General features: G+C 72.0%; 103 protein-coding genes (1 of these 103 running past the window's edge). 35 read left to right on the top strand and 68 right to left on the bottom strand.

All coding sequences use genetic code 11. The features are described 5' to 3' along the window. Nucleotides 1-381, top strand: partial view of a peptidoglycan-binding domain-containing protein gene (locus ACLQ27_RS23505; protein ID WP_234588109.1) — the 3' portion only. 111 nt of this gene lie to the left of the window's left edge; the window shows 381 of its 492 coding nt (coding positions 112-492); its start codon lies beyond the left edge, outside the window; the stop codon is at nucleotides 379-381. 87 nt (nucleotides 382-468) lie between these two features. On the opposite strand, the gene mltG is transcribed toward ACLQ27_RS23505, so the two are convergent. The 8 genes from mltG to ACLQ27_RS23465 all read right to left on the bottom strand — a co-directional run bounded on the left by mltG (nucleotide 469) and on the right by ACLQ27_RS23465 (nucleotide 10,924). Beyond that, complete coding sequence (gene mltG, locus ACLQ27_RS23500) at nucleotides 469-1,668, bottom strand: endolytic transglycosylase MltG (RefSeq protein WP_357575910.1); 1,200 nt, start codon at nucleotides 1,666-1,668, stop codon at nucleotides 469-471. Then, nucleotides 1,668-2,126 (bottom strand): Holliday junction resolvase RuvX, encoded by a 459-nt coding sequence (gene ruvX, locus ACLQ27_RS23495; protein WP_425868618.1) that lies wholly within the window; start codon nucleotides 2,124-2,126, stop codon nucleotides 1,668-1,670. Before ruvX ends, mltG begins: the two co-directional genes overlap by 1 nt. 73 nt (nucleotides 2,127-2,199) lie before the next feature. Continuing rightward, the gene (alaS, locus tag ACLQ27_RS23490) at nucleotides 2,200-4,878 is read right to left on the bottom strand and encodes an alanine--tRNA ligase (protein ID WP_357497672.1); all 2,679 of its coding nucleotides are present in this window, start codon (nucleotides 4,876-4,878) and stop codon (nucleotides 2,200-2,202) included. Beyond that, nucleotides 4,875-5,180 carry a hypothetical protein gene (locus ACLQ27_RS23485; RefSeq protein ID WP_357497670.1) on the bottom strand — a complete coding sequence of 102 codons (306 nt, stop codon included), beginning with the start codon at nucleotides 5,178-5,180 and terminating at the stop codon, nucleotides 4,875-4,877. Before ACLQ27_RS23485 ends, alaS begins: the two co-directional genes overlap by 4 nt. Before the next feature lie 29 nt (nucleotides 5,181-5,209). Next, complete coding sequence (locus tag ACLQ27_RS23480) at nucleotides 5,210-5,674, bottom strand: DUF948 domain-containing protein (protein WP_234588104.1); 465 nt, start codon at nucleotides 5,672-5,674, stop codon at nucleotides 5,210-5,212. 148 nt (nucleotides 5,675-5,822) lie between these two features. Next, the gene (locus ACLQ27_RS23475; RefSeq protein WP_234588149.1) at nucleotides 5,823-6,515 is read right to left on the bottom strand and encodes a hypothetical protein; all 693 of its coding nucleotides are present in this window, start codon (nucleotides 6,513-6,515) and stop codon (nucleotides 5,823-5,825) included. A gap of 2,537 nt (nucleotides 6,516-9,052) precedes the next feature. Further along, entirely contained in the window at nucleotides 9,053-10,636 is a 1,584-nt protein-coding gene (locus ACLQ27_RS23470) for a replication-associated recombination protein A (RefSeq protein ID WP_357575911.1), read from the bottom strand. Nucleotides 10,637-10,711: 75 nt separating this feature from the next. Then, nucleotides 10,712-10,924: a hypothetical protein gene (locus ACLQ27_RS23465; RefSeq protein WP_007458297.1), complete on the bottom strand. Its 213-nt coding sequence runs from the start codon at nucleotides 10,922-10,924 to the stop codon at nucleotides 10,712-10,714. A gap of 140 nt (nucleotides 10,925-11,064) precedes the next feature. Between ACLQ27_RS23465 and ACLQ27_RS23460 the strand changes: the two genes are divergently transcribed. After that, nucleotides 11,065-11,805 carry a GNAT family N-acetyltransferase gene (locus ACLQ27_RS23460; RefSeq protein ID WP_357497664.1) on the top strand — a complete coding sequence of 247 codons (741 nt, stop codon included), beginning with the start codon at nucleotides 11,065-11,067 and terminating at the stop codon, nucleotides 11,803-11,805. Nucleotides 11,806-11,897: 92 nt separating this feature from the next. On the opposite strand, the gene ACLQ27_RS23455 is transcribed toward ACLQ27_RS23460, so the two are convergent. The 4 genes from ACLQ27_RS23455 to aspS form a co-directional block, all read right to left on the bottom strand. Next, on the bottom strand, nucleotides 11,898-13,181 hold the full coding sequence (locus ACLQ27_RS23455; protein WP_357497662.1) for an MFS transporter: 1,284 nt from the start codon (nucleotides 13,179-13,181) through the stop codon (nucleotides 11,898-11,900). A gap of 55 nt (nucleotides 13,182-13,236) precedes the next feature. Continuing rightward, a complete protein-coding gene (locus ACLQ27_RS23450) occupies nucleotides 13,237-13,854 on the bottom strand; it encodes an ArsR/SmtB family transcription factor (RefSeq protein WP_357575912.1) in 618 nt (205 codons plus the stop codon). Between the two features lie 64 nt (nucleotides 13,855-13,918). Next, complete coding sequence (locus tag ACLQ27_RS23445; protein ID WP_357575913.1) at nucleotides 13,919-14,728, bottom strand: SDR family oxidoreductase; 810 nt, start codon at nucleotides 14,726-14,728, stop codon at nucleotides 13,919-13,921. Nucleotides 14,729-14,832: 104 nt separating this feature from the next. Further along, a complete protein-coding gene (aspS, locus tag ACLQ27_RS23440; protein ID WP_357575914.1) occupies nucleotides 14,833-16,638 on the bottom strand; it encodes an aspartate--tRNA ligase in 1,806 nt (601 codons plus the stop codon). 185 nt (nucleotides 16,639-16,823) lie between these two features. Between aspS and ACLQ27_RS23435 the strand changes: the two genes are divergently transcribed. Next, on the top strand, nucleotides 16,824-17,543 hold the full coding sequence (locus ACLQ27_RS23435) for a DUF998 domain-containing protein (protein WP_357497654.1): 720 nt from the start codon (nucleotides 16,824-16,826) through the stop codon (nucleotides 17,541-17,543). 89 nt (nucleotides 17,544-17,632) lie between these two features. On the opposite strand, the gene ACLQ27_RS23430 is transcribed toward ACLQ27_RS23435, so the two are convergent. Beyond that, nucleotides 17,633-18,676, bottom strand: a complete 1,044-nt coding sequence (locus ACLQ27_RS23430) for a S1 family peptidase (RefSeq protein WP_357497652.1) — start codon at nucleotides 18,674-18,676, stop codon at nucleotides 17,633-17,635. Nucleotides 18,677-19,066: 390 nt separating this feature from the next. Next, the gene (locus ACLQ27_RS23425) at nucleotides 19,067-19,543 is read right to left on the bottom strand and encodes a winged helix-turn-helix transcriptional regulator (RefSeq protein WP_357497650.1); all 477 of its coding nucleotides are present in this window, start codon (nucleotides 19,541-19,543) and stop codon (nucleotides 19,067-19,069) included. A gap of 55 nt (nucleotides 19,544-19,598) precedes the next feature. On the opposite strand from ACLQ27_RS23425, the gene ACLQ27_RS23420 reads away from it, so the two are divergent. Then, on the top strand, nucleotides 19,599-20,114 hold the full coding sequence (locus tag ACLQ27_RS23420) for a PaaI family thioesterase (protein WP_425868613.1): 516 nt from the start codon (nucleotides 19,599-19,601) through the stop codon (nucleotides 20,112-20,114). A 115-nt stretch (nucleotides 20,115-20,229) separates the two neighbouring features. On the opposite strand, the gene ACLQ27_RS23415 is transcribed toward ACLQ27_RS23420, so the two are convergent. The 3 genes from ACLQ27_RS23415 to ACLQ27_RS23405 form a co-directional block, all read right to left on the bottom strand. Then, nucleotides 20,230-21,171, bottom strand: a complete 942-nt coding sequence (locus ACLQ27_RS23415) for an acyl-ACP desaturase (RefSeq protein ID WP_357497648.1) — start codon at nucleotides 21,169-21,171, stop codon at nucleotides 20,230-20,232. Between the two features lie 71 nt (nucleotides 21,172-21,242). Then, nucleotides 21,243-22,571 carry a histidine--tRNA ligase gene (hisS, locus tag ACLQ27_RS23410; protein ID WP_425868611.1) on the bottom strand — a complete coding sequence of 443 codons (1,329 nt, stop codon included), beginning with the start codon at nucleotides 22,569-22,571 and terminating at the stop codon, nucleotides 21,243-21,245. 72 nt (nucleotides 22,572-22,643) lie between these two features. Next, a complete protein-coding gene (locus tag ACLQ27_RS23405) occupies nucleotides 22,644-23,354 on the bottom strand; it encodes an MBL fold metallo-hydrolase (protein ID WP_234583496.1) in 711 nt (236 codons plus the stop codon). 267 nt (nucleotides 23,355-23,621) lie between these two features. Between ACLQ27_RS23405 and ACLQ27_RS23400 the strand changes: the two genes are divergently transcribed. Together ACLQ27_RS23400 and ACLQ27_RS23395 are read left to right on the top strand one after the other, a co-directional pair. Next, nucleotides 23,622-24,500 carry a peptidylprolyl isomerase gene (locus ACLQ27_RS23400; RefSeq protein WP_234583497.1) on the top strand — a complete coding sequence of 293 codons (879 nt, stop codon included), beginning with the start codon at nucleotides 23,622-23,624 and terminating at the stop codon, nucleotides 24,498-24,500. A 60-nt stretch (nucleotides 24,501-24,560) separates the two neighbouring features. Then, nucleotides 24,561-25,400, top strand: a complete 840-nt coding sequence (locus ACLQ27_RS23395) for a peptidylprolyl isomerase (protein WP_357575918.1) — start codon at nucleotides 24,561-24,563, stop codon at nucleotides 25,398-25,400. A gap of 69 nt (nucleotides 25,401-25,469) precedes the next feature. Here ACLQ27_RS23395 and ACLQ27_RS23390 read toward each other — a convergent pair whose 3' ends face one another. The 8 genes from ACLQ27_RS23390 to ruvC form a co-directional block, all read right to left on the bottom strand. Continuing rightward, nucleotides 25,470-27,998, bottom strand: a complete 2,529-nt coding sequence (locus ACLQ27_RS23390; protein ID WP_234583499.1) for a RelA/SpoT family protein — start codon at nucleotides 27,996-27,998, stop codon at nucleotides 25,470-25,472. A 169-nt stretch (nucleotides 27,999-28,167) separates the two neighbouring features. Beyond that, nucleotides 28,168-28,734, bottom strand: coding sequence for an adenine phosphoribosyltransferase (locus ACLQ27_RS23385; protein WP_234583500.1), 567 nt, complete (start codon nucleotides 28,732-28,734; stop codon nucleotides 28,168-28,170). Between the two features lie 103 nt (nucleotides 28,735-28,837). Further along, a complete protein-coding gene (gene secF, locus ACLQ27_RS23380) occupies nucleotides 28,838-30,031 on the bottom strand; it encodes a protein translocase subunit SecF (protein ID WP_357497642.1) in 1,194 nt (397 codons plus the stop codon). 1 nt (nucleotide 30,032) lies between these two features. Next, complete coding sequence (gene secD / locus ACLQ27_RS23375; RefSeq protein ID WP_234583502.1) at nucleotides 30,033-31,943, bottom strand: protein translocase subunit SecD; 1,911 nt, start codon at nucleotides 31,941-31,943, stop codon at nucleotides 30,033-30,035. Nucleotides 31,944-32,221: 278 nt separating this feature from the next. Continuing rightward, nucleotides 32,222-32,560 carry a preprotein translocase subunit YajC gene (gene yajC / locus ACLQ27_RS23370; RefSeq protein WP_308195356.1) on the bottom strand — a complete coding sequence of 113 codons (339 nt, stop codon included), beginning with the start codon at nucleotides 32,558-32,560 and terminating at the stop codon, nucleotides 32,222-32,224. A 139-nt stretch (nucleotides 32,561-32,699) separates the two neighbouring features. Then, a complete protein-coding gene (ruvB, locus tag ACLQ27_RS23365; RefSeq protein ID WP_357575920.1) occupies nucleotides 32,700-33,767 on the bottom strand; it encodes a Holliday junction branch migration DNA helicase RuvB in 1,068 nt (355 codons plus the stop codon). Nucleotides 33,768-33,795: 28 nt separating this feature from the next. Continuing rightward, a complete protein-coding gene (gene ruvA, locus ACLQ27_RS23360) occupies nucleotides 33,796-34,398 on the bottom strand; it encodes a Holliday junction branch migration protein RuvA (protein WP_357575921.1) in 603 nt (200 codons plus the stop codon). Then, nucleotides 34,395-34,922: a crossover junction endodeoxyribonuclease RuvC gene (ruvC, locus tag ACLQ27_RS23355; RefSeq protein WP_234583505.1), complete on the bottom strand. Its 528-nt coding sequence runs from the start codon at nucleotides 34,920-34,922 to the stop codon at nucleotides 34,395-34,397. Before ruvC ends, ruvA begins: the two co-directional genes overlap by 4 nt. Before the next feature lie 504 nt (nucleotides 34,923-35,426). Between ruvC and ACLQ27_RS23350 the strand changes: the two genes are divergently transcribed. Then, nucleotides 35,427-36,209, top strand: coding sequence for a 3-hydroxybutyrate dehydrogenase (locus ACLQ27_RS23350; protein WP_234583506.1), 783 nt, complete (start codon nucleotides 35,427-35,429; stop codon nucleotides 36,207-36,209). A gap of 14 nt (nucleotides 36,210-36,223) precedes the next feature. Further along, complete coding sequence (locus ACLQ27_RS23345; RefSeq protein ID WP_357497636.1) at nucleotides 36,224-38,143, top strand: helix-turn-helix domain-containing protein; 1,920 nt, start codon at nucleotides 36,224-36,226, stop codon at nucleotides 38,141-38,143. Between the two features lie 24 nt (nucleotides 38,144-38,167). Here ACLQ27_RS23345 and ACLQ27_RS23340 read toward each other — a convergent pair whose 3' ends face one another. From ACLQ27_RS23340 to ACLQ27_RS23295, 10 genes are all read right to left on the bottom strand, one after another. After that, complete coding sequence (locus ACLQ27_RS23340; RefSeq protein ID WP_357497634.1) at nucleotides 38,168-38,776, bottom strand: TetR/AcrR family transcriptional regulator; 609 nt, start codon at nucleotides 38,774-38,776, stop codon at nucleotides 38,168-38,170. Nucleotides 38,777-38,787: 11 nt separating this feature from the next. Next, a complete protein-coding gene (locus tag ACLQ27_RS23335) occupies nucleotides 38,788-40,356 on the bottom strand; it encodes an MFS transporter (RefSeq protein WP_357497632.1) in 1,569 nt (522 codons plus the stop codon). Nucleotides 40,357-40,540: 184 nt separating this feature from the next. Further along, on the bottom strand, nucleotides 40,541-41,173 hold the full coding sequence (locus ACLQ27_RS23330; protein WP_357497630.1) for a transcriptional regulator: 633 nt from the start codon (nucleotides 41,171-41,173) through the stop codon (nucleotides 40,541-40,543). A gap of 204 nt (nucleotides 41,174-41,377) precedes the next feature. Continuing rightward, the gene (locus tag ACLQ27_RS23325) at nucleotides 41,378-42,541 is read right to left on the bottom strand and encodes an acyltransferase family protein (protein WP_234583511.1); all 1,164 of its coding nucleotides are present in this window, start codon (nucleotides 42,539-42,541) and stop codon (nucleotides 41,378-41,380) included. 55 nt (nucleotides 42,542-42,596) lie between these two features. Further along, nucleotides 42,597-43,907, bottom strand: a complete 1,311-nt coding sequence (locus ACLQ27_RS23320) for a glycosyltransferase 87 family protein (RefSeq protein ID WP_357575602.1) — start codon at nucleotides 43,905-43,907, stop codon at nucleotides 42,597-42,599. Between the two features lie 209 nt (nucleotides 43,908-44,116). Further along, nucleotides 44,117-45,133 carry a branched-chain amino acid ABC transporter permease gene (locus ACLQ27_RS23315; RefSeq protein ID WP_357497626.1) on the bottom strand — a complete coding sequence of 339 codons (1,017 nt, stop codon included), beginning with the start codon at nucleotides 45,131-45,133 and terminating at the stop codon, nucleotides 44,117-44,119. Next, nucleotides 45,130-46,011, bottom strand: coding sequence for a branched-chain amino acid ABC transporter permease (locus ACLQ27_RS23310; RefSeq protein ID WP_425868602.1), 882 nt, complete (start codon nucleotides 46,009-46,011; stop codon nucleotides 45,130-45,132). Before ACLQ27_RS23310 ends, ACLQ27_RS23315 begins: the two co-directional genes overlap by 4 nt. Before the next feature lie 10 nt (nucleotides 46,012-46,021). Then, nucleotides 46,022-47,272: an ABC transporter substrate-binding protein gene (locus ACLQ27_RS23305; protein WP_357497622.1), complete on the bottom strand. Its 1,251-nt coding sequence runs from the start codon at nucleotides 47,270-47,272 to the stop codon at nucleotides 46,022-46,024. 51 nt (nucleotides 47,273-47,323) lie between these two features. Next, on the bottom strand, nucleotides 47,324-48,016 hold the full coding sequence (locus tag ACLQ27_RS23300) for an ABC transporter ATP-binding protein (protein WP_357497620.1): 693 nt from the start codon (nucleotides 48,014-48,016) through the stop codon (nucleotides 47,324-47,326). Then, a complete protein-coding gene (locus ACLQ27_RS23295; RefSeq protein ID WP_357575604.1) occupies nucleotides 48,003-48,764 on the bottom strand; it encodes an ABC transporter ATP-binding protein in 762 nt (253 codons plus the stop codon). The genes ACLQ27_RS23300 and ACLQ27_RS23295 overlap by 14 nt, the downstream gene beginning before the upstream one ends. A gap of 224 nt (nucleotides 48,765-48,988) precedes the next feature. Between ACLQ27_RS23295 and ACLQ27_RS23290 the strand changes: the two genes are divergently transcribed. After that, nucleotides 48,989-49,846 carry an SPFH domain-containing protein gene (locus ACLQ27_RS23290; RefSeq protein ID WP_234583518.1) on the top strand — a complete coding sequence of 286 codons (858 nt, stop codon included), beginning with the start codon at nucleotides 48,989-48,991 and terminating at the stop codon, nucleotides 49,844-49,846. Nucleotides 49,847-49,903: 57 nt separating this feature from the next. Here ACLQ27_RS23290 and ACLQ27_RS23285 read toward each other — a convergent pair whose 3' ends face one another. From ACLQ27_RS23285 to ACLQ27_RS23275, 3 genes are all read right to left on the bottom strand, one after another. Continuing rightward, nucleotides 49,904-50,041, bottom strand: a complete 138-nt coding sequence (locus ACLQ27_RS23285) for a hypothetical protein (protein ID WP_425868600.1) — start codon at nucleotides 50,039-50,041, stop codon at nucleotides 49,904-49,906. Between the two features lie 248 nt (nucleotides 50,042-50,289). Continuing rightward, nucleotides 50,290-51,573, bottom strand: a complete 1,284-nt coding sequence (locus ACLQ27_RS23280) for an FAD-dependent oxidoreductase (protein WP_425868598.1) — start codon at nucleotides 51,571-51,573, stop codon at nucleotides 50,290-50,292. Continuing rightward, nucleotides 51,566-52,129: a TetR/AcrR family transcriptional regulator gene (locus ACLQ27_RS23275; protein WP_425868596.1), complete on the bottom strand. Its 564-nt coding sequence runs from the start codon at nucleotides 52,127-52,129 to the stop codon at nucleotides 51,566-51,568. The genes ACLQ27_RS23280 and ACLQ27_RS23275 overlap by 8 nt, the downstream gene beginning before the upstream one ends. Before the next feature lie 191 nt (nucleotides 52,130-52,320). On the opposite strand from ACLQ27_RS23275, the gene ACLQ27_RS23270 reads away from it, so the two are divergent. After that, nucleotides 52,321-52,854: a DUF402 domain-containing protein gene (locus ACLQ27_RS23270; RefSeq protein WP_357575608.1), complete on the top strand. Its 534-nt coding sequence runs from the start codon at nucleotides 52,321-52,323 to the stop codon at nucleotides 52,852-52,854. Between the two features lie 141 nt (nucleotides 52,855-52,995). Here ACLQ27_RS23270 and ACLQ27_RS23265 read toward each other — a convergent pair whose 3' ends face one another. Both ACLQ27_RS23265 and ACLQ27_RS23260 read right to left on the bottom strand, forming a co-directional pair. Then, a complete protein-coding gene (locus ACLQ27_RS23265; RefSeq protein WP_357575609.1) occupies nucleotides 52,996-54,372 on the bottom strand; it encodes a permease prefix domain 1-containing protein in 1,377 nt (458 codons plus the stop codon). Next, nucleotides 54,369-54,734 (bottom strand): PadR family transcriptional regulator, encoded by a 366-nt coding sequence (locus ACLQ27_RS23260; RefSeq protein WP_234583526.1) that lies wholly within the window; start codon nucleotides 54,732-54,734, stop codon nucleotides 54,369-54,371. Before ACLQ27_RS23260 ends, ACLQ27_RS23265 begins: the two co-directional genes overlap by 4 nt. Nucleotides 54,735-54,871: 137 nt before the next feature. On the opposite strand from ACLQ27_RS23260, the gene ACLQ27_RS23255 reads away from it, so the two are divergent. After that, complete coding sequence (locus ACLQ27_RS23255) at nucleotides 54,872-55,609, top strand: phosphotransferase family protein (protein ID WP_425868594.1); 738 nt, start codon at nucleotides 54,872-54,874, stop codon at nucleotides 55,607-55,609. Between the two features lie 6 nt (nucleotides 55,610-55,615). Here ACLQ27_RS23255 and ACLQ27_RS23250 read toward each other — a convergent pair whose 3' ends face one another. Beyond that, the gene (locus tag ACLQ27_RS23250; RefSeq protein WP_357575611.1) at nucleotides 55,616-56,152 is read right to left on the bottom strand and encodes an RBBP9/YdeN family alpha/beta hydrolase; all 537 of its coding nucleotides are present in this window, start codon (nucleotides 56,150-56,152) and stop codon (nucleotides 55,616-55,618) included. 81 nt (nucleotides 56,153-56,233) lie between these two features. After that, a complete protein-coding gene (locus ACLQ27_RS23245; protein ID WP_357497813.1) occupies nucleotides 56,234-56,848 on the bottom strand; it encodes a TetR/AcrR family transcriptional regulator in 615 nt (204 codons plus the stop codon). A 66-nt stretch (nucleotides 56,849-56,914) separates the two neighbouring features. On the opposite strand from ACLQ27_RS23245, the gene ACLQ27_RS23240 reads away from it, so the two are divergent. The 3 genes from ACLQ27_RS23240 to ACLQ27_RS23230 all read left to right on the top strand — a co-directional run bounded on the left by ACLQ27_RS23240 (nucleotide 56,915) and on the right by ACLQ27_RS23230 (nucleotide 58,426). Further along, nucleotides 56,915-57,043, top strand: coding sequence for a hypothetical protein (locus ACLQ27_RS23240; RefSeq protein WP_357497602.1), 129 nt, complete (start codon nucleotides 56,915-56,917; stop codon nucleotides 57,041-57,043). Next, nucleotides 57,040-58,032 (top strand): aldo/keto reductase, encoded by a 993-nt coding sequence (locus tag ACLQ27_RS23235; RefSeq protein ID WP_425868592.1) that lies wholly within the window; start codon nucleotides 57,040-57,042, stop codon nucleotides 58,030-58,032. Before ACLQ27_RS23240 ends, ACLQ27_RS23235 begins: the two co-directional genes overlap by 4 nt. Before the next feature lie 106 nt (nucleotides 58,033-58,138). Further along, nucleotides 58,139-58,426: a hypothetical protein gene (locus ACLQ27_RS23230; RefSeq protein WP_234583533.1), complete on the top strand. Its 288-nt coding sequence runs from the start codon at nucleotides 58,139-58,141 to the stop codon at nucleotides 58,424-58,426. 62 nt (nucleotides 58,427-58,488) lie between these two features. Here the strand turns inward: ACLQ27_RS23230 and ACLQ27_RS23225 are convergent, their stop codons facing one another. The 3 genes from ACLQ27_RS23225 to ACLQ27_RS23215 all read right to left on the bottom strand — a co-directional run bounded on the left by ACLQ27_RS23225 (nucleotide 58,489) and on the right by ACLQ27_RS23215 (nucleotide 61,847). Continuing rightward, nucleotides 58,489-59,658: an alcohol dehydrogenase catalytic domain-containing protein gene (locus tag ACLQ27_RS23225; protein WP_425868590.1), complete on the bottom strand. Its 1,170-nt coding sequence runs from the start codon at nucleotides 59,656-59,658 to the stop codon at nucleotides 58,489-58,491. After that, nucleotides 59,655-61,109: an aldehyde dehydrogenase family protein gene (locus ACLQ27_RS23220; RefSeq protein ID WP_357575613.1), complete on the bottom strand. Its 1,455-nt coding sequence runs from the start codon at nucleotides 61,107-61,109 to the stop codon at nucleotides 59,655-59,657. Before ACLQ27_RS23220 ends, ACLQ27_RS23225 begins: the two co-directional genes overlap by 4 nt. Nucleotides 61,110-61,190: 81 nt before the next feature. Then, nucleotides 61,191-61,847 (bottom strand): TetR/AcrR family transcriptional regulator C-terminal domain-containing protein, encoded by a 657-nt coding sequence (locus ACLQ27_RS23215; RefSeq protein WP_357497595.1) that lies wholly within the window; start codon nucleotides 61,845-61,847, stop codon nucleotides 61,191-61,193. A gap of 99 nt (nucleotides 61,848-61,946) precedes the next feature. Between ACLQ27_RS23215 and ACLQ27_RS23210 the strand changes: the two genes are divergently transcribed. Further along, the gene (locus ACLQ27_RS23210) at nucleotides 61,947-63,119 is read left to right on the top strand and encodes an acyl-CoA dehydrogenase family protein (RefSeq protein ID WP_357497593.1); all 1,173 of its coding nucleotides are present in this window, start codon (nucleotides 61,947-61,949) and stop codon (nucleotides 63,117-63,119) included. 6 nt (nucleotides 63,120-63,125) lie between these two features. Here the strand turns inward: ACLQ27_RS23210 and ACLQ27_RS23205 are convergent, their stop codons facing one another. From ACLQ27_RS23205 to ACLQ27_RS23195, 3 genes are all read right to left on the bottom strand, one after another. Then, a complete protein-coding gene (locus tag ACLQ27_RS23205) occupies nucleotides 63,126-64,163 on the bottom strand; it encodes an aminotransferase class V-fold PLP-dependent enzyme (RefSeq protein WP_357497591.1) in 1,038 nt (345 codons plus the stop codon). A 124-nt stretch (nucleotides 64,164-64,287) separates the two neighbouring features. Continuing rightward, entirely contained in the window at nucleotides 64,288-66,459 is a 2,172-nt protein-coding gene (locus ACLQ27_RS23200) for an FUSC family protein (protein ID WP_357497589.1), read from the bottom strand. A 118-nt stretch (nucleotides 66,460-66,577) separates the two neighbouring features. Further along, the gene (locus tag ACLQ27_RS23195; protein ID WP_425868587.1) at nucleotides 66,578-68,404 is read right to left on the bottom strand and encodes an alpha-galactosidase; all 1,827 of its coding nucleotides are present in this window, start codon (nucleotides 68,402-68,404) and stop codon (nucleotides 66,578-66,580) included. A 343-nt stretch (nucleotides 68,405-68,747) separates the two neighbouring features. On the opposite strand from ACLQ27_RS23195, the gene ACLQ27_RS23190 reads away from it, so the two are divergent. Continuing rightward, nucleotides 68,748-69,170, top strand: a complete 423-nt coding sequence (locus tag ACLQ27_RS23190) for a hypothetical protein (RefSeq protein WP_357497585.1) — start codon at nucleotides 68,748-68,750, stop codon at nucleotides 69,168-69,170. A gap of 14 nt (nucleotides 69,171-69,184) precedes the next feature. On the opposite strand, the gene ACLQ27_RS23185 is transcribed toward ACLQ27_RS23190, so the two are convergent. The 3 genes from ACLQ27_RS23185 to ACLQ27_RS23175 all read right to left on the bottom strand — a co-directional run bounded on the left by ACLQ27_RS23185 (nucleotide 69,185) and on the right by ACLQ27_RS23175 (nucleotide 72,711). Beyond that, nucleotides 69,185-69,358, bottom strand: coding sequence for a hypothetical protein (locus ACLQ27_RS23185; RefSeq protein WP_357575619.1), 174 nt, complete (start codon nucleotides 69,356-69,358; stop codon nucleotides 69,185-69,187). Nucleotides 69,359-69,909: 551 nt separating this feature from the next. Then, entirely contained in the window at nucleotides 69,910-71,121 is a 1,212-nt protein-coding gene (locus tag ACLQ27_RS23180) for a helix-turn-helix domain-containing protein (RefSeq protein WP_425868585.1), read from the bottom strand. 207 nt (nucleotides 71,122-71,328) lie between these two features. Further along, entirely contained in the window at nucleotides 71,329-72,711 is a 1,383-nt protein-coding gene (locus ACLQ27_RS23175; protein ID WP_425868583.1) for a cation:dicarboxylate symporter family transporter, read from the bottom strand. 83 nt (nucleotides 72,712-72,794) lie between these two features. Here ACLQ27_RS23175 and ACLQ27_RS23170 point away from each other — a divergent pair, with 83 nt between their 5' ends. Both ACLQ27_RS23170 and ACLQ27_RS23165 read left to right on the top strand, forming a co-directional pair. After that, entirely contained in the window at nucleotides 72,795-74,381 is a 1,587-nt protein-coding gene (locus ACLQ27_RS23170) for an ATP-binding protein (RefSeq protein ID WP_425868582.1), read from the top strand. Further along, a complete protein-coding gene (locus tag ACLQ27_RS23165; protein ID WP_357575622.1) occupies nucleotides 74,378-75,073 on the top strand; it encodes a response regulator in 696 nt (231 codons plus the stop codon). The genes ACLQ27_RS23170 and ACLQ27_RS23165 overlap by 4 nt, the downstream gene beginning before the upstream one ends. 152 nt (nucleotides 75,074-75,225) lie before the next feature. On the opposite strand, the gene ACLQ27_RS23160 is transcribed toward ACLQ27_RS23165, so the two are convergent. Both ACLQ27_RS23160 and ACLQ27_RS23155 read right to left on the bottom strand, forming a co-directional pair. Beyond that, a complete protein-coding gene (locus ACLQ27_RS23160) occupies nucleotides 75,226-75,540 on the bottom strand; it encodes a transcriptional regulator (protein ID WP_357497571.1) in 315 nt (104 codons plus the stop codon). After that, nucleotides 75,540-75,959 carry a type II toxin-antitoxin system RelE/ParE family toxin gene (locus ACLQ27_RS23155; protein WP_425868579.1) on the bottom strand — a complete coding sequence of 140 codons (420 nt, stop codon included), beginning with the start codon at nucleotides 75,957-75,959 and terminating at the stop codon, nucleotides 75,540-75,542. The genes ACLQ27_RS23160 and ACLQ27_RS23155 overlap by 1 nt, the downstream gene beginning before the upstream one ends. Nucleotides 75,960-76,208: 249 nt before the next feature. On the opposite strand from ACLQ27_RS23155, the gene abc-f reads away from it, so the two are divergent. Continuing rightward, entirely contained in the window at nucleotides 76,209-77,846 is a 1,638-nt protein-coding gene (abc-f, locus tag ACLQ27_RS23150; protein WP_425868578.1) for a ribosomal protection-like ABC-F family protein, read from the top strand. 44 nt (nucleotides 77,847-77,890) lie between these two features. Here the strand turns inward: abc-f and dnaE are convergent, their stop codons facing one another. Further along, complete coding sequence (gene dnaE / locus ACLQ27_RS23145) at nucleotides 77,891-81,421, bottom strand: DNA polymerase III subunit alpha (protein WP_357497567.1); 3,531 nt, start codon at nucleotides 81,419-81,421, stop codon at nucleotides 77,891-77,893. A gap of 165 nt (nucleotides 81,422-81,586) precedes the next feature. Here dnaE and ACLQ27_RS23140 point away from each other — a divergent pair, with 165 nt between their 5' ends. From ACLQ27_RS23140 to ACLQ27_RS23130, 3 genes are all read left to right on the top strand, one after another. Further along, nucleotides 81,587-82,207, top strand: a complete 621-nt coding sequence (locus tag ACLQ27_RS23140) for an L-threonylcarbamoyladenylate synthase (RefSeq protein WP_357497565.1) — start codon at nucleotides 81,587-81,589, stop codon at nucleotides 82,205-82,207. A gap of 90 nt (nucleotides 82,208-82,297) precedes the next feature. Continuing rightward, complete coding sequence (locus ACLQ27_RS23135; protein WP_357575626.1) at nucleotides 82,298-82,837, top strand: RNA polymerase sigma factor; 540 nt, start codon at nucleotides 82,298-82,300, stop codon at nucleotides 82,835-82,837. Next, entirely contained in the window at nucleotides 82,834-83,373 is a 540-nt protein-coding gene (locus tag ACLQ27_RS23130; protein WP_357497561.1) for a hypothetical protein, read from the top strand. The genes ACLQ27_RS23135 and ACLQ27_RS23130 overlap by 4 nt, the downstream gene beginning before the upstream one ends. Here the strand turns inward: ACLQ27_RS23130 and ACLQ27_RS23125 are convergent. Together ACLQ27_RS23125 and ACLQ27_RS23120 are read right to left on the bottom strand one after the other, a co-directional pair. Next, nucleotides 83,370-84,551, bottom strand: a complete 1,182-nt coding sequence (locus tag ACLQ27_RS23125; RefSeq protein WP_357497559.1) for a low temperature requirement protein A — start codon at nucleotides 84,549-84,551, stop codon at nucleotides 83,370-83,372. The two genes, ACLQ27_RS23130 and ACLQ27_RS23125, sit on opposite strands and share 4 nt — an antisense overlap. Before the next feature lie 50 nt (nucleotides 84,552-84,601). After that, nucleotides 84,602-86,020, bottom strand: coding sequence for a serine/threonine-protein kinase (locus tag ACLQ27_RS23120; protein ID WP_425868574.1), 1,419 nt, complete (start codon nucleotides 86,018-86,020; stop codon nucleotides 84,602-84,604). 122 nt (nucleotides 86,021-86,142) lie between these two features. Here ACLQ27_RS23120 and ACLQ27_RS23115 point away from each other — a divergent pair, with 122 nt between their 5' ends. The 8 genes from ACLQ27_RS23115 (at nucleotide 86,143) to ACLQ27_RS23080 (ending at nucleotide 94,526) form a co-directional block, all read left to right on the top strand. Further along, complete coding sequence (locus tag ACLQ27_RS23115; RefSeq protein WP_425868572.1) at nucleotides 86,143-86,742, top strand: hypothetical protein; 600 nt, start codon at nucleotides 86,143-86,145, stop codon at nucleotides 86,740-86,742. 349 nt (nucleotides 86,743-87,091) lie between these two features. Next, a complete protein-coding gene (locus tag ACLQ27_RS23110; RefSeq protein ID WP_357497555.1) occupies nucleotides 87,092-87,433 on the top strand; it encodes a PadR family transcriptional regulator in 342 nt (113 codons plus the stop codon). Then, on the top strand, nucleotides 87,430-88,377 hold the full coding sequence (locus tag ACLQ27_RS23105; protein ID WP_357497553.1) for a permease prefix domain 1-containing protein: 948 nt from the start codon (nucleotides 87,430-87,432) through the stop codon (nucleotides 88,375-88,377). The genes ACLQ27_RS23110 and ACLQ27_RS23105 overlap by 4 nt, the downstream gene beginning before the upstream one ends. A gap of 117 nt (nucleotides 88,378-88,494) precedes the next feature. Beyond that, nucleotides 88,495-89,823, top strand: a complete 1,329-nt coding sequence (locus ACLQ27_RS23100; RefSeq protein WP_357575631.1) for a sensor histidine kinase — start codon at nucleotides 88,495-88,497, stop codon at nucleotides 89,821-89,823. Next, entirely contained in the window at nucleotides 89,820-90,509 is a 690-nt protein-coding gene (locus ACLQ27_RS23095; RefSeq protein ID WP_357497549.1) for a response regulator transcription factor, read from the top strand. Before ACLQ27_RS23100 ends, ACLQ27_RS23095 begins: the two co-directional genes overlap by 4 nt. A gap of 81 nt (nucleotides 90,510-90,590) precedes the next feature. Further along, nucleotides 90,591-91,484: an ABC transporter ATP-binding protein gene (locus ACLQ27_RS23090; protein WP_357497547.1), complete on the top strand. Its 894-nt coding sequence runs from the start codon at nucleotides 90,591-90,593 to the stop codon at nucleotides 91,482-91,484. Then, on the top strand, nucleotides 91,481-92,542 hold the full coding sequence (locus ACLQ27_RS23085; protein ID WP_234583569.1) for an ABC transporter permease: 1,062 nt from the start codon (nucleotides 91,481-91,483) through the stop codon (nucleotides 92,540-92,542). The genes ACLQ27_RS23090 and ACLQ27_RS23085 overlap by 4 nt, the downstream gene beginning before the upstream one ends. 187 nt (nucleotides 92,543-92,729) lie before the next feature. Continuing rightward, nucleotides 92,730-94,526, top strand: coding sequence for a carbohydrate binding domain-containing protein (locus tag ACLQ27_RS23080; RefSeq protein ID WP_425868569.1), 1,797 nt, complete (start codon nucleotides 92,730-92,732; stop codon nucleotides 94,524-94,526). Nucleotides 94,527-94,592: 66 nt separating this feature from the next. Here ACLQ27_RS23080 and ACLQ27_RS23075 read toward each other — a convergent pair whose 3' ends face one another. Then, entirely contained in the window at nucleotides 94,593-95,600 is a 1,008-nt protein-coding gene (locus ACLQ27_RS23075) for a peptidoglycan-binding protein (RefSeq protein WP_425868567.1), read from the bottom strand. 252 nt (nucleotides 95,601-95,852) lie between these two features. Between ACLQ27_RS23075 and ACLQ27_RS23070 the strand changes: the two genes are divergently transcribed. Next, nucleotides 95,853-96,863 carry an RICIN domain-containing protein gene (locus tag ACLQ27_RS23070; protein ID WP_357497541.1) on the top strand — a complete coding sequence of 337 codons (1,011 nt, stop codon included), beginning with the start codon at nucleotides 95,853-95,855 and terminating at the stop codon, nucleotides 96,861-96,863. A gap of 43 nt (nucleotides 96,864-96,906) precedes the next feature. Here the strand turns inward: ACLQ27_RS23070 and ACLQ27_RS23065 are convergent, their stop codons facing one another. From ACLQ27_RS23065 to pgsA, 8 genes are all read right to left on the bottom strand, one after another. After that, nucleotides 96,907-97,560, bottom strand: coding sequence for a DUF402 domain-containing protein (locus ACLQ27_RS23065; protein WP_425868565.1), 654 nt, complete (start codon nucleotides 97,558-97,560; stop codon nucleotides 96,907-96,909). 143 nt (nucleotides 97,561-97,703) lie between these two features. After that, complete coding sequence (locus tag ACLQ27_RS23060; RefSeq protein WP_139587604.1) at nucleotides 97,704-98,456, bottom strand: YebC/PmpR family DNA-binding transcriptional regulator; 753 nt, start codon at nucleotides 98,454-98,456, stop codon at nucleotides 97,704-97,706. A 263-nt stretch (nucleotides 98,457-98,719) separates the two neighbouring features. Continuing rightward, a complete protein-coding gene (gene pdxT / locus ACLQ27_RS23055; RefSeq protein WP_425868563.1) occupies nucleotides 98,720-99,322 on the bottom strand; it encodes a pyridoxal 5'-phosphate synthase glutaminase subunit PdxT in 603 nt (200 codons plus the stop codon). Nucleotides 99,323-99,366: 44 nt separating this feature from the next. Next, nucleotides 99,367-100,284: a pyridoxal 5'-phosphate synthase lyase subunit PdxS gene (gene pdxS, locus ACLQ27_RS23050; protein WP_308195357.1), complete on the bottom strand. Its 918-nt coding sequence runs from the start codon at nucleotides 100,282-100,284 to the stop codon at nucleotides 99,367-99,369. Nucleotides 100,285-100,443: 159 nt separating this feature from the next. Then, on the bottom strand, nucleotides 100,444-100,947 hold the full coding sequence (locus tag ACLQ27_RS23045) for a hypothetical protein (protein WP_357497534.1): 504 nt from the start codon (nucleotides 100,945-100,947) through the stop codon (nucleotides 100,444-100,446). A gap of 82 nt (nucleotides 100,948-101,029) precedes the next feature. Further along, nucleotides 101,030-102,190, bottom strand: a complete 1,161-nt coding sequence (locus tag ACLQ27_RS23040) for a glycosyltransferase family 4 protein (protein ID WP_357575635.1) — start codon at nucleotides 102,188-102,190, stop codon at nucleotides 101,030-101,032. Between the two features lie 16 nt (nucleotides 102,191-102,206). Beyond that, nucleotides 102,207-103,139: a phosphatidylinositol mannoside acyltransferase gene (locus ACLQ27_RS23035; RefSeq protein ID WP_425868561.1), complete on the bottom strand. Its 933-nt coding sequence runs from the start codon at nucleotides 103,137-103,139 to the stop codon at nucleotides 102,207-102,209. A 52-nt stretch (nucleotides 103,140-103,191) separates the two neighbouring features. Further along, nucleotides 103,192-103,821: a phosphatidylinositol phosphate synthase gene (pgsA, locus tag ACLQ27_RS23030; RefSeq protein ID WP_234583580.1), complete on the bottom strand. Its 630-nt coding sequence runs from the start codon at nucleotides 103,819-103,821 to the stop codon at nucleotides 103,192-103,194. A 250-nt stretch (nucleotides 103,822-104,071) separates the two neighbouring features. Between pgsA and ACLQ27_RS23025 the strand changes: the two genes are divergently transcribed. After that, entirely contained in the window at nucleotides 104,072-106,228 is a 2,157-nt protein-coding gene (locus ACLQ27_RS23025; protein ID WP_425868559.1) for an elongation factor G-like protein EF-G2, read from the top strand. Between the two features lie 354 nt (nucleotides 106,229-106,582). Here ACLQ27_RS23025 and ACLQ27_RS23020 read toward each other — a convergent pair whose 3' ends face one another. Continuing rightward, a complete protein-coding gene (locus ACLQ27_RS23020; RefSeq protein ID WP_357575638.1) occupies nucleotides 106,583-107,641 on the bottom strand; it encodes an aldo/keto reductase in 1,059 nt (352 codons plus the stop codon). A gap of 97 nt (nucleotides 107,642-107,738) precedes the next feature. Here ACLQ27_RS23020 and ACLQ27_RS23015 point away from each other — a divergent pair, with 97 nt between their 5' ends. Further along, nucleotides 107,739-108,221, top strand: a complete 483-nt coding sequence (locus tag ACLQ27_RS23015; protein ID WP_425868557.1) for a hypothetical protein — start codon at nucleotides 107,739-107,741, stop codon at nucleotides 108,219-108,221. A gap of 34 nt (nucleotides 108,222-108,255) precedes the next feature. On the opposite strand, the gene ACLQ27_RS23010 is transcribed toward ACLQ27_RS23015, so the two are convergent. Beyond that, nucleotides 108,256-108,768: an HIT family protein gene (locus ACLQ27_RS23010; RefSeq protein WP_357497809.1), complete on the bottom strand. Its 513-nt coding sequence runs from the start codon at nucleotides 108,766-108,768 to the stop codon at nucleotides 108,256-108,258. Between the two features lie 176 nt (nucleotides 108,769-108,944). On the opposite strand from ACLQ27_RS23010, the gene ACLQ27_RS23005 reads away from it, so the two are divergent. Beyond that, the gene (locus ACLQ27_RS23005; RefSeq protein WP_234583585.1) at nucleotides 108,945-109,673 is read left to right on the top strand and encodes a D-Ala-D-Ala carboxypeptidase family metallohydrolase; all 729 of its coding nucleotides are present in this window, start codon (nucleotides 108,945-108,947) and stop codon (nucleotides 109,671-109,673) included. A gap of 187 nt (nucleotides 109,674-109,860) precedes the next feature. Here the strand turns inward: ACLQ27_RS23005 and thrS are convergent, their stop codons facing one another. Beyond that, nucleotides 109,861-111,870 (bottom strand): threonine--tRNA ligase, encoded by a 2,010-nt coding sequence (gene thrS, locus ACLQ27_RS23000; RefSeq protein ID WP_234583586.1) that lies wholly within the window; start codon nucleotides 111,868-111,870, stop codon nucleotides 109,861-109,863. Nucleotides 111,871-112,104: 234 nt separating this feature from the next. Here thrS and ACLQ27_RS22995 point away from each other — a divergent pair, with 234 nt between their 5' ends. Next, on the top strand, nucleotides 112,105-112,995 hold the full coding sequence (locus ACLQ27_RS22995) for a DUF1775 domain-containing protein (RefSeq protein WP_425868555.1): 891 nt from the start codon (nucleotides 112,105-112,107) through the stop codon (nucleotides 112,993-112,995). The last annotated feature ends 241 nt before the right edge of the window (nucleotides 112,996-113,236 follow it).

Genomic DNA, 113,236 nt, shown 5'->3' with positions numbered 1-113,236 from the left:
AACCACGAACTGTGCGCGTCCAGCTCGTGTGTGCGCGCCGGCAACATCGTGCGGCTCTGGCAGGCCATCATCTGGGCCGACGACCTCAGCGGCACCGTCGGCACCAGCTTCATCGACGGCGAGTACGGCTCCAACACCGCCGCCAAGACCAGGACCTGGCAGGACGTGATGAACATCGGCGTCGACGGGTCGGTCGGCCCGCAGACCTGGGGCAAGGCGTACGGTGCGGTCAACCGCAACACCGGCTACGACACCAGCACCCAGACCGGGTACTTCTACTACGGATACAACCGCACGTTCGCGCTGCGCAAGCAGAACAGCAACGGGGTGTGGACGTTCCTCAACCCGCGCACCGGTTCGTGGACCGGCACCAGCCACTGACAACGGCACCGTAAATGGTGTTTCCGGGCTGACGAAAAGGCTCCCTTCCCCGCATCGGGAAGGGAGCCTTTCGCGGTCGGGAAATCGTCAGATGATGCCGGCCTCGCGGGCCTTGGCCTCGTTGCGCTGGTGCTCGGGATACGTCTCGGCGAAGGCCGAGTGGCCCTGCTTGTCGATCGCCACGAAATAGAGCCACTTACCCACCGGCGTGTCCATCGCCCCTTCCAGGGCCTGCTTCCCCGGGTTGTTGATCGGGGTGGGGATCATGCCGGGCAGCTTGCGGTTGTACGGGTTCTTCGGGTCGTCCAACTCGGCAGCCGTCATCTGCTTGGACGACTTCGTCGGCTTGCCGATCGACTCCAGGTAGTAGTTCACCGTGACGTCCATCTCCAGGCAGTTGCACGGGAACTCGCCGTACGCCCGGTTGTAGGCCACCCGGGCGACCTTGCCGAGGTCGTCCTTGTTACCGGCCTCGGCCTGCGCGAGTGACGCCACGATCAGCGCCTCGTACGGGCTGACCTTGCGCTCCTTCTGCACCCGGTCGGCGAACTTCATCTCGCCGGTCACCGAGAGGAAGTTGTCCACCATGAGCTTGAGGATGCTCTCGGCGGTGGCCTTCGGCGGGATCTCGTACGTGTCCGGGTAGAGGAAGCCCTCGACGGACTTGACGACCTTCTTGCCGTCGTCGCGCTTGAACCACCAGTCCGGAACGCCGAGCGCCTCCGGGTCCTTCGCGGCGGCCTCGAACTCCTTGACCGGGATCTTGGTCTTCTCGGAGAGCAGCTTGTAGATGTTCTTGCTGGTGCGGCCCTCGGGGATGGTCAGCCCGTTGACGATCTTGTTCTTCAGGTCGAGCATCGCCGTCACGGCGCTCGCGCCGCTCATCTGCTTGCGCAGCTTGTACGTGCCCGGCTGGATGTTCTTGCTGCGCGAGTTGGCCTCGGCGGCCTCGATGAACGCCTTCTGGCTCTTCACCACATCGGCGGCCACCAGGGCGTCGGCCATGTCGGCGATCAGCGCGCCGTTCTTGATCTCGACGGTGATCTCGCCGGACCCGCTGCCGTCGTAGTCGGGTGTGACGAAGTAGTTCTGGATCCGGTCGAACCCGTAGAACGCGCCGCCACCAATGCCGCCCAACAGGAGCAGGGCCATCAGCAGCGCGAGGAATGTCTTGCCGCGCCCCCCGGAGCTGGAGCCGCCATTGCGTTTACGGACGAAGCCGCGCCGGTGCCGGCCCTTCTCACCCCGCTCCGGCTCGTCAAACCCAAGATCCAGATCGTCGATCATTACGTCCGCCTCCGCTGCGCGTCCAGCCAGCTCTGCAGGATCTCCACCGCGGCCGCCTGGTCGACAACCGCACGTTGACGTTTACCTCGGACGCCACGTTCGGCAAGCCTACGAGAAGCGACCACGGTCGACATCCTCTCGTCGGTAAGCGTTACCGGTACGGGCGCTATCACATCGACCAGTCGGTCAGCGTACGCCTTCACTCCGACCGCCGCGGGGCCGTGTCTGCCGGCCAGATTGACCGGAAGGCCGACGACGACGCCTACCGCTTCATGTTCGGCCACCAGCGCCGCGAGCTGGGCAATGTCGCTCGGCACCGTGTCCGGGGCGGCGGTGAGATCGCGGGCGAGGGTGACCAGCGGCGTCGCCAGCACCCCGTCCGGATCCGAGCGGGACACCCCGACCCGCACCTGACCGACGTCCACGCCGATGCGAACGCCGCGTGTGAAGCCGCTCACCGACGGTCACCCCTCGCCTGTCGACGAACCAGGGCGGACCGATCGGTCCGCCCTGGTCGACGATGACCGTCCATCACGCCTCGGTGATCGCCTTCTCGACGGTGAGCAGCAGGTTCGGCGCCTCGGCCGCCGGCAGGCCGCCACCCTGGGCCAGGTCGGGGCTGCCCCCGCCGCGCCCGGAGAACGCCGCCTTCACCAGGTCAGAGGCGGCCAGGCCCCGACTGCGGGCGGCCGCGTTGACCGCCACCACGAGCGACGCCTTGCCGTTCGCGCGGGCCGCCACCGCGACCACCGCCGGCCGCGCCGGATCGATCTTGCCGCGAATCTCCTGCGCCAGGGTCCGTACGTCGTTACCGGCCGCGCCCTCCGGCGCCTCGGTGCCCACGTACGCCACCCCGCGCACATCCTTGGCCTGCGCGGCGAGCGCCCCCGCCCCGCCCAGCACCAGCTGGGCGCGCAGCTTCTCCAACTCCTTCTCCGCGTCCCGCAGCTGGGTGACCGTCTGCTCCACCCGGTCGGCGACCTGGTCGTTCGGCACCCGGTACAGCTCGGCCAGCCGGGAGACCAGCAGGTGCTCCCTGGCCAGGAAGCCGAAGGCGTCCATGCCCACCAGCGCCTCGACCCGGCGGACACCGGAACCGATCGACGACTCGGAGAGGATCTTCACGAGGCCGAGCTGGGCCGAGCGGGCCACGTGCGTGCCGCCGCACAGCTCGCGGGCGTAGTCGCCGACCTCGACGACCCGCACCTCCTCGCCGTACTTCTCGCCGAACAGCGCCATCGCGCCGATCCGCCGCGCCTCGTCCAGCGAGGTGATGAAGGCGTGCACCTCAAGGTCGGCCAGGAGCACCTCGTTGACCTGCTGCTCCACGTCCCGCAGAACTGTCGGCGACACACCCGTCGGGGTGTTGAAGTCGAACCGCAGCCGGCCCGGCGCGTTCAGCGAACCCGCCTGGGTGGCCGACTCGCCGAGGAAGTTGCGCATGGTCTGGTGCACGAGGTGGGTGGCCGTGTGCGACCGGGAGATCGCCCGCCGACGGGTGGTGTCGATCTCGGCGTAGCCGGTGTCGCCCGGGTGCACCTCACCCCGGATGACCCGGGCCCGGTGCACGATCAGGCCGGGCACCGGCTGCTGCACGTCGAGCACCTCGACCTGACCGTCGCCGACCGTGATGACGCCGTGGTCGGGCTGCTGGCCACCGCCCTCGGCGTAGAACGGGGTCGTGTCCAGCACCAACTCGACGGTCTCACCCTCGGTCGCCGCCTGGCGCGGACCGTCGGCGCCCAGCAGCGCGCGCACCCGCGACTCGCGGGCCACCTCGCTGTAGCCGGTGAACGTCACCGGGCCACCGGCGTCGAGCACCGACCGGTACGCCGACACGTCGGTGTGCCCCGTCTTGCGGGCCTGCGCGTCCGCCTTCGCCCGGGTCCGCTGGTCGGCCATCAGCCGCCGGAAGCCCTCGTCGTCGACACTGAGGCCCTGCTCGGCAGCGATCTCCAGGGTCAGGTCGATCGGGAAGCCGTACGTGTCGTGCAGCTGGAACGCCTTCGCGCCGGACAGCGCCGTGCCGCCCGCCGTGCGGGTCTCGGCGATCGCCGTGTCCAGGATCGTCGTCCCGGCACGCAGCGTCGACAGGAAGGCTTCCTCCTCGGCGTACGCGTACTGCGCGATCCGGTCGAAGTCGGTCGCCAGCTCCGGGTACGACGGCGCCATGCAGTCCCGCGCGACCGGCAGCAGCTCGGGCAGCGCCCGGTCCTGCCACCCGAGCAGTCGGATCGACCGGATCGCCCGGCGCATGATCCGGCGCAGCACGTAGCCGCGGCCCTCGTTGCTCGGGGTCACGCCGTCGCCGATCAGCATCAGCGCGGTCCGTACGTGGTCGGCGACCACGCGCAGCCGGACGTCGTCCGGGTGCGACTCGCTGGCCACGTGCCCGGAGTGCGCGCCGTAGCGCTTGCCGGTCAGCTCGGCCGCACGGGCGAGGATCGGCCGGACCTCGTCGATCTCGTAGAGGTTGTCGACGCCCTGCAGGATCGACGCCATCCGCTCCAGGCCCATGCCGGTGTCGATGTTCTGCGCCGGCAGGTCACCCAGGATCGGGTAGTCCTCCTTGGTGGTGCCCGGACCGCGCTCGAACTGCATGAACACGAGGTTCCAGTACTCCATGTACCGGTCCTCGTCGACCGCCGGGCCGCCCTCACGGCCGTACTCCGGGCCCCGGTCGTAGAACAGCTCCGACGACGGACCGCACGGCCCGGGAATGCCCATCGACCAGAAGTTGTCCGCCTTGCCCCGGCGGACGATCCGCTCGGGCGGCACACCCACCGAGCGCCAGATCTCGTACGCCTCGTCGTCGTCGAGGTAGATCGTCGGCCAGATCCGCTCCGGATCCAGCCCGTAACCACCCTCGGCGATCGGCTTCGTGGACAGCTCCCACGCCAGCGGGATCGCGCCCGCCTTGAAGTAGTCGCCGAAGGAGAAGTTGCCGTTCATCTGGAAGAACGTGCCGTGCCGGCTGGTCTTGCCGACCTCGTCGATGTCCGGGGTACGGATGCACTTCTGCACGCTCACCGCCCGCCGGTACGGCGGGGTCTGCTGGCCCAGGAAGTAGGGCACGAACTGCACCATGCCCGCGTTGACGAACAGCAGGTTCGGGTCGCTGATGGCGGGCAGCGGAGCGGACGGCACCACGGCGTGGCCGTTCGCCTCGAAGTGCGCGAGGTACCGCCGCTTGATCTCCGCCGTCTTCATCGCTGGTGTTCCTCCGGAAAAATGTCTCGATCGCCGATCCGCGGGTCTTCCCGCAGCTCGGCGAACTGGTCGTCGAACGCCTCGCCCTGGGCGAACGCCTGGTGGATCTCCTGCTCGCGCTCGGCCATCCCGACCCGGACGTCCTCCACGAAGCTACGCAGCGATTCCACCAGGCCGCCAGCGGATTCCGACAACGTGCTGGCGATGCCGGCCGGGGTGTACGCCTGCGCGGTCCGGGTCGCCTTGCGGACCACGATCACGCCGACGGCCACGCCGATGCCGAGCCAGAACAACCGCCTCATGTCTTGCTACCTCCTGCTGGCCCGGCCGGTCAGCGGTTGCCGCGCCGGGCGGCCCGCCGCTGCTGCTTGATGGTGTCGCGCACCTCACGCTCGGTCTCGGCGTGCCGACGGCCGGCAGCCGCCTTGCGCACGCCGTAGCCGAACGCGGCCACCTTGACCAGCGGGTTCGCGGCCGCGGCGGAGACCACGGTGGCCAGGTTCGCGACGTTGGCGGTGACGTTCTGGGCGTGGCTGGTCATCGTGTCGACCTTCGCCAGCTGCAGGTTCACGCCGTCGAGCGACGTCTGCACCTGCTCCAGGGCGACGTTGACGTTCTTCACCGTGGTGTTCACGTCGCCGAGCAGCGGCGCCGTCCGATCGTTGAGGTCGTTGATCATTCGCGTGGTGGCGTCCACCGTGTGCCGCAGCCGCAGGATCGGCAGCGTCAGGATCAGCACCAGCACCGCGAACGCGCACGCCGCGATCAGCGCCGCGACCTCTCCAAAGTCGCCCACGCGTCTCCTCCTCAAGCAGATTTCCGCCGGACCCGACGTCCCCGGAACGCACAACCTGGTGCCCACCGGACCCACCGAGCCGTCACCGGTCGCCGGGCACGGGCGGGCCCGCCAGCCCCAGACCCTACCGTCCGTGATGGAGCGCGGCTCAGGACGGTGAGGGTGTCACGTCGCTCAGCGGATCCCCGCTGACCGTCGGGAACGGATCCTCTCCGGTCAGTGACGGATCGGTGCTGGGCTGCGGCCTGGTCCGCTCGTCGTCGATCGCGTTGCGCACCTTCACCGACACCAACGAGCCGGCGCAGTCTCCCGCAGCGGCCGACGGCTCCGGAGACGGCACGATCGCCGGCTCCCCGTCGACCGGTGGCGGTACGCAGGCCGGCGCCCGTACCCACAGGTCGAGGGTCAACTCGTCCTGACGCCAGCACGTGTAGCTGCCCTTGGTCTCCTGCTCCGGGCAGCGACTGACCTTCCACGGCTGCCAGCCGTCCTCGCGCAGCGCGGCCTCGTAGACCTTCGCCGTCTCCTCCGGCGACTTCTGCGAGGTGACGGTGCGCTCGCGCAGCCGGCAGTCGAGCAGACACCAGCGGCTGCCGCTGACGTCGTCGACAGTCTTCGTCGCGGCCCACGCGGGCACGCCGAGCTGGTCCAGGTTGTCGAAGACCGGGTCCCGGCTCAGCGTCCGGACGCCGAAGAAGAGCGGTACCGCGCCGAGCAGCACGACGCTGACCAGCGCCAGGACGGCCACCCGCAGCCGGCGTCGTTCGCGTGACTGCCGGCGTACCTCGGAACGGGCACCCGGGGCGTCGTCGTCGGACGCGTCCTGACCGGCCGCGCGCAGCGCGGGCCCGTCGGTCGGTTCGGCGACCGGCGCCGTCGCGGCGGGCACCACGACGGCGGCGCGGGCCACACCGGCGGGCTCGCCGGGCCGGCCGGCCGGTGGCACGGGGGCGACACCGCTGGGCTCGGGCCGGCCAGCCTCGCGGGGCGGCGGCAGGGCACGACCCGCGGCACGGTCCGCAGGTCGCGGGGCGGCAGCACGCGCGGCCACTGGTGATCCGGGGCCGGCGTGCTCGGAGCCGGCCCGGTCGTCGCCGACAGGCGGCTGCCCGACGCCCGGTGGGCGGACGGCGGCGCGAGCCGGACCGTCCGGACCGGCGCCCGGCGGGACTGCCGCACGGGCCGGGCCGTCCGGGCGTGGTCGGGCCGAGCCGGGGCGGGCAGGGGCGTCCGGGCCGACGCCGGGGCGTACCGCCGCACGAGCGGGACGCGCCGGATCGACGCCCGGCGGACCGGCGGGCCGGGCCGGAGCATCCGGGCCGGCGCCTGGCGGCACGGCGGCGCGAGCCGAGCCCTCGGGCCGGGGGCGGGGCGGACCGTCCGGACCGGCGCCCGGCGGGACGGCGGCGCGAGCCGGGCCGTCGGGGCGAGCGGCACCCCGCTCGGGCGTGCCTGCGCCGGGACGGGGCGGACCGTCGGGACCACGGCGACCGGCGCCGGAGACCGGCGCCTCGCCGGGCGCGAGTCGGGCCCGGCCCCCGGGCGGGGCGGAGCGGGCGCCCCGCACCGGCGCCTGTCGCCCGCCGTCGGCGGGGCCGGCATACGGGTCGTCGGCCGGTCCCGGACGACCGGTGGATCCGTCGGGGCCGGACTCCGCCGGCGGGCGGCGGCGTCGGTTGATCGGATCCGCGGCGGACCCGGCACCGGCTCGACGACCGACGGGCCGCTCACCGGCGACCGGCGGATGGGGCACGGGACCGCTCGGCTGCTCTCCGGTGGGCTCCGACCCACCGGGCCGGACGGCCCGGCGACCGGTGGGAGCGTCCGCGCCCGGGTCGGCCGGTGGCCCGACGGGACGACGGCCGGCGGCGCGTTCCGCGGCGGGATCGGGCACGGCGAGTGGGCCACCGGAGCGATCGGTCAGATCACCGGCGGGCGGCGGGGCGGTGCGGTGGCCGACGGGCCGGTTGGCGCTCGGGGCCTGCGCATCGCCACCGCGGCGGTTGACCACCGGCAGGCCGGGGTCGGTGTGCGGCAGCCGGCCAGCCTGACGCAGCCAGTCGGCCGGGCGCTCCGGACGGTCCGGGCGGTCCGCCCGCGGCTCACCGCCGGTCGGCGCGCGTCGGCCCTGGTCGTCGGGGACCGCTCGACGGCGGCCGGTGCCGTCGGTGGACGTGACGCTGGCGGACCCGGCGCTGGCCGGCCCGGCGCTGGCGGACCCGGCGCTGATGGGCCCGGCGCTGATGGGTCCGGTGGACGCCTCCGGCATCGGTGGGGCATTGCCCGATCGGGGCACCACCGGCGCGTCCGGCTCGGCGGCACGGCGGCGACCGCCCCCGGCCGGGCGGGCCTGGCCGGAGGGCTCCGGCGCTCCCGGGTCGACCGGGCCGGGACGACGCCGGGCCGTCCGCGGGTCGTTGTCGATCGCGGGGTCGGCTCGCAGCCCGTCCGCGACCTGCGGCGCGACGCCGGGCGGCGGCCCGTCGAACCGGGCGGGGCCGGGCGCGGCGGGTGGCCCGTCGAACCGGGCGGGGCCGGGCGCGGCGGGTGGCCCGGTGGGTCGCGCCGGATCGGGAACGGGGCCGGTCGTACGTCGGCCGCCGGCCAGACCGTCACCGGTCAGCGGCCGGCCGCCATCGGTCGGGTCGGGCCCGGGTCGGCGGCCCGGCGGCACGGCGTCCTGCCGGCGCAGCGGCGGCATCGCTTCCGCCCGCCCGGTCGGGGCGACGGCATCCGGGCGGTGGCCGGCCGCAGGGCCCGCAGCCGCCGGCCCTGCGGGCGGGCCGGACGGTCCCACTGTCGGACGCGGTCGGACCGGAGCGCCGGTGGTCGGGCGGGGCCCCGGAGGGCTCGCCGCGTCACCGCCGGCCGGGCGAGCCGACTGCGGCGCGAGGGGTGGCGCGGCGGCGCGGGGGCCGGTGCCGGGAACCGGCTGGGCGCCACGCGCCGCCGGCTGGCCCGCGGCCGGCACGGCGGGCCGGGAGCGGTCGGCGGGTGGGCGGCCGGGATGCTCGCGCTCGGCGGGCGGGCGGGCGTCCATGAGGCGACCCGGCGGGGGCGCCTCGCCCGGCCAGGGGCCGTCCACGGGGCGGCGCGTTCCGGCGGCCTCCGCGTCTGGACGGCGTGGGCCGGGCGGCGCGTCCGGCGGCGGCGACGCGCCCGTGCGCGGCGGCCCGGGCTCGGCGGGTGCCCCGTCCGGGCCCAGCTCGCCGCGTTGCTGCTTGGCCGAGCGCAGGTCGTCGATCCAGCCGAACTCCTCGCCGGCCACCGGCTCCTCCGGCTCGGCCTCGGCTCGGCCTCGACCCCAGCGGCGGCCCTTCGCGCGGGGATCACGCCGCTCGTCCAGGCCCTCGTCGGGGCGGTCCGCACCACGCGATCTCACTGTTGACCCTCTCCTGCGGCGTCCGTGCCGCTGTCCTGCTTCGTGCGGGGACCGCCCGCTTCCGCGGCCGGTTGGCCGTTCCGACCGACAAGCGCCGGGGCGGGCTGCGGTGTTACCGCCGACCCCGCGCTCGGGGCCGCCACCGACGGGCCCGCTGTCGCGGGCGAGGAGGCGGTCGGGGTTTCGGGGCGGGCGGGCGGGGGCGGCAGCCCGCGGACGATCCGGCGCAGCACCGGCAGCCGTGTCGACACCGACCGTTCCGCCCCGTGCGGGCTGGGCTGGTAGTAGTCGACGCCCACCAGGTCGTCCGGGACGTACTGCTGGGTGACCACGCCGCGCTGGTCGTCGTGCGGGTAGCGGTAACCGGTGCCGTGGCCCAGCCCTCGGGCGCCGGCGTAGTGCGCGTCCCGCAGCCCGCGGGGCACCGAACCGCCCCGGCCGGCCCGTACGTCGGCGATGGCCGCGCCGATCGCTGTGGTGGCCGAGTTCGACTTCGGTGCGGTGGCCAGGTGGATCACCGCCTGCGCCAGGTTGAGCTGCGCCTCGGGCAGGCCGACGTACTCCACGGCGTGCGCGGCGGCGGTGGCCACGCTCAGCGCTGTGGGGTCGGCCATGCCCACGTCCTCGCTGGCGAAGATGACCAGCCGTCGGGCGATGAACCGGGCGTCCTCCCCCGCCACCAGCATCCGGGCCAGCCAGTGCACGGCGGCGTCCACGTCCGAGCCGCGCATGCTCTTGATGAACGCGCTGACCACGTCGTAGTGGGCGTCGCCGTCGCGGTCGTAGCGCACCGCCGCCACGTCGACCGCCTGCTCGGCGGTGGCGAGGTCGATGCGCCCGGCGCCGAGCGCCGTGGCCGAGGCCGCCGCGGCCTCCAGCGCGGTAAGCGCCTTGCGGACGTCACCGGCGGCGAGCCGGACCAGGTGGTCCTCGGCGTCGGTGGTCAGGGTGAGGGCGCCGCCCAGGCCGCGCTCGTCGGTGACCGCGCGGCGCAGCAGGCCGCGTACGGCGTCGTCGTCGAGCGGTTGCAGGGTGAGCAGCACGCACCGCGACAGCAGGGGTGAGATGACCGAGAAGTACGGGTTCTCGGTGGTCGCCGCGAGCAACGTGACAGTACGGTCCTCGACGGCGGCGAGCAGCGAATCCTGCTGGGTCTTGCTGAACCGGTGCACCTCGTCGATGAACAGCACCGTCTGCGGGCCGCCCGAACGGCGCTGGCGACGGGCCGTCTCGATCACCGCCCGGACGTCCTTGACACCGGCCGAGAGGGCCGACATGGCGACGAACCGGCGGTCGGTGGCGGCGGCCACCAGGTGCGCGATGGTGGTCTTGCCGCTGCCGGGCGGTCCCCAGAGGATGACCGACATCGCGGCGCCGCCGGAGACCAGTTGCCGCAGCGGTGCGCCGGGAGCGAGCAGGTGGTCCTGCCCGATCAGCTCGTCCAGGCTCGCGGGCCGCATGCGGACGGGCAGGGGCGAATCGTCCGCTACCGGAGTGAAGCCGTCGACACCGGCGGGGCCCTCGGGCGCGCTGCGCGGCCCGGTGGGCGCACCGAGGGAGAAGAGAGCGTCGGACTCCATCACGAAGACAGTACCGGGCCCGACCCGCAACGCCGGAATCGCGCTGCGGGCCGGGTCACCGCTGATCGGTCTCGGTCAGCCACGGCCGGGGCGACGGCCCCGGTACCAGCGACCGCCGCCACCGCCGCGCGGGCCGCTGCCGACGCCGGCCAGGTAGAGCGAGAGCAGGAGCAGGCCGATGAGCACGAGGGTGTTCCAGTTGAACAGGTCGGGGGCGCCGAAGTCGGTGTTGAGCAGGTCGAGAAGCAGAGCGAAGCCAAAGACGATGGCCGCGAGAATGGCGAGCATGTCGGTCCTCCGGTGGGGGTTCCCAGTAGGTCGGCGCGTGATGTACCCAATCGGTCGACTCGTCAATCTCCACCGTGGATCAGCACGCGGGCTGGCGGACCCGGCGCGGCCGCCGGTACGGCGGCTCCTAGGCTGACGTCATGATCATCGACGACCAGGCGATCCACGACCGGGCCGCCATCCTGGCCGCCGCCGGTGACCACCCGTTCGTCCGGCACTCGCTCTCGCCGGGTGTGCCGGCGCACGGCTTCCGGCGCGACGGCGCCGTGCTGTGGTTGCTGCCGCCCGAGCGCGGGCTGGGCGCCGACGCCATCGGCCCCGTCGAGCCGGTGCTGGAGATCTGCGCCGCGCTGGTCGCCGACGGGGTGCTGCGGCCGGAGCACCGGATGCACCTGCCCCGGCTCGACCCCGCCGTGGTGGCGGGCCGGCTGGCGGTGGACGAGTTCGTCGACTGGGAGTTCCACTGGACCACCGTGACGCCGCCGGCGCAGCCGGACGAGCAGCGGGTCGTACGACTCACCGACGCCGACCGCCCGGCGCTCGCGGCGCTGGTCGACGAGGCGTTCCCGACCACCACCACGCGCCCGGACGACCCCCGGGTGCTCGACTGGTACGGCATCCGGGACGGCGGCCGCCTGGTGGCGTGCGGCGCGGACCGCAGCCGGGGCGACGTCGGGTTCCTGGCCGGCCTGACCGTCGCCCCCGACCAGCGGGGCCGGGGGCTGGGCGCGGCGCTGACCGCCGGCATGACCCGGGCGTTGCTGGCCCGGCACGACACGGTCGGGCTCGGCGTCTACCCGCACAACGTCCAGGCGGTGCGGCTGTACCGCCGGCTCGGCTTCACCGACGCCCTGTCCCTCACCGCGATCCGCCTCGGCTGAGGCCGCACACCGACACCGGGGCGTCGGTGAGCGGCCGTGCCACCGGGCGTCGGTGAGCGGCCTCGGCGCCGGGCGCCGGTGAGCGCCCTTCGCTACCGATCGGCGGGGACCGGGGCCACTGTCGGCTCGCTGGCGGGAGCGGGTCGACGGCCGGCCAGCCAGGCGGGCAGGTAGAGCGGCGCGGCGACGGCCAGCACCACCGCGCCGACCACCATCGCGGCGCTGACGCTGACGCTGGCGGCGATCGCGGTCAGGACCACCCCGCCGAGGGCTGCGGACGGCTGCCCCATCATCGAGTTCAGCGAGAGCACGCTGGTCCGGTACGGGCCGTCGACCTGGCGGTGCAACAGACCACTGTGCAGCGGGTTCGACGCGCCGTGCACGGCGTAGCAGGCCAGGTAGGCCACCAGCACTCCGACCGGCCCCGCGAACAGCCCCATCCCGACCACCGTGACGCCCTGCAGGATGCGCAGCAGGGCCGCGCCCGGAGCCGCCCCGAACCAGCGCAGCAGCAGCGGGGTCAGTGCCGCGCCGGCCGCGCTGGCGAGCCAGGCGGCCGAGCTGGCCGGCCCGAGCAGCGCGGCGGCGCGTTCCGGGTCGCCGACCACCTCGGCGAGGCGGACCGGCAGCAGCGACTCGAAGGTGACCATGCCGAAGCCCCAGAACAGCTCCACCGCCACCAGGGCCAGCAGCACCCGGGAACGGCGCAGCAGACCGATGGCCTGACCGACCATCCGGGGCGCCTGCACCACCGACGCCCGCACCGCCGCGAACCCGGTGGCCGGCCGCTCCTCGACCAGCAGGACCAGCAGCGCGACCAGCGCGACCGCCTGGGCGACGATCGCGACCAGCACCGGCACGGTGAGCGCGCTGACCGGCCCGAGCGGCCCGAGCGCGACCAGGCCGCCGCTGAGCAGCGCACCGCCCGCGATGGCCCCGCCGATCACGGTGCCGGCGTACCCGAGGCCCTTCTCGTACTCGGCCTGCGGGTCGGCGGCCAGGGTGGCGTCGACGTACCAGGATTCCAGCGGGCCGCTGTCCAGTGCCCGGTAGACGCCCTGCAATGCCCAGACCAGGAAGAACAGCGCGAACGAGTCGGCCACCGCGAACAGCGCCAGCGAGGCGAGGTTGAGCGCTCCGGCGGCGAGCAGGACGGGTCGGCGGCCGAGGGCGTCGGCGAACCCACCGGTGGGCAGCTCCAGCGCGAGCACCAGCAGCCCCTGCGCGGTGCCGACCAGGCCGATCTGCGGCAGCGAAAGGCCGCGCTCCTGCATCAGCAGGATCATCACCGGGATCATCAACCCCGTGGGCAGCCAGCGCAGACCGTAGAGGGTGAGGTAACGACGCCGGACCTGGCGTACGGTCAGCGCGCTCACGACGCCACCTCCATTCGCGACTGCGGGGCTCGCAACCCCGGCTCACTCCTCGCGCTCATCGGGGACCGTCCAGCAGCGGGTAGGCGGCCAGGAAGACCTGCACCGGACGGGCCTGCGGGTCGGCGGGCTCGGCCACGTCGACCGGCTCGGCCTCCCGGTGGTACCGCTCCAGCACCTCCCACACTTCCGTCTTGAGGGCCTCCAGCCGGTCCGGCGGGATGGTCATGAACACGTCGCCCATGCCGAAGGCGTCCCGCCAGGCGGGGGACCACTCGTGCTGGGTGGCGAACCAGCGCTCGGCGTGCTCGACGAGGAGGCGCACCTGGGCGCCCTGGATCCACTCGATCGCGGCACGGGCGTCGGGGTCGTCGTCGAAGTCGCTCGGCTCCCAGCTCGTGACGTCGTGCGCGGCCTGCCACCAGCGCTGGCGTCCGCTGCCCCGGTCGGGATCCTCGATGACCAGCCCGACCTCGGCGAGTTGGCGCAGGTGGTAGCTGGTCGCGCCGGTGTTGGTGCCGAGCAGCTCGGCGAGCGTGGTGGCGGTGGCGGGCCCGTTCACCCGCAGGGCGCCGACCAGCCGCATCCGCAGCGGGTGCGCGAGCACCCGGACCTGCCGCTTGTCGATCCGCACCTCGCGCGGGGCGGGCCGCGGGGTCGCTTCGTCATTCGCCATGACTGCACACTATCTCTGCACACTTTCTATGCACAAGGGTTGTGCATAGAAAGTGTGCATGAGGTCAGGCCAGGAGTTCCCGCACCCCGCGCAGTCGCGTCCGGAGCAGACCTGCGGCGCGGGAGGAGTCGAGGCGTACGTCGCTGGGGCGGACCACGCCGGCTGCGGTGGCCGTGGTGGTCTTCAGGCCCGTCGCGTCCAGACCGAACCGCTCGGCGACCAGCAGACCCAGCTCGGCCCGGCTGACCGCGTCCGGACCGGCCACGTTGAGCAGCCCGGCGTACGACGAAGAGGCCAGCTCCAGCACGGCGTCGGCCAGGTCGCCGACCTCGATCGGGCAGCGGAACTCATCGGTGAACAGGACGGCCCGACCGGCCAGCGCCTCGCGGCAGAGCTCGATCTGCTTGCTGCCCTCTCCCAGGATCAGCGAGGTCCGCACCAGCGCCGCACCGGGGTCGATCGCCCGTACGGCGGTCTCCGCCGCCGCCTTCGCGGCCCCGTACGCGTTGACCGGGCTGGGCGGGTCGTCGTCGGCGTACGGCGTGGGACGGCCGCCGTGCAGCGCGTCGCTGGACAGGTGCACCAGCCGCGCCCCCACCTCGGCGGCGGCGAGGGCCACGTACGCGGCCCCGTCGGCGGTGACCGCCCAGTCGTCGTACCGATAGGGGGTCGCGACCACAGTGTCCGGCCGCACCTCGGCGACCAGCGTGCGCACGGCGGCGCGGTCGGTCACGTCCAGCCGCCGCCCGACAACGCCGGACACCCCGACGGACCCGCAGTGGTACGTCCCCACGACCGAGAACCCGGCGCCGACGGCCCGCCGACAGACCTCCCGGCCCAGAAACCCGCTACCCCCGACAACAAGCACCCGCATCCCAGCCCACTCCCCCACCGATGATCAAGAGGTTTGCGTCATCTCGCGGGGCGATGATGACGCAAACCTCTTGATCAACCAAGCAAGGGCAGTGGGGGGTGCGGTCAGACCGGGTCGGCCACCGGGGCTGCCGGGCCGGCCGTGCCGGCGTGCGGGGTGGCCGCGGGCTTGGGCTTGGCGTCGATGCCGGCCTCGGTGCGCTGCTGGGCGGTGATCGGGGTCGGCGCACCGGTCAGCGGGTCGAAACCGCCCCGGGTCTTCGGGAACGCGATGACCTCGCGGATCGAGTCCGCGCCGGCCAGCAGCATGCAGACCCGGTCCCAGCCGAACGCGATGCCGCCGTGCGGCGGTGCGCCGTACTTGAACGCCTCCAGCAGGAAGCCGAACTTGTCCTGCGCCTCCTCCGGCGTGATGCCGAGCAGGTCGAAGACCCGCTTCTGCACGTCGCCCCGGTGGATACGGATCGAGCCGCCGCCGATCTCGTTGCCGTTGCAGACGATGTCGTACGCGTACGCCAGGGCGCGGTCCGGCGCCTCCTCGAACCGGTCCACCCACTCCGCGTTCGGCGAGGTGAACGGGTGATGCACGGCCGTCCAGCCACCCTCGTCGGTCTTCTCGAACATCGGCGCGTCGACCACCCAGCAGAACGCCCAGGCGCTCTCGTCGATCAGGCCGGCCCGCTTGGCGATCTCGACCCGGGCAGCGCCCAGCAGCTCCTGCGCCTCGCGGGCGTTCGTGCCGGCCGCGAAGAAGACCGCGTCGCCCGGCTTGGCGCCGACCGCGTCGGCGAGCCCGCCCAGGTGCTCGGCGGACAGGTTCTTGGCCACCGGGCCGCGCGCCTCGCCGGTCTCGGCGTCCAGCACCACGTACGCCAGACCCCGCGCGCCGCGCGCCTTGGCCCAGTCCTGCCAGCCGTCCAGCTCCTTGCGGCTCTGCGCCGCGCCACCGGGCATCACGACCGCGCCCACGTAGCCGCCCGCGTCGATCGCGCCGGCGAACACCCGGAACTCGGTGCCGCGCAGGTAGTCGGTCAGCTCGGTCAGCTCCACGCCGTAGCGCAGGTCCGGCTTGTCCGAGCCGTACCGGGCCATCGCGTCGTGCCACGTGATCCGCGGGATCGGCCGGTTGATCTCGTGCCCGGCCAGGTCCTTCCACAGCGCCGAGACGATCGCCTCGCCGAGGTCGATCACGTCGTCCTCGGTGACGAACGACATCTCGATGTCGAGCTGGGTGAACTCGGGCTGCCGGTCGGCGCGGAAGTCCTCGTCGCGGTAGCAGCGGGCGATCTGGTAATACCGCTCCATGCCGCCGACCATCAGCAGCTGCTTGAACAGCTGCGGCGACTGCGGCAACGCGTACCAGCTGCCGGGCTGGAGCCGCACGGGCACCAGGAAGTCGCGGGCGCCCTCGGGCGTCGATCGGGTCAGCGTCGGCGTCTCGATCTCCAGGAAGTCCCGCTCGTGCAGCACCCCCCGGGCGAGGTGGCTGGCGCGCGAGCGCAGCCGCAGCGCGTTCGCCGGGCCACTGCGACGCAGATCGAGATAGCGGTACCGCAGGCGCAGGTCGTCACCGGCCTCGATCTGGTCGTCCACCGGGAGCGGGAGCGGCGCGGCCTCGGAGAGCACCTCCAGCTCGACGGCCGTCACCTCGACCTCGCCGGTGGGCAGCTCCGGGTTCTCGTTGCCGGCCGGCCGGCGGGTCACCTGGCCGACGACCTTCACGCAGAACTCGTTGCGCAGCGCGTGCGCGTCCTCCTCGCGGAACACCACCTGGACCACGCCGGAGCCGTCGCGCAGGTCGACGAAGATGACGCCGCCGTGGTCACGCCGGCGGGCCACCCACCCGGCGAGCGTCACCGTCGAGCCGGCGTCCGCGGCGCGCAGGCTTCCGGCATTGTGGGTACGGATCACGGCTGGCAACTCCTCATCGTGGAACAGTCCTCACCCGCATTCTGTCAGGGGTGGCCGGCCCCGCTCGGGGGCACCCGGCAGGCCGGCACGATTCGCAGGTGAGCAGGCGGCGGGCCGCGCGCTTCGCCGGTGGGCAGCCTGGCGAACCCGGCTCGCCGGGCCGTCGCGCCGGTTAACGTGGCCGAATGCGCGCCGTACCGAACTGGGGCGTCGCCACGGCGGTGGCCGCGCCGGTGCTGCTGGTGGGCGGGTGGACGGTCGCGGGCGCCCGGCAGCCGGCCGGGTACGACCCGGTCCGCGACACCATCAGCGAGCTGGCGGGGCACGACGCCACCGACTCGTGGATCATGATCACTGCACTGCTGCTGCTGGGCTGCTGCTACCTGGCGATCGCCGTCGTGCTGCACGCGGCCGGGCTGCCCAGCCGCTTCCTGCTCGCCGTCGGCGGCGTGGCCACCATCGCGCTTGTCGCTTTTCCCCGGCCGGCGGTCGGCGGATCGCTCAGCCACGGCATCGCGGCCACCATCGCCGTCCTGGCGTTGGCGCTCTGGCCGGCCGGGTCGGCGCTGCGGTTGCCGCGAGGTCCGGACGCGGCACATCCGGGCGCCCCGCAGCCGCCCTGGGCGTTTCGGCGGGGCGTGGCGCTGAGCGCCACGATCGTGCTGCTCGCCCTCTTCGGCTGGTTCGCGTTCGAGGTGACCAGCGGATCCCGGACCGGCCTGGCCGAACGGGTGACAGCCGTGGGCGTGTCACTCTGGCCGCTGCTGGCGGTCCTCTCCGCCCGACGGGCACACCTCGCCTGGGCCGGCGACGGCGCCACGCCGCTCGGGCCCGCCGTGGCGGCGACAGGTGTCGTACCGCCGGATCCCCTGTTCCCCACGGACGGACCGGACCGCCTCGCCTGAGGCGGCGCGGGCGGCGGGGCGGACGGCAGGCCCCGGACGCGCGGCGCGGGCCGCCGGAGGATTCCGGCGACCCGCGGGCGGTGAATCGATCAGAAGACGCTGACGCCGTAGCGGCTCAGGGCCTCGGTGACGGGCTGGAAGTAGGTCGTCCCGCCACTGCTGCAGTTACCGCTGCCGCCGGAGGTCAGGCCGAGCGCGGTGCCGCCGGAGAAGAGCGAGCCGCCACTGTCGCCACCCTCGGCGCAGACGTTGGTGCGGATCAGGCCGGAGACCGAACCCTCGGCGTAGTTCACCGTGGCGTTGGTCGCGGACACCGTGCCGCTGCGCAGGCCGGTGGTGCTGCCCGAGCGCTGCACCGACTGGCCGACCGACGCGTTGCCGGAGCCGGTGATGTCCCGGTAGCTGCCGTTGTAGAGGTAGACGTTGCCGGCGGCGTTCGCGGAGTTGCTGTGCCGCACGATGCCGTAGTCGTTGCCCGGGAAGCTGGTGCCGGTACGGGTGCCCAGCAGGGTGGTCTGGCTGGAGTTCGAGTACCAGTTGGTGCCGAGGTTGGTGCAGTGCCCGGCGGTCAGGAAGTAGTAGGTGCTGCCGCTGCGCACGTTGAAGCCGAGCGAGCAGCGGTAGCCGCCGGTGTAGATGGCCTGGCCACCCGAGATCCGGGTGCTGAGCACGCCGGCCTCGGCCTCGACGCGGACCGCGCCGTTGGCCTTCGCGGCAGCGGCCTTGACCCGCTCCAGCTTGGCGCCGGTGACGGTGCTGTCGACGGAGACGACCACCTGGTTGGTGATCGGGTCGCTCCACCAGGCGGTGCCCGGGATCTTCGCCGAGCGCTCCAGCTCGGCGGTGGCCCGGTTGAGCTCCGCGGCGCCGCGGGTGACGTACCGGACGCTCGCTCCGGCCTTACTGACCGTGCGGGCGGCGGCGGCGTCGGTCACCGTGACGACGGTCTTGCCGCTGGCGTCGATGTACGAGCCTGCGGAGCGGTCGCCGAGCTGAGCGGAGAGGGCTGCGGCGGCGTCGGGCGAGGCGGCGGGGGCGGCCTGGGCGGGTGCGCCGATGAGCGAGCCGACGACCAGGGTTCCGCTCACGGCAACAGTCGCCGCAACGCGGAATGAGGACCTCGTGGGTCGCATGTAACAAACCTCCTGGGCGGGGGAGACGGGTCCGGCCGGGGGTGGCTGACCCGAGGGCGACCCGGCCGATCTGCGAAAACCGGCCGAGTGAACTGAAGTATTCACATACTTAAGATCATTGACAAGACCTGGTTTCGCCCGAATTCGTCGACCCGCTCCGGTCACACCTCCGCAACACCGTGGACACGCTCGGGGGCACCTGCCGTCACACCCCGGAGGACCGCCGGATCCGTTTCGGACATCACTTGCCGACCGACGCCGTTGCCGCCACAACCCCCGCCGCGCCCCGACGCCGGCATCACCACGGGATCGGGCAGCACGGCGGGGGCCGGCGTACGGCGGCGACACAGACGGCAGACGGCAGAGGGCGACGCGGACGAGCGGACGGCGTCAGGGGGTACGGCGGCGGGCGCCCGGACCCGGGCGGGGCAGGACGTCGCGGGGATCATCCAGCGGGTGCCCCTCGGCGCAGCGCAGCTCGACGCGTACCGGGGCGCCGCAGTCGCGGTGCTCCACGCTCAACGGCGGGCCCTCGGCGTCGGCCAGGTACCGGTCACCCCACCCGAGCACGGCGACCAGCACCGGCCAGAGGGCCAGACCCTTCTCCGTCAGCCGGTACTCGTGGCGCAGCCGACTGCCGGGCTCCCGGTACGGCTCACGACGTAGCACGCCCCGCTCGACGAGCACGGCCAGCCGGTTGGTGAGAACCTGGCGCGGAACACCGGTGCGGACCCGCATGTCGTCGAAGCGCCGCACGCCGCTGAACACCTCGCGCAGCACCACCATGGTCCACCGCTCGCCGAGGATCTCCATCGCGCGGGCGATGGTGCAGTTCTCCACCGACCAGTCCAGTGCCGCGGGTCTCATCCGACCAGGCTAGGTCTCATTGACAGACTCAGCAACGTCCTGCCAGGCTGCGTCCATGACTCAGACCCAGGAGCCGGCGCGCAGCCGTACCTTCACCTGGTCCGACCCGGCGGCCAACGCCGCGCAGGTCGGTCGGCGCAGCGGCCTCGACCTGCTCCGCGCGATGATCGCCGGAGAGCTGGCCGCGCCCCCGGTGATGCACCTGATCGACATGGCGCGGATGGAGGCCGACGAGGGTCGAGTCGCCGTCGAGCTGGTCCCGCAGGAGTTCCACTACAACCCGCTGGGCACCGTCCACGGTGGCGTCATCTCGACCCTGCTGGACACCGCCGCCGCCTGCGCCGTGCACACCACGCTGCCCGCCGGGGTCGGCTACACCTCGCTGGACCTGAACGTGAAGTTCCTGCGCCCGGTCACCGTCGACAGCGGCACGCTGCACTGCGAGGGCACGGTGCTGCAACGCGGTCGCCGCACGGCCCTGGCCGAAGCCCGCCTCACCGACGCGAACGCCCGCCTGATAGCCCACGCGACAAGCACCTGCCTCCTGCTCCCCCTCCCCCCAACTCCCTGAAGACCCCCGGGCTCTCCGGCGGCCTCTCGGCGGTTGATCATGAAGTTATTGCCCGCCTCGCCGGCGTGTCGCGGCAATAACTTCATGATCAACGGGGTGTGGCGGGTGGGGTGGGTTAGCGGAGGGCTAGGCGGGCTGCTCGGGCGTCGCGCTTCTCCTCGAAGCGGGCCGCCGCGTTCTCCAGGGTCTCCAGCTGGGCCGCGAGCTGCTCGCGGGCGGCCTCGCCGTCGGCGTCGAGGCCTGTCACGTTGAAGACGTCCCACTGGCGTAGCACCGGCTGCAGCACCTCGTCGCGGTGCTGGCGCAGGTCGTAGATGCCGGCGAGGGCGATCGCCACCGACTTGCGGGCGAAACCGTCGATGCCGTTGCCGGGCATCTGGAAGTTGGCCACCACGTCGGCGACCGCCCGCATGGCCTGGCTCGGGGCCAGCTCGAACGCGGCGGCGAGCAGGTTGCGGTAGAAGACCATGTGCAGGTTCTCGTCGGCGGCGACACGGGCCAGCAGCGCCTCGCAGGCGGGGTCGCCGGTGGCCTTGCCGGTGTTGCGGTGCGAGATCCGGGTGGCCAGCTCCTGGAACGAGACGTACGCCAGCGAGTGCAGCACCTCGTCGTCGTGCACGTTGACATAGCCCGCGGACATGTGGGTCATCCGGGCGCGCTCCAGCGCCACCGGGTCGACCGCCCGGGTGACGGTCAGGTAGTCCCGGATGGCCGTGCCGTGCCGGCCCTCCTCGGCGGTCCACCTGTGCACCCACGTGCCCCACGCGCCGTCGCGGCCGAACAGGGTGGCGATCTCGTGGTGGTACGAGGGCAGGTTGTCCTCGGTCAGCAGGTTGACGATCAGCGCGGTCCGGGCGACGTCCGGGATCGTCGAGTCGGTCGGCGACCACGCCTCACCATTGAGCGGCCCGTCGAACGTGCGCCCCTCGCTCCACGGCACGTACTCGTGCGGGAACCACTCCTTCGCCAGCGAGAGGTGGCGGTCCAGGTTGCGCGCGACGACCGGCTCCAGCTCGACGAGCAGGGCGGTCTGGCTCAGTGTGGTGCTCACGGTCACGAGTAACTCCCTACGGTGGCGTAACTTACGCTACCGTAGGTCCCCGCGGCCGTGCGCGCCAGTCGTGACACTCAACCGACCTTCGGCTTCAGGTCCTCCCGGGGCGGCGCCCACTCCCCGGCGTCGGCAATGACCTGCTCACCCGAGCGGATGTCCTTCACCTCGTCCGGAGCGCCGTCGGCCCCCGGGAACCAGACGTACGGGATGCCACGCCGCTCGGCGTAGCGGATCTGCTTGCCGAACTTCGCCGCGCTCGGCGACACCTCGGTGGCGATGCCCCGCCCGCGCAGCGCCGACGCGATCCGGCCACTGGCCGAGCGGTGCTCCTCGTCGGCCAAGGCCACCAGGACACAGGTGGGCACCGAACGGGAGACCGACAGCTCCCCCGCGCCGAAGAGCAGCCCGAGCAGCCGGGTCACGCCGATCGAGATGCCCACCCCGGGGTACGAGACAGCGCCGGCGCTGGCCAGGTTGTCGTACCGGCCGCCGGAGCAGATCGAGCCGAAGCGCTCGTAGCCACGCAGTTGGGTCTCGTAGACGGTGCCCGTGTAGTAGTCCAGCCCACGGGCGATGCGCAGGTCCGCCACGCAGAGGCCGGGCGAGTGCTCGGCGGCGGTGTCCACCACCCGGACCAGCTCCTCGATGCCCTCGTCGAGCAGCGGGTCGCTCACCCCGAGCGCCCGGACGGCGTCGGCGAAGGAGGCGTCCGGGGCGGAGATCTCGGCCAGCGCCAGGCACGCCTTGGCCTGCGCCTCGCTCGCCCCGGCGGTCTCGGCCAGCAGCTCGGTCACCTTCGCCGGGCCGATCTTGTCGAGCTTGTCGACGGTACGCAGCGCCGCCTCCGGGTCGGTCACCCCGATGCCCCGGAAGAAGCCCTCCCAGATCTTGCGGTTGTTGACCTGGATGGTCACCGGTGGGATGGGCAGGGCGCCCAGCGCGTCGCCGATGACCAGCGGCATCTCCGCCTCGTGGTGCGCGGCCAGGGTGTCCCGGTCGACGATGTCGATGTCGGCCTGGACGAACTCCCGGTAACGCCCCTCCTGCGGCCGCTCACCCCGCCACACCTTCTGGATCTGGTAGCGGCGGAACGGGAAGCTCAGCTTGCCGGCGTTCTCCAACACGTACCTGGCGAACGGCACGGTCAGGTCGAAGTGCAGGCCGAGCTGGTCGTCACCACCGGATCCCTCGGCGTCGGCGTGCAGCCGCCGGATCACGTAGACCTCCTTGGAGGTCTCGCCCTTGCGCAGCAGCTGGTCCAGCGGCTCCACGGCGCGGGTCTCCAGCGGCGCGAACCCGTACAGCTCGAAGGTGTCCCGGATCTTGCCGAGCACGAACTGCTCGATCATCCGCTGGCCGGGGGTCCACTCCGGGAAACCGGAGATGGGCGTGGGCTTGCTCATCGGCGTACTCCTTGCGGTGCCGCGCCCGCGGCGCGGTGGTGTCGTGGGTCCGCGCGCGGCGCGGACGAAGAATCAGAGGCCCCGGGTGGGAGCGGCCGGCGTCGTGCCGGCCACCTCGATGAGGTACGGGTTGCTGGCGCGCTCGCGGCCGATGGTGGTGCTGGGGCCGTGGCCGGGCAGCACGACTGTGTCGTCGGCCAGCGGAAGGATCTTGTCGCGCAGGCTGGTGAGCATCGCCGGCATGCTGCCGCCGGGCAGGTCGGTGCGGCCGATCGAGCCGGCGAAGAGGACGTCGCCGGAGAGGCAGATCTCGTCGGCCTCCCAGCCCGACCCCGCGCCGGGCAGCCGGAACAGCACCGACCCGCCGGTATGGCCCGGGGCGTGGTCGACGGCGATCTCCAGGCCGGCGAGCGTGAGGGTCGCGCCGTCGGTCAGCTCGGCCACGTCCTCCGGCTCGGTGTAGCTCAGCTTGCCGCCGAAGAGCGAGGTCAGGTCGGCCGACAGACCCTTGGCCGGGTCGGCGAGCATCTCCCGGTCACCGGGGTGCACGTACGCGGTGATCCCGCGCGCGCCGCAGACCGGCGCCACCGAGAACGTGTGGTCGAGGTGGCCGTGGGTGAGCAGCACGGCGGCCGGATGCAGGCGGTGCTCGGCGAGCAGCGCGTCGAGCTGGTCGAGCACCCCGATGCCGGGATCGACCACCACGCACTGCTCCCCCGGCGCGGTGGCCACCACATAGCAGTTGGTGCCGAAGGCGTCCGCGGGAAAGCCGGCCACGAGCACGGGCGCTGTCCTCTCCGTCGAGCTGTCGTCCTGCCCAGCAGCCTAACCGGCGCGGCGAGCGCGTTTGCCGCGTCCGCCCCCGAGGCCCCATCCGACACAGTGACATCGCACGATATGAGCTGCTGGCGGCGGGGTGGACCTCGTACACCACATTCCCAGTCACTAGCCGTACACTCTGGCGGGCGTGTGGCGTGGCACACGCGACGCCCGGACGGGCCGGGGTACCCGGCCGCCGGTGACGACCAGGCAGAGGAAAGGGGAGCACCTGTGGCTTCCAGCAGGGACCGGCAGCGCAAACTGGCGCGGGCCAAGCTCGACCGGCAGTTGGCTCGCCGGGCCGCCGCCACGCGGCGTCGCCGGCAGATCCAGGCCGGCGTCGGCGCCTTCCTGGTCCTCGCGGTGATCGTGGCCGGCTCGGCCTGGGCGCTCGGTGCGTTCGACTCCGATCCGAAGAAGAACACCGCCGCGGAGGACACCTGCCTCTGGACGCCGCAGGACGCGAGCGCCAACACCAACCTCAAGGACGTCGGCACGCCGGCGACCAAGGACCTGCCGACCGACGGCACCCGGGCGATGACGGTCACCACCAACCAGGGTGCGCCGATCACCGCCGAGCTGAACCTGGCCAACTCCCCCTGCGCGGCGGCGAGCATCGCCCACCTGGCGAGCCGGTCGTTCTACGACAACACCAAGTGCCACGAGATCACCGCCGACGGCGCGCTGCGCTGCGGTGACCCCAGCGGCACCGGCCTCGGCGGGCCCACCTACTCGTTCTACGACGAGGACGTGCCGACCGTGCCGTCGGCGTCGCCGTCGGCCAGCCCGGCGCCCGGTCAGCCGCCGACGTACCCCAAGGGGACCGTGGCGATGATCTCCAACCCGCCCGGCGCCAACGGCAGCCAGTTCCTGATCTTCTTCAAGGACTTCACGACCACTGACCCGAAGTACCCGGTGATCGGCAAGGTGACCGGTGGGCTCGACGTGGTCGAGAAGATCGGTGCCCTGCCGACCGTGGACAATGGGACCGGGGCAAAGGTCAAGCCCAAGACCGACGTGGTGATCCAGAGCCTCACGGTCGGCGAGCCGGTCACCGGCGCGGCACCGGCGCCGTCCGGTGCTCCGGCCAGCAGCCCAAGCGCCGGCTGACCGGTCGCCCCACCACACCTTAAGCGGCACCCCGCAGCAAACAGCCAGGAGGATCCAGGCGTGACGTCCACCAGAGAGCGGCAGCGCGCGGCGGCACGCGCCCGACTCGAGAAGGAGATGGCCGAGCGCTCGGCCAAGGCCCGCAAGCGCCGCCAGACGCAGGCGATCGTCGGCGCGGCCGCCGTGCTGGTGCTCGTGGTCGCCGGCACGGTGTGGCTGGCCACGACCCTCGGCGGCGACGACGACAAGACCGACACCGCCGCCTCGGCGCCCGGTGCCAGCGAGTGCGTCTACAACGCGATGCCGACGGACCAGCGGCCCCCGCAGATCAAGGACGTCGGGGTGCCCAGCAACCAGCAGTCCGCCAAGGGCGTGCAGACCATGACGATCACCACCAACCTGGGCCCGATCACGGCCAAGGTCGACAGGTCGCAGGTGCCGTGCACGGCCGGGGCGTTCACCTACCTGGCGGAGAAGAACTTCTTCGACAACAGCAAGTGCCACCGCCTGGTGACCGAGGGCATCAAGGTGCTGCAGTGCGGTGACCCGAGCGCCACCGGCAAGGGCTGGCGTGACACCGACGGCACGGGTGGGCCGAGCTTCCGACTGCCGGAGGAGAACCTGCCCACCGACAAGCGCCCGCCGTACCCGGAGGGCGTCATCGCGATGGCCAACTCCGGTCAGCCGGGCAGCACCGGCAGCCAGTTCTTCATCGTGTACGGCGACTCGCCGCTGGACCCGGCGTACACGGTGCTGGGCACGGTCACCGGCGGCATGGACATCGTCAAGGACGTGGCCAAGGCCGGCGACGACGGGGCGTTCGCCCAGCAGGCAGGTGGCGGCCACCCGAAGAAGGAGGTCGTGATCACCGACCTCACGATGAGCCCGCCGCAGGGCTGACACCCGCACGAGACGACGAAGCGCCCGCCGGCTGAGCCGGCGGGCGCTTTCGTGTGCGGGGTACGGGGTTCAGGCGCCCGAGGTGACCCGGTACGCGTCGAAGACCCCGTCGACCTTGCGAACGGTGGCCAGCAGGTGGCCCAGGTGCTTCGGGTCGGCCATCTCGAAGCTGAACCGGCTCACCGCCACCCGGTCGCGGGTGGTGGTGACAGTCGCGGACAGGATGTTGACCCGCTCGTCGGAGAGCACCCGGGTGACGTCGGCGAGCAGCTTGTGCCGGTCCAGTGCCTCGACCTGTATCGCCACCAGGAACGTGGAGGCGGACGTGAGCTTCCAGCTCACCTCGACCACCCGCTCGGCCTGGGCCCGCAGGTCCTCGGCGTTGGCGCAGTCGTCGCGGTGCACGCTCACCCCGCCGGAGCGGGTGACGAAGCCGAACACCGAGTCCGGTGGGACCGGCGTGCAGCAGCGGGCCAGTTTGATCCAGACGTCGCTGACGCCACGGACCACCACACCGGGGTCGCTGCTGCTCTGGCGGCTGCGCGGTGGCCGGGTGGCGACGGCGGTCTCGGCGATGTCCTCCGCCGCGCCCTCCTCGCCGCCGTACGCGGCCATCAGCTTCTGCACCACCGACTGCGCGGAGACCTGACTGTCGCCGACCGCCGCGTACAGCGACGCCACGTCGGCGAGGTGCAGGTCCCGGGCGATCGACATCAGCGCGTCGGAGGTGAGCATCCGCTGCAACGGCATGCCCTGCTTGCGCATCGCCTTGACGATCGCGTCCTTGCCGGCCTCGATCGCCTCCTCGCGCCGCTCCTTGTTGAAGTACTGGCGGATCTTCGTGCGGGCGCGGGGGCTCTTGACGAAGCCCAGCCAGTCCTGCGTGGGGCCGGCCGTCTCGGACTTCGACGTGAAGATCTCGATCACGTCGCCGTTGGACAGCGTCGACTCCAACGGCACCAGCTTGCCGTTGACCCGCGCGCCGATGCACTTGTGCCCCACCTCGGTGTGCACCGCGTACGCGAAGTCCACAGGCGTCGACCCGGTCGGCAGCGGGATGACGTCACCCTTGGGGGTGAAGACGTACACCTCCTGGCTGGACAGGTCGAAGCGCAGCGCGTCCAGGAACTCGCTCGGGTCGGCCGCCTCCCGCTGCCAGTCCAGCAGCTGCCGCAGCCAGGTCATCTCGTCGATGTGCGCCGGCGGGCCGACGATCTGGGTGCCCTTGTGCTCCTTGTACTTCCAGTGTGCGGCGATGCCGAACTCCGCGGTGCGGTGCATCGCGTACGTGCGGATCTGCATCTCCACCGGCTTGCCGGTGGGCCCGATGACAGTCGTGTGCAACGACTGGTACATGTTGAACTTGGGCATGGCGATGTAGTCCTTGAACCGCCCCGGCACCGGCTGCCAGTTGGCGTGGATCACGCCGAGCGCCGCGTAGCAGTCCCGCACGGTGTCGACCAGGATCCGGACGCCGACCAGGTCGTAGATGTCGTTGAAGTCGCGACCCCGCACGATCATCTTCTGGTAGATCGAGTAGAGGTGCTTCGGCCGCCCGGTCGTCTCCGCCTTGATCTTGGCGGCCTTCAGGTCGGTGCCGACCTTCTGGGTGACCTGCCGCAGCAGCGACTCCCGCTGCGGCTGGTGCTCCCCGATCAGCCGGTTGATCTCCTCGTAGCGCTTGGGGAACAGGGTGCCGAAGGCCAGGTCCTCCAGCTCCCACTTGATCGTGTTCATACCGAGCCGGTGGGCGAGGGGCGCCAGGATCTCCAGCGTCTCCTTGGCCTTCTGCTCCTGCTTGGGGCGGGGCAGGAAGGTCAGGGTGCGCATGTTGTGCAGCCGGTCGGCCAGCTTGATCACCAGCACCCGCGGGTCCTTGGCCATCGCCACGACCATCTTGCGGATCGTCTCGGCCTTGGCGGCGTCGCCCAGCTTGACCTTGTCCAGCTTGGTGACGCCGTCGACCAGCAGGGCAACCTCGCCGCCGAAGTCGGCGCGCATCGCGTCGAGGGTGTACTCGGTGTCCTCGATGGTGTCGTGCAGCAGCGCGGCGACGAGCGTGGTGGTGTCCATGCCCAGGTTGCCGAGGATGGTGGCGACGGCGAGCGGGTGGGTGATGTACGGGTCGCCGGACTTGCGGTACTGCCCGGAGTGCCACCGCGCGGCCGTGTCGAAGGCGCGCTGGAGCAGCCGCGCGTCGGCCTTCGGGTGGTTCTCCCGGTGACTCGCGATGAGCGGCTCCAGCACCTCGCTGACCTGCGAGGTCTGCCAGGGCGCGTTGAACCGGGCCAGCCGGGCGCGCACCCGCCGACCGGTGGGCGCGTTGGACAGCCCGAAGCCACCGCTCGGTGACGGGTCGACGCCGGCGTCGGTCGGGAACGGGACCACGACCCCGTCGGCGCCCGCGGACGCCTCGGTGGTGGCGCTCACCGGGACCCCGGTCGGAGCCGTCGCGCCGTCGGCAGGAGCCCTGCCGGAGCCGTTGTCGGTGCCCGTCACCCGGGCCGGCGCGTCGCCGTTCCGGTCGGTCACCGAGCCGTCAGCGTCGCCTGTCGGGTGCACCGTGCCCTCCGCCGGAGGGACGACATCGTGGGACACCGGCCTCCTCACCGCTCGCCGGAAACACGCCGGCCGAACGTCGGCCGGCCTGGTCTCGCGTCGCCGGACGGTGTACCGCCGGCGTCAGCAAAGGGCAATGCTACCCGCACGGACGGTCCCCTGCCGCTCCGCCGGACGGTCGGCGCGAGCTCCGCCCGACGGGCCGGGCTCAAACGGTCAGCAGGGCATGGACCGGGCGCGGCGCCAGCCGCTCCCGCGCGCCCAGGAAGCCGATCTCCAGCAGAACGGTGAAGCCCGTGACCGTCCCGCCGGCCCGCTCGACGAGGTCCAGCGTCGCCTCGGCGGTGCCGCCGGTAGCCAGCACGTCGTCGACGACCAGCACCCGGTGGCCGGCGGTGAAGGCGTCCTCGTGCACCTCCAGGGTGGCCTCGCCGTACTCGAGCGCGTACGACACCGAGTGCGCCGGGCGGGGCAGCTTGCCGGCCTTGCGCACCGGCACCACGCCCACCCCGGCCGCGTACGCGACAGCCGCCGCGACGACGAAGCCGCGCGCCTCGATGCCCACCACCACGTCGAAGCCGTCCCGCCCGTGGTACGCGACGATCCCGTCGACGACCTCGCGGAACGCCTTGCCGTCGGCGAACAGCGGCATCAGGTCCTTGAACAGGACACCGGGCTTGGGGAAGTCCGGCACGTCCAGCACCCGGCTGGCCACCAACCGGGCGGCCTCCGGGCCGCTGTCCCCGCGCGCCGCGGTGCTGTGGGTCTCCGTCACGGTTGTTCGTTTCCCTTCCCACGACGACGGCGTCCGGCATGCTGCTCGCACAGCATGCCGGACGCCGTTCGGGCGTTTCCTCCCGGGTCGACCCCGGGGCCGGTCAGCGCCGCTTGGCGCCGCCGGGCCGGTTACCGCCGCCGCCGGGGCGACCGCCCCGGGCGCCGGTCGGCCGCTTGCCCGCCGGCCGCGCGCCCACCTTCGGGGCGGCGCCGGCCAGCGCGGCGGAGTCGGGGTCGAGCGGCGCGTCGGCCACCTCGCCCTCGACCGGGGCCGCAGCACCCTTGCCGGGGACCTCGCCACGGCCCGGCGTGCCCCGACGGGCCTGCACCCGCTTGTTGTGCGCCTGGATGCGGGGGTCGTAGTTCTTCAGCAGCGCCAGCAGCGGCGTCGCCACCAGGATGGAGGTCAGGAACGCCACCGCCATACCCACGAACAGCACCAGGCCGAGGTCCTTCAGCGTTCCGGCGCCGAGCAGGCCCGCACCGATGAAGAGCAGACCACCGACGGGCAGCAGGGCCACCACCGAGGTGTTCAGCGACCGCATGAGGCTCTGGTTGACGGCCAGGTTGGCCGCCTCGCCGTACGTCATGTTGTTGTTGGCGGTGATGCCGCGGGTGTTCTCCTGCACCTTGTCGAAGACCACCACCACGTCGTAGAGCGCGAAGCCCAGAATCGTGAGGAAACCGATGATCGTCGACGGGGTGACCTCGAAGCCGACAAGCGAGTAGATGCCGGCGGTGAGGATCAGGTTAGTGAACAGCGACGCCACCGCGGCGACCGCCATCCGCCACTCGAAGCGCAGGATCAGGTAGACCATCACCAGCGCGATGAAGATGACCAGACCGAGCACGGCCCGCGAGGTGACCTGGCTGCCCCACGCCTCGCTGACCTGGTTGCCGCTGATCTGGTCGGCGCTGATGCCGAACCGCTTGGCGATGTCGGCCTTGACGGCGGTGGCCTGCTCCGCGCTGAGCTGACCGGTACGCAGCTCGTAGGTGTCGCCGCCCGTGCCACCGACCTTCTGAGCGGTCACCACCTCGGCGCCGCCGCCCTCGGCCGCGAGCGCGGCGTCGACCTGCTCCTCGGCCTGGTTCAGGGTGCCGACGCTGGCTGGCACCTGGAACGAGTTGCCGCCGGCGAACTCGATGCCGAGGCTGAACCCGCGGATCGAGACGCTCAGGATCGCGATCAGGATCAGGATCCCGGCGACGCCGAACCAGAGCTTGCGCCGGCCGACGACGTTGAGACCGGCCTCGCCGTTGTAGAGGCGGCTCGCCAGACCGTTCTGAGCCATCTCAGGCCTCCTTGGCGCGCGGGTTGCGGGGCTGAGTCTGCTGGTTGCGGGCCGGAAGCGCCCGGCCCAGGCCGCTGACCCGCGGGGACAGGAACGCCCGGGTCCGGGCGAACATCGTCATGATCGGGTGCCGGAAGAGGAAGACCACGACCAGGTCCAGCACCGTGGCCAGGCCGAGGGCGAACGCGAAGCCCTTGACCGTGCCGACCGAGACCACGTAGAGCACCACAGCGGAGAGCAGGGTGATCGCGTTGGCCGAGATGATCGTCCGGCGGGCGCGGACCCAGGCGCGGGGCACCGCGCTGCGCGGGCTGCGCCCCTCCCGGATCTCGTCCTTGAGTCGTTCGAAGTAGATGACGAACGAGTCCGCCGCCACACCGAGCGAGACGATCATTCCGGCGATGCCGGCGAGGGTGAGCGTGAAGCCGATCTGCCGGCCGAGCACCACAAGCGCGCCGAAGACGAGCAGCGCGGAGAGGATCAGGCTCAGGAAGATCACCGAGCCGAGCAGCCGGTAGTAGAAGAACGCGTAGATGATGACCAGCAGCATGCCGATGCCGGCCGCGAGCAGACCGGCCCGCAGGTGGCTGGCCCCCAGGGTCGCGGTGACGTTCTGCGACTCCTGCGCCTTGAAGGTCACCGGCAGCGCGCCGTAGCGGAGCTGGCCGGCGAGTGCGCTGGCGTCCTTCTGGTTGAAGTTGCCGGTGATCTGGGAGTTGCCGGTCAGCACGCCCTGGATCTCCGGGGAGGAGACGATCTCGTTGTCCAGGACGACTGCCACCCGGCACTTGCCGTCCTGACCGAGCGCGCTGGCGTCGCAGGCCTGGCCCTCGTTGTTGAACGCCTCACGGGTCAACGCGGTCCACTTGCTCTGGCCGTCACCGGTGAAGTCGAGGCTGACCACCCAGGCGTTGGTCTGGTCGAGCACCGCGTCGGCGTCGTCCACGTCGGTGCCGAGGACCTTGGCCTGGTCGAGCAGGTACTTCGAGGCCCCGCCCTCGCAGGACACGACCTGCTGCTTCGGGTCGGAGATCGACGCCGGGGGACGCTTGTCGAGCTGGGCGCACCCGATCGTCGGCACGTTGAACTGCATCTGCGCCGGCAACACGGCGACCTCTTGCGGCGACAGCGCGCTGAACGGCTTGAGCTTGTCGCCCAGCGACGGGTCGGCGCTCAGGTCGGCGGGGGCCTGCAGACCGCTGGCGGCCTGCCAGGCGGCGGCGCCGACCTTCTGCTCGACGGCCTTGCGCTGCTCCTCGACGCTCGCCGGCACCGGCTCGGCGCTGGCGCTCGCCGACGGCGCGGGGGCACTCGCCGAGGCCGAGGGGGTCGGCGTGGCAGGCGTGGCACTGGCGGACGGCGCGGGCGCCATCCCGCCCTGTCCACCACTGGCCGACGGGCTCACCTTCGGCGCGGCGCTGCCGGACGGGGTCGCCGAGGGGGCGCCGGACGGGGTGACGCTGCCCGGCGGAGCCGCCGTGGCGGCCGGCGGCGCGGCGGCCGTCCCGCTGCCGTCGGCGGCCTTGAGCACCTTGCGGAAGCGCAGCTCGGCGGCGCTGCCCACCTCGTCGAGGTTCCGGTTCTCACCGGGCAGGGAGATGACGATGTTCCGGTTGCCCTCGGTGACCACCTCGGCCTCGGCCACGCCGAGGCCGTTGACCCGGTTCTCGATGATCTGCCGGGCCTCCTCAAGGTTCTCGGCAGTCGGGGGCTTGCCGTCGACGTTGTTTGTCGCCTCCAGCGTCATCCGGGTGCCGCCGATCAGGTCCAGGCCGAGCTTGGGCTCCAGCCGGTCCTTGAAGCTGCCGCTGGCGCCGCCCGAGAAGAACACCAAAAGATAGAGGACGACGAAGATGAACCCGAGCACGGCGAGCTGCCGGCCGGGTCGCATCTGTCCCTGAGGTGGTGCCACGGTTGTCCTGTCTCCCTGTACGGTCGCGCCGCTGCGCGCGGCGGCGGCGAGTGTCGGGCCGGGGGTCCCGGCCAACGGGTCTGACCTGGCCGACGGGGGTGCCGGCGCGCTGGCCGGACACGCCGGCGTGGGACGCCGACGGTCACGGGAACGTGCCGACGCCCGGCGTCGACCCAACTATCCAGTTTTCACGTCGCGTCCGCTGCCCCGTCGGGCGGGGCGGCCCCCGTTCTCCGGTCGCCTGGCCGTACGCCAGAACCGTCGCCCGGCGGGCGGAGTCAGTCCTTGACGGTGTCCGCGTCCTCGGTGACCGGCTCGCTCGGCAGCTCCGCGCGGGTGACCACCCGGGCGATGGCCGGCCGGGCGTAGCGGGTCTGGACGCCCGGAGCGATCTCGAGCAGCACGGCGTCGTCCTCGACGCCGGTGACCGTGCCGTAGAGCCCGCCGATGGTGACAACCTCGTCGCCCGGGCCCAGCGCGGACTGCATGGCCTCCGCATCGCGGCGACGCTTCTGCTGCGGACGGATCATCATGAAGTACATGACGCCGAAGAGCAGGACGATCATCAGGATCGGCGTGAAGCCGCCGGCCCCACCACCCGCTGCAAGGTATTGCACGGTTACTGCCTTCCCATTGGCCACCAGCCACGGCACGGGAGTGCCGGAGCGGAGGCGGATTCTCACATCCTGTACAGACCGCGGCGAAGTCTAATCCCTGCACCTGAGAACACCGAATGCGGCACAGATCACGTTCACATCACGGCTGATCGGTGTCCAGGGAGAACAGATCGGGCGCAGACGGGACATCCATCCCAAATGTACCATTCGGTGGAGTACGCCCCAGGTGCCGCCAGGAAGCCTCCGTTGCCACCCGGCCCCGCGGGGTACGAGCCAGCAGACCGGCGCGCACCAGGAACGGCTCACAGACCTCCTCGACCGTGTCCGGCTGCTCCCCCACCGCCACGGCGAGCGTGGACAACCCGACCGGGCCGCCCCGGAACGAGTCCACCAGCGCGGTCAGCACCGCCCGGTCCAGCCGGTCCAGGCCCAGCGCGTCGACGTCGTACACCGTCAGGGCCTTGCGGGCGGTGCCCAGGGTGACCACACCGTCGGCCCGGACCTCCGCGTAGTCGCGGACCCGGCGTAGCAGCCGGTTGGCGATCCGGGGGGTGCCCCGGGACCGGCCGGCGATCTCCGCCGCGCCGTCGGCGGTGATCGGCACCCCGAGGATGCGCGCCGAACGGTGCAGCAGCGTCTCCAGGTCCGCCGGGGCGTAGAAGTCGAGGTGCGCGACGAAGCCGAACCGGTCCCGCATGGGCCCGGTCAACAGACCCGAGCGGGTGGTCGCGCCGACCAGGGTGAACGGCTCGACGTCCAGCGGGATCGCGGTGGCGCCCGGCCCCTTGCCGACCACCACGTCGACCCGGAAGTCCTCCATCGCGCTGTAGAGCAGTTCCTCCGCGGGCCGCGCGATCCGATGGATCTCGTCGATGAAGAGCACGTCGCCCTCGGCGAGGCTGGTCAGGATCGCCGCCAGATCGCCGGAACGCTCGATCGCCGGGCCGCTGGTCACGCGGATGCCGGCGCCCAGCTCCGCGGCGACGATGTTGGCCAGGCTCGTCTTGCCCAGCCCGGGAGGCCCGGAGAGCAGGATGTGATCCGGCGGCGACCCCCGCCGCATGGCGCCCTGCAACAGCAGGTCGAGCTGATCGCGCACCCGGTCCTGGGCGATGAACTCGGCCAGCCGCCGGGGCCGCACGGTGGCCTCCACGTCCCGGTCGGCATCGCTGACGTACGCCGAGACGAGCCCGTCGGTGTCGCTCACCGTGCCGCCCCCCGTCGCCCCTGGGCGGTCATCGGGTACGACCCAGCAGGCGGATGGCCTGCTTGAGCAGGACCGGCACGGGCGGCGTGGCGCCGTCGATGGTCTCCGCCACGGCGGCCACCGCCTGGTCGGCCTGCCCGGCCGTCCAACCCAGACCGACCAGCGCCTGCCGCACCTGATCGGGCCACGCGCCGGCGGTCACGCCGCCCACCCCGTCGGCGCCGATCGACACCGGGCCGATCCGGTCCCGCAACTCCAGCACCAGGCGCTCGGCGCCCTTCTTGCCGATCCCGGGCACCCGGGTCAGCGCGGCGGTGTCGGCGTTGGCGATGGCCTTTCGCACCGCGTCCGGCGTGTGCACGGCCAGCACCGCCTGGGCCAGCCGTGGGCCGACCCCGCTGGCGGTTTGCAGCAGCTCGAACAGCGCCTTGGCGTCGTCGTCGGCGAAACCGTAGAGGGTCAGCGAATCCTCCCGGACCACCAGGCTGGTGGCCAGCCGCGCCGGCTGCCCCACCCGCAGGTCGGCGAGGGTCCCCGGGGCGCAGTGCACGGCCAGGCCGACACCGCCGACCTCGATCACGGCCAGATCCGGGCCTGTCGCGGTCACCGTGCCGCGCACGCTGGCGATCATCGTGCTCCTCCTCGTCGTGCCCGATCGGCCGCGGCGGCCAGCTTGGAACGGGTGCCGCCGCGCCACACGTGGCAGATGGCCAGGGCGAGAGCGTCGGCGGCGTCGGCCGGTTTCGGTGGCTCGTCCAGCCGCAGCAGCCGGGTCACCATGGCGGTCACCTGCGCCTTGTCGGCCTGACCGGAACCGGTCACCGCCGCCTTCACCTCGCTGGGGGTGTACGTCTGCACCGGCAGCCCCGCCCGCGCCCCGGCCAGCACGGCGATGCCGCTGGCCTGGGCGGTGCCCATCACCGTCCGGACGTTGTGCTGGCTGAACACCCGCTCGACGGCGACGCTCTCCGGCTGGTGCTCGGCGACCAGTTTGGTCAGCGACCGGTCCAGGTGCAGCAGGCGCAGCGGCAGGTCGTCGGCGGGGTCGGTGTAGACCACGTAGTACGCGATGAGCGTGCACGGCCGGCCGGGCACGCCCTCGACGACGCCCACCCCGCACCGCGTCAACCCCGGGTCGACCCCCAGCACCCGCACGCCGCCCCCTCCCCCAGCCGTCAGCAGTACGTGTGTTCGACACCCTAACCGGCCCCCTTCCCACCAGCCCCACGGGACACGCCCTCCCCCACCCCACGCCCCCTGACGACCCGCGCCCCGCGACCCGCGACCCGCGCCCCGCGCCCTGCGCCCTGCGCCCTGCGCCCTGCGCCAAGATCTACGCAACTTCCCGGAAGTTGCTGCCTCCGACGCTCGGGAGACAGCAACATCCCTGACACTGCGCGGATCTTGACGACGATCACCCGCCCGACCGGCCGGGAGGGGGGTTGCGGCACCGCAGCCGTCAAGGTCGTGCTCGATCCAGGATGTAGTGGTCACGAGACGCCGGGAGACCACTACATCCTGGTTGTTGCGCGATCTTCCGGCGCGGCGCGGCAGCGCGGGGTGGGGCGCGGCGGCGGGACATGGCCACACAGCATTGGCACCGAGTATGTGTCGCTGCCCCATGTGCCGCAGGGCACACAGCTCGTAACTTCTTGCGCCATGACGGCAGAACCCGTGGCGGTCCCCCACGTCGTACAGCTCGACCTCTCCGGTCGGACCGCCCTGGTCACCGGGGGCGGCAGCGGCATCGGGCGGGCCTGTGCCCTGCGGTTGGGCGCGGCCGGCGCCACGGTGCTCGTGGTGGACCGCAACCTGGAGGCGGCCAAGGCGGTGGCCGCCGAGGCCGGCGGACGCGCCGAGGGAGTGGACCTGGCCGACGCGGCGGCCGTGGACGCGCTCGACGTGGACGTGGACATCGTGGTGAACAACGCCGGCCTCCAGCACGTGGCGCCGCTGCAGGACTTTCCCGTCGAACGTTTCGAGTACATCCAGCGGGTGATGGTGGAGGCGCCGTTCCTGCTGATCCGTCGCGCGTTGCCGCACATGTACGCCCGCGGCTGGGGCCGGATCGTCAACATCTCGTCGGTGCACGGCCTGCGCGCCTCGCCGTACAAGGCTGCCTACGTCTCGGCGAAGCACGCCCTCGAAGGGCTGTCGAAGGTGGTGGCGCTGGAGGGTGCCGCGCACGGGGTGACCGCCAACTGCATCAACCCGGCGTACGTACGAACAGCCCTGGTGGAGAGCCAGATCGCCGATCAGGCGGCCAGCCACGGCATCGGCGAGGCCGAGGTGATCGAGAAGGTCATGCTGGCGCGGGCCGCCATCAAGCGGCTGATCGAGCCGGAGGAGGTCGCCGAACTGTTGGCGTACCTCTGTTCGCCGCCGGCGGCCTTCATCACGGGCGCGTCGATCGCGCTCGACGGGGGCTGGACGGCCAACTAGTGGGCCTGAGCACAATGTCGACCATGTCGTCGCCGGTGGAGTTCCTCGAACTGCTCGCTCGCGAGGCCGCCGCGGTGGAGTTCGAGGGCCCGTTGGTGGCCGCGCGCGCCGCCGGGATGCCCGCCGACCGGCTGGCCGAGCTGGAGCAGGCCAAGACGGTGGCGCTGCGGGTCCGCGCGCTGCTGGAGCGCCGCCGCCGTCGGGAGACCGAGCTGTCCGGCCTGTACGACACGGTCAGCGACCTGGCGGGGCTACGCGACCTGGACGACGTGCTGCGGGCGATCGTGCACCGGGCCCGTAACCTGCTCGGCGCGGACGTGGCGTACATGACGCTCAACGACGACGAGCGCGGCGACACGTACATGCGGGTGACCGACGGGTCGGTTTCGGCCCGCTTCCAGCGGCTGCGGCTGCCGATGGGCGCCGGCCTCGGTGGCCTGGTCGCCCAGTCCGGCGCCCCGTACGTGACGGCCAACTACGGCGAGGACGCGCGCTTTCACCACACCGGGGAGATCGACGCGGGCGTGGGCGAGGAGGGCCTGGTGGCGATCCTCGGGGTGCCGCTGCGGCTCGGCTCCACCTCGATCGGGGTGCTCTACTCGGCCAACCGCTCGGCCCGGCCGTTCGCCCGCGAGGAAGTGGCGCTGCTGGTCTCCCTGGCCGCGCACGCGGCGGTGGCGATCGACACGGCCCGGCTGCTGGCCGAGACCCGCTCGGCGTTGGCCGAGTTGTCGGCGGCGAACACCACCATCCGGGCGCACAGCAGCTCGGTGGAGCGGGCCGCGGCAGCGCATGACCGGATGACGGCGCTGGTGCTGCGCGGCGGCGGGGTGGAGGACGTGGCCGCGGCGGTGACCGAGGTGCTGGGCGGGGCGTTGCTGGCGTTGGACGCCGAGGGCCGGTTGCTGGCCCGGGTCGGCGAGATCGACGAGCCGGACCGGGCGAACATCGTCGAGGCGGTGGCCGCCTCGCGTACGGAGGGACGCAGCGTGCGCCGCGGCCCGCTCTGGTACGCGGCGGTGGTGGCCGGTGCGGAGAACCTGGGCGCGCTGGTGCTGCGGCCCGATGACGAGTTGGTCGACGCCGACCAGCGGATCCTGGAGCGGGCCGCGCTGGTGACCGCGCTGCTGCTGCTGTTCCGCCGGACGGTGGCCGAGGCGGAGGGGCGCGTCCGTGGCGAATTGCTGGACGATCTGATCGCCCGGCCGCTGCGCGACACCGACGCGCTGCGCAGCCGTGCCCGCCGGCTCGGTGTGGACCTGGACGCGCCGCACGTGCTGGTGGCGGTGGGCGACGACGCGATCGCGGCGACCGGCTCGGCGCGGCAGCGGGTGCTCTCCTGGGCCACCACGTACGCCTCGGCGCGCGGTGGGCTGGCCGCGGCGCGCGACGGTCGGGTGGTCCTGATGCTGCCGGGCCAGGATGCCGGTGGCAGCGCCCGCGCGGTGGCCCGGGACCTGTCGCGGGTGACGGGCCGGCCGGTGACGGCCGGGGCGAGCGGCCCGTCGACCGGGCCGGGGACGTTGGCGGGGACGTTCCACGAGGCGGACCGTTGTCTCACGGCGCTGGGCGCGCTGGGCCGCGCCGGTCAGGGCGCCAGCACTGCGGAGCTGGGCTTCGTCGGTCTGCTGCTGGGCACTGTCGGTGACCGGGGTGAGCGGGACGTGGCCCAGTTCCTCACCGCCACGGTCGGGCCGGTGGTCGACTACGACGCCCGGCGCGGGACGGCGCTGGTGAAGACGCTGGAGGCGTACTTCGGGGTGGGCGGCAGCCTGGCCCGGGCGGCCGAGCAGTTGCACGTGCACGTCAACACGGTGACCCAGCGGTTGGAGCGGGTGGGGCAGCTGCTCGGCGCGGACTGGCAGCGCCCCGAGCGGGCGTTGGAGGTGCAGTTGGCGCTGCGCCTGCACCGCCTGCGCGCCCCGGCGGGCTGAACCCGCCGGGGGCACGCGGTCGGGTCAGCGAGCGCGGATGCCGTCGAGGACGGTGTCGACGACCTGCGCCGGAAGCTTCCGGCCGTCCAGGTCCGGGTTCCACTGAAGGACGCGTTGGATCAGCATCGGCCCGGTGAGCAGCGCCATGGTCACCTCGACGTCGATGTCGGGCCGTAGCAGCCCTTCCTCGATGCCGCGCCGCAGCACCTCGCGCATGAGCTGCCGTCGGGGCGCGATGATGTTCTGGTAGAGCTGGAACTGGTCCGGGCTGCGGTTCACCGCCGGCACCAGACACGGCATGATCTTCGACGCGCGGGGGTCGGCGTTCTGCCCGATCGCGCCGACCAGCAGGAGCAGGTCGTCGCGGACGGAGTCGCCGGCCGGCTGCGGCATGACGCCCTTGAGCCGGCGCAGCGCGTCCAGCAGCAACGCGTCCTTGCCGGCCCAGCGGCGGTAGATGGTGGCCTTGCCGACGCCGGCGCGGGTGGCGATCGCCTCGATCGAGAGCGCCTCGATGGTGCTGCCCTCGGCGAGCAGGTCGAGGGTCGCCTCGATGATCGCCTCGTCGGCACGGATGCTCCGCGGTCGCCCGGGCGACCGCGGAGCATCGGCGGTGGACGTCATGTCCGACATTGTCGCCGAACCTAGGCCGTGCCGGCCAACTCGGGCTCGGCGGCGGGGGCCGCCGACGCCGGAGCCAGGGCCTCGCGACCCGGCATCCACCGCAGCACCACGAGCATGCCCAGGGCCGCGACGATCGCGGACAGCGCCGCCGCCCAGTGCATGGCGGTGACGAAGGCGTCGTTGGCCGCCGAGATCAGCGTCGGCGCCGCCGGACCGAGCTGGCCGGCAGCCGCGTACGCCCCGGAGATCGACTCGTTGGCCGCGTCCTGTGCCTGCGCGGGCAGGCCGGTCAGCGCGTCGCCCACGTCACTGCGGTAGACCGCGGAGAGCACCGACCCGAGGACCGCCACGCCGAGCGCGCCGGCCACCTGGCGGACGGTGTTGCTCACCGCGGAGCCCACGCCGGCCTTCTCGCGGGGCAGCGCCGACATGATGGACTCGGTTGCCGGCGGCATGATGTTGGCCATCCCGACGCCCTGGATGAAGAAGACGACAAGCACGATCCAGATCGGGGTGGACGCCCCGATGAAGGCGAACGCGGCAAGCGCCACCACGGTCAGCCCCAGCCCCACGGCGGCGACCGCCCGGCCGCCGTAGCGGCGGACCATCGCGGCGCTGCGCGGCGCGAAGATCAGCTGGGCGCCGGCGAAGGGCAGGAAGAGCAGACCGGTCTGCAGCGGGCTGTAGTCGCGGACCAACTGCAGGTAGAACGAGCTGAAGAACATCACGCCCATCGCGGCGAAGAACACCAGGCCGACGATCGCGACCGGCGCGGCGAAGCGCGGCACCTTGAACAGCCGGACGTCCAGCGACGGGTGGTCGGAACGGAGCTCGTGCCGCACGAACCAGGCCAGCACGGCGAGGCCCACCAGGATCGAGCCCCAGGCCACCGGACGGTCGAAGCCGTGCTCGCCACCGTCGATGATGCCGTAGGAGAGGGCGACCAGGCCGACAACGGAGAGCAGGACGCCGAGCAGGTCGACGCGGCCGGGGCGCGGGTCACGCGACTCGGGGACGAGCAGCGCCACCAGGATCACGCCGGCGACGACCACCGGGACGTTGATCAGGAAGACCGAGCCCCACCAGAAGTGCTCCAGCAGCGTGCCGCCGAGGATCGGGCCGATCGCCACGGCGAGGCCGACCGCGCCGGCCCAGACGCCGATGGCCCGGCCGCGCTCACGCGGGTCGAACACGTTGGAGATGATCGAGAGCGTCACCGGCATGATGGCCGCGCCGCCGACCCCCATCAGGGCGCGGGCCGCGATGAGCTGCGCGGGGCTGTCAGCGTACGCGGAGAGCAGCGACGCCAGGCCGAACAGCGCCAGCCCGATCATCAGAAAGCGCTTGCGGCCGGCGCGGTCGCCGAGCACCCCGAAGGTGAACAGCAGCCCGGCGAAGACAAGCGTGTAGGAGTTGATGGACCACTCGAGCTCGCCCTGGCTGGCTCCGAGGCCGTGGACCGGGTCGGCCAGGGTGCGCAGGGCGACGTTGAGGATCGTGTTGTCGAGGACGACGACGAGGAGGCTGATCACCAGCACCCCCAGGATCGCCCACCTCCTCGGGTGTCCCGTGTTCTCGTGCAGTTCCATGCCCGGTTCTCCCCCCGGTTGCACCCGTCACGCAATACGATACGGGCCAGACTCGTAACGCGAACAGCCTACGGGCGGGCATTAACGATACGGAACCGATCCGTATCGTATGTGGTGCGCATCACGTCTGGTCCGCACCCCGATCGGGGGACACGACGTCGGCCCGAGACGCACCCGCCGAGGTTCAGCGGGGTCGCGTGGTGTCCAGGCAGGCGGCGACGGCGTCCGGCAGCGCGTCCAGGTGGATCGCCGGCGCGGCGAGCGGCTCGATCCAACCCGGCCCCGCGCCGTACACCCGCAGGCGCGGGAAGTCCCGGGCGAAGCGCACCAGACGGTACGCGCGGCCGGTGACCGGCGTCTGCGACCAGAGCACGACGGTGTGCGGGCGGGCCTGGTAAACCGCATTTGTCAACGCGGTCCAGGGCAGCGCGGGGCCGAGGTGAAGGCAGCCGCGCCCCTGTTCCCGCAGGGCGGCGGCGAGCGCGTGCAGGCCGAGGCTGTGCGCCTCCTGCTCGGCGCCGGCCAGCAGCACACCGCCGGTGGGCAGTGACCGGCCCGGCTCGCGCCGGTGCACGTCCAGCCCCACCCGGACGCCCTCGGAGAGGGCATGCTCGACGGCGATCTCGGCGGCCGTACGCCCCGAGAGCCTCGCCAGCAGCGGCCGGCACACCTGCTCCCACAGCGCCGGCACGCCCCACTCGTCGGCCAACTCCAGCATCAACGTGGCGACACGGTTACCGTCCAGGTCCTCGGCCGCCAAGAAGACACCCTTGTGCGCGGTCTGTACGGCGTCGGCCGGAATCGGATGGGTCAGCACCAGACGTACCCCCGGGTAGGCGTTCTCTACCCGGGGGTTCGTTGAAACGACGCACGGTGGATGCGCCGTCGCGGGATTTGCCGGCAACTGCGTGACGCACCCGCAGCCCACCGACGACGCCGGCCGGCGCCCCCGTCGAGGCGCCGGCCGAGCGTTTGTGCGTCCTTCAGCGCCGCCGGCACAGTCAGCGCGTGGGCCCCGATGTCAGCGCGTGGTCCGCAATTGGCGCATCGAGTCGTTGAGCTGCCGCTTCATCCAGCGAGCGGCGGGCCGTTCGATGAACCGGTGGATCAGCCAGGCGGCGATCAGCAGAGCGGCGATCAGCGTGGTGATCAGCAACCACGGCGACAGGTGGTCCTGGAGCCGGTCGATGACGGCGAGCCCGACCGTCTGGTGAATGAGGTACAGCGGGTAGGTCATGGCACCGGCCGTCGCGACCCAGCCCCACTTCACCCAGGAGAAGAAGTTGAGAGCGACCGCTGCCATCACCACGACGAAGGCTGTCACGATGACGGCCGTCGGCGCGAAGGCGACGTCGCGGGCCTGGGCCAGGCTGGGCAGCCGGGTCAGCGCGATCAGCAAGGAGAGGCCGACGATCGACCACAGCAGCAGGTTCGGGCCGAACCGGTAGATGAGGTAGAGGGCGATGCCCGCGATGAAGTAGCTGGAGTAGCCAGCCGCCACGACGGCGCTGAACCACGCGCTGCCGAACTTGGGCACGACCAGCGAGGCGACGGTCCAGATGGCGCAGAAGGCGACCACACCGCGGTAGGTCAGGCCGCGCGCCACGAGGATGGCGAAAAGGAGGTAGAAGATCATCTCGACGGTGAGCGTCCAGTACGACAGGTCGAGGTGCCGGATGCCGAGGAACTCCTGCATCATCGTCAGGTTGCCCACCACGTCGCGGAGCTTGAGGTCGACACCCCTCGGCACGGCCACGAGCACGGCGGCGGCCACCAGGACAGCGAACCAGTAAGCGGGGTAGAGCCGGACGACGCGGGAGACGAAGAAGTCACCGACGGAGCGTCCCCAGGCGCTCATGCAGATGACGAAGCCGCTGATGATGAAGAAGAGCTGCACGCCGAGGAAGCCGTACTTGGAGACGGAGTGCAGCAGCCCGAAGTGGGACGCGGCGGAGGGCTGCCACGCACCGACCTTGTCACCGATGAGGTGGTACGCGACGACCATGAGCGCAGCGCCGAGGCGCAGTCCGTCGAGGACCAGCAGGCGCGGCCGCCGCCCGCCCGCCGCCCGCTCGACGGCCGGCGCCACCACGCCGGCCTGCTGGGGCAGGTCCGCGCGTTGACCAGCCCGCATCGGCTCGGTGGTCTGCGCTGCGACCGCGTGCTCGTCCATCGCCTGCGTCATCGACGTCTCCTGGTGTTCGCGGCGGTTCCGTGCCGCTGTCGCCGTAGGGAATTGATCATGGGTTTGCGGTGCCGACGGGCGGCAGGACCGTCCGTTCCGCACGCGACCGCCAGTACAGCCACAACGCGGCGAGCGTGAAGAGCACCAGCGTCGTCGACACGTAGGGATCAACCGCGAACCGCTGGGCCAGCCCGTCAAACCGGTTAGCCTGCCAGATCAGGCCGCGCGGGGAGAGTCCGCCGTAATAGGGGCCCGGCCACATGAGAAACGGCGCGATCGCGGCTATCGCGACGATGCCGGCGACCAGACGTGCCGCGCCGTGTGAGCGACGCGCTACGTCGATCAACACCACCGCCATCGGGCCGATCCAGAGCCAGTAGTGCGACCAGCTGATGGGCGAGATGAGCAGCATGGTGAAGCCGACGACGACCATGGCCATCGCTTCCTCGCCGTGCCGCTGAAGCGCGGTGGCAAGGGCGAGGCCACCGACCAGCACGACCGCGACGGAGAGCATCCACCAGATGGTGTTCTGCTGGTCGGTTTCGAGCAGTCGGGCGGTGAACCCCTGCAGGGACTGGTTGCCGCCGTACCGCGGGCCGGAGGACATCAGCACTCGGTGCGAGTCGAACGCCCGCCCGGTCAGCCAGTAGTCGTACGAGCCGCCCGGCTGGATGATCGCGCCCAGCAGCGTGAGCCCGGCGAAGGTGCCGGTCGCGACGATGGCGGCCCGGATTCGCCGGGTGAGCAGCAGGTAGACCACGAAGAGTCCGGGCAGCAGCTTGGTCGCGGTTGCGACGCCGATGCCGACGCCCTTGAACCGGCTCCGGCCGGGCAGGGCGAGGTCCGCCACGACCAGCAGCAGCACGAAGATGTTGATCTGGCCGAGGTCGAGGTTGCGCTGCAGCGGCTCGGTCCAGAGCAGCACCGCGCCGACGGCGGCGACGAGACCGAGCCGGCCCCGGGTGCCCTCGTAGCCGAGCATCGTGGTGGTGAACCACAGGGCGAGGAAGATCGCTGCGATACCCACGATGTTCATGACGGTGAGCGCGGTCCGCGGATCGAGCAGCGTCAGCGGCGTCAGGAACGGCAGGGTGATCGGCGGATAGGTGTACGGAAGGGCGAGCGTGGTGTACCCGAGCTGGTAGACGGGCTGCCCATCGAGGAACGCGTGGGCGGCCCCGAGGTACATGTTGAAGTCCGTCCCCCGGAACGGGCGGTCGCGCACGAAAGCGCCGTACGCCGCGAGCGAGACGGCCAGCAGGGCCAGGCCCGGGAAGAGGAGCCAGTTCGGCAGGGGGGTCCGCTGGGGCGCGACGTGATCGGCCGGTACGTCGGTGGCGAGCCGACGGATGCGCTCTATGGTCATAGTGGGCTGGATGGTAGTCGGGTCGCCGCCCCCGTGGGTAACGACCCCTCGCGCCTTCGACGACCACCGTGTCCAAAAAGTTACGATCGGTTGCACCGCTGGCCGAGAGGGCTGCAAACTCCCTGGCAGGAGCGCATGACCGGCCTGGCGGCGAAGAGGCCGAGCCGGCGACCCGGGCTCGTCGCCCAGGCCACCGACGCACGCCAGAGCTATCCGCGGCGGGTGACGGCCAGGCGCCGGGCCAGGTCGGCCACGGTCCCCCAGATGCCGCGCCGGAACAGCACCACGACAAGGACGAAGATCCCGCCGGTCACCAGGCCGATCGCCTCGAACCCGGAGAACGACAACCAGTCCTCCAGCCGGACCACGATGCCGGCGCCGAGCACCCCGCCCCAGAGCGTGCCGATCCCGCCGAGCACCACCACGATGACCGCCTTGCCGGAGGTGGTCCAGTGCAGCACGTCCAGCGAGACGAACCGGTGGCCGACCGCAAACAGCCCGCCGCCCAGCCCGGCGATGAACCCGGAGAGCACGAACGCGGTGAGCTTGTAGCGGTGCACGGGGTAGCCCAGCGCACGGGCGCGGGCCGGGTTGTCCCGGATGCCGACGAGCACCCGGCCGAACGGCGAGTGCACGATCCGCCAGGCGGCGGCCAGGCCGAGCAGCACGATCGGCAGGATCGCGTAGTAGAAGTAGTAGTCGTCGGTCAGGTCCAGCCCGAAGAACGAACGGGGCACGCCCTGCAGGCCGTTCTCCCCCTGGGTCACCGAGCGCCACTCGTTGGCCACGTAGTAGACCATCTGCGCGAAGGCCAAGGTCACCATCGCGAAGTAGATGCCGGTGCGCTTGACCGCCAGGTAGCCGATCGGCACGGCCAGCAGAGCCGCGGCGAGCGCACCGGCCAGCACGGCGAGGGGGAACGGCAGGCCGGCGTGGATGGCCACCAACCCCGTGACGTACGCCGAGGTGCCCCAGAACGCGGCGTGCCCGAAGGACATCAGCCCGGTGAAGCCCAGCAGCAGGTCCACCGCGACGGCGAACAGCGCCCAGCAGAGGATGTCCACCGCGACCGCCGGATAGAGGCCGTTGGGCAGCCACGCCGCGACGGCCAGTCCGACGGCGAGCAGCGCGTACCGCACCCAGCCGGGAGCCCGGGCCACGGCGATCAACCCGGACGGCGGCGTCGTACGGGACGCGTCGGCGGCAGTGTCCACGGTGCTGGTCATGCGGGAGCCTCCTCACGACCGAACAGGCCGGCCGGGCGCCAGAGCAGCACGCCGGCCATCACGACGAAGACGATGGTCTGCGAGACGATCGGGAAGGCGGACAGGTACGCCTCACCCCACGCCTGCACGAGGCCGATACCGAAGCCGGCGGCGACCGAACCGAAGATCGAGCCCAGCCCGCCGATCACGACCACCGCGAACACCACGATGATCAGGTCGGCCCCCATCAGCGGGTTGACCGCGCGCATCGGAGCGGCCAGCACCCCGGCGAGACCGGCCAGCCCGATCCCGAAGCCGAAGACCGGTGTCACCCACCGCCCGACGTCGATGCCGAAGGCGCGGGTCAGGTCGGGCCGCTCGGTGGACGCCCGGACCACCATCCCGATCCGGGTGCGGGTGAGCACCCACCACACCGCGACGCAGAGCAGCACCGCGAAGCCGAGGATGAACACCCGGTAGGTCGGGAAGTCGAAGAGCCCGAAGTTGACCGACCCGCTCAACAGCGACGGGGTCTCGTACGGGCTGGACTGCACGCCGTAGCGCAACTTCACCAGATCCTGCAGGATCAGCGTCAGGCCGAAGGTGAGCAGGAAGTTGTAGAGCGGGTCGAGCTTCGTCAGCCGGTGGATAACGGCGCGCTCCAACGCCATGCCGAGCAGACCCAGCCCCACCGGCATGATCACCAGGGCCGCCCAGAACGGCACTCCCACCTCGGTGAGCAGCACGTACGCGCCGAACGCGCCGAGCATGTAGAACGCGCCGTGCGCGAAGTTGACCACCCGCAGCATGCCGAAGATGACGGCGAGCCCGAGGGCGAGCATGGCGTAGAACGCCCCGCTCACCAGCCCGTTGAACGTGTTCTGCGCGAAGCCGCTCACAGCCAGCCGCTCACAGCTTGCAGTCCGCCGAGGGCGCGCGGAACGCCTCCGCGGCGGGGATCGTCTTGAGCACCTTGACGTAGTCCCACGGCTCGGTGACCTCGGCCTGCGGCTTGACCTGGGCCAGGTACGCGTCGTGCACCACCCGGTGGTCCTCGGCGCGGATCTTGCCGTTGCGCAGGAAGACGTCCTCGATGGTCTTACCCTCCAGGCCCTTGACCACGGCGTCCGCGTCGTCGGTGCCGGCGGCCTGCACCGCCTCCAGGTACTGCAACGCCGCCGAGTAGTTGGCGGCGTGCGCGAAGGTGGGCCGCGTGCCGGCCTTCTGCTGGAACCGGTCGGCGAACTCCCGGTTCTTCGCGTCGAAGTTCCAGTACCAGGCGTCGGTGTACGTGGTGCCGGCCAGCGCGGCCGGGGTGAGCGAGTGGATGTCGGTGAGGAACATCAGCCCCACCGCGAGGCCGACGCCCTTGTCGCGCAGCTTGAACTCGTTGTACTGCTTCACCACGTTGACCAGCTCAGCGCCGGCCTGCATGGTGCCGAGCACGTCCGGCTTCGGGTTCAGCGTCGGCGCCTTGAGCAGGAAGGTGGAGAAGTCGCCGCTGGTGTTCGGGAACGGTGCGCCGTCCCTGCCGACGACAGTCCCACCGGCCGCCGTGATCGCGGTGGAGAAGCTCTTCTCCATGTCCTGACCGAAGGCGTAGTTCGGGTAGAGGATGTACCAGTTCTTGCCGATCTGCTCGGTGGTGGTCTTCCCGGTGCCGTTGGCCAGCATGTACGTGTCGTAGGCGTAGTGGAAGGTGTACCTGTTGCAGCTCTTGCCGGTCAGGTCGGTCGTCGCCGCGCCGATGTTGAAGTAGAGCTTCTTCTTCTCCTTGGCCACGTCGGCGACCTTCAGCGCGGCCGACGAGGTGGGCACGTCCAGGATGAGGTCGACGCCCTTGCGGTCGTACATCTCCTGGGCCTTGGAGTTGGCCACGTCCGGCTTGTTCTGGTGGTCGGCGGTCTCCACGGTGATGTTCCTGGTCACCGCCTTGTCGCCGTACTTCGCGGTGAAGTCGGCGATGGCCATCTCCACAGCCGTCACCGAGTTCTTGCCGGACAACTCCGAGTACGCCCCGGACTGGTCGTTGAGCACGCCCAGCACGATCTTGTCGCCGGTCAGCTTCTGATCGCCGCCCGCCTGGGGTCCACCGCCGCCGCAACCGGCGACCAGCAGCACCGCGGCCGACGCCGCGGCCACACCCACCGTCCTGCGCATGCCCACTCCATCCATGCCGCGCGCCGTCGCGCGGCTCGTCGTTGGAAAGAATCAGATCCCGAGGTACGCGAGCAGCTCGCGTTCGCGCGAGCGCACCTCGGAGTTGTCCATCGCCTCGGCGACACGTCCCTCGGCCAGCAGGTAGTGCCGGTCGGCGACACCGGTGGCGAAGTGCAGGTTCTGCTCGACGAGCAGCACGGTCACCCCGTGCCGCTTGGCCTCGCGCAGCAGGTCGCCGACCTGCCGCACCAGCAGCGGTGACAACCCCTCGGTGGGCTCGTCGCAGAGCAGCAGCCGGGCGCCCATGCGCAGCACCCGGGCCAGCGCGAGCATCTGCTGCTCGCCGCCGGAGAGCATGGTGGCCGCCGAGTCGCGCCGGGTGTACAGGGCGGGGAACGCCTCGTACACCCGTTCCAGCGGCCACGGGTCGGGGCCGACGGTCGGGGGCAGGGTGAGGTTCTCGGTGACGGTCAGGGTGGCGTAGCTGCCCCGGTCGTCGGGCACCCAGCCCAGCCCGAGGCGGGCCCGCCGGTGCGCGGGCAGCCTGGTGATGTCCCGCCCGTCCAGCTCCACCGTGCCGCGCTGGCCGGCGTGTAGCCCCATCACACAGCGCAGCAGGGTGGACTTGCCGGCGCCGTTGCGGCCCACCAGGGTGACCACCTCGCCGGCGGCGACCTCCAGGCCGACCTCCCGCAGCACCTGCGCCTCGCCGTAGAACGCGGAGAGGTTGTCAATGCGCAGCATCGGCGGCTCCCAGATAGGCGGTGATCACGCGCTCGTCGGCGCGGACCTGCTCGTACGGGCCCTCGACGAGGACCGTGCCGGCCTGTAGGACGGTGACGGTGTCGGCGAGCCGGCCGACCACGCTCATGTTGTGCTCGACCAGCACCACGGTCCGGCCCGCGCGAATCCGGCTGATCAGGTCGACGGTGCGGTCGACGTCCTCCAGGCCCATCCCCGCGGTCGGCTCGTCGAGCAGCAGCACCTTCGGGTCCAGCGCGAGAGCGATGGCCAGCTCCAGGGCCCGCTTGCGGCCGTACGCCAGCGCCGCCGACGGCGCCTGCGCCAGCTCGGCCAACCTCACCTCGGCCAGCAGCTCGTCGGCCCGTTCGGTGTAGCGGTCCAGCAGCTTCGCCGAACGCCAGAACCGCCAGCCCAGCCCGCTGGAGGACTGCAACGCCAGCGCGACGTGCTCGCGGGCGGACAGCTGCGGAAAGAGGCTGGTGATCTGGAACGAACGGGCCATGCCGAGCCGGGCGACCCGCTCCGGCGGCAGCCCCGTGATGTCCCGCCCGGCCAACTCGATCCGCCCGCCGCTGGGCGTGAGGAACCCGGTGAGCAGGTTGAACAGAGTGGTCTTGCCGGCGCCGTTGGGGCCGACGAGCGCGTGCACGCTCTCCGGGGCGACGTCCAGGTCGACCTCGTCGACCGCCCGGAAGCCCCGGAAGTCCCGGGTCAGCCCGCGGGCCGACAGGAGCGCTTGCCCGGCCATCGCCTCATCCTCCGCACGGTCGCGGCGACGGTCGATTCGGTGACCGTGGTCACAGGGCCGTCGCGTGGAGGAAACCTACGACCGGCCCCGCGAGTCGAACCATGTCGATGGACTCCACATTCGGCGAGCAGGGGACGTACGCGAACCCCACTCCCCTGTCCGGCCGACTTGACCCAACCTCCTAGGTTGATGATCCACACAGCCCAGCGGAAGGTCCCCACCCCATGCCCGTCGGCTTCACCATGGCGATCGTCTTCGCCGTCGCCCTGGCGGTCAGCGCCGTCCTGGCACTCGTCGCCCCCGCGCGGCCCCTGAAGCGGATGGCCGCCCTCGCGACGCTCGTCTTTCTCGCCCTCACCCTGCTGGTCGGTGTCACCTCCAGCGCCCACTCGGTGCCCATCCGCTCGGTCGGCATCGTCACCAGCTTCGGCAAGCCCACCGGCAAGGTGACCGGCTCCGGCCTGAAGTGGGTCGCCCCCTGGCAGAAGGTCGGCGAGTGGGACGCCGGCCGGCAGAAGTACGACCACATCGGCGGCAACAACTGCGTGCGCGTCCGCACCGGCACGCTCGCCGATGCCTGCGTCGAGGTGCTCATCGAGTGGCAGGTCAGGCCGGAGAACGCGCCGAAGCAGTTCATGGACTACAAGGGAGACTTCGACAGCTTCCGGGGCCAGCGGGTGGGTGTGCAGCTCGACAGCGCGGTCAACGACGCCTTCGCCGCGTACAACCCGCTGGAGAAGATCGACGCGCGGACCGGTGACCTCAACGTCGACCTGAAGCCGTTCGCGGCGAACATCAAGACCAGCGCGGACACCCGCCTCGCCAGTGACGTGGACATCCTCTCGGTGACCATCACGCGGGTGAACCACGACGACAAGACCGAGGGCAACATCAAGGCGTTCCAGGACAAGCTCGCCCAGACCCGCAACCTGGAGCAGGACCGCAAGAACGCCGAGATCTCCAAGCAGATCACCGAGACCAACGCGAAGGTCGACAAGGTCACCCGCTGCCTGGAGATCGCCGAGAAGAACGGCGCCAACCCGGGTCTGTGCATCAACCCGGGCATCGTCACCGGCAAGTGAGAAGAAGCCGGCCCACCCGTGGCGGGTGGGCCGGCGGCACGCTGGTGGATGCTCGGCTCACCAGGACGGCTCGTCCGCCCGGACGTGCCGCAGCGAGTACGCGGCGTCGGTGAAGGCGCCGCCCTGCCGGGCGGCGGGGTCGACCGGGTCGCGCGAACCGGGCACTCCGTCGGCGAAAACCTCCGCGTCGTCCACCGGCAGATAGCCGAGTTGCGCCCCGGCCGTGGTGTCCCAAAACGGGCACCCGATCGACCAGGACGAGGCGGCGCACCTCGTCGCGCAGGTGACGGCAGACCGCCGAACCAATGCGACCGGCGGCACCCGTGACGACGACAGTGCCCAGACGTGAACCCATGACGCCATCCTGCCGACCCGCACCGACAGGATCGCCGGTGCGGCGTGACCGTCGGACGGCCGCCCTCGCCCCGGGCCGGTCGAGCGGGTCAGCCCGGCCGGCTGGCGCCGGCGCGCTCCCACTGGCGGGGAGCGCTGATCGTGGCCCAGCTCGCGCCGAACGTCATCCGGCGCAGCGGTGACGCGATGCCGCAGAGGCTGAACCAGCCACGGGTCAGACCCACGGCGACCGGGTTGCTCATCAGGCCCTGGCGCAGGGTCCTCATGGCCAGGTCGACGCTGTGGAATCCGTACTCGCGCATCTCGGCCTCGTATCCGCCGATCGCGTCCAGCAGCGGCAGGTGGCCGCCGTCGGCCAACGACAACTGGCGGGTGAGCAGGGCGGCGTCGCGCAGGGCGGTGTTGGCGCCGTTTCCGCCGGCGGGCGGCATCCCGTGCACGGCGTCGCCGAGCACGGTGACCCGCGAGGGCGCCCAGGGCGCCGGACGGTCGGACGCCTGGAAGGGGAACGCGCTCACATCGCCCGGTGGGCACCTGTCGATCAGTTGGCGGAGCGCGGGATGCCAGTGGGTGATGAGCCCGGCGACGTACGCCTTCAACTGGGGGCCGTCGAGGCGCTCCGGACGCGACGGGAACAGGTCGTTGCGGGCGACGAACGCGCACAGCAGGTAGTCGTCCCCCACCGGCTTTTGGCGTTCGAACACCGACGTGAACAAAAAGTACGGCGCACCGGTCACGATGAGGTTCATGCCCTCGGCCAGCCGGGCGGGCAACCAGGCCCGGGTGTCGTCGTTCAGCGGCAGCTTGAGCCCGACGCCGACCGCGCCGGCGTCTCGCGCAGTGGCGGTCGGCAGGTACTGCGCCCGCACCCGGGAGTTGATCCCGTCGGCACCGACCAGGACGTCGCAGGTGGCGGCCGTCCCGTCGGCGAAGCGCGCGGTGGGGCGACCGTCAGCGGCGAGCTCGTACCGCTCGAATGCCTTGTCGTAGTGGACGACGTCGTCGAGTCCGTCGAGGAGAACCCCACGCAGCGTGTGACGGTCGACCGGATAGGCCCGTTCGGCGGGGTCGGGATCGTCGGGATACATGACCGAGTCCTCCACGAGCACCAGCGTGCGCAGGTCCGTGCCCAGGAAGCCGAAACCGCCGCCGGGCCGGCCCACGGTGTCGGTGAACGCCTGCCAGTGCGGGTCGGGCAGGCAGGCACGCAGCGACCGGCTGCCCGCCGGGTTGATCGCGAGCCGGTAGCGGTCCACCCGGTCGTCGCGGCGTCGGTCCCGCTCGTACACGGCGACGGTGATGCCGTGTTTACGCAGACCCTGGGCGAGGGCGAGGCCGCCGATGCCTCCGCCGACGATCAGCACGTCAGTCATGGGTGCGGCTCTCTGGTGCGAAGAGGTCGCAGAGTTGGTTGACTACCGACTCGGCCTTGTCGGGCCGCAGACGAATGCCTTTGACGGTGGCGATCACCAGCTCGACGCTGGCGGCGACGTCGAGGTTCACCGACCAGACGTGTCGCGCGACGCCCTCGGTGAAGATCGCGGCGAGCGCGTCCCGCCAACCCTGTTCGTCGCGTTCGATGTCGGCCCCGGTGGACTCGTCACGTCGCGCCCGAAGATCGAGCTCGTCCAGCACGATGAACAACTCGGGCCGTTGCGCGACAGCGGTGGCGATCTCGCTGAGGTGTTGCCGTAAGCGGGCTGCGGGTTCCAGGTCGTTGTGCATCGTCGCCTCGAATTGGCTGGTGACGTGCTCGAGCACTGCGGCGATCAGGTCGGCCTTGGTCCGGAAGTAGTGGTGCAGGGTGGAGTGGTCGATGCCGGCCGCGGCGGCGATCGGCCGCAGCCGGAACCCCTCGAAGCCCTCCTCGGCGATCGCCGAGAAGGCCGCGTGAATGAGCGCCTGCCGGCGATCGAGCCGTTCGGTCATCCTCCACCATCCCCCAACCAAGCAGTTGGTTGATAGTCCAGCATCTGTGTGTCACGCTGTCAACCACCTGGTTGATGGAGACCCTTCCCGTCCGGGTCGGACGAGCCGCACGTCGCCCGGCGCAGCGATCAGGGCTGGTCGGTCCCGAAAACGGTTGAGCGTCGGGTCGTCGACCAGCGAAGCTGCTGCGTGTGACTGATGCTTCCGAGCGTGCAGCGACGCCGGTGACCGTGGTGCGCGACGGAAAGCTGCGCGCGGCGGGGCTGCGTCTTGGCGACGCCATCGTCTACGACTGGGGATTTCACCTCGACAATCGACCGTACGAGCAGCGCAGCTTCGTACTGCTCGATGATGGGTTCCAGATCAATCAGCCGGTCCTGTTCCCACCCGAGCAGCAGGGCTGGTGGTACTGCGACCTGGTCCGAGTCATCGATCATGGGGACGTGGTCACTGTCGACGACCTGTGGATCGACGTGATCGTCGGACCCGGCGACCACCCCTACCGGGTCCTGGATCTCGACGAGTACGCCGTGGCAGTGCAGGACGGCTCGCTCAGCGTCGGTGAGGCGACCGAGGGACTCGTCCGTACGCAGCGTTTCCTTGACCGACGTCTCAACCGACGGCACGACCCGCAGCGCTCCTGGCCGGACTTCCCACCGGCCAGTATCACCGACCTGCTGCACGCCGTATTTCCTCAAGACTGGTCCCTCATCGACGCCGGATGAAGGCCGGTCCCGCTCAGCTGAGCCGGCTGACAGCGGCGACGAGGATCGGGCTGGGTGTTCGCCGGGACGGGCGGCCAGGTCACGCCACGGCACGCCCGTCCACAGCTTCCACCAGATCCCGTTGACGACCTGGCTGATCCCCTAGGCGTAGCTGAACAGCGGCGGGAAGACGAGGATCACGATCCAGGCCCACGCGGCGTACACCGGCAGGTAGCCGGTCTGCCACCGCTCCAGGGCGGCGAAGGGCGTACGCCGACGGAGGAAGCTCAGCAGGAGCCACGCCGACCACGCGAGGTTGACCAGCAGGATCACGTTCTCGCCGAGCGCCGCCGCCCGGTTGGGGGTGCCGCCGTAGTTGTCGGTGATGCGCCCGGTGATCTCCACCAGCACCAGCACGTCGATGGCGAGCGCGCTGACCACGAGCGCGAGCTGAAGCTTGTCGAACGCGCCGGGCGGGGCCAGCGGATCGCGGGCCGAGAGCGAGTAGAGCAGCAGCCCCAGCACCACGACGAGCAGGAGGTCGAACAGGATCAGCGCCTCGCGCTCGACGTCGATGCCGTGGCTGGTCCAGACGACGGCGACGAGGAAGGCGAGCAGGGCGGCGGTGAAGAGCGGGGTGAACAGTCGCGTGAGGACCGGCGCGATGTTCTCGACGACGCTCTGCTTGGCCTCGACGAGCCACCCGGCCACCACGACCGCGGCCGCCGCGCCGCAGGGCAGGAGCCACTGCGAGACGAAAGCCTCCGGGACGATCCCGATGGCCGCGAAGGTGTTGAACAGGAACGCGGCGAGCACGCCACCGCCGAGGGCCATCAGCACGAAGTAGATGAACCACTCGCCGGTGAAGCGGATGAAGTCCATCCGTCGACGCGATGAGCGCCAGTCGTCGGCGACGTAGGCAAGACCGACCACGAGCCACAGCGCGATCGGCAGGTGGACGCTGGTGACGACAAAGGACTGCGAGTCGCCCGCCAGCGGGTAGACGTTGGCGGCCACCGCGCCGAGCACGAACAGCGCCACCAGCGCCACGATCACCGCCGGCCGGGCTCTGCGACGCCAGGCGAGGAACGCCGCCAGCCAGGGCAGCGCGAACAGGGTGAAGTTGCGCGTGTAGAACGAGCCGTCATCGTCGAAGGTCAGCCCGAACAGCTCCGGCACCTTGACCGACGCCACCGCGCCGGCCGCCGCGCCGAGCATCACCCACAGGTCCCGCCGGGAACGCGCCCCGGCGGCCGGAGCACCGGAGTCGCCGGTCAGCACGAGCTGCTTCCAGAGCCGTTCCGAATGCTCGCGGGCGAACTCGCGGGACAGCTCGTCGAGACTGCCCATGCGCTTGACCGCGACCAGGAACGCCTCGTCCGAGCTCAGACCCGCCGCGACGAGTTCGTCGACCGAGCCACGGAGGTGGTCTTCCAACTCGTCGGCGTCCACCGACTGCAGCTCCCGACGCCGGAGCACGTAGCGACGCCACTGCGCGAACTGCGCTTCCAGCTCCTCGGGCCCGTCGTGCGCCGTCATGCCAGGCCCTCCAGCGGACGCACGGTCAGCGGCGTACGGTCGTGCCAGATCTCCTTGAGCGCGCCCACGACGGTGTCCCACTGTCGGCGCTGCTCGGCCAGCTCGGCCAGGCCCCGGTCGGTGATCCGGTAGTACTTGCGTTTGCGCTCACCGGCGACCGACTGCCAGCTCGCCTCCACATAGGCCAGACGCTCGAGCCGGTGCAGCAGCGGGTACAACAGCCCCTCGGTCCAGTCCAGCTCACCGCCGGACAGCTCGTTGATCCGCCGGAGGATGGCGTAGCCGTAGCTCTCCCCCTCGGCCAGGATGCCGAGCACCATCGGTGTCGCCGAAGCGGCCACCAGATCCTTAGCGACCTTCACGAGACCTCCCACCCAACCCTAGAAGTACGATGCATAGTACTGCTAGGTATTTCGCGAACGCAACGACTCCACGGCCCCGCCGGGGCAGGCGGAAAACCGCTGGGGCGTCGGTGGTCGAACCCGCGACAATTGCCGGCGTGCAGGAGATCGAGGTCGTCGTCGCCCACCAGGAGCGGGCGACCGTGCGCGTCGGCGACGTCTTCCTCAAGATCGACGCCGATCCGGATCACGCCGACGTCGAGGTGGCGGCGATGGCGATGGCGCCCGTGCCGACCCCGGAGGTCCTGTGGCACAACCCGCCAGTGCTCGCGCTCGCCGCCCTGCGCGGCAGGGCGCTCGGCCGCCTCGGCGAGCCGTCGACCGCACCGTCGACGGCGTGGGCCGCGGCGGGCGCCACCGTACGGGCGCTGCACGACGCGCCGCTGCCGCCCTGGCCCGGTCGGAGCCTCGACGAGGTGGCCACGCAGCTCGACGACGAGTGCGGGTGGCTCGTGACGAACGGGGTTCTCCCCGCCGACCTGGTCACCCGCAACCGCCACGTCGCCGAGGCAGCGCTACGGCAGTGGACACCCGTGTTCACGCACGGCGACCTGCAGGTCGCCCACGTGTTCGTCGACGGTGACGAGGTCACCGGCGTGCTCGACTGGTCCGAGGCGGGCCGGGGCGACGCCCTGTTCGACCTCGCCACGTTGACTCTCGGCCACGAGGAGCACCTGGTCGACGTCGTGGCCGGCTACGGCACCGACGTCGACCTCGACGTGATCCGGGCGTGGTGGTCGTGGCGCAGCCTGGTGGTGATCCGCTGGCTGGCCGAGCACGGCTTCGACCCGTCGGCGCCCGGCTGCGAGGTCGACGTGCTGCGGGCGCGGATGTGACGAGCGTCAGGGGATGAGTCGGTCCAGCAGCTCGAACCGCTCGTACGGCTGGTTGTAGTCCCCGAAGTGCCCGTCGTCGCGCACGATCTGGGTGCCGCCGAGCCGTTCGAACATGGCGCGTCCCTGGCGGTCGTCGCAGCCGTACGGATCCTCCCGGGAGTTGATGAAGAAGATGTCCCGCACGTGCGACCGGATCGCGGCCCAGTCGTAGCTCTCCTGGAGCACCGGTTCCTCGCTGGTGTTGGGCCGGGTGCAGTAGCCGGCGACCAGGATCGCCTGGGCGACGGTCACCTCGACATGCTCCAGGAGCGCCAGCAGCAGGGCCGCGCCGCCGGAGTGGCCCACCAGGACGGTGTCCTCGTCGAAGCGGTGCCCGTCGAGCACTGTCGGCAGGAACGTCGCGATCGGCTCGACGTTGATGCCCGGAAGGTGCGGGATCTCGACGGAGTAGCCCCGAGCCTCCAGCCGCTGCGCCAACCAGCGGTACCACACCACGTCCGGGTTGCCGCCGGTCCCGTGGAAGATGATCGCGCTGCGCCCCATCGTGCCCCTTCCGCATCGACGTCGTGATCAAACCACGCGACCGGCAGATGCACGAGAGGGGTTCCCGGTCGTCGGTACGCGTCAGTCGTACAGCGCCGACACCCACAGGTGGGTGAGCGTGTCGACCAGCACCGCCCGGTCGTCGAACGGCGGCACCCCGCACGCGGCCAGGTAGTAGAGCCGCTCGCCGGTCCAGGTCAGCGATGCGGCGAGCGCCTGCACGTCGACACCGTCGAGCCGGGCCGCGACAGCGGGGTTTGCCCGCCGATCGGCCTCGATCCGCGCGATCGTGGCGTCGGTGAACGTCTCCATCTGGCCCAGCCACAGCTCGCGCAGCTGCGGGTCGGACGCCCAGGTCTCCACGATCGCGCGCAGCACGGCGGCATTGGCGAGCCAGAGTTCGGCACCGGCGTCGATACCCGCTCGCAGCGTCTCGCGCGGGTCGGCCGTCGCCTGCACCCACGGTTGGGCGGCCTCGTGGCCGGCACCGACCGCCCGACGTACGAGCTCGGCCAGCACCGCCTGCTTGCCGGCGAAGTAGAAGTAGAAGCTGGCCCGCGAGACGCCTGCGGCGGTGATGATGTCGGCCACGCTCAGCGTGTCGAAGGTGCGCTCGCGGAGCAGTTCGCGAAGGGCGGTCAAGACACGTTCCCGCAGCTCGGCGCGGCTCTGCTGAGGTTCGTCACGTCGGGCCATCACGTGTCGCAGCGTACCGCGTGGTACGTCTGGACACGCTGACCAGACACGGCGTATGGTCGGGCGATGACCGAGGTTGCGGACCGCACCGCGCAGTTCCTTGACCCGCCCGGGCACCGCTGGGCACCCCACCGACACCTGCACGACGTCTCCGGCGACGAGCTGGCCGGGCAGCCGGCGGAGGTGTTCGCGTGAAGTACACGACGTTCGGGCGGACCGGGCTGCGAGTGTCCGAGTTGGTACTCGGCGCGATGACGTTCGGTGAACAGGGTGGCGTCGGTGCGCCCATCGAGGAGTGCCGACGCATCCTCGACATCTACGCCGAGGCCGGCGGCAACATCGTGGACACCGCCATCAACTACCGCGGTGGCGCCAGCGAGGAGATGCTGGGCGAGCTGCTCGCCGGGCGACGCGACAGGTTCGTCGTGGCCACGAAGTACACGGTGACCCGTGATCCGGCCGACCCCAACGGCGGCGGCAGTCACCGCAAGAACCTCAGGCTGTCGCTGGAGACAAGCCTGCGCCGGCTGCGCACCGACCACATCGACGTCTACTGGGTGCACATCTGGGACCAGCGCACGCCCATCGACGAGACCGTCCGGGCGCTCGACGACGCGGTCACCGCCGGCAAGGTTCTTCATGTCGGGGTGTCGGACACCCCTGCCTGGGTGGTCTCCCGCGCGAACACGTTGGCCGAGTGGCGCGGCTGGACCCCGTTCGCCGGCCTGCAGGTGCCGTACAGCCTCATCAACCGCGACGCCGAGCGGGAACTGTTGCCGATGGCCGAGGCGTACGGCATGACAGTGACGGCCTGGAGCCCGCTCGGCGGCGGCGTGCTCTCTGGCAAGTACAACGCCGGCGCACCGCAGGAGAGGACGCGGCTGAGCCGGGACACGATCGGCGACCGCGACCTCACTGTGGCGCGGGTCGTGCAGGAGGTCGCCGGTGAGCTGGGCGTCACCCCGGCGCAGGTGGCCCTCGCCTGGACCCGCCAACGCAGCGGCGTGCTGCCGATCATCGGTGCGCGGACCGTGGAACAACTCCGGGACAACCTGGGCTGCACCGCGGTCACGCTGCCACCGGAACTGGCCCTGCGGCTGGAGACGGCGACCGGGTTCAGTCTCGGCTTCCCGGCCGACTTCATCGCCGAGACCAGACAGTGGGTGCTCGGCGCCGCCGCGTGACCCCTGTGGCGCAGGCCAGCGACAAAGGCGTCCGGGCCGGTGGCGATCGACATGGGCACGCGCCGTCATCTGCCGCGAACGGCACTCCGGGATAGCCTTGGCGCATATGGCTACCTATCGCAGCGCCTCAGTGCTTCTCTCCTCGGACGGCACCAGGACCCCTGGCACCGCCGCCCTCTTCGCCGAGCCCGCCCGCAAAGGTGGGACCCGGCCGTGGGCAGGCGACTTCCGGCCCGCCAACAGCGCCGGCAATGGCCCCAAGAACGCGGTCGGCAAGACCTTCACGTTGGAGCTGCCCGACGGCAGCACCGGCAAGGTCGTGGTCCAGAGCCTCAAGAGCGGAAGGGGTGGCGTCGTACTGGCGCTGATGGGCGAGGACACACCACCCTTCTGAGCGAAACTGATCTCCGGCCGGCGCCGCCGGTCGGAGATCGCCGCCGGGTGAGCCTGCTCGGCTCAGTCGAGTGTTACCACCCAGCGGGCGCCCTCGCCCCGCGCCAACCGGTCGAACGCGGTGGGCGCCTCGTCCAGCCCGACCGTGCCACTGACCAGCACGCGCAGATCCAGTGCGCCCTCGGCCAGCTCGGTGGCCAGCACCGGCACCTCACGGTCCGGGTCGGACGAGCCGTACACCGAGGAGCGCAGCGTCCGGGCTGAGTGGAAGATGTCGAGCGCGCCGAGGCTGACCATGTCGTCCTTCGCGCCCATGCCGACCACGGTGACCGCTCCCCCGCGCCGGGTGAGACGCCACGCCGCCCGGATCGTGGCGGCCCGCCCGACGCACTCGAAGGCGTGGTCGACGCCGCGGCCCTCGGTGCGCGCCCGCACCTCCTTGGAGAGCCGGTCGTCGGAGAGCAGGAAGTCGGTGGCTCCAGCGGCGAGGGCCAGGTCCCGCTTCGCCTCGGCCACGTCGACGGCGAGGATCGTCGTCGCGCCGGCCCGGCGGGCGGCGGCGAGAACGGCGAGCCCGACCCCACCGAGCCCGATGACGGCGACCGACTCGCCGGGCGCGACCCGAGCGGTGTTGCCGACCGCGCCGACGCCCGTGAGCACCGCGCAGCCGAGCAGCGCCGCCTGCTCGGCGGGCAACCCGGCCGGGATCGGCACGACGGCGCTCTCCGGCACCACCACCGCCTCGGCAAGCGCGCCGAGACCCAGCGTGAGGTGCAGCGGGACACCGTCCTCGGTCTCGCCGCGCGCCACGGTCGGGGCGGTGTTGGCGGCGCAGAGCCAGGGTTCGTCGTGCCGGCACCACCAGCAGGCCCGGCAGGCGGGCGCCCAGTTGAGCACCACAGGCGTGCCGACGGGCAGCCGGGTGCCCGGCCCTGCCTCGGCCACCACGCCGGTCGCCTCGTGCCCGAGCACCAGCGGGAACGTCGCGGCCAGGGTGCCGTTGACCATGGACAGGTCGGAGTGGCAGACGCCGGCCGCCCGGATCGTCACCCGCACCTCGCCGGGGCCGGGCGCGGGCAGGCGTACCCGCTCGACCCGCAGTTCGGCCCCGCGCCCGCGCGCGACAAGCGCGCGGACGGTGACCGACCCGCCGGCCTGCTCGGCATCCACCGCCGACCCGCCCGCCAGCTCGGCACCCACTCCCGGCCCGCTCGCCGGCTCGGTGCCGCTCATCGCTGGATCGCCTTCAGCTCGCAGAACTCGGCGAGCCCGTGCACGCCCAGCTCCCGGCCCAGGCCGGACTGCTTGTAGCCGCCGAAGGGCGCGAGTGGGTTGAACGCCGCGCCGTTGATGTCGACCGCCCCGGTGCGCAGCCGCCGCGCCACCGCGAGCGCCGCCTCCGGGTCGGCGGACCACACCGCGCCGGCCAGCCCGTAGCGCGAGTTGTTGGCGATGGCGACGGCCTCGTCGGTGTCGTCGAACGGGAGAACGGCGAGCACCGGGCCGAAGACCTCCTCCTGGGCGAGCGCGCTGTCCGGGTGCACGTCGGCGAAGACGGTCGGGGCGACGAAGTGCCCCCGAGCCGGCACCGGGGCGTCCGGGCCACCGGCGACCAGGCGGGCGCCGTCGGCGAGGGCCCGCTCGATGTGGCCGCGCACCCGCGTCGCCTGGGCGGCGGAGACCAGGGGGCCGAGGCGGGTGGCCGGGTCGAACGGATCGCCGACGCGGTAGCCGGCCACAGTCGTCGCGACCAGGTCGAGCGCCTCGGCGTACCGGTCGCGGTGCACCAGCATCCGGGTCCACGCCGTGCAGGTCTGGCCGGAGTTCATCAGGGCGTTGCCGACGCCGACCTTGACCGCGGTGGCCAGATCGGCGTCGTCGAGGATCACGTTCGCGGACTTGCCGCCCAGCTCCAGCGCGACCCGGGCGATGCGGTCGGCGGCGAGTCGCATGATCCGGGTGCCGGTGGCAGTGGAGCCGGTGAACGAGACCAGGTCGACGTCGGGGTGCCCGGCGAGCGCCTCGCCGACCGTCGCGCCGGTGCCGGGGACCAGGTTGAGCACCCCCGGCGGCAGACCGGCCTCGGTGACCGCGTCGAAGAGCAGGTACGCGGTCAGCGGGGTCAGCTCGCTGGGCTTGAGCACGACAGTGCAGCCGGCGGCGAGCGCGGGCGCGACCTTCGCCATCACCTGGTGCAGGGGGTAGTTCCACGGGGTGATCGCGCCGACGACGCCGATCGGCTCGCGTACGACCAGGGAGTTGCCGATGGTCTCCTCGACCGGCGGGCGGGCGGCGAGCGCCACGTGGTCGCGCAGCACGATCAGCGGCAGCGCGACCTGCACGCGGGTGGCGAGCTTGAGCGGGGCGCCCAACTCGACGGCGATGGTGCGGGCGAGGTCGTCGGCGCGCGTCGCGAGCGCGGCGTGCAGCCGGTCGAGGTACGCGGAGCGTTCGGCGGGCGCGGTGGCCGCCCAACCGGGAAAGGCGGCGCGGGCGGCGGCGACGGCGGCGTCCACATCGGCCGCGGTGCCGGCGGGCACCTGACCGATCAGCTCGCCGGTGCTCGGGTTCTCCACGTCGATCACGTCGGTGCCGGCGGGAGACGTCCACTCGCCGCCGATGTGCAGGTGGCGCCGGAGGCGCAGGGCGTCGGGCAGCAGCGACGGCGGGGCGGCGAGGTCCATGGCGTCCCTTCCGGGGTGGGCGACGGGCGGAGGCGACAGGGGTCGCGGCGGGCGGTGAAACTAGCGCTGGGAGTTTGGACGCTACCCGCTGGGCCGCCCGGACTCCACCGCCCCGACGGTGCGGGCGTACTCGGCGGCCAGCCCGTGCAGCAGCGCGTCCAGGCCGAGGGCGAAGGCGCCCTCGTCCACGCTCTGCTGGTGCTCGGCGAGCCGGTGCGCCTGACGCAGGTGCGGGTAGTGCGCGGCGTACAGCTCGGGGTCCTCGACGAAGCCGCGGGCGAACGAGCCGAGCGCCGAGCCGGCCACGAAGTAGCGCAGCGCCGCGCCGATGTGGGTGGCGCGGGCCGGTGGCCACCCGGCGCGGACCAGGCCGCCGTAGACCGCGTCGGCCATGGCGAGGGCGGCCGGCCGGCGGCCCGGACCCTGCGCGAGGTACGGCACGATGTTCGGGTGCGCGGTGAGCGCCCGCCGGTACGACCAGGCCCAGTCGCGCAGCGCGCCGGCCCAGTCCCGGCCGGTGAAGCCGCTGGTGTCGACGGCGCCGGTGACCGCGTCGGCGACCGCGTCGAGGATCTCGTCCTTGGTGGCGAAGTGGTTGTACAGCGACGGGCCCTGCACGCCCAGCGCGGCGGCGAGTCGACGGGTGGAGAGCGCGGGCAGACCCTCGGCGTCGATGAGCGCCGTGGCGGTGTCGACGATCAGCTGCCGGGTGAGCCGGGGCTGGCGGGGTCGGGGCACTGCGCTCCTCGCGAGTCGGCGGCACAGGGGTCTGGACGCATCAAAACTTACACCGCTAGTTTAGGGGTGACCGGCCGCGCCGACGCCAGGAGGACCACCGTGGACTTTTCGCTCACCGACGAGGAGCGGGCGGTGCGGGACACCGTCCGGTCGTTCATCCGCCGCGAGGTGATGCCCCTGGAGGCGGAGGTGCTGCGCCGCGAGCGGGCGCACCAGCCGGGCCTGGACCACTCCGAGGTGCGCGAGCTGCAACTCAAGGCGCGCAAGTTCGGCTTCTGGGGCCTGGCGACCCCCGAGGAGTACGGCGGGATGAACCTGCCGGCCGTTCTGCAGTCGTTGATCTGGACGGAGCTGGGCCACACGTTCGTGCCGTTCCGCTTCGGCGGCGAGGCGGACAACATCCTGTTCCACGCCACCGAGGAGCAGAAGCAGGAATTCCTCATCCCGACGATCGAGGGTGAGCGGCGGTCCTGCTTCGCGATCACCGAACCGGGCGCCGGCTCGGACGCCGCCAACATCCGGCTCTCCGCGCGCCGCGACGGCGACGACTGGATCCTCGACGGCGAGAAGACCTTCATCACCGGCGGCCACGACGCCGACTTCGCCATCGTCGTCGCGGTGACCGACCGGGAGAAGGGCGCCCGCAACGGCGGCGCGACAGCGTTCCTGGTGGACCGGTCGATGGGCTGGCGCTCGGAGTTCATCCAGACCATGGGCGAGGGCGGGCCCGCGTCGCTGATCTTCGACGGCGTACGCGTGCCGCACCGCAACATCCTCGGCGAGATCGGGCAGGGCTTCACGCTCGGCATGGAGTGGATCGGCAAGGGCCGCTACACCATCCCGTCGCACGCCATCGGCATCGCCGAGCGGGTGCTGCAGATGGCGATCGACCACGCCAACACCCGCGAGACGTTCGGCGCGAAGATCGGCACCAACCAGGCCATCCAGTGGATGATCGCCGACTCGGAGACCGAGCTGGAGGCGGCCCGCTGGCTGGTGCTGCGCTCGGCGTGGACCGTCGATCAGGGCCTGGACCCCCGGCACGCCTCGTCGATGGGCAAGCTCTACGGCGCCGGGATGGTCAACCGGGTCGTCGACCGGGTGCTCCAGATCCACGGCGGCATGGGCTACACCCGGGAGCTGCCCATCGAACGCTGGTACCGGCAGGTCCGGCTCTACCGCATCTTCGAGGGCACCGACGAGATGCAGCGGCTGATCATCTCCCGTGACCTGCTGCGCGGGTACACGAAGATCGGCGGCCACCTGGCCTGAGCCGCGTCACCCCGCCAGCGCCTCCAGGGCGGCGTCCACATCGGCCTCTGTGGAGTAGAGGTGGAACGAGGCGCGGACCCGCCCGGCGCGCACCGCCGCCCGGATGCCGGCCGCCGCGAGACGCTGCTCCGCGCCGGCCACGTCGACGGCGACGATGGCGCTGTCCCCCGGTGGCCGGCCCAGGCCGGTCAGGAACCGGTTGGCCAGCGCCACGTCGTGCTCCTGGATCGCCGGCACGCCGATCTCGGCGATCAGCTCCATCGCCGGCGCGGCGCCGACCCAGCTGAACCAGGCCGGAGAGATGTCGAACCGGCGGGCGTCATCGGCCAGCCGCAGCGGCGGGCCGTAGTAGGAGGCGTACGGGTCGCGGCCCGCGTACCAACCGGCCGCGTCCGGGCGCAGCCGCTCGCGCAGCGCGGGGGCGAGATAGGTGTACGCGGTGCCGCGCGGGTTCATCAGCCACTTGTAGCCGCCGACCGACACCACGTCGGCCCGGCTGCCGTCGAACGGCAGCCATCCGCACGCCTGGGTCGCGTCCACCACCACCAGCGCGTCGTGCGCGCGGGCCGCGGCCACGATCTCGTCGTACGCGGCGACGGAGCCGTCGGCCGACTGCACCAGGCTGAACGCGACGAGGTAGGTGTCGGCGTCGATCGCGTCGACCAGCCGGTCCGCCGGCACCGTGCGGACCGTGACACCGCGCTCCTCCTGCACCAGCCAGGGAAACAGGTTCGAGGTGAACTCTTCCTCCGGAACGACAACTGTGGCGCCGGCCGGCAGGGACGCCGCCACCGGCGCGAGCATCTGGGAGACTGTCGCGCCGACCGCCACGTCGGTGGCCGGCACGCCGATCAGGCCGGCGAACGCGCTGCGGGAGCGCTGCACCGACTCGCCCCAGCCCTCCCACGACGTGCTGCCCACCCGCCAGGCGGCCAGGGCGTCCTGCAACGCCGTCCAGGCCGGCTCGGGCGGCAACCCGTAGGAGGCCGTGTTCAACCAGCCGGGCTCCGGCTTCCACAACTGCTGTGCCTGCGCGATCTCCATGCCGGCGACGTTAGACGGGCTCGTCACGCAGGGGCACGGCCAATCGGAGTCCTGCGGCCTGTGGGCGCCCGGCGGGGATCTGCGGGCTGTGCCCGGCACCCGGCGCTCGCCACCCGGAGCGACGTCACCGACGCTGATCCGCGCCCGGTGGGTGGATCCGGATGAGGCTGTCGGCGAGGCCGGCCAGCCATCGGTCGACCTCCACCAGGTGCCGCACCGCCGAGGCGTCGGCCGTGCCGAGCAGCGGACGGACCCGGTCCACCTCGTCGACACAGTCGCCCGGGGTCGGCACCGGACCCGCGGCGCGGCCCTGCGCCACCTCGCCGGCCAGTTCGTCGTACGCCGACCGCAGGTGCCCGGCCGCGTCCCGCAGCAGCACCGCCGCCGCCGGCCAGCCGGCGAGGCAGCCGGGCGGGTTGCGGCGCAGCAGCGACTCGGCGCCGGGCACCACGTGCTGCCCGGCGCCCAGGGCGGCGTCCCAGTCCACGCGTGCGCGCCGCGGGTCGTGGCGCTCCGAGTGGTACTGGCAGTAGGACGAGTCGACCAGGACCATCCGCTGGCGGACCCGATCGAGGTCGTCCTCGGGCGGCGGCGCATTGCCGAGCACCGCCTCCACGGTCCGCTCGACCGCGTCCCCGCTGGCCGTCAGGTAACGCGCGGCGTTGTGGCGCAGGTCGTGGCTCGCGCCGCGCGGCCACATGGCGACGCCGGCGAGCACACCGATCACCGCGCCGAGCCCGACGTCGACAAGCCGCGCCTCGGCGAGCCGCCAGCCCTCGGGGCTGAGCTGGCTGAACACGACCGTCAGCAGCAGGGTGAACAGCGCCTGCTGCCACACCGGGCCCAACAGGCGACCGACACCGAACGCCAGCAGCAGCGTGACCGGCAGCACGACGGCGTACACGATGGGCTGCTCGATGAGCAGCACCAGCAGGCCGCTGACGACGACGCCCGCGATCGTGCCGAACACGGCGGGCCGCAGGGCGGTGCGGGTGTCGGCGGCCGAGGTCCGCAGGACCGTGAGAGTTGCCAGGAGCACCCAGAAACCGTGGTTGAGCTGCAACACCCCGGCGGCCACCCGGGCGACCGACAGCGCCACGGCCAGCCGCAGTGCGCTGTGCAGGTGGGCCGAGCGGGGGGCCAGGTGGGAGCGGAACTGCCACCAGTACAGCGTCCACGGGCTGTGTCGCGCGTACTCGAAGAGCTTGGGGTACGCCTCGCCCCCGGCGGGCCGGGCCCCGACGGCGACCCGGGCGCCGACGGCGAAGACCCGCACGTGGTCGGCGAGGGCCAGCGCCGTCGCGTCCCGGCACATCCGGGGTACGTCCGGCGCGTCGGCGCCACCGCCTCGTCCGACCGGGTACGCGGCCTCGGCCGCGCGGATCGCGACGTCCAGACCGGTGAGGTCGACCGGCGGCGCACCCGGCGACAGGCTCCGGCCGGCGGCCCGGATCGTGTCGGCGCAGGTGCGCAGCAGCCGCGCCGCCGCCAGATCCCCGATCGGCTCCGGCGGGGCGTCCCCCGCGAGCCGGTCCGCCTCGACGAGCACCTCCCGCAGCGCGGTCGCCGAGATCCGCAGCGCCCGGTCCTGGGCGCCCGCCGCCGTCGGCGCCCGCTCCGGCGGGTTGCGGCCCAGACCGAGCGGGGCCACCAGGTCGTACGCCCGTGCACGCCGGCGGTCCCGACCACCGGGACCGGCGTGCGGGTCGGTCAGCGCGTCGGCGGCGTCGTCGAGGAACGCCCCGACACCGTCGGCCGCCCGGGTGAGCATCTGCCGGAAGGTGACCGGCACCGGATCGGGCCAGAGCAGCACCTCGGCCGCGGCGAGCAGCAGGACCGCGAGCGTGACCCCGCCCAGGCGCTGCGGCAGGGTGTCCGGTTGGTACGGCGGAAAGGACGCCAGGATGTAGAAGAGCTGGAACGCGCTGGCCAGACCCACCAGGCGCGGATTACCGACCCCCGCGAACGCCACGACGAACCCGATGACAAGCATCCCGCCGGCCGCCGCCCACGTGCTCCACGCCAACAGCGTGCCGGCCGCGATCAGCGCCCAGACCGCCGGCAGCGACATGACGAGGATCCGCGCCCGCTGCGCCGCCGGACCGGGCAACTGCGCGAACGACCCGGCGGCGATCGTGCCGAACAGCCCGTACGTGGCGAGCACCGGGCTGCCCGCCCCGTACCGGCAGGCGTAGAAGACGACTGACGCGATGAGCGTCAGGCGCACCGCGCGCCGCAGGACGGCGTCGCCCGGGTCACGGCGGCGCAGCCGGCCAAGGAGGCTGGTTGCGAGCACGCCTGCTCCCCCGGTTCGTCGCGGCACCCCTTCCCGACCCACCATTGTTCTCCGGGCCGCCCGGGGGCGGCGCGTTTCGCGACTTCATCACCGCTGCGAGGGCCGCCAGCCGACAGCGCTACACGGCGGTGCGTCGCCATTGCTGGCTGGCGCCGGTGCCGCACGTCCACTGCACGGCCTGGGCACCATCCGCGGTGGCGGCGTTCAGCACGTCGAGGCACTTCCCGCTGTGGCGGGCCACGAGCCTGACGTAGCCGGTTCCGAGGTCCTCGACACGCCACTGCTGGTTGGTGCCGCCGTTGCAGGTCCACTGGATCACGCGGACGCCGTCGGCTGTCGCACCCGCGCCGCCGTACACGTCGAGACACTTGCCGCTGCTGACGCTTGTCACCGTCGCGTAGCCGCCGCCGGCGTCGGAGAACCGCCACCGCTGGTTGGCCTGCCCGTTCGCGCCCCACTGGACGACGTTCGCGCCGTCGGCGGTGGACGCGTTGAAGACGTCCAGGAGCTTGCCGCTGTGCCGCGCGGCCACCGTGTAGGTGGTCGGCGTGGGGGCGGTGGTCAGCGGTGCCACGCGGTACAGGCCGCTGCCGTGGGCGGGGATGGAGCGGGTGAGGGTGCCGGTGACGGTGCCGAGACCGGCGCCGGTCCACAGGTCGGTGACGGTGGCCGAGCCGATGCCCAGATCGGCCAGGTTCACCGAGACGTTGGCGGTCGCGCTCTCGCGGTTGAACAGCGCCACGTACCGGTGGTCGGTGCCCGGAACGTCGGCGGTCCACACCTGCCGGGTGCCGCCGACGAGCTGCCGGTTGTTGGCGCTGTTCTGGTCGACGGCGAGCACCGCCGCGTTGGTCATCAACGCCAGCTCGGCGGCACGGTTCTCGACCAGGTTGCCGCCCCACATCAGCGGCGCCCGGTTGATCGCCCACAGGGTCATCAGCGTGCGCTGCTCGTCGGCGGTGAGCCCGGAGTAGCGGGGGGCGCCAACCGGGCCGTACTTCGACAGCCGCCCGATCGGGATCATGTCCGGGTCGGGCCAGGCGCCTGTCGTCCGGTACGGCGTCCAGTTGCGCAGCTGGTCGAACAGCGCGTCGAGCGACGACCAGTTGTCCCACAGGTCGTTGACGATGCGCCACATGTGCGCGTTGTCCCGGACGTGGCCGCCACTGGCCAGCGGTGTCGCGCCGGGCGAGAGGCTCAGCACCATCGGCCGTCCGCTGTGCTGGATCGCCGTCCGGTAGCCCTCGACCTCGGCCTGCCGGTACGTCGGGGCCGCGATGTCGTCCACCTTCACGTAGTCGACACCCCAGCTGGCCAGGAGCTGGAAGACCGAGTCGAGGTACGCCTGCGCGCAGGCGTTGGACATGTTCAGACCCCACATCAGGTTGAGCCAGGCCGCGGTGGTGCTGTTGTTGATCTGGTTGGCGCGGCAGGTGGTGCCGAGGATGGGCACGTTGTCCGCGACCGCCTGCCGAGGGATGCCGCGCATCAAGTGGACGCCGAACTTCAGTCCCTGGTCGTGCACGTAGTCGGCGAGAGGCTTGAACCCGTTGCCGCCCGCCGCCGAGGGAAACCGGGTGGTGTCCGGCAGCAGCCGTCCGTTGGCGTCCATCCGCAGCCGGGGATTGAGGTTGGAGTCCTGGTTGGGGCTGTTGTTGTGCTGCCCCGGGTAGTACCAGGCCCAGTCGATGACGACGTACTGCCAGCCGTGCTGGCGCAGGTTGTCGCGCATGTAGTCGGCGTTGGCCCGCACGTCCGCCTCGGTGACGCTCCAGTTGAACGAGTCGTAGCTGTTCCAGCCCATCGGCGGGGTGTTCGCCGTGCCGTTGTCCCACGCCACGGCGGGCTTCGGGGAGATGACGGTGAGGCCGACGGCGACCAGCACGACCAGGGCCGTGAGCCCGGCCATCCGCCAAGTGGTGGAACGCGCGAGGACGAGCGTCATCGGACCTCCCGACAGACAGTGGTGGTTGTCGATGTTAACGCTCACACATTACCTGTCAAGTCCGCCGAGAACACCTGACGGCCTTGATCAAGGGACTACCGCGTCGGCTGCACGCCATGTCGACGTGCTGGTGAGCGGTATACCGCAGAGGTATGAATATGACTCTGCGGTATACCGCTCACTACCGAATCCCCCCACCGGGGATGACCGACGGTGACCGCCGGCGGCGCCCACCGCCCCAGCCAGTGGGAGCAGGTCACTGTCACGACACGACCGGCGCAACCGCAACCGATCCCGACGGGTCGCCGACCCGATCCAGGCATGCCGATGGTACGTATGGCGCGTGACCTACTTCGCGGACCTGACGCCGTACACGTACCTGGAGCGGCACGAGGACGAGCCAGGGGCAGCCGACGAGCCGTGGCCAGACCTGCCGCGGCTCAACGTCGGTTGGCTGGATGCCGCGCATCCGTACCCGACCGGCGCTGCCCCGGACTGGTTGATGCCCGCCCTGACGGCACTGGCCAAGGCGCGGGTCCGCCAGACACGCGGGTACCACTACTGCGAAATCTGCATCCGGGACCTGGGCGGGGACGCCAGGGAAGCCATCCGGCAGGGCGTGATCGCCCGCGAGAGCGCCGAATTCGAGGTCCGGGGCGACGGCGTCGTGTACGCCGCACCCCAGCTCCTGCTCCACTACGTCGCCGCCCACGAATACCTGCCACCAGCCGAGTTCTGCACGGCGGCCCTGGGAGCAACGAGCTGACGCGCATCGACGCGTCACACGAGCCGTCGGATGCGGACCTTCGGGCGCTCGTTGCGCAGGTGGCCCTGCTTGTGCTGGCGGACCTGCTCGTCCCAGACCGCCTGGTCGTAGCCGGGATCGGGCGGGATCCACCTGTGCGACCCGTCGCTGTAGTGGTACTTCTCGTCTCCGGGCCGAAGGATGCTCACCGCACCCAGCCGAGGAATCGGTGGTGCAGGCGTCTGGCGGGAACGTCGGCCAGGTGGTGCGTAGCAACGACGAGTTGTACGGCCAGGTAGACGGTCAGGGACAGGCGACATCCGTCGTACTCGGTCAGCAACTCCCGCCGCCCCGGCCCGCAGGGCCAGTCGGCGCCACACCACCCGCAGCTCCAAAGTGGTGCGACCGGCTGGTGGACGGTCGTCACGACGTACCCTGGCTGGGCCAGTGGTCGCGGTTGATCGGGAGGCGATGACGGCTTCGGCACGGCAGGTCGGTTCCGCAACGGCAGATGCGTCGCCAGTGCCGCCAGGACCAGACGGGCCGATGCCTGCGGGCCAGGGTCAGGGCGACCGCCGAGAGATATTCGTCGTACGAGACGCGTCGCACGCGCGCCCTCCCCGTCATCGCGGGGTGGCCAGGCACCCCTGAGTTTGAGGGGGACGCGGCGGCCAGGCGAGTCCGCACCGCCCGCCGCATCCCGTGATGGGGACGTTACGGACGGTCGTGGCGTCACATGGGTAGGGTTCGTACCCCTAGATCAAGAGACGAGGCCGACCTTCAGTGCGAGATCTCGGGCGTCCTTGCGGGTGGCTGGCGACCCGTTGAGCAGATCCAGGGTGATCTGTCGGGCGTAGCCGTTGAAGCGGATCGTCTCCGGAGCGGACTCGTACGCCTGGCGAAGGCTCACCATGGCGGTTTCACCGTCGTCCTTGCCGTAGTGAGCGCGAGCGACCTCGATGAGGTGTCGCGCGCGGCGTGGCCGCGACGGGATGGCCGCCGCATCATGGCGACGTGCCTGTCGCACCGCTTCGCCGGACTTCTGCAACTCGACGGCCACGGTGACGGCGTGGGCACCCATGATGACGCGGGAGAACGACGTCTGCGGTTGATAGAAGCCTTGCGGCAGGCGCTGCGCGATGCGATCGGCGCGGTCCCAGTACTGCCAGGCCCGGCCTTCCTCACCCGCCCTCGCGGCGGTGTAGGCAGCTTCGAAGCGGAGCGCTCCGACGAGGGCAAGGAGGTTGGTGGTCCCATCCGCCGCGCGCGGCTCCACTGCCGAGAGGACGTCGAGCGTCACCGCCATGGCGGTGTCCCAGTCACCGGCGTCGCGGTGCACCTGACACAGGAACCACCCCGCGCAGGCCAACGCCTCAAGATCCCCGGACTCCTGCGCGGCCACCATGGCACGGTCAGCGACACGCCACAGGATCTCGGCGGCTGGCTGGTAGGCGAGGAACATCTGCGCGAGCCCGAGCGCCTCGGCCAGGAGCGCCTGGGCGCGTCGACGTTCGGCACCCTCGTACGTCAACGCCGCGCGTTGGGCGTCCCGAAGCAGGTCGGGCAGGAGGGTGCCCAGCACTGTCCGATGGTCCGACGCCTGATGGCGTGCCCGCCACGCGGCTGCCAGGCGGTCCTCGATGCAACCTAACGGCTCCGGCACGTCGTCGCCGGAGGACGTGCAGCGGTTCACCGCGTCCCGGACCGAGGCGAGCGCCGGATGCTCCGGCCCGTTCACGACGGCGGAACGGTTGCTCAACTCCCCGACCAGGGCCGACAGGTCGACCTTGAGGGCACGCGCGATGCGGTCCAGCATGTGCACACGCGGCGGCAGAATGCGGTCGGTCTCCACCGCCTTCACCCACTCGGCGCTACGCCCAACCAGGCCACCGAGCACGGCACGAGTCTTGCCCGAACGCTCGCGGTAGACCTTCAGCCGCTGACCGAACGTCAGCTCCGGCAGGGAATCCATCCCGAACCTCCTCGTGGCGCGGGACGCCGTACCGGCCCATCCGCCGCCACGCTCCACGCTACCGACAGGCTCGCCGCCCGGTAACCCTCACACGCGTCGACCGGCGCCTCTCGGCGTTGATCGACACGAGTTCAGCGAAATCGGGGGGTCCGACGCGTTCGGATACCCCGGTTTCGCCGAAACCGTGTCGATCAAGGCGCGAACGGGTCAGGCCGGGACGCTGGCCGGCGCGGACGCCTCGTCGGGGCGCGCGATCGACTCGTCCTCGTCGTGGTCGTCGAGCATCGTGGCCTCGTCGAACGGGTCGTCGCCGCGCAGCACTCCGGCCGCCCGGTCCCGGTCGAACTCGCCGGTCCAGGTGCCCACCAGGACTGTCGCCACCGCGTTGCCGGCGAAGTTGGTCAGCGCACGGGCTTCCGACATGAACCGGTCGATGCCCACGATCAGGCCGACGCCGTCCACCAGGTCCGGGCGGTGCGACTGGAGCCCGCCGGCCAGGGTCGCGATGCCCGCGCCGGTGACGCCCGCCGCGCCCTTCGATGCGATGATCATGAACAGCAGCAGCGAGATCTGCTCGCCGATGGAGAGCGGGTTGCCGAGCGCGTCGGCGATGAACAGCGACGCCATCGTCAGGTAGATCGCCGTGCCGTCGAGGTTGAACGAGTACCCGGTCGGCACCGTGATGCCCACGACCGGCTTGCTCACGCCGAAGTGCTCCATCTTGGCGATCAGCCGCGGCAGCGCCGACTCCGACGAGGACGTCGACAGGATCAGCAGGAACTCCCGGCCCAGGTACCGCAGCAGCGAGAAGATCGAGATCCGGGCCACGAACCACAGCAGCGCGCCCAGGACGACCAGCACGAAGATCAGACAGGTGGCGTAGAAGCCGAGCATGATCTGGGCGAGGCTCTTGAGGGCGTCCACGCCTGTCGCGCCGACGACGGCGGCCATCGCGCCGAACGCGCCGACCGGCGCCAGCCACATGATCATGGCAAGGACCTTGAAGACGACCCGCTGGATGACGGCGATCGCGCCGAGCACAGGCTCACCCCGCCGGCCCATCGCCTGCACGGCGAAGCCGACGAGCAGGGCCACCAGCAGCGTCTGGAGCACCTCCCCCTCGGTGAGCGCGGAGAAGAGCGTGGTCGGGATGATCCCGAGCAGGAACTCCGTCGTACCGCCGGCCTCGTCTCCGGCGGCGGCCTTGCCCGCGCCTGCGAGGTCCTGGCCGAGGTCCAGGCCGGAGCCGGGGTGGATGAGGTTGCCGACGACCAGACCGATGGCGAGCGCGACGGTCGACATGGTCAGGAAGTAGCCCAGCGCCAGGCCGCCGACCTTGCCGACCTTCGCGGCCTGCCGGACGGAGCCGACGCCCAGCACGATCGTGCAGAAGATGACCGGGCTGATCATCATCTTGATCAGGTTGACGAAGCCCGTGCCGATCGGCTTGAGTTCCTTGCCGAAATCGGGGGCGACCAGGCCGACCACGATGCCGGCGAGCACGGCCACGATGACGGCCAGGTACAGGTAACGGGTACGGTCCCGGCGGGCCGACGGCTCCGCCGTGGTGGTGGATGCGGTGGTGTCCATGTCGACAATGTGAAGCGCGTCTCACCCGTTGACATCCTTGCGGTCATTCTGTTCACCGCGAAAACCACACGGAGGTGATGGAGGTGGCCCGACGGCAGTGGAGCATCGCGGGGCAGCTGTTCGCCCTCCAGGCGGTGGTGGTGACGCTGCTCGTGCTGGCCGGCGCGGCGGGCGCCGTCTGGCTGGCCCGCGTCGACTCCCGCCAGGCCGCGCAGGAGGAGGTGCTCGCCGTGGCGCAGACCGTGGCCGGCTCCCCCGACGTCCGCGCGGCCCTCACGACCGCCGACCCGGCCAGCATCCTGCAGCCGTACGCCGAATCGACCCGCAAGGCCACGGGCACCGACTTCGTTGTCGTGATGGCCCCCGACCGCACCCGTTTCTCGCACCCGACCCGGGAGCTCATCGGCGAGCCGTTCGTCGGCGACATCGGGCCCGCCCTGGCGGGTCACCCGTTCACCACCACGAACGTCGGGACGCTCGGCGAGTCGGTGCGCGCGGTGGTGCCGGTGTACGACGAGCAGCGGCGCATCGTCGGCCTGGTCTCGGTGGGTATCACCACCCGGGCCATCAACCGCAAACTGCTGCGCCAGCTCCCCGTGCTGCTCGGCGTCGCCGCGCCGGCGCTCGCGCTCGCGGCGACCGGGTCGTGGCTGCTCAGCCGTCGGCTGCGCCGCCAGACCCACGGCCTGGGACCGGCGCAGATGACCCGGATGTACGAGTACTACGACGCGGTCCTGCACTCGGTGCGCGAGGGCCTCGTGGTGCTGACCACCGATCGGCGGGTGGCGCTGATCAACGACGAGGGCCGCCGGTTGCTCGGTCTCGCCGCCGACGAACCGGTCACCGACCAGCCGGTGGTCGGGATCGACCTGCCGCCCGCCGTGGCCGAGCTGCTCGACTCCGGGCGCGACGCCCTCGACGAGCCCATGCTGGCCGGCGACCGGGTGCTGGTGGCCAACCAGCGGACCGCCCGCTTCGAGGGCGCGGCGCTCGGCACCGTACTGACCCTGCGCGACCAGACCGAGCTGCGCACGCTCGCCAGCGAGCTGGACTCGGTCCGCGCGCTGACCGAGGCGTTGCAGGCGCAGACCCACGAGTCGGCCAACCGCCTGCACACCGTCCTCACCCTTGTGGAGCTGGGCCGCGCCGACGAGGCGGTCCGGCTCGGCACCCGGGACCTGGCCCTCGCGCAGCAGCTCACCGACCGGGTGGTCGACGCGGTCACCGAGCCGGCCCTGGCCGCGCTGCTGCTCGGCAAGTCCGCCCAGGCCGGCGAGCGCGGCGTGGACCTCGTCATCGAGCCGGACTGCCGCCTCGACGACAGCCCGCTACCGACCAACGACCTGCTCACCGTCGTCGGCAACCTGATCGACAACGCCCTGGAGGCGGTCGCCGGCACGCCGGCGCCGCGCACCGTACGGGTCTTCGTCGGCGCGCTCGACGACGAGCTGATGGTCCGGGTCGCCGACAGCGGGCCGGGGCTGGCCGAGGACCGGGTGGCGGACGCGTTCCGGCGCGGCTGGTCCACCAAGAGCACCGGGCGAGGTCTCGGTCTGGCGCTGATCGGGCAGGTGGTCCGCCGCCACGGTGGCCGCTACGAGGTGGGCCGCTCGGACGACGGCGGCAGCCTGTTCACGGTCCGCCTACCGGTCGGCGGTGCACCGCGATGACCGACATCCGGGTGCTTGTCGTCGAGGACGAGCCGCTGCTGGCCGAGGCGCACGCCGCGTACACCGAACGGGTTCCGGGTTTCGTGGTCGTCGGGGTGGCGCACACCGCGCGGGCCGCGATGGCGGCCCTGCGCGCGGGTGGCGGCGGTGACGTGGACCTCGTACTCCTGGATTTTCGGCTGCCCGACCTGCACGGCCTGGACGTCTGCCGGGCGCTGCGCGCGGCCGGCAGCAGCGTCGACGTGCTCGCGGTGACGTCCGCGCGGGACCTGGCGGTGGTCCGCACCGCGGTGTCCCTCGGGGTGACCCACTACCTGCTCAAACCGTTCACGTTCGCGGCGTTCCGCGACAAGCTGGAGCGCTACGCCGACTACCGCGCGCAGGCGCTCGCCGACGGCGAGGTGACCGCCCAGCACGACGTGGACCGGATGTTCGCCACCCTGCGCGGCACCGCCGGGCACAGCCTGCCCAAGGGCCTGGACGCGCAGACCCTCAATCGGGTACGCGGGGCGCTGGCCGACGGGACCGGCCCGCAGGCGGGACTGTCGGCGACCGAGGTGAGCGCGGCGACCGGGATCTCCCGGGTGACCGCCCGGCGCTACCTCGAATACCTGGTGACGATCGACCGCGCGGTCCGCAGCCCCCGCTACGGCACCCCCGGCCGCCCCGAGGTCGAATACCGCCCCCGCTGAGCAGGCCCCGGCTACGAACTGGATGATGCGCAACTATGCGCTGACCTTCCTCGCCGTCACGGCCAGAGGGCTGGCGCCCTACCCGGGGTGGTTTCCCTGCTTGAGGTCATTTTCCCGGGTCGGCAGGTCGGCACCGCGAGACCACCGCCGGATCAAGCGATCTGGCGGAGGTCATCGCCGTAGTCGAAGATGATCCGCATGCGGGCCCCGAGCGCCCGTGCGTATCGGCTCAGCGTCGCGACCTCATTGGCCTCCAGGTCGCCGTTCTCGATCTGGCTGACTCGACCGGGCGTGACACCCATCAGCTCGGCCACCTGCCGCTGAGTCAGGCCCAGCCGCTTCCGCTCTTCGGCGAGATGGAACGCGCTGATCCACGCCTCGGTGCGGGCACGTTCGGCGTCGAGCGCTTCATCGTCTCCATCGTGCAGCTCAGCCCGAACGTCGTCCCAGTCCTGGAAGTCGCTCATCAGCCCTCCCTCCGTTTCCTCTCGAAGGCCAACCAACCCTCGTACGCGATCTCAGCGACCGGGATCGCTTTCTCGTACCACCGATTCCAATCTCCCGCCTTGTTGCCGGCCACCAGCAGCACGGCCTGGGACCAGGGGTCGAAGACGAACAGCACCCGTACGGCAACGTCCCTTCCGGACCGCGGTCGGAGTTCCTTGAGATTGCTGACGGTCGAACCTCTGAGGGTGTCGACCAGCGGACGCCCCAGGCCAGGGCCCGCCTCCGCAAGCATGTCGATCGCCACGTTGACCGACCGGTACGTCGCCGGATCGGTCTGCCGCAGAGATCGCAACCAGTCGCGGACATCCGTTGTCGTCCTGATCGCCCAGCGACGTGGCGGCTCATGAGACTTGGACCAACTATAGCCCGGCCTATACACCCAGCGCTGCGTCCTATTACGGTGGCGGACGAAAGATCCGTTGTTAGACTCTGCGGAGTTGGGTCAGCGGTACGACTGGGGAGACCAGACATGGTGGGTGACGACGACATCTCCGGGTGAGACCGGACATGTTCGGCGACGGCTCGGCGCGTAATCACGCAGCTGCCGTGGCCATGACGTCGTTTCACCGGTCCCCGTTGGTCGTCGGGCGGCTTGGACGCGCCCACCCCACCCTTTGAGGTCACTCGCATGTCTGATGCGTACATCGTCTGCTCGAACCTGTCCTTCTCCTGGCCGGACGACACCCCGGTCTTCTCGGAGCTGTCCTTCACGGTCCCGGGCGGTCGCACCGGGCTGGTCGCGCCCAACGGCGCCGGCAAGAGCACGCTGCTGCGGCTGATCGCCGGGGAGCTGACGCCCAGCGGCGGCAGCGCCACCGTTGACGGCGTGCTCGGGTACCTCCCGCAGACGCTGCCGTTGGTCGGCGACCTGACCGTGGCCCAGGTGCTCGGCGTCGCCGAGCGGATCGCGGCCCTGCACGCCATCGAGGCCGGCGACGCCAGCGAGGCGCACTTCGCCACCATCGGTGACGACTGGGACATCGAGGAGCGCACCCGCGCCGAACTCGACCGCCTCGGCCTGGGTGACCTGGCGCTCGACCGGCGGCTGCACACCCTCAGCGGCGGTCAGGTGATCTCCCTCGGCCTGGCCGCGCAACTGCTGCGACGGCCCGACGTCCTGCTGCTCGACGAGCCGACCAACAACCTGGACCTGGCGGCTCGGCACAAGCTCTACGACGTGCTGTCCGACTGGTCCGGGTGCCTGCTGCTGGTCAGCCACGACCGGGAGCTGCTGGACCGGATGGACCGCATCGCCGAGCTGGAACGAGGCGAGATCACCTGGTACGGGGGCAACTTCACCGCGTACACCGAGGCGGTGCAGGCGGCGCGGGAGGTGGCCGAGAGCAACCTGCGCAACGCCGAGCAGGAGGTCAAGCGGGAGAAGCGGGAGATGCAGCAGGCTCGGGAGCGGGCCGACCGCCGGGCCAGCAACGCCTCCAAGAATCTGAAGAACGCCGGTCTGGCCCGGATCGTCGCCGGTGGGCTCAAGCGCAGCGCGCAGGAGTCGGCGGGCAAGGCGCAGGGGACGCACTCGGCCCGGCTCGGCGAGGCCAGGGCCCGTCTCGACGAGGCCGGTCGGGCGGTACGCGACGAGGACACCATCACCGTCGACCTGCCGGACACCACAGTCCCGTCCGGACGGACGGTCTTCTCCGGCCACGGGATGCGGGCGCGCTTCGACGATCGGGAGCTGTTCGGCGGCGACGGCGCCGACCTGGTGATCCGGGGGCCGGAGCGGATCGCGCTCACCGGGGCGAACGGCGCCGGCAAGTCGACCCTGCTGCGCCTCGTCGACGGCGATCTCGAACCGGCCGGCGGCGAGATCAAACGGGCCGACGGGCGGATCGCGTACCTGTCGCAGCGCCTGGACCTGCTGGACCTCGACCGCACGGTAGCGGAGAACTTCGCCGCGTACGCGCCGAGCCTGCCGGACGCCAGGCGGATGAACCTGCTGGCCCGGTTCCTGTTCCGGGGCGCGCGGGTGAACCTGCCCGTCGGGGTGCTCTCGGGCGGCGAGCGGCTGCGCGCCACCCTCGCCTGTGTGCTCTGCGCCGAACCGGCACCGCAGCTGCTGCTGCTCGACGAGCCGACCAACAACCTGGACCTGGTCAGCGTCGCCCAACTGGAGAGCGCGCTGACCGCGTACCAGGGGGCCTTTGTGGTGGTCAGCCACGACGAACGGTTCCTCGCCGAGATCGGCGTGCAGCGCTGGTTGCGGCTGGCCGACGGCCAGCTGCGCGAGATCGCGGCCCCCGACCGGGGCTGAGCCCAACGGTCCGGCCGGCGCCTGCCGGCCGGACCGACGCCGGCTCAGCTCACGTTGGCCGGGCCGAGGACGCTCTTCAGGTCACCCATCAGCGCGGTCGTCGCCGCCACCCGGAACGGGCCCAGCCGCAGGGTGGTGGTGCGACCGCCGTTGAGCAGCTTGACGTGCACCTCGGTGTCGCCGGGGTGCAGGACCAGGGTCTCCTTGAGCCGTTCCACAAGCGGCGGCGTGCAGCGGTGCACCGGGATGGTGAGGGTGACGGGCTTGTTGGTGGCGCTGGTGCTGACGTCCGGCATGGACATGTCCATCGCCATGATCCGTGGGGTGTCGTCGCGCCGGTCCACCCGGCCCTTGACCACCACGATCGCGTCCTCGGCGATGTACTGCCCGATCACCTCGTACGTGTTGGGGAAGAACAGCGTCTCCACCCCACCGGCCAGGTCTTCGAGGGTGGCCGACGCCCAGGCGCGGCCCTGCTTGGTGACCCTTCGCTGCACGCCGGAGAGGATGCCGGCGAGGGTGACGACCGCCCCGTCGGGCACCGCGCCGTCCTCGGCGAGGGACGCGATTGTGGTGTCGGCCGCCGCGCCGAGGATGTGTTCCAGGCCGAACAGGGGGTGGTCGGAGACGTACAGGCCGAGCATCTCCCGCTCGAAGGCCAGCTTGTCGCGCTTGTCCCACTCGCTGTCGCCGATGACCGGCATCACCGTCGTGCTGCCGGTGTCGGCGTCGCCGAAGCCGGCGCCGAACAGGTCGTACTGGCCGACGGCCTCCTTGCGCTTGACGTCGGCGTACGCGTCGATGGCGTCGGCGTGCACCGCGAGCAGGCCCTTGCGGGGGTGCTGCATCGAGTCGAACGCGCCCGCCTTGATCAGCGATTCGATTGTCTTCTTGTTGCAGACCACCGCGTCCACCTTGGACAGGAAGTCGTAGAAGTCGGTGTAGTCGCCCTTCTCCTGGCGGCACCGCATGATCGAGGCGACGACGTTCGCGCCGACGTTGCGGACCGCGGCCAGGCCGAAGCGGATGTCCTTGCCGACCGGCGTGAACGGCCCGGCCGACGTGTTCACGTCCGGCGGCAGCACCTGGATGCGCATCCGGCGGCACTCGGACAGGTACAGCGCCATCTTGTCCTTGTCGTCACCGACGGACGTGAGCAGCCCGGCCATGTACTCGGCCGGGTAGTGCGCCTTCAGGTACGCGGTCCAGTAGGACACCAGGCCGTACGCGGCGGAGTGCGCCTTGTTGAAGGCGTACCCGGCGAACGGCACCAGCACGTCCCACACGGCCTGGATCGCCTCGTCGGAGTAGCCGCGCTCGCGGCAGCCGTCCCGGAACGGGATGAACTCCTTGTCGAGGATTTCCTTCTTCTTCTTACCCATCGCCCGGCGCAGCAGGTCCGCCTGACCGAGGGTGTAGCCGGCGAGGATCTGCGCGGCGCGCTGCACCTGCTCCTGGTAGACGATCAGGCCGTGGGTGGGCGCCAGGATCTCCCGCAGCGGCTCCTCCAGCTCCGGGTGGATCGGCGTGATCTCCTGGAGGCCGTTCTTGCGCAGCGCGTAGTTGGTGTGCGAGTCGACGCCCATCGGGCCCGGCCGGTACAACGCCAGGACGGCGGAGATGTCCTCGAAGTTGTCCGGCTTCATCAGGCGCAGCAGCGACCGCATCGGCCCACCGTCGAGCTGGAACACGCCCAGGGTGTCACCGCGGGCCAGCAGCTCGTACGCGGCCTTGTCGTCCAGCGGCAGGCCCAACAGGTCGAGCTTGAGGCCGTGGTTCAGCTCGATGTTCTTGACCGCGTCGTCGATGATCGTCAGGTTGCGCAGGCCGAGGAAGTCCATCTTCAGCAGCCCGAGCGACTCACACGTCGGGTAGTCGAACTGCGTGATGATCGCCCCGTCGGCGTCGCGGCGCATCAACGGGATGTGCTCGATGATCGGCTCGGCGGACATGATGACGCCTGCGGCGTGCACACCTGTCTGCCGGATCAGCCCCTCGATGCCCTTGGCCGTGTCGATCACCTTGCGGACGTCCGGGTCGGAGTCGTACAGGCCCCGGATCTCGCCGGCCTCGGCGTAGCGCGGGTGCTTCGGGTCGAAGATGCCGGTCAGCGGGATGTCCTTGCCCATCACTGCCGGTGGCATCGCCTTGGTGATCCGGTCACCGACCGCGTACGGGAAACCCAGCACCCGCGCCGAGTCCTTGATCGCGGCCTTCGCCTTGATCGTGCCGAACGTGGCGATCTGGGCGACCTTGTCCTCACCCCACTTGTCGGTGACGTACTTGATCACCTCACCGCGCCGACGCTCGTCGAAGTCGATGTCGACATCCGGCATCGAGACCCGCTCGGGGTTGAGGAACCGCTCGAAGATCAGGCCGTGCTGGATCGGGTCCAGGTCGGTGATGCCCAGCGCGTACGCCACGAGCGAGCCGGCGGCCGAACCACGGCCCGGACCCACCGCGATGCCCTGCTTCTTCGCCCACTGGATGAAGTCGGCGACCACGAGGAAGTACGACGGGAAACCCATCTGGTTGATGACGCCCAGCTCGTACTCGGCCTGGACGACGTGCCCCTCGGGGATGCCGTTCGGGTAGCGGCGGGCCAGCCCGGCGAAGGTCTCCTTGCGGAACCAGGACTCCTCCGTCTCGCCCTCGGGCACCGGGAAGCGCGGCATCAGGTTGTGGAACTCGAACATGCCCTTCGGGTCGACCTTCTCGGCCACCAGCAGGGTGTTGCGGCAGCCCTGCTGCCACAGCTCGGACGAGTCGACCGCCCGCATCTGGTCGGCGCTCTTGACGAAGTAGCCGCCGCCCTCGAAGCGGAAGCGGTTCGGGTCGTCGATGTTGCTGCCGGTCTGCACACACAGCAGCACGTCGTGGGCGGTCGCCTGGGCCTCGTGCGTGTAGTGCGAGTCGTTGGTGACGACCGGTGGGATGTCCAGCTTGCGGGCGATCTCGGTCAGCCCCTCACGGACCCGACTCTCGATGGAGAGGCCGTGATCCATGATCTCCAGGAAGTAGTTGTCCTTGCCGAAGATGTCCTGGTAGCTCGCGGCGACCTTGAGCGCCTCGTCGAACTGCCCCAGCCGCAGCCGGGTCTGCACCGCGCCGGACGGGCAGCCGGTGGTCGCCATGATGCCCTCGGCGTGCTCGGCGATCAGCTCCATGTCCATCCGGGGCCACTTGACATAGTGCCCCTCCATGGACGCGCGCGAGTTGAGGGTGAACAGGTTCTTCAGGCCCTGCGCGTTCTTCGCCCACATCGTCTTGTGGGTGATCGCGCCGTTACCGGAGATGTCGTCGCTCTTCTGCTCCGGCCGACCCCACTTGACCCGCGCCTTGTGATAGCGCGACTCCGGCGCCACGTACGCCTCGACGCCCAGGATCGGGGTGATCCCGGCGGCCATCGCCTGGTTGTAGAAGTCGTTCGCGCCGTGCATGTTGCCGTGGTCGGTGATCGCCACCGCCGGCATGCCCAGCCGGTTGGCCTCGGCGAACAGGTCCTTCAACCGGGCCGCTCCGTCGAGCATCGAGTACTCGGTGTGCACGTGCAGATGCGCGAACGAATCAGCCATGCCTGGCGCCCCCCGGCGGTGTGGATCTCGGTGGTCGGAGCCGACCGGCACCTACCCTACCGAGGTGATCTCGGTGGCTCCACCGTCCGCGCCGACGGCCGTGGCCCGCGTCTCGTCGGCTGAGCGACGGGACATGCCGACGGGCGAGAGCCTAGGCTCGTGCACATGGCGAGGTACTACGACGTACACCCGGAAAACCCGCAGCCCCGGATCATCGGCCAGGTTGCCGACCTGATCCGCGGCGGTGGGCTGGTCGCGTACCCGACGGACTCCTGCTACGCGCTCGGCATCCAGTTGGGCAACCAGGACGGCCTGGACCGGATCCGCCAGATCCGCCACCTCGACGACCGGCACCACTTCACCCTGGTCTGCCGGGACTTCGCGCAGCTCGGCCAGTTCGTGCAGATCAACAACGCGGTCTTCCGGCTGGTGAAGGCGTCCACGCCGGGCAGCTACACGTTCATCCTGCCGGCCACCAAGGAGGTGCCGCGCCGGATGCTGCACCCGCGCAAGCGCACCGTCGGCGTGCGGGTGCCCCGGCACACCGTGACCCAGGCGCTGCTGGCCGAGTTGGGCGAGCCGCTGGTGTCGAGCACGCTGGCGCTGCCCGGTGAGGACGAGCCGATGACCCAGGGCTGGGAGATCAAGGAACGGCTCGACCACCAGCTCGACGCGGTGCTCGACGCCGGCGACTGCGGCAAGGAACCGACGACGGTGATCGACCTGTCCGGGCCCGAGCCGGAGATCCTGCGCCGGGGCGCGGGGGACGTGTCCCGGTTCGAGTAGCGCGGGTCGGTTGGCGGACCGGAGGAGGGCAGCCGCGGGTCGACGGCCGTACGATTGAGGATCGGCACCGGCGAGCATTGGACACCCGGCATGCCTGCTCCGGACGACCTCGACGCCCTGGCCCGCCGCGCCGCGCAGGGTGACTCCGCGGCGTTGGACGCCCTGCTGGTCGCGGCACGTCCGGAGGTGCTGCGGCTGTGCGCCCGGTTCCTGCCCAACCGCCAGGACGCCGAGGAAGCCTGCCAGGACACGCTCCTGGCGCTGGCCGGCGGCATCACCCGGTTCGAGGGTCGCTCCTCGTTCCGTACCTGGCTGCACCGGCTGGCCGCCAACCGGGCCCGCTCCACGTACCGCACGCTGCTCCGCCGCTGTCGACTGGAGGCCGGCGGCGTTCCGGTGCCCGACCAGGCCGATCCCCGACGGACCAGCGTGGTCGCGGGCACCCGCCTCGACCTGCTCGACGCGTTCGACTCGGTCCACCCCGACCACGCCGAGGTGGTGGCCCTGCGCGACGTCCTCGGGCTGAGCTACCCCGAGATCGCCGCCCTGCTCGACGTGCCGGTGGGCACCGTGAAGTCCCGGTTGCACCTGGCCCGGCGGCAGGTCCGGCAACGGCTCGGCGCCGGATGAGCCGGGCGTCGTTCCGCCGGCTCGCCGTCGTCCTCGCCGCCACCGTCGGGGTCGCGGCCTGCGGCGCCGACGCCGTCTCGCCGCTGCCCGTCCAACCGCCCGGTCCGACCCGTTCGACGCCGGCACCCGCGGCGACCTCCGCGATCGCCGCGCCCACCGCTTCGCCGTCCCGGCCGCCGCCGACCAGCGGGCGCCCGCCCGCCGCACCGCCCGCACCCAGCAGGACAAGGGGTACGCCCCGGACGACTCCCCCGCCGACCGCCGCCGCGACCCCGGCCTGTCAGGGCGCGGTCCGCTACGACCTGCCGCTCGCCGAGACCGAGATCGAGCTGCTGCGGTCGCTCTGCTTCGCCACCGGCGCGGTGCTGCGGATCCAGGGCATCGGGCCGGGGCTCGTCACCGTGGACCGCCCGGAGCTGGTCTCCCAGCAGTACGAGGCGGGCGTGGTGGACGTCCGCTTCGTCCGCACCGGCACCGTCGCCGTGACGATCCCGAAGGAGGGCCGGGACCACACCATCACCGTTGTGGTCCGCTAGCCGGTGGACCGGCGCCGGACCCGGAGGAACTCGGCGGCGGCGACCCCCGCCAGCACCAGACCGGCGGCGACGCCCACCGCCAGACCGGGCAGGTGCGGCGCGACCAGGGCCAGCGCGATCGTCACGACGACGCCGACGACGTGGAACATCGACAGCCGCTCGTAGACCTCGTACTCAAGCACCGCCCGACCGCACAGCACCAGTCCGGCGCCGCCCAGGATGAGCGCGGTCATCGGGCCGCCCGGTCGCTCACCGGGCTGCTCGATGATCCGTTCGACACCGGCGGCCGTGCCGACCACACCGGCGATCATGAGCCAGTGGGCGTACGGGTTGGTCTGCACCAGCCGGGTCGGGTGGGGCGACGACTCGATCGCGGCCCGCAGGGTCGCGCCGGCACCCCGGGCGTAGCTCCACCAGAGCACCGCGGCCGTGAGGAACGCGGCGCCGAAGGCGGCCACCCGATCCGCGGTGAACGGCTGGTGGCCCAGGCTCAGGACGCTGACCAGGACCAGTTCACCCAGCGACAGGATGTAGATCTGCTGGTAGCGCTCGGCGAGGTGTTCCGGCACCACCTGGTAGCGCGGCAGCGGCGGCCGACCGGGAATCGGAAAGCGCAACCCGTACGCGGTGTAGTCCGCCGTCAGCGCGGCCAGCCACAGTCCGAGCCGCCAGTCGCGATCGGCCACCAGAGCGCCCGCCACCCAGAGGCTCCCCGAGCCGACGTCCCAGATCAGGGCGCGTACGGGACGCTCCTGCTCCCGCCGCCCCCGCAGGGACCAGACGAGCGCCAGCCCCCGGACCAGGAAGATCACGACCCAGGTGCCGCCGAAGACCAACCCGTGGTCGCCGAACGCCGTGGGCAGCGCGGCGGACATCAGCATCAGCCCGAACATGCTGCCCAGGATCAGCAGCGGGACCGGCCGCCTCCGCGGGCTGTAGCTGTCGGTGATCAACGTGGTGGTCACCCACACCGCGAACAGCGTCGACAGCAGGACCAGCGCCTGGACGATGCCGGTCCAGCTCTGGTCGGCTGCCATCTTGCGCGAGGTCATCGTCAGACCGGCGACGAGGGCGAGATCGAAGAACAGCTCCAGCAGATCCGTACGCTGCGACCCGTCCGGCGCTCGGATCGGCGCGCGACGCGCGCCGGCGCCCACCGGCTCGCGCTTCTCCGCCACGGTGACAGCTTCACACCCGACGGGCTGCCGCCGGGCGCGTTCCGCCGCACCTACCGCAGGCGTACGCCGGCGAGCAGGGTGTCCACGAAGTCGGGACCGCTGCCCGGCGGTGGGGCGATCTGCACGTACACCAGGGCGGGGCCGCCGGGGTGCAGGGCGGCCGACTCGACGATCTGCGGCCGGCCCTGGTCGCAGACGTAGCGGACCACCGTCCATTCGACGCCCGCCTGTTGGGTGGTGCGGGCCGGCGCGGGCGCGCAGTCCCCGTGTGTCCGCTCGGCCAGGAATCCGGCCGGTGTGGTGCGTGCCGCCGTGGCGGCGGAGAGGCCGACGAACGCGCCGGGCAGTCGGGCGTCGGCGGCCCAGCGGCGGGGTCGCGGCGACATCACCAGGCCCGGTTCGGGTTCGCCGTCGGCGCTGTACTGGCCGGCCCAGGTCGTCCCCGTGGCGGACCAGCCGGGTGGCAGCGCCACGGTCAGCGGCCCGGTCGTGTACGTGCCACCGACCGACCGAACCGATCCGGTGCCACCCGGTTCGGCGGCGACCTGGCCCACCGCGACGGCGGTCACGACGGCCACCCCGGTCAGCAGGGACCGGCGTGCACGGCGCGGTGCTGGTCGCCGCCGTGCGCTCGCGGCGACCAGGTCGGCCGGTTCCCGCACCGGGTCGCTCGCGCGGGCCAACGCGGCGTGCAGGGCCGCGGCGTCGGAATAACGGTCGGCCGGGTCGTACGCGGTGGCCCGGGCGAGCACCGCCGCGATACCCGGTGGCAGGCCGTCGCGGAGTCGGATCCGCGGGGCGTGCGGCGAGTCGGGTCGGGCCGGGTGCGTGCCGGACGGGTCGGCGGCCAGCAGCCGGACGCCAAGCCGGCCGAGCCCGTACACGTCGGCGCGCGTGTCGACCACCGCGCCCGGGTCGTCCTGCTCGGGGGCCATGTAACCGGGGGTGCCGGCCCGGGCGGTCAGCCCCGAGGCGGTGGCGAGCGCCTTGGCCAGGCCGAGGTCGGCGATCAGCACCGCTTCGGGCGCGTCCGGCCCGGTGGAGCGGAACAGGACGTTGCCCGGGGTGAGGTCCCGGTGCACGACCCCGTGCCGGTGCAGCACGGCGACCCCGGCGCAGACCTCGCCGAGCAGCCGCAGCGCGGTCGGCGCGGGGATCTCGCCGGTGGCGAGGCGGTCCCGCAGGCTCCCCCGGTCCGCCCAGGCCAGGACCGCGTACGGCCGGCCGTCGGGCAACTCACCGACGGTGTGCACCCGGATCAGCCGCTCGTGCTCCAGGCGGCGCAACAGCCGGGCCTCGTCGAGGAAGCGTTCCCGGACCCGCAGGTCGTGGCTCCAGTTCTCGGCCAGCACCTTGATCGCCACACGCGCGTCGAGCACCGCGTCGTAGCCCAACCAGACCGTCGCGAACGAGCCGACGCCCAGCAGTCGCTCGACGGCGTACGGCCCGATCCGCTGCGGAGCCGTCACGGTGTCACCCCCGGCCAGCACGGTCTCTTCACAGTAGACCGGGCCGGTCGGAAACCCGACGAACCGCTGACGCCGGCGCGGTGACTAACAGGGCAGGAGACCCATCACCGAAGGAGCACACCATGAACCGTCCCTCGATCCTTCGCACCACCGCCGCGCTGGCGCTCAGCACGCTCGTCGCGGTGATCGCCGCGGGCCCGGCCTCGGCGGCGCCGCCGGCCGGTGGCGCCGCGCCCGGCTCGGCGCGCGGTCCGCTCGCCGCCACCGTCGGACACGACCACCCGCAGGTGCTCAACGTCGGCGGCGCCGGCGTGTACCGGATCGGCGCCAGCCTGGCCGCGCTCACCGCGGCCGGCCGCATCGACTGGACCGCGCCGGGCTGCGACGGGGTGGTGCACACCGGCGTGACGGGTTCCTGGGCGGGTGTCCTGCTGCTCGCCTTCCGTGCCGGTCGGCTGGTGGAGATCGGTACGGCCACCGCACCGCCGCAGTCGCCTGCCGGGGCCCGGGTCGGCATGTCCTTCGCGGAGTTGGAGGCGATCTACGGCCCGCGCGGGTCGCTGATCCGCAACGACGCGGGGGACGCCGAGGCGTACCTGGTCCGGGTCGGGTCGCGGGTGGAGCTGTTCACCGGGCACCCGATCCGGCCGGGCGTGGGCTACTTCCAGGTCGGCCCGGCCAGCTTCGTCGAGCGGAACTTCCGGCAGGGCTCGGCCTGCTGATCCGGGTCAGATCTCGGGGCGTCCGGTCCGTACCGGGCGCCCCACCCTGCTGCCTGACCGGGCGGTGGCCGTCCCCGCAGCCAGGCCGGCCCGGCGGCATCGCCATGCCTCCTTTGCTCTGCTTCAACCCAGGCAACAGCGAAGGGCCGCAGGTGTTGCCTGGGTTGAAGCAGAGCAAAGGGCCGACAGCACCCGGTCGGCGCCCCCTGCTGCTGCCCGCAGCGCTGATCCAGCCCGGACGGCGCCCGGGCGTCAGGCCGCGCCCAGCCAGCCTCCGTCACACCGTTGTCGGCAGTCACATCAATATCGGGATGGACAACACTGTGTGCCACACAGTATGGTGTGACACATGGTTAGCGAGGACGTTCTGAAGACGCACCTACAGGAGTTGCGTCGGGGCACCGTCGTGGTGGCCAGCCTGGTCGCGCTCCGCCGGCCGGACTACGGCTACGCACTGCTGCAACGGCTCACCGACCACGGCTTTCCGGTCGACGCCAACACGCTCTACCCGCTGCTGCGACGCCTGGAGGACCAGGGCCTGCTGACCAGCGAGTGGAACACCGAGGAGAGCCGGCCGCGCAAGTTCTACCGGACCAGCGACGAGGGCGAGTCGATGCTGAGCCGCCTCCTCGACGACCTCGCCGCCGTACAGACCTCCATCACCGGGCTGATCCAAGGAGTGGACCGATGAACACCCTGACCGACCGCTATCTGGCCGCCACCCTGCGCTCGGTGCCCGCCCAGCGTCGCGACGAGATCGCGACCGAGCTGCGCGCCTCGATCGAGGACATGATCGAGGATCGGACCGGGGGCGGCGAGGAGGCGGCAGCCGCCGAGCGGGAGGTGCTCACCGAACTGGGCAACCCCGACCGGTTGGCCGCCCGCTACGCCGATCGCCGGCTCCAGCTCATCGGCCCCACCTACTACCTGGTCTGGCTGCGGCTGCTGAAGCTGCTGCTCAGCTTCATCCCGGCGCTCGCCGGCACGGTGGTCGCGGTCGTCAAGGTGGTCGAGGGCAACGGCTTCGGCGCCATCGGGCCTGGCATCGTCGTCGCCCTGCATGTCGCCGTGCACATCAGCTTCTGGCTCACCCTGACCTTCGTCCTCATCGAGAGGTCCCAGCCCACCGTCGACCTGCCCGACTGGACCGTCGACGAGCTGCCCGACGTCCCCGCGCACCGCCACGTCTCGCTCGTCGACACCATCGCGTCGGTGGCCATGCTGGGGCTGACCATCGGCTACCTGCCCCTGCAGCACTACCACTCGTGGGTACGCGCCGGCAACGGCGACAACATCCCCGTCCTCGACCCGGCGCTCTGGTCGTTCTGGCTGCCGGCGCTGATCGTCGTGCTGGTCGCCATCGCGGTGTTCGAAATCGTCAAGTACCGGATCGGACGCTGGAACTGGACGCTGTTCGCGGTGAAGGCGCTGCTCAACCTGGCGTTCACGGCGTCGCTGGTCGGGCTGGCGCTCTCCGACGCGCTGCTCAACCCGGCCCTCGGTGAGCGGCTGAGCTGGCTGGCGGACGCGGACAACCGCAGCCTCCTCAACGCTCTCATCGCGCTCGGCGCCGCCCTGGTGCTGGTGTGGGACCTGGTCGACACGGCCCTCAAGTCCCGCCGCCAGACAATCTGAGCGACAACGGACACGGCGGCCCGACGCGGACACCGCGCCGGGCCGCCGCACGTCGGCGCTGTCACCGCCGCTCCGTCCGGATAGCGGACGCGGCCGGCGACGTGGCATCGTTCCCGGATGACCGAGGCACAGCGCGACGAGTGGCGCCGTCCGGGCCCGACGGCCGAGCAGCGGCGGATAGACCTGTGGATCGGGCTCGCGGTGACCGGGCTGGCGCTGGTCAGCCTCACCCTGGCCCGCAGCACCGGGGCGTTCCTGCTGGGGCCACCGCCGTCCGGGCCGGAGCAGCTGTTCTGGACCGTCGCGGTGACGCTTCCGCTGGTCGGGCGGCGGCGCTGGCCGGCCGCCACCCTGCTGGTCGTCGCGGTGGCGTTCATCGCCGCGCAGGCCCGGTCGGCGCCGGAGACCCAGTTCTCCGCGTGGGCCCTGTTCTGCGCCCTCTATACGATGGGCGCCTGGGGACCGAACCACCAGACGGCCCGCCGGCTGCGGATCGGCGTGATCGCCACGATGTTCGCCTGGCTGGGCGTCTACTACGCGGTGACGATCGACCACATCCCGCCCGGCGCCTTCGACGGCGCGGTAGGTCCGGTGCCGCCGGTGCTCGCCGCGATGGTCAGCGGCGTCCTGGTCAACATGCTGGTCTTCGGGTTCGCGTACTTCTTCGGCGAGACCGCCTGGGTGGCCGCGCGACGTGAGCACGAGCTGTGCGAACAGGCCGAGGAGCTGCGCCGGTCCCAGGCCGAGGGCCGGGAACGGGCCGTGCTCGGCGAACGGGTCCGGATCGCCCGGGAGCTGCACGACGTCGTCGCCCACCACGTGTCGGTGATGGGGGTGCAGGCGTCCGCCTGCCGCCGGGTGTTCGACCGTGACCCGGGCAAGGCCCGCACGGCGCTCGCCGCCATCGAGCAGAGCGCCCGCACCGCCGTCGACGAGCTGCGCCGGATGCTCGGCGTGCTGCGCGCCTCCGGCGACAGCGACGTCGAGCGGCCCGCGCCCGGCGACGTCGAGCGGATCGACGAGCTGGTCGAACGGGCGCGGGCCGCGGGCCTGACGGCAACCCTCGGGGTGTACGGCGAGCCCGTCGCACTGCCCGAGTCGGTGTCGCAGGCGGCCTACCGGGTGACGCAGGAGGCGGTGACCAACACCCTGAAGCACGCCGGGGCGGATCTGCTGGATGTGCGGGTCCGCTACCTGGCCCGGGAGGTGGAGGTGGACGTGACCGACGACGGACGGACCGGCCGCCGGGCCGGTGCCGCCGGGCTCGGCCTGATCGGGATGCGCGAGCGGGTCACCGCGCACGACGGCGAGCTGGAGGCCGGCCCCCGGGTCGGTGGGGGCTGGCGGGTCCGCGCCCGATTCCCGCTCGCGGATCCGGCGATCGGCCGGCAGCGCGAGACCGGAGACGGGCGGTCGTTGACGGCCGGGGCGGGGCGGTCGTCGTGAGCGCCGCACCGATCCGGGTGCTGCTCGCCGACGACCAGCATCTCGTGCGCACCGGCTTCCGGATCATCCTGGAGGTGGAGGACGACATCACCGTGGTCGGTGAGGCAGCCGACGGCGCGCGGGCCGTCACCATGGCCCGCGCCACGCGCCCCGACGTGGTGTTGATGGACGTGGAGATGCCCGGCATGGACGGGCTGGAGGCCACTCGGCGGATCACCGACGACGGGCCCGGCGCTCCGGCGGTGCTGATCCTCACGACCTTCGACCGCGACGACTACCTCTTCACCGCGCTGCGGGCCGGGGCCAGCGGTTTCCTGCTCAAGAACGGCACACCCGAGGAGCTGATCGAGGCGATCCGGGTGCTGGCCCGGGGCGACGGTCTGCTCGCCCCGGAGATCACCCGCCGGGTGATCTCCACGTTCGCCCGTCCCGGTGATCCGGCGGGCACCGCGCACCGGGGGGCCGACGCCGAGGCCGCGCTTGGCGAGCTGACCCCACGGGAGCGGGAGGTGCTGGTGCTGCTCGCCGCCGGGTCGAGCAACGCCGAGATCGCCACGACCATGTGCCTGGGCGAGGCGACGGTGAAGACACACGTGAGTCGGGTGCTGGCGAAACTGGGCCTACGCGACCGGGTCCAGGCGGTGGTGTTCGCGTACGAGAACGGGGTGGTCCGCCCCGGCGGGTGACCGGTGTCCGTCGCACGACGGACCTCGCGGCTCAGCCCTCGGACGGACGGCGGGCCGACGCGTTCGATCTAGCGTGGACGCGTGACGAGAACGCTCCAACTCGACGGCGTCGACCGCAGCTTCGGCGACCGGCAGGTGCTCAAGAACGTGTCCTTCGAGGTGGCCGCCGGCCGGATGACCGGCTTCGTCGGCGCCAACGGCGCCGGCAAGACCACCACCATGCGGATCATCCTGGGTGTGCTCGCCCCCGACGCCGGCGAGGTGAGCTGGGGTGGCGCGAAGCTCACCCGGCAGGACCGCCGCCGCTTCGGCTACATGCCGGAGGAACGGGGCCTGTATCCCAAGATGACCGCACGGGAGCAGGTGACCTACCTGGGCCGGTTGCACGGTCTGGACGCCCCCGCCGCCCGCCGCGCCACGGATGCCCTGCTGGAGCGGGTCGGGCTCGGCGAACGCGGCGACGACCTGCTGGAGACGCTGTCGCTGGGCAACCAGCAGCGGGCCCAGATCGCCGCCGCGCTGGTGCACGACCCCGAGGTGCTGGTGCTCGACGAGCCGTTCTCCGGCCTCGACCCCCTCGCCGTCGACACGGTCGTCGCCGTGTTGCGCGAACGCGCCGCCGCCGGGGCGCCGGTGCTGTTCTCCAGTCACCAACTCGACGTGGTCGAGCGCCTCTGCGACGACCTGGTGATCATCAATGACGGGGTGATCCGGGCCGCCGGCAGTCGTACGCAGCTGCGCGACTCGTACACCTCGCCCCGCTTCGAGCTGGTGGTGGCGACCGACGCCGGCTGGATCCGCGACCAGCCCGGCGTCACCCTGGTCGAGCTGGACGGCGCGCGGGCGGTCTTCGACCTGCCGGTCGGCGCCGACGAGCAGCCCATCCTGCACGCGGCCCTCGCCCGCGGCCCGGTCCGCGCCTTCCGCCCGGTCAGCCCCTCGCTCACCGAGATCTTCCGAGAGGTCACCCAGTGAACGTCACCCAGGCCACCCGGCTGGTCGCCGAACGCGAGATCCGGGTCAAGCTGCGCGACCGCACCTTCCTGTTCGGCACGCTCTTCTTCCTCGTGATCGCGGCCGCCGGCACCATCCTGCCGCCGTTGCTCTCTGGCGGTCCGAAGAGCGTGGCCGTCACCCAGGACGCGGCCGGCCCGCTGCGCGCCGCCGGGCTCGACGTCCGGGTGGTGGCCGACGACGGCGCCGCCGAGCAGGCCGTCCGCGACGGGGACGTGGACGCCGCGGTCGTCAGCGGTCCGGAGGTGCTCGCCATGGACGAGGCCCCCGACGAGGTGGTCCGGGCGCTGAGCACCGCGCCGCCGGTGCGCCTCCTCGACCCCGACGCGGTCGATCCGGTGGTGGCGTTCCTGGTGCCGTTCGTCTTCGCGTTCGTCTTCTTCATCACCTCGCAGACCTTCGGCCTGCAGATCGCGCAGAGCGTCACCGAGGAGAAGCAGACCCGGATCGTGGAGATCCTGGTCGCGGCCGTGCCGGTACGGGCGCTGCTGGCCGGCAAGGTGATCGCCGGGGGCATCCTGGCGCTCGGGCAGATCGCGCTGATCGGTCTCGTGGCCGTCCTCGGCATGCGGATCGGCGACAGCGGGGACCTGCTCACCCTGCTCGCTCCGGCGATCGGCTGGTTCGTGCCGTTCTTCCTGCTCGGCTTCGTGCTGCTGGCCGCGATGTGGGCGGCGGCCGGCGCCCTGGTCAACCGCCAGGAGGACATCGCCGGCGTGTCGACGCCGGTGCAGCTCGCCGTCATGCTGCCGTTCTTCGCGGTGATCTTCCTGAACGACAACGCGACAGCGATGCGGGTGCTGTCGTACCTGCCGTTCTCGTCGCCCACGGCGATGCCCCTGCGGCTGTTCACCGGCGACGCTGCCGGCTGGGAGCCGATCGTGTCGCTGGCCATCCTGCTGGTCGCCGCCGGCGCCTTCCTGGTCGCCGGTGCCCGCGTCTACGAGGGTTCGCTGCTGCGGACCAACGGCCGGACCTCGCTGCGCGCCGCCTGGCGGGAGCGCGAGAGCATCGGCTGACCGGCGACGGCCCACACGGGCGTCGGTGTCCCGAGCGGACACCGGCGCCCGTCGCCGTTCCCCCGCCCGTACGGCACCGGTCCGCACACCCGTTCGGTGGCTGCGAACGCCACTGGCGTTCCTACGGTGAGCCGATCCTCCCGGCAACGACCTGGTCGTCGCCGATCCCGGACCGGAAAGGCTCTCCATGACCCCACCGATCGACACGCGACGCTCCGGCGCAGCACCACGCCTGCGGCGTCTGCTCAGCGTGGTCCTGGCGGTCGTGCTCGCCAGCACACTCCCCGCCCTCGTCCGTTCCGCGCCGGCCTCCGCCGCGGCGGGCAACCTGATCCTCAACGGCAGCTTCGACAACGGCAGCACCGACCCCTGGTGGACCCGCCTCGCCTCCACCAGCACCACTGTCAACGCCGGCCAGCTGCGCATCCGCACCAGCGGGCCGGCCACCAAGCCCATCTGGGACGACCTGGTCGGTCACTTCGAGTTCGGGGTGACGGCGGGGCAGCCGTACCGGTTGCAGTTCGACGCCAACGCCGACGTCGGCCGCACCCTGCGCGTCTCGGTCTCCCGGGTGGACACGCCCTTCACCTCCGCCGTCGACCAGACCGTCGCGCTGACCTCCACGATGCGCCGCTTCACGTTCGACTTCACGTCGCCGTTCGGTGATCCCAAGGCGGTGCTCCTGTTCCACCTGGGCGCTCAGGCGGCCTCCACCGTGCGGCTGGACAACATCTCGCTCACGCCGCTGGCCATCGACCCGAGCACCGATCCGATCCTGTACTGGAACGGTGTCCTGCTGGACACCTACCGGGCGTTGGACCTGCCACCCACCGCGTCGTCCCGGCAGGCGGCCATCCTGCACGCGGCGATGCACGACGCCGCGGTCTCGGTCACCGGCGTCGGCAACCCCTACCGGGTGCGGGTGCCGGTCAGCTATCCGGGCACCATGGACAACGTCGTGGCGCCGTCCCTGCACGCGGCCATCGACAGGGCTGCGGTGGACGTGCTGACCGCCCTGTACCCGACGCGACGCACGTCCTTCGAGACCGCCCACGGCATCGCCGTCACCCGGCGACCGTCCGGTGTGAACGCCGCCGAGGCCGCGCGGGGCGACACCGTCGGCGCCGCGGCCGCCGCCGCCAACCTCCAGGCCCGCGCCAACGACGGCGCCGACGTCACCACCGCGTACCGGTTGGACGGGGTGGACGGGTCGTGGCGACCGACCGACGGTAAGCCGGCCGTCAGCCCGAACTGGGGGCACGTCAACCCGTTCGCGCTGACCTCCGGCGACCAGTTCCGGCCCGGCCCGCCGGCCGGCGCGACCGACTACGCGGACCTGCTGGGCAGGCAGGAGTACCGCGACCAGGTCCAGGAGGTCCGCGACCTCGGTGGCCGGACGTCGGCACTGCGCACCGCCGACCAGACGCAGATCGCGTTCTTCTGGGCCAACGACCTGGCGGGCACCTACAAGCCGCCGGGCCAGCTCTTCGCCCACACCCGGATCGTCGCGGAACAGCGGAAACTCGGCATCCTGGCCAACGCCCGCCTGTTCGGGCTCGTCGCCCTGGCCCTCGCCGACGCCGCCATCGCCGCCTGGGACGCCAAGTACCTGACCGACATCGACCTGTGGCGACCGGAGAGCGCCATCGGCAACGGCTGGCAACCGCTGTCGCAGGACCGCGACGGTGTCTCGTTCTCGCCGTCCTTCCCGGCGTACATCTCCGGTCACGCCACCTTCGCCGGGGCGTGGGCGGCGGTGCTGAAGGGCTTCTTCGGCACCAACGCCATCGCCTTCGACGCCACCACCGACGACCCGCACGCCACCGGAGTCGTCCGCCGGATGAGCGGCTTCGACGAGGCCGCCCGGGAGAACGCGCTCAGTCGGATCTACCTGGGCGTGCACTACCCCTTCGACGCGGACGCGGGAATCGCCACCGGCACCTCCGTGGGCGCGTACGTCTTCGCGAACCGGCTGCGACCGTGAGTCGTCCGCCGGCGTGACGGGGGGCTCCCCGCCCGGTCTGTCGACCGGGCGGGGAGCGGCGGTCGATCAGGGTGTCGGGAGGCAGCGCCAGTGGCTGAAATCGCCGGTACGTGACCAGACGTCCCACGCGGCGGCGATGTTCCAGCCCGGATCCAGGGCCGTCCGACGGTCGACGCCGCGCCGCGACAGCTCCATGTCGCTGAACTGGAACAGACCCCAGCGCCGCGACCCGTCGGCGGTCACCTCCACCCGCAGCGGGTCCAACCCGGACAGGCACCGCGCCAGCCGCACCGCCTCGGCCGCGTCCGGGGCGAAGGTCTCTCGCAAATGGGTGCTGACGCGGTTCTCCGGCCAGGGGACCGGCAGCACCGGATCACCCGACAGGGCGTCCAGGAGCGGCTGGTCCACAGTGCCGCTGACCGACAGACCGGCCAACGCCTGGAAGGCGATCACCCGGCTGGTGGTGTCCGGGCCGAACCAGCCGTCCACGGGTACGCGCAGCCCGACGGCGACCAGGCGTTCCTGTAGATCCAGCACGCAGGGGCCGTACATGCCCTGGCGGAGGACGATCGGACAGACGGCGGCCGACGGGGTGGTGGTGCCCTCGCCGCGCGGCAGCAGCGCCCCGACGGTCAGCGCGCCCACCAGGGCCAGCGCTCCCATCCGCAGCCGCCGACGTGCCGGTCCGGTGGCCCGACGCGGGTCACCAGGTGTCCGCTGAGGGCTGTCAGCGTCGGGAGACGTCGGGTCGGGTGGCGTCGACTCCTCCTCCCGGCGCATGGGCTCGCTGAGCCGGGCCTCGATGTCGCGGCGCAGGCCGACCCACCGCTCGACGTCCGCCGCCGGAGTGCCGCAGGCGGCGAGCAACGCCACGACGGTCCGCTCGCGGGGCAGAGTGTTCCGCCCGAGCATCGTGGCGAGGGTGCTCGGAGGAAGCCAGTGCCCGGCCGCCGAGGCCCGGCGCGAGATCTCCCGGTACGTCAGGCCGGAGCGTCGCCGCACGTCCCGAAGCGCCACCACGTACTCCCCCGCCGTGGCCACCTGCGGCACCGGATCCCGGGCAGCGTCAATCATCGGATCTCCCCGCGTCGTTGATGTGGTCGGACCCGGACCGGTGCCGGTCGGGGCCGTCGGTCCGTACGCCGGTCAGCGGCGCGGCCGTCGGGGAAAACGCTAGACAGCCGGGTCGTCCGAGACAATGCCCTGGTCGGGGCGCGGCGGTGTCCGACCAGCTCAGGGCCTTCTGTCCGGGTCTTGTCCGACCATCTCGGACAGACGCCGCACGGCGCCTTGCCCCGGGGCGCGTGGGGTCAGGAGAATCAGGCGATGACCATGGGGGACCTCCGACCGGACGAGGCGGCCGACCCGGCCGAGTTCGTCGATCTGCTGCGCCGCCTCAAGGACCGGTCCCGGCTGACGTTCCGGCAACTGGAACAGCACGCGGCCACGGCCGGCGACGTGCTGGCCCGCAGCACCGCCGCCGACGTCCTGCGCCGGTCCACGCTGCCGCGACCCGAGGTGCTGGCGGCGTTCGTGCGTGCGTGCGGCGCTGGCGACCAGGTGGACGAGTGGCTGCGGGCACGGGACCGCCTGGCGGCCGGCGCGTTCACGTCGCCCGCTGCGCTGGCTACCGGGGCGACGCCGTCGCTCGAAGACCCGGGCGACGTGTTGACCGGCGGCCCCGACGGGGCGCGGTCGTGGTTCACGCGACCCGCGCCGCTGGCGGCGCTCGCCGCCGTCGCCGTGCTTGCCGCGTTCGGCGCCTGGTTGCTGTGGCCCGACGACGACGAACAACGGACGGCGGAGAAGCCGGCCGCCACCTCGTCGGCCACGCCGGGCGGCAGCGCCTCGGTCGCCGGTAACGGCACGCCGCCGGCCAGCGGCCGGAGCCGGATCCGTCCCGCCTCCGCCCCGCAGCTCTGCATCAGCGAGGGGCGCGACCGCAGCGGCGCCTACGACCACGCGGTCGCGGTCCAGCGCCCCTGCGCCGGGGCCACCCCGCCGGAGACCTACCTGGTGCCGGTCGCCGACGACCTCTACTACGTCAAGTGGGACCATCCGGTGAACGGGTTGGGCTGCCTCACCGTCCGGCGCGACGATCCCGGCCGCAACCTCATCGAGCCCTATGACAAGTGCAGCTCCGACAACGGTGCGCAGCTGTTCCGCTTCGAACCGACCGGGACGGCACCGGACGCGTACCGTCTCCGCCCATCGGACAGCGACCTGTGCGTGGGCATCCGGGACGACGCCAGCGAGGTGCCGGCCGAGGCGGTGGCCGAGCCGTGCACCGGCCAACCCGACCAGGTGTTCCTCGTCGATCGGGTGCCGGAAGGCTGACGCCCCGCACGGCCCACGCCGCCCGCACGGTGGCCGTTCGTCGTCAGTGAGTGGGCACCGTGGCCCAGCCGGCCGGCAACCGGGGCACCGACCAGGCCGGATCGGGTTGCCATCGTGCCCACGCCGGATCCCACCAACGCTCACCCGCGTCGAGCAGGGCGGCGATCCGGTCGCCCTCGCCGCGGATCGCGTCCGCCATGCCCGGGTAGCGCCCCTCGACGAGACGCTGCGCGAAGATCTCGACGTCCTTCCAGACGTACCGGTCGTCGTCCGCGCCCCACCACAGGTCCAGCTCGTGGTCGAGAGTGTCCACCCCGATCGGGGTACGCCGCAGCGGATCCTGCAGGTTGAAGTACCAGCCGGCGAAGTCGCGCTGCGGGCCCGTCCAGAACACGTCGACCGAGTGCGCCTCGCCCGGCCGGTGCAGCATCAGCTTGCCGTGCCCCGACCAGGAGCGGTGCCCGGCCGTCTCCCACGGGTGCCGGCCGCAGGGGAAGACGCCGTCGGTCGGGAAGCCGAACTCCGCCCCCGACGGCAGGTAGAGGGCGAGCAGGTCGGGCGAGTCCTCGACGCAGATCGTCGGGCAGCCGAACCAGACCTCGCCCCGCAGGATCTCCCGCCGGACGACCACGTCACCCGGCGCGAATCGGCGTTCCACCATCTCCTTGCGAACCTCCTCGTTCGCCCCGACGTCCACGACATCGAGTCGATCGCACGTGCGGGGGCGCTGAGACACGTCAGGTCGCCGACGTGGGGGCAACCGCTCGCGCGGACACCCCCACCTCGGCGACCTGGTGTGGATCACGCCGGGAACGCCGGACGGGCCGGACGAGCCGGACCTCAGGCGTCGACGGCCGCCATCACGTCGTCGCTGACGTCGAAGTTCGCGTAGACGTTCTGCACGTCGTCGCAGTCCTCCAGGACGTCGATCAGCTTGAAGATCTTGCGAGCGCCCTCTTCGTCCAGCGGGACGTTCATGCTGGGGATCAGGGAGGACTCCGCCGACTCGTACTCGATGCCGGCGTCCTGCAACGCCGTCCGCACCGGGATCAGATCGGTCGGCTCGGAGACCACCTCGAACGCCTCACCGAGGTCGTTGACCTCCTCGGCGCCGGCGTCGAGGACGGCCATCATCACGTCGTCCTCGCTGGTGCCCTCCTTGGGCACGATCACCACGCCCTTGCGGGAGAACATGTACGACACCGAGCCGGCGTCGGCGAGCGAGCCGCCGTTGCGGGTCAGCGCGGTGCGCACCTCGGTGGCCGCCCGGTTGCGGTTGTCGGTGAGGCACTCGATGAGCATGGCCACGCCGTTCGGGCCGTACCCCTCGTACATGATCGTCTGCCAGTCGGCGCCGCCGGCTTCCAGGCCGGAGCCGCGCTTGACGGCGCGGTCGATGTTGTCGTTCGGCACCGAGCTCTTCTTCGCCTTCTGGATCGCGTCGAAGAGCGTCGGGTTACCGGAGGGGTCGCCACCGCCGGTGCGCGCGGCCACCTCGACGTTCTTGATCAGCTTGGCGAACATCTTGCCGCGCTTGGCGTCGATGACGGCCTTCTTGTGCTTGGTCGTCGCCCACTTTGAGTGGCCGGACATCTTCTACCTCCGTCTGTCATTGCACGCCTGCGTCGACTGCCGCACCGACTCCGCGCCGCATTCGGCGATCCGGCGGCCGGTCGGCCCCGCGGGAAGTGCCGCGCCGGGCGACGGCCCTGCCGAACCGCGGCAATCTTACCGAGGTCACACCCCGCCATGTCACACCCGGGACCTGCCCGGAGTGCCGGCACGGCGTCGAGCCCGTCCAGGACCAACGACCGGGGGCCGGGATCCATGCCCGTGCGCCCGCGCCGGCCGGCCGCTCAGGCGGCCCGCACCAGCTCGACGAAGTACGCGTGTACGCGCAGGTCACCCGTCAGCTCAGGGTGGAACGAGGTGGCCAGCAGGTTGCCCTGCCGCACCGCCACGATCCGCTCGGCGGCCGGACCGCCGGTGACCTTGCCGATCACCTGGACGGCCGCGCCGACCCGCTCGACCCACGGCGCGCGGATGAACACCGCGTGGAACGGCTCCCCCGGCACACCGTCGACCTCCACCGGCGCCTCGAACGAGTCGACCTGCCGGCCGAACGCGTTACGCCGTACCGTCATGTCGATGCCCGCGAAGCCGCGCTGGTCGGCGCGGCCGTCCAGCACCTCGGCGGCCAGCATGATCATGCCGGCGCAGGAGCCGTAGACGGGCATGCCGTCGGCGATCCGCTTGTCGATCGGCTCGCGCATCTCGAAGATGTCGGCGAGCTTGCTGATGGTGGTGGACTCACCGCCGGGGATCACCAGCCCGTCGACCGCGTCCAACTCGCCCGGACGCCGGACCGGGCGGGCGTCCGCGCCCGCCGCGGCCAGCGCCGCGACGTGCTCACGGACGTCACCCTGCAGCGCGAGCACGCCGATCACGGGTGCCGTCATACCGTTCCTCCCCGCATCACGCCGCCCGGATGGGACGCCGACCGTCACCAGCCGCGCTCGGCCAGGCGGTGCGGCTGCGGGATCTCGTCGACGTTGATGCCGACCATCGCCTCGCCCAGACCGCGGGAGACCTTCGCCAGCACGTCCGGGTCGTCGTGGAAGGTGGTGGCCTTGACGATCGCGGCGGCCCGCTGGGCCGGGTTGCCGGCCTTGAAGATGCCGGAGCCGACGAACACGCCCTCCGCGCCGAGCTGCATCATCATCGCCGCGTCGGCCGGCGTGGCGATCCCGCCGGCGGTGAACAGCACCACCGGCAGCTTGCCGCTCTCGGCGACCTCCTTGACCAGCTCGTACGGGGCCTGCAGCTCCTTGGCCGCGACATACAGCTCGTCGGCCGGCAGCGAGGACAGCCGGGCGATCTCCTGGCGGATCTTCCGCATGTGGGTGGTGGCGTTGGAGACGTCACCGGTGCCGGCCTCACCCTTGGAGCGGATCATGGCCGCGCCCTCGGTGATCCGCCGCAGCGCCTCGCCCAGGTTGGTCGCCCCGCACACGAACGGAACCGTGAAGGCCCACTTGTCGATGTGGTTCGCGTAGTCGGCCGGGGTCAGCACCTCGGACTCGTCGACGTAGTCGACGCCGAGCGACTGGAGGATCCGCGCCTCGACGAAGTGACCGATGCGGGCCTTGGCCATCACCGGGATGGACACCGCCTCGATGATCCCGTCGATCATGTCGGGGTCGCTCATCCGGGAGACCCCGCCCTGTGCGCGGATGTCGGCGGGGACCCGCTCCAGGGCCATCACGGCGACCGCGCCGGCGTCCTCGGCGATCTTGGCCTGCTCGGCGTTGACGACGTCCATGATCACGCCGCCCTTGAGCATCTCGGCCATGCCCCGCTTCACGCGGGCCGTGCCGACGACGGGGGCGGTGCCGGTGGTCGAGGCGGTGTTTTCGGGCACGGGTCAACGCTCCTTGGACGTGCGGTGGGGGTGGCAGCGAAAATGCTACGCACTGGTCAACGCCGCGCCGACAGCCAATCAGACCCCCGGTGGCCTGCACTGTGGCCCTGCTCACCGCCGCGCCGGGCCGCCGCCCCGATCAGCCCGCGCCCGCCCGGATCAGCCGGCGGGAACGTCCGCCGGCACCACGAGCGTCGGGTCGTCGATGTCGAAGTAGCGCGGCCACTGGTGGCCCCGCCCCATCCGCAACAACCGCACCAGCGGACGACTGCGCGCCGAGCGGGCGTCGCGAACCAGGTCGGTGTGCACCTGCCGGGACAACGCCAAACGGCGGCTCGCCGCGATGACCGCCGTGCAGTCCGGATCGGCCGGATCCAGCCGCACCGCGCGCAACTGCCGGGTCAGGTCGTTCTCGGCCGCCTCCCGCTCCTGCGGCGGAGCGTCCAGCGCGACCCGGGCCGCCGCGTACAACTCGACGCCGAAACGCCGCTCCGCCAACACCGCGGCGGCCGCCGCCCGGCGCAGCAGGTGGGCGTCGAGGGCCCGCGCCGCCAGCTCCGCGCGGCCCTGCAGCCGCTCGACCCGGCCGGCGGTCCAGATGAGGTACGCCGCAAGCACCCCCACGAGCACGCTCGCGGCCACCACCCACCACATGTGCGGCATCGTAGTGCTGCTCCGTTTCTCCTCCGTTGCGCGCGGCCGCGCCGGTCACCGGCGTCACCAGCCGCACCATCCGTCACACGGCTCAGCCCAGCCCCACCCATTCCTGGTCGATGACCCGTCCGTCCGTCGCCTCGATCGCCGCTGCGTATACCTCAAGAACACGCCGGGCAACCACCGGCCAGTCGTAATTCGCCACCACCTGATCGCCGCAGGCGCTCAGCGTGGCCCGCCCGGCCGGCTCGTCGAGCAGCTCGGACAGGGCGTCGCGCAACCCCACCGCGTCTCCGGTCGGAAACAGCCGCCCCGCCCGCCCACCGTCGAGCACCCGGCGGAACGCGTCCAGGTCACTCGCCACCACAGTGGTGCCGGCGGCCAGCGCCTCGGTGAGGATCATCCCGAACGACTCGCCGCCGGTGTTCGGCGCCACGTACAGGTGCACGCTGCGCAGCATCCGGGCCTTGTCCGCCTCGGAGACCAGCCCGAGGAACGTCACCTGCTCCCGCAGCGCGGCCGGGAACTGGTCGTACAGGTCGTCCGGGTCACCCGGGCCGGCGACCAGCAGTCGCAACCCCGGGCGGGTCGCCGCCAGCGCCACGAAAGCGTCCCGCAGCACCGGGAAGCCCTTGCGCGCCTCCGTGAACCGCCCCAGGAAGCCCACCGTGCCGCCGGTGCCCGGCCCGCACTCCCCCGGCCAGCCCGGCAGCGGCTCGGCGTCGGCGAACTTCGCCACCGCCACCCCGTTGGGGATCTCCACCGCGCCGCCGTCCATGTGCTCGACCTGCACCTTGCGGGCCAGCGCGCTCACCGCGATCCGGGCGGTGATCCGCTCCAACACGATCTGCAGCACGCCCTGCGCGGCGGCCAGCACCCGCGAACGGGTCATCGCCGTGTGGAACGTGGCCACCACCGGGCCGCGCGCGGAGAGCACCGCCAGCAGCGACAGGCTCAACGTCAGCGGCTCGTGCACGTGCAGCACGTCGAAGTCACCGTTGGTGAGCCAGCGCCGGACCCGGGCCGTGGAGACCGGGCCGAACGCGATCCGCGCCACCGACCCGTTGTACGGCAGCGGCACCGCCCGCCCGGCGGACACCACGTACGCCGGCAGCGGCGAATCCTCATCCGCCGGAGCGAGCACGCTCACCTCGTGACCGAGCACGATCAGCGCCTCGGCGAGATCCATGACGTGGTTCTGCACCCCGCCGGGGACGTCGAACGAGTACGGGCACACGATGCCGATCCGCATGCGTCAGCCCACCCTCTCAGCCCTGGCCGGGGGCCGACGAGGGCAGCGCCGTGCCCTCCCCCGCCCTCGTCTGGTCCAGCCACATCCGCTGCAACATGTGCCAGTCTTGCGGATGGCGGGCGATGCCCGCCGCCAGACCGTCGGCGATCAGCTGGGTCAGCGACCGGACCCGCTGGTCCAGTGGCCCCGCCTCGGTGCCGGGCACCGGCAGCGGGCCGGCGAGCGAGGCGCACGCCGCGTCCTTCTCGTACCACATCGAGGCCACGTACAGCGGCGCTCCGGTGTGCAGCGCGAGCAGCGCCGGCCCGGCGGGCATGCGGGTCTTCCCACCGAAGAAGTCCACCTCCACCCCTCGGGCGGAGAGGTCCCGGTCGGCCAGCAGCGGCACCACCGCGCCGGCGCGGACACGGTCCAGCAGCACGTCGAACGCCGGACGCGGCCCACCGTGGGTGGGCAGGATCTCCATCCCCAGCTCGGCCCGGAAGGCCATGAAACGCTTGTACACGCCCTCCGGCTTGAGCCGCTCCATGACGGTGCTGATCGGCCAGCCGGTGGCCGCGACCCAGGCGCCCGCCGCGTCCCAGTTGCCGGCGTGCGGCAGCGCCACCACCGCGCCCCGGCCGGCGGCCACGTCGGCCGCCAACAGCTCGGCGCCGTCGAGGCGGAACCCGGACAGGATCTGCTCCCGGCTCAACGCGGGCAGCCGGAACGCCTCCATCCAGTAGCGGGCGTACGAGCGCAGCCCGCGCTTGACGAGATCGTCCAGCTCGGCCTCGGGCAGCTCCGGGCCGACCACCCGGCGCAGGTTCGCGCGCAGTCGGGCCGTACCCCCGCCGCCGCTGCGATGGGCGCGGTCCGCGCCCGCCTGGAACGCCGCCGCCACCACCGGCCGGGGAAGCGCGCGGACCAGCCGCCAGCCGGCGACGTAGCCCAGCTCGGTGAGGTTCACGCGGCTCGGCCGCCGGTCGTCCGACGCCGGGTCGCCGACGTGCCGGCCGCGCTCACGCCTGGCCGTCCGGCTGGAGCTGCTGGGCCTGGCGGTAGACGTGCGCCATCCGCTGCCCCACCGTGAAGATCGAGATGGCAGCGAGCAGCCAGAGCGCGATCTCCAGCGCCGGCTTCACGCCGACGCCGGTGAGGATGCCGCCGACCCCGACGATCAGCAGCCGCTCGGTGCGCTCGGCGATGCCCACGTTGCAGGTCATGCCCAGCCCTTCGGCGCGCGCCTTCACGTAGGAGACGAGCCCGCCGGCGGCCAGGCACAGCAGGGCGGCGGCCACCCCGGAGTGGTCGCCCCGCGTGGCCAGCCAGTACGCGACCGCGCCGAAGACGGCACTGTCGGCGACCCGGTCCATGCTTGAGTCGAGGAACGCGCCGAAGCGGGTGGAGCCGCCGCTCATCCGGGCCATCGTCCCGTCGAGCAGGTCGGTGAGCGCGAACACGGTCACGATCAACGCGCCCGCGACCAGGTGGCCGCGGGCACCGAAGCCGAGCGCGCCGATGAGCACACCAACGGTGCCCGCGACGGTGACGGCATTGGGAGTGACGCCCGCGCGCAGGAGGGCACGTGCGATCGGCTCGACGACGCGGGTCATCCCCGCGCGGGCCGACACTTGGAAGATCTTCGCCATGGCGGTCCCCACGATAACGGTCCGCCCAGGTCCGGCGATACGGCCGGTCCCTCCGACCCGCCCGGGGCAGGCTTGTGCCTGTCCGGCAACGGGTGTGAGATCGAGCCAAAGGGTGAGCCAGCTCACCCGCCCGCCCGTTGAGTTCCCGCTGTGCAGCAGACCACCGGAGGATATCGCCGCGCACTCGCCCCGGGCCGCTACCCGTCGCGCGGCGGTCGCCACCCACCACCGGCTGAGGGAGGTGCGCCCCATGGCGCAGAAAAATCAGGAAAAGGGGGCCACCGGCGGCACGCCGGTGGTGACCGACCCCGCGCGGGTTCGCAACGTGGTGCTCGTCGGGCACTCCGGAGCGGGCAAGACCACGCTCGTCGAGGCGCTGCTCGCCGCTACCGGCACCATCGGCCGGGCCGGCAGCGTCGTCGACGGCACGACAGTGGGCGACCACGACCCCGCCGCCGTACGCCAGCAGCGCTCGGTGAGCCTGTCCTGCGCACCGCTGCTGCACGACGGCATCAAGGTCAACCTGCTGGACACGCCCGGGTACGCCGACTTCGTCGGCGAGCTGCGGGCCGGCCTGCGGGCCGCCGACGCCGCGCTGTTCGTCGTCTCCGCGGCCGGTGGGATGGACGCCGCAACCGTGGCGCTGTGGGAGGAGTGCGCGGCGGTCGACATGCCGCGCGCCGTCGCGGTGGCCCGACTGGACCAGCCCCGCGCCGACTTCGACGAGGCGGTGGCGCTCTGCCAGCGGGTCTTCGGCGACAACGTGATGCCCCTGTACCTGCCGATGCTCGGCGACGACGGTGTCTCCACCGAGGGCCTGCTCGGGCTGATCACCCGACGGGTCTTCGACTACTCCGCCGGGCTGCCCGCCGACGTACGCGACCCGGACCCGGAGCACCAGCGGGCCATCGACGAGTCCCGCAACGAGCTGATCGAGGGGATCATCGCCGAGAGCGAGGACGAAACCCTCATGGACCGCTACCTCGACGGCGAGGAGATCAGCACCGAGGTGCTCATCGAGGACCTGGAGAAGGCCGTCGCCCGGGGCCACTTCTACCCGGTGGTGCCGGTCTGCGCCGAGACCGGCGTGGGTCTGGACACCCTGCTGGAGGTGCTGACCGCGGCGTTCCCGTCACCGCTGGAACATGAGCTGCCGGCGGTCACCGGCGTGGACGGCTCGCCCCGCCCGCCGCTGACCTGTGACCCGGACGGCCCGCTGGTCGCCGAGGTCGTCAAGACCACGGTCGACCGCCACGTCGGTCGGGTCTCGCTGGTCCGGGTCTTCTCCGGCACGCTGCGCCCCGAGCAGACCGTGCACATCTGCGGGCACGGCATGGCCGAGCGCGGGCACCCCGACCACGACGCCGACGAGCGGGTCGGGCACATCTACACCCCGCTGGGCGCGACCCTGCGCGAGGTGCCGCACTGCGTGGCCGGCGACATCTGCGCGATCACCAAGTCGGGCAGCGCGGAGACCGGCGACACCGTCTCGGCCAAGGACGACCCGCTGCTGATCGCGCCGTGGGAGATGCCGGAGCCGCTGCTGCCGGTGGCGATCGTCGCCCGCAGCCGCGCCGACGAGGACGCGCTGGCCCGCAACCTCGCCCGGCTGGTCGCCGGCGACCCCACCCTGCGGCTGGAGCGCAACCCGGAGACCCACCAGCTGGTGCTCTGGTGCATGGGCGAGGCGCACGCCGACGTCGTGTTGGACCGGCTGCGCGCCGGAGGCGTCGAGCTGGACACCGAAGCGGTCAAGGTGTCGCTGCGCGAGACGCTGACCGCGCCGGCACGGGGGCACGGCCGGCACGTCAAGCAGTCCGGCGGCCACGGCCAGTACGCCGTCTGCGACATCGAGGTGGAGCCGCTGCCCCGCGGCGCCGGCTTCGAGTTCGTCGACCGGATCGTCGGCGGCGCGGTGCCGCACAACTACATCCCGTCCGTCGAGAAGGGCGTCCGCGCCCAACTGGAACGCGGACTGGTCGCCGGCCACCCGGTGGTGGACCTGCGGGTCACCCTCGTCGACGGCAAGGCGCACAGCGTCGACTCCTCCGACGCGGCCTTCCAGACCGCCGGAGCGCTCGCGCTGCGCGACGCCGCCGAGCGGGCCCAGCCGACGCTGCTGGAACCGATCGACGAGGTCACCATCCGGGTACCCGACGGCTCGGTGGGCGCGGTGATGGGCGACCTGTCCAGCCGGCGCGGCCGGGTGCTCGGCACCGAACCCGACGAGGACGCCGACGGCCGTACCCTCGTGCACGCTGAGGTCCCGGCCACCGAACTGCTCCGCTACGCCGTCGAGCTGCGCTCGATGACCGCCGGCACGGGCACGTTCCGCCGTCACTTCGTCCGCCACGACCCGATGCCCACCCACCTGGCCGACCAGGCCCGCAAGGAACACACCCCGTAACCCCGCCTGCCACGCAGGGACGGGGAGGAACCGGCGATGCGGTTCCTCCCCGTCGCGTCCTGTCGAGCTGCCCCACATTCGGGGCACCGCTGCCGGAGCGGACCGTTCCCAGCCGGCCTGCTCCAGCCAATCGCAGGACCCGGGTCGAATACGCCTTGATCCCGCATCCGCGCCGACGCTGCCCCAGATCTGGGGCAGCTCGACAGGACGCGACAGCAGCACGGGATGCGGCACCGCCGCCCCGCACGACACCGCGCGGGACGCCACGACACGGCCACCGCACCAACGCCACGGCCCCCGCTCGGAACGGCTCCAGCTCCGGGGACGGTGTGTCCTCTGCGCGCCGGGCGCGGGTCAGGGGTGGGTCGTGGGGTGGGTGGGGCGGGGCCAGTGCGGGCGGTCGGCGTCGCGCAGAGCGGCGGTGCGCAGGGCGGCGAGTTGGCGTTCCACCTCGACGAACTGGTCCGGCGCCAGCGGCCCCCGGCGCAGCGCGGCGGCGTTCTCCTCGACCTGGGCGACCGTACGGCAGCCGGGAATCGGGATGGTGCGGCCGCTGCGCGCCCAGATCCAGCCCAGCGCGCCCTGGGCGAGGGTGCGCCCGTCGGCGGTCAGCGCGGCGCGGACCGCCCCGACCCGGCGCAGCCACTCGGGGGCGGGACGGCCGCCCCGGAACCACTCCAGCCAGCCCGGCGCCAACCCGCGCACGTCGTCGCGGGGCAACGTCGACGCGGCCGTGTACTTGCCGGTGAGCAGGCCCATCCCCAGCGGTCCCTGGTTGACGCTGGCCAGGTCGTACTTGTCGCAGACGGCGAGCAGCTCGGGTGCGTCGCGCAGCACCGACAGGGCGTGCTGCACGGCGGTGGCGCCGGAGGCCGCCTGTCCGAACGCGGCGGCCCGGTCCGGGCGGTCGGTGCTCCACCCGTACGCGCGGATCAGGCCCTCGGCGACCAGGTCCTCGCAGACGCCGATCAGCGCCTGCGCGCGGGGCACCGACAGGTCGGCCAGGTGCAGCTGGTAGAGGTCGATCCGGTCGGTGCCCAACCGGCGCAGCGACGCGGTCACGGCCCGCCGCAGGTACGCCGGTGACGCGTCCTCCCCGGTCGCCTGCCGGGTCGCCTCGTCGAACGTGTAGCCCCACTTGGTGGCGATCACGGCCTCGTCCCGACGGCCGGCGAGGGCCCGCCCCAGCACCCGCTCGCCGTGCCCCGCGCCGTACGTGTCGGCGGTGTCGAAGAGGGTGATGCCCTCGTCGAGCGCGCGGCGTACCGCCCGCACGGACTCGTCGTCGTCGACCGCGCCCCAGCCCAGCGGCTGGGTGCCCTCCGCCCAGGGACCGGCGATCGCCCAGCACCCCATGCCGAGGGCGCTGACCTCGATGCCGCTGCGCCCCAACATCCGTGTCGTCACTGCCATCGGCCGATCGTGCCACCTTCACCGGGCCGGGGCGTAGCAACTCCGCACGCGCAAACGCGGTACGCGCGCGTCGGGGCCGTACGGCATGATCGACGCCATGCGACGGCTGGGCGTGGACATCGGCGGTGTGCTCATCGAGCCGGCCGACGACGACGCCGACACCTCCTTCTTCGGCGCGCACTACCTGCGCACACCCATGGTCGACGGGGCGTTCGACGCGCTCGCGGCTCTCGGGCCGGCGTTCGACGAGGTGCATCTCGTCTCCAAGTGCGGCGAGTCCACCGAGCGGCGGACCTGGGAGTGGCTGGCCCACCACGACTTCACGGCGCGCACCGGGATCCCCGTCGAGCGGGTGCACTTCTGCCGGACCCGGCCCGACAAGGCGCCGATCGCCCGGCAGCTCGAACTGACCCACTTCGTGGACGACAGGCTGGAGGTGCTCGGCTACCTCGACTCGGTGCCGCACCGCTACCTGTTCCGGCCCCGCCGGGCGGAGGTCGCCGCGCACGCCGCGTTGCTGCCGCTCGTACACCGGGTGGACAGCTGGCCGGAGCTCGTCCCGCTGCTGCGCGCCGACTAGCCGGACCGGCGCGGACCCCGCGCGGACGGCGCGGTCAGGACGGCCAGGCCCGGGCGAGCAGGTCGCGGGTGTCGCCGAGCAGCTGGGGCAGCACCTTGGTGCGGCCGATCACCGGCATGAAGTTCGCGTCGCCGCCCCAGCGGGGCACCACGTGCTGGTGCAGGTGGGCGGCGATGCCGGCGCCGGCCACGCCGCCCTGGTTCATGCCGAGGTTGAAGCCGTGCGCGTTGCTGACCTTGCGGATCACCCGCATCGCGGTCTGGGTGTACGAGGCCAGCTCGACAGTCTCCGGCTCGTCGAGGTCGGTGTAGTCGGCGACGTGCCGATAGGGGCAGACCAGCAGGTGCCCCGGGTTGTACGGGTAGAGGTTGAGCACGACGAAGACGCGCTCGCCGCGGGCGACCACCAGGCTCTCCTCGGTGGGCAGCCCGGGAGCCAGACAGAACGGGCAGCCGGTCGGCTTCTCGTAGCCCTCGGCGGGGCGGTCCTCGCCGGAAATATAGGTCATCCGGTGCGGCGTCCAGAGCCGATCCAGGCCGTCCGCCATGCCGTCGCTGTCCGTGTGCCGCTCCGCCCCTGTCACGAGCCGATCCTACGGAGCCGCGTGGGCGGGCCGCGACACCCGTCACCGGGAAACTCCTTGCTGCAAGTTGTTGACGGATTGCCGCCCAGACCTGAAACTTCCATCCATTCAGGCACTTGAATCAATGGATGGAGAGCTTCATGATCCGACGACTCGGCAGGATCATCGCGGCGCTCGCGCTGGCCGCCGCCACCACGGTGACCGGGGTCACCCTCACCGCCAGCGCGGCGCACGCGGACGGCTGCTACACCTGGGGTCGCACCCTGTCCCAGGGGATGTCCGGCGAGGACGTCCGGCAACTCCAGATCCGCGTCGCCGGCTACCCCGGCTACGGCGCCGTGCTCACCATCGACGGCGCCTACGGCCCCGCCACCCGGTCCGCGGTGATCCGCTTCCAGCAGGCGTACGGACTGGGCGCGGACGGGGTCGCCGGCCCGCAGACCTTCAACCGCCTGTACGCCCTCCAGGACGACGACTGCACACCCGTCAACTTCAGCTACGCCGAACTGAACAACTGCAACAGCACCTGGTCCGGCGGTGCGGTCGCGGCGAGCACCGCCCGCGCCAACGCCCTCGTCTCGATGTGGAAGCTCCAGGCCCTGCGGCACGCCCTCGGCGACGTGCCTATCGCGATCAGCAGCAGCTTTCGCAGCTACACCTGCAACAGCGCGGTCGGCGGGGCGTCGAACAGCCGCCACCTGTACGGCGACGCGGTGGACCTGGTCGGCTCACCGTCGCTGTGCCGGCTGGCCCAGCAGGCCCGCAACCACGGCTTCGGCCAGATCCTCGGCCCCGGCTACCCCGACCACAACGACCACACCCACGTCGCGGCGGTCGGCGGCTGGTCGGCACCCACCTGCGGCATCTGACAGCCACCGCGCCACGGTTCTGCCTGACGGCCAGTGCCGCAGGTCGCCCTGCGAGCGAGGCATCGAGCGTCAGCCCCGCTCATGATCGTGCTCGAACATGGATGTAGTGGCCTCCCTGATGCGGGGAGGCCACTACATCCTGGATCGAGCGCGATCATGCTGCGCCAGGCGCAGGCGCAGGCGGCGGCTACTCCGCCGCTGCCGACGGGCCGATGTTCGTCCGGGAGGTCACCACGTCGAGGACGTGGTTCACCGCCTCGGCGATCGGCACGCCGTTGCGCTGGGAGCCGTCGCGGTAGCGGAAGGACACCGTGCCGGCGGCCACGTCGTCGTCGCCGGCGATCACCATGAACGGGATCTTCTGCTGCTGCGCCGTCCGGATTTTCTTCTGCATCCGGTCGTCACCCGCGTCCACCTGGGCCCGGATGCCCTCGGCCCGCAGCGCGGCGACGAAGCCGTGCAGGTAGTCGGTGTGATCCTCACGGATCGGGATGCCGATCACCTGCACCGGCGCCAGCCAGGCCGGGAACGCGCCCGCGTAGTGCTCGGTGAGCACCCCGAAGAACCGCTCGATCGACCCGAACAGCGCCCGGTGGATCATCACGGGCCGCTGGCGGGTGCCGTCGGCGGCCTGGTACTCCAACCCGAACCGCTCCGGCTGGTTGAAGTCGACCTGGAGGGTGGACAACTGCCAGGTCCGGCCGATCGCGTCCCGCGCCTGCACCGAGATCTTCGGCCCGTAGAACGCCGCGCCACCCGGGTCGGGCACCAGGTCGAGGCCGGAGGTCTCGGCGGCGGTCCGCAGCGCCTCGGTGGCCTCGGCCCAGTCCTCCTCGGCTCCGATGAACTTGGGCGAGTCGTCCCGGGTCGACAGCTCCAGGTAGAAGTCGTCCAGGCCGTAGTCGCGCAGCAGGTCCAGCACGAAGCTGAGCAGCGTGGTCAGCTCGCCGGCCATCTGCTCACGGGTGCAGTAGATGTGCGAGTCGTCCTGGGTCAGGCCGCGGACCCGGGTCAGGCCGTGCACGACGCCGGACTTCTCGTACCGGTAGACGGTGCCGAACTCGAACATCCGCAGCGGCAGCTCACGGTACGACCGCCCGCGCGCCCTGAAGATCAGGTTGTGCATCGGGCAGTTCATCGCCTTGAGGTAGTAGTCCGCGCCCTCCAACTGCATGGGCGGGAACATGGTGTCCGCGTAGTACGGCAGGTGACCGGAGGTCTGGAACAGCTGCGCCTTGGTGATGTGCGGGGTGTTGACGAACTCGTACCCCGCCTCCTCGTGCCGCCGCCGCGAGTACTGCTCCATCTCTCGGCGGATGATCCCGCCCTTGGGGTGGAAGACCGCCAGGCCCGAGCCGATCTCGTCGGGGAAGCTGAACAGGTCCAGGTCCGCACCGAGCTTGCGGTGGTCGCGCCGGGCGGCCTCCTCCAACAGCTTCAGGTACGCCTTGAGCTCGTCGCGGGTCGGCCACGCGGTGCCGTACACCCGCTGCAGTTGGGGGTTCTTCTCCGACCCGCGCCAGTACGCGGCGGCGGAGCGCATCAGCTTGAACGCGCCGATCAGTCGGGTGGTCGGCAGGTGCGGGCCGCGGCACAGGTCCGACCAGCAGACCTTGTCCTCCTTGGCGTCGAGGTTGTCGTAGATCGTCAGCTCGCCGCCGCCGACCTCCATCACCTCGTCGGTGTCCAGGCCCTCGCCCTTGACCTCGATCAACTCCAGCTTGAACGGCTCGTCGGCCAGCTCGGCGCGCGCCTCGTCGAGGCTGCCGAAGCGGCGGCGACGGAACCGCTGCCCGGACTTGATGATCTCCTGCATGCGCTTCTCGAGCTTGCTGAGGTCATCGGGCTGGAACGGCTTGGCGACGTCGAAGTCGTAGTAGAAGCCGTTCTCGATGGGCGGGCCGATGCCCAGCTTCGCCTCGGGGAAGACGTCCTGCACGGCCTGGGCGAGCACGTGCGCGGTGGAGTGGCGCAGCACGTTGAGCCCGTCGGGCGAATCCAGGCTGACCGGCTCGACCGTCGTCTCCTCGGTCGGCGCCCAGTCCAGGTCGCGCAGCTGACCCTGCGGGTCGCGGACCACGACGATCGCCTTGGGGCCGTTCGCGGGCAGTCCGGCCGCGGCCACCGCGTCGGCCGCCGTCGTCCCGGCGGCGACGACGACAGGGTCGGCCACGGCGGGGGTACGGGGTGCGGACACGGTGACTCCTCCAAGCAGTACGAAACGGTGCCGGTCCTCGGCTCCTGCCGATGCTATCGGTCCACCCCCTCCGGCTCGGGAAGGGCACCTTCCTCGCGTAAAGCGTTGAACCTTTCGCGCCTGCCAGCCGAACTAGAAGGTGTGGCCGGAAACCGGAGCCGGTCGCGTCGAGACGGATGGGGGCACGAGATGGCGAGCACGCACGGCGGAGGCCGCCCGCGGCGAATCGCGGCGGTGACCGCGCTGACCGCCGCGGGGCTGCTGCTCTGGCCCGGCACGGCGGCGCACGCCGCGGATGTGACGACCACCCCGACCGAGGCACGGCAGGGCGACGCCGTACGGCTGGAGTTCAGCGTGCCCGAGGAGCGCGCCGGCACGAAGACCACCCGGATCGAGGTCCGGTTGCCGGCCGACGCGCCGGTGGCCGAGGTCTACCCGATGTCTGTCGACGGCTGGGCGCCCAAGATCAGCTCCCGTACGCTCGACAAGCCGGTGACCGGCATCCACTCCTCCGGAGTGAACACCGTGACGACTGCGGTGACCTGGGTCCGCGTCGGCGCGGGCACGTCCGGCCCGGCCCAACTGGCCCTGTCGATGGGTCCGCTGCCGCAGGCCGAGCGGCTCACCTTCGAGGTCGTCCAGACGTACGCCGACGGCACTGTCGTCCGGTGGGCGGACGCCAGCGGCGCCCACCGGGCCCCGGTGCTCAACCTGCTGCCGGCGGCGGCGGGCGCGGCTGGACCGGCGGGGCACGGCGGCCACGGCGCCCCGGCAGCCGGCGCGGCGACCGACCCCGGAGCCGGTGCGGACGGCGTCGGCGGTGCTGGTCGTGACGGCGCCGCGGTGGCCGGAGCGGACGGCGCGGGCGAGAAGTCCGGCAGCGCCGACGCCATGTTGGCTGCCGGCCTGTTGGCGGGGCTGGGCGGCGGCGCGGCGATCGGCTGGCTGGTGAGCCGGTTACGTCGGCGCGACCCGGCCGAGGATGCAGCGCTGGCCGAGGTGACCGGCGCGACGGGGACCGAGACGGTGACGCCAGCGTCGCCGCCGGACGGCACGGGCGCGTCCACGGCGACGACACCCGCCGCGGAACTGGCCTCGGCAGCGACTCCGGCCCGCACCGGCTGAGGCAGCCACACCTCCCGCAGCCGGCTGCGGTCAGTCCTCGCCAACGTCAAGATCATCGCAGGGGCACGGGCGGCAGCACTGCCCCGCAGGCGGGCCATGCCCCAGCCCGCGCCCAGGGCCCTCCATGCGTCCTTTGCTCTGCTTCAACCCACGCAACACCCACGCCCCCAAACTGTTGCGTGGGTTGAAGCAGAGCAAAGGTGACGTGACACCCCCTCCCGGCGGGCTCTGAGCGCAGCCC

Source organism: Micromonospora sp. DT63 (genome assembly GCF_049841615.1).
Classification (GTDB): Bacteria; Actinomycetota; Actinomycetes; order Mycobacteriales; family Micromonosporaceae; genus Micromonospora.
The sequence above is the reverse complement of the archived record's forward strand: the minus strand, read 5'-3'. Positions and strand labels throughout refer to the sequence as shown.

What these genes read in the sequence shown, in the direction of transcription:
- ACLQ27_RS23010 (WP_357497809.1), bottom strand. Translation starts at nt 108,768, where the DNA reads ATGGCGGACGGCCTGGATCGGCTCTGGACGCCGCACCGGATGACCTAT.
- pgsA (WP_234583580.1), bottom strand. Translation starts at nt 103,821, where the DNA reads ATGGCGAAGATCTTCCAAGTGTCGGCCCGCGCGGGGATGACCCGCGTC.
- ACLQ27_RS23045 (WP_357497534.1), bottom strand. Translation starts at nt 100,947, where the DNA reads ATGCCGCACATGTGGTGGGTGGTGGCCGCGAGCGTGCTCGTGGGGGTG.
- secF (WP_357497642.1), bottom strand. Translation starts at nt 30,031, where the DNA reads ATGGCTCAGAACGGTCTGGCGAGCCGCCTCTACAACGGCGAGGCCGGT.
- ACLQ27_RS23140 (WP_357497565.1), top strand. Translation starts at nt 81,587, where the DNA reads ATGGCGAGGTACTACGACGTACACCCGGAAAACCCGCAGCCCCGGATC.
- ACLQ27_RS23075 (WP_425868567.1), bottom strand. Translation starts at nt 95,600, where the DNA reads ATGATTGACGCTGCCCGGGATCCGGTGCCGCAGGTGGCCACGGCGGGG.
- ACLQ27_RS23250 (WP_357575611.1), bottom strand. Translation starts at nt 56,152, where the DNA reads ATGGGGCGCAGCGCGATCATCTTCCACGGGACCGGCGGCAACCCGGAC.
- ACLQ27_RS23080 (WP_425868569.1), top strand. Translation starts at nt 92,730, where the DNA reads ATGACCCCACCGATCGACACGCGACGCTCCGGCGCAGCACCACGCCTG.
- ACLQ27_RS23485 (WP_357497670.1), bottom strand. Translation starts at nt 5,180, where the DNA reads ATGAGGCGGTTGTTCTGGCTCGGCATCGGCGTGGCCGTCGGCGTGATC.
- ACLQ27_RS23040 (WP_357575635.1), bottom strand. Translation starts at nt 102,190, where the DNA reads ATGCGGATCGGCATCGTGTGCCCGTACTCGTTCGACGTCCCCGGCGGG.
- ACLQ27_RS23350 (WP_234583506.1), top strand. Translation starts at nt 35,427, where the DNA reads ATGACGGCAGAACCCGTGGCGGTCCCCCACGTCGTACAGCTCGACCTC.
- ACLQ27_RS23325 (WP_234583511.1), bottom strand. Translation starts at nt 42,541, where the DNA reads ATGACGCAGGCGATGGACGAGCACGCGGTCGCAGCGCAGACCACCGAG.
- ACLQ27_RS23465 (WP_007458297.1), bottom strand. Translation starts at nt 10,924, where the DNA reads ATGCTCGCCATTCTCGCGGCCATCGTCTTTGGCTTCGCTCTGCTTCTC.
- ACLQ27_RS23315 (WP_357497626.1), bottom strand. Translation starts at nt 45,133, where the DNA reads ATGACCAGCACCGTGGACACTGCCGCCGACGCGTCCCGTACGACGCCG.
- ACLQ27_RS23300 (WP_357497620.1), bottom strand. Translation starts at nt 48,016, where the DNA reads ATGCTGCGCATTGACAACCTCTCCGCGTTCTACGGCGAGGCGCAGGTG.
- ACLQ27_RS23335 (WP_357497632.1), bottom strand. Translation starts at nt 40,356, where the DNA reads ATGGAACTGCACGAGAACACGGGACACCCGAGGAGGTGGGCGATCCTG.
- ACLQ27_RS23160 (WP_357497571.1), bottom strand. Translation starts at nt 75,540, where the DNA reads ATGAGCGACTTCCAGGACTGGGACGACGTTCGGGCTGAGCTGCACGAT.
- ACLQ27_RS23005 (WP_234583585.1), top strand. Translation starts at nt 108,945, where the DNA reads ATGATCCGACGACTCGGCAGGATCATCGCGGCGCTCGCGCTGGCCGCC.
- ACLQ27_RS23195 (WP_425868587.1), bottom strand. Translation starts at nt 68,404, where the DNA reads ATGACGCTCGTCCTCGCGCGTTCCACCACTTGGCGGATGGCCGGGCTC.
- ACLQ27_RS23305 (WP_357497622.1), bottom strand. Translation starts at nt 47,272, where the DNA reads ATGCGCAGGACGGTGGGTGTGGCCGCGGCGTCGGCCGCGGTGCTGCTG.
- ACLQ27_RS23165 (WP_357575622.1), top strand. Translation starts at nt 74,378, where the DNA reads ATGACCGACATCCGGGTGCTTGTCGTCGAGGACGAGCCGCTGCTGGCC.
- ACLQ27_RS23275 (WP_425868596.1), bottom strand. Translation starts at nt 52,129, where the DNA reads ATGACCGAACGGCTCGATCGCCGGCAGGCGCTCATTCACGCGGCCTTC.
- ACLQ27_RS23180 (WP_425868585.1), bottom strand. Translation starts at nt 71,121, where the DNA reads ATGGATTCCCTGCCGGAGCTGACGTTCGGTCAGCGGCTGAAGGTCTAC.
- ACLQ27_RS23245 (WP_357497813.1), bottom strand. Translation starts at nt 56,848, where the DNA reads ATGGCCCGACGTGACGAACCTCAGCAGAGCCGCGCCGAGCTGCGGGAA.
- ACLQ27_RS23025 (WP_425868559.1), top strand. Translation starts at nt 104,072, where the DNA reads ATGGCGCAGAAAAATCAGGAAAAGGGGGCCACCGGCGGCACGCCGGTG.
- ruvA (WP_357575921.1), bottom strand. Translation starts at nt 34,398, where the DNA reads ATGATCGCCAGCGTGCGCGGCACGGTGACCGCGACAGGCCCGGATCTG.
- ACLQ27_RS23175 (WP_425868583.1), bottom strand. Translation starts at nt 72,711, where the DNA reads ATGGACACCACCGCATCCACCACCACGGCGGAGCCGTCGGCCCGCCGG.
- ACLQ27_RS23435 (WP_357497654.1), top strand. Translation starts at nt 16,824, where the DNA reads ATGCGCGCCGTACCGAACTGGGGCGTCGCCACGGCGGTGGCCGCGCCG.
- ACLQ27_RS23340 (WP_357497634.1), bottom strand. Translation starts at nt 38,776, where the DNA reads ATGTCGGACATGACGTCCACCGCCGATGCTCCGCGGTCGCCCGGGCGA.
- ACLQ27_RS23265 (WP_357575609.1), bottom strand. Translation starts at nt 54,372, where the DNA reads ATGACGGCGCACGACGGGCCCGAGGAGCTGGAAGCGCAGTTCGCGCAG.
- hisS (WP_425868611.1), bottom strand. Translation starts at nt 22,571, where the DNA reads ATGAGCAAGCCCACGCCCATCTCCGGTTTCCCGGAGTGGACCCCCGGC.
- ACLQ27_RS23420 (WP_425868613.1), top strand. Translation starts at nt 19,599, where the DNA reads ATGACTCAGACCCAGGAGCCGGCGCGCAGCCGTACCTTCACCTGGTCC.
- ACLQ27_RS23110 (WP_357497555.1), top strand. Translation starts at nt 87,092, where the DNA reads ATGGTTAGCGAGGACGTTCTGAAGACGCACCTACAGGAGTTGCGTCGG.
- ACLQ27_RS23015 (WP_425868557.1), top strand. Translation starts at nt 107,739, where the DNA reads ATGCGACGGCTGGGCGTGGACATCGGCGGTGTGCTCATCGAGCCGGCC.
- ACLQ27_RS23450 (WP_357575912.1), bottom strand. Translation starts at nt 13,854, where the DNA reads ATGGCGAATGACGAAGCGACCCCGCGGCCCGCCCCGCGCGAGGTGCGG.
- ACLQ27_RS23425 (WP_357497650.1), bottom strand. Translation starts at nt 19,543, where the DNA reads ATGAGACCCGCGGCACTGGACTGGTCGGTGGAGAACTGCACCATCGCC.
- ACLQ27_RS23105 (WP_357497553.1), top strand. Translation starts at nt 87,430, where the DNA reads ATGAACACCCTGACCGACCGCTATCTGGCCGCCACCCTGCGCTCGGTG.
- ACLQ27_RS23290 (WP_234583518.1), top strand. Translation starts at nt 48,989, where the DNA reads ATGCCCGTCGGCTTCACCATGGCGATCGTCTTCGCCGTCGCCCTGGCG.
- ACLQ27_RS23445 (WP_357575913.1), bottom strand. Translation starts at nt 14,728, where the DNA reads ATGCGGGTGCTTGTTGTCGGGGGTAGCGGGTTTCTGGGCCGGGAGGTC.
- ACLQ27_RS23225 (WP_425868590.1), bottom strand. Translation starts at nt 59,658, where the DNA reads ATGAGCGGCACCGAGCCGGCGAGCGGGCCGGGAGTGGGTGCCGAGCTG.
- ACLQ27_RS23345 (WP_357497636.1), top strand. Translation starts at nt 36,224, where the DNA reads ATGTCGACCATGTCGTCGCCGGTGGAGTTCCTCGAACTGCTCGCTCGC.
- mltG (WP_357575910.1), bottom strand. Translation starts at nt 1,668, where the DNA reads ATGATCGACGATCTGGATCTTGGGTTTGACGAGCCGGAGCGGGGTGAG.
- ACLQ27_RS23060 (WP_139587604.1), bottom strand. Translation starts at nt 98,456, where the DNA reads ATGTCCGGCCACTCAAAGTGGGCGACGACCAAGCACAAGAAGGCCGTC.
- ACLQ27_RS23205 (WP_357497591.1), bottom strand. Translation starts at nt 64,163, where the DNA reads ATGGAGATCGCGCAGGCACAGCAGTTGTGGAAGCCGGAGCCCGGCTGG.
- ACLQ27_RS23130 (WP_357497561.1), top strand. Translation starts at nt 82,834, where the DNA reads ATGAGCCGGGCGTCGTTCCGCCGGCTCGCCGTCGTCCTCGCCGCCACC.
- dnaE (WP_357497567.1), bottom strand. Translation starts at nt 81,421, where the DNA reads ATGGCTGATTCGTTCGCGCATCTGCACGTGCACACCGAGTACTCGATG.
- ACLQ27_RS23135 (WP_357575626.1), top strand. Translation starts at nt 82,298, where the DNA reads ATGCCTGCTCCGGACGACCTCGACGCCCTGGCCCGCCGCGCCGCGCAG.
- ACLQ27_RS23070 (WP_357497541.1), top strand. Translation starts at nt 95,853, where the DNA reads ATGACCATGGGGGACCTCCGACCGGACGAGGCGGCCGACCCGGCCGAG.
- pdxT (WP_425868563.1), bottom strand. Translation starts at nt 99,322, where the DNA reads ATGACGGCACCCGTGATCGGCGTGCTCGCGCTGCAGGGTGACGTCCGT.
- ACLQ27_RS23430 (WP_357497652.1), bottom strand. Translation starts at nt 18,676, where the DNA reads ATGCGACCCACGAGGTCCTCATTCCGCGTTGCGGCGACTGTTGCCGTG.
- alaS (WP_357497672.1), bottom strand. Translation starts at nt 4,878, where the DNA reads ATGAAGACGGCGGAGATCAAGCGGCGGTACCTCGCGCACTTCGAGGCG.
- ACLQ27_RS23320 (WP_357575602.1), bottom strand. Translation starts at nt 43,907, where the DNA reads ATGACCATAGAGCGCATCCGTCGGCTCGCCACCGACGTACCGGCCGAT.
- ACLQ27_RS23100 (WP_357575631.1), top strand. Translation starts at nt 88,495, where the DNA reads ATGACCGAGGCACAGCGCGACGAGTGGCGCCGTCCGGGCCCGACGGCC.
- ACLQ27_RS23460 (WP_357497664.1), top strand. Translation starts at nt 11,065, where the DNA reads ATGATCATCGACGACCAGGCGATCCACGACCGGGCCGCCATCCTGGCC.
- ACLQ27_RS23020 (WP_357575638.1), bottom strand. Translation starts at nt 107,641, where the DNA reads ATGGCAGTGACGACACGGATGTTGGGGCGCAGCGGCATCGAGGTCAGC.
- ACLQ27_RS23230 (WP_234583533.1), top strand. Translation starts at nt 58,139, where the DNA reads ATGGCTACCTATCGCAGCGCCTCAGTGCTTCTCTCCTCGGACGGCACC.
- ACLQ27_RS23470 (WP_357575911.1), bottom strand. Translation starts at nt 10,636, where the DNA reads ATGGAGTCCGACGCTCTCTTCTCCCTCGGTGCGCCCACCGGGCCGCGC.
- ACLQ27_RS23280 (WP_425868598.1), bottom strand. Translation starts at nt 51,573, where the DNA reads ATGACTGACGTGCTGATCGTCGGCGGAGGCATCGGCGGCCTCGCCCTC.
- ACLQ27_RS23295 (WP_357575604.1), bottom strand. Translation starts at nt 48,764, where the DNA reads ATGGCCGGGCAAGCGCTCCTGTCGGCCCGCGGGCTGACCCGGGACTTC.
- ACLQ27_RS23240 (WP_357497602.1), top strand. Translation starts at nt 56,915, where the DNA reads ATGACCGAGGTTGCGGACCGCACCGCGCAGTTCCTTGACCCGCCCGGG.
- ACLQ27_RS23220 (WP_357575613.1), bottom strand. Translation starts at nt 61,109, where the DNA reads ATGGACCTCGCCGCCCCGCCGTCGCTGCTGCCCGACGCCCTGCGCCTC.
- ACLQ27_RS23115 (WP_425868572.1), top strand. Translation starts at nt 86,143, where the DNA reads ATGAACCGTCCCTCGATCCTTCGCACCACCGCCGCGCTGGCGCTCAGC.
- abc-f (WP_425868578.1), top strand. Translation starts at nt 76,209, where the DNA reads ATGTCTGATGCGTACATCGTCTGCTCGAACCTGTCCTTCTCCTGGCCG.